67 protein-coding genes, 1 rRNA gene and 1 pseudogene are annotated in these 80,994 nt (G+C 28.3%); 57 read left to right on the forward strand and 12 right to left on the reverse strand.

The window, feature by feature from the left end; translation table 11 throughout:
• The 19 genes from KGF42_RS06140 to KGF42_RS06230 form a co-directional block, all read left to right on the forward strand.
• Nucleotides 1–1,278 (forward strand): DUF5009 domain-containing protein (locus KGF42_RS06140; protein WP_227825975.1); only part of this gene is annotated, 1,278 nt, incomplete at its 5' end.
• Between the two features lie 245 nt (nt 1,279–1,523).
• The gene (locus tag KGF42_RS06145; RefSeq protein ID WP_227825976.1) at nt 1,524–3,548 is read left to right on the forward strand and encodes an N-acetylmuramoyl-L-alanine amidase; all 2,025 of its coding nucleotides are present in this window, start codon (nt 1,524–1,526) and stop codon (nt 3,546–3,548) included.
• Nucleotides 3,549–3,766: 218 nt separating this feature from the next.
• Nucleotides 3,767–4,453 carry a sugar transferase gene (locus KGF42_RS06150; RefSeq protein ID WP_079740152.1) on the forward strand — a complete coding sequence of 229 codons (687 nt, stop codon included), beginning with the start codon at nt 3,767–3,769 and terminating at the stop codon, nt 4,451–4,453.
• Between the two features lie 95 nt (nt 4,454–4,548).
• A complete protein-coding gene (locus tag KGF42_RS06155; protein ID WP_227822336.1) occupies nt 4,549–5,604 on the forward strand; it encodes a cell wall-binding protein Cwp7 in 1,056 nt (351 codons plus the stop codon).
• A gap of 115 nt (nt 5,605–5,719) precedes the next feature.
• The gene (murJ, locus tag KGF42_RS06160) at nt 5,720–7,276 is read left to right on the forward strand and encodes a murein biosynthesis integral membrane protein MurJ (protein WP_227825977.1); all 1,557 of its coding nucleotides are present in this window, start codon (nt 5,720–5,722) and stop codon (nt 7,274–7,276) included.
• A gap of 45 nt (nt 7,277–7,321) precedes the next feature.
• Nucleotides 7,322–9,028 (forward strand): phospho-sugar mutase, encoded by a 1,707-nt coding sequence (locus KGF42_RS06165; protein WP_227825978.1) that lies wholly within the window; start codon nt 7,322–7,324, stop codon nt 9,026–9,028.
• 21 nt (nt 9,029–9,049) lie between these two features.
• A complete protein-coding gene (locus KGF42_RS06170) occupies nt 9,050–10,123 on the forward strand; it encodes a mannose-1-phosphate guanylyltransferase (protein ID WP_227825979.1) in 1,074 nt (357 codons plus the stop codon).
• 11 nt (nt 10,124–10,134) lie between these two features.
• The gene (locus KGF42_RS06175; RefSeq protein WP_227822339.1) at nt 10,135–10,857 is read left to right on the forward strand and encodes a glycosyltransferase; all 723 of its coding nucleotides are present in this window, start codon (nt 10,135–10,137) and stop codon (nt 10,855–10,857) included.
• Between the two features lie 15 nt (nt 10,858–10,872).
• On the forward strand, nt 10,873–12,030 hold the full coding sequence (locus tag KGF42_RS06180) for a polysaccharide polymerase (protein ID WP_107594763.1): 1,158 nt from the start codon (nt 10,873–10,875) through the stop codon (nt 12,028–12,030).
• Between the two features lie 2 nt (nt 12,031–12,032).
• A complete protein-coding gene (locus tag KGF42_RS06185; RefSeq protein WP_227825980.1) occupies nt 12,033–12,872 on the forward strand; it encodes a glycosyltransferase family 2 protein in 840 nt (279 codons plus the stop codon).
• 14 nt (nt 12,873–12,886) lie between these two features.
• Nucleotides 12,887–14,062 (forward strand): CDP-glycerol glycerophosphotransferase family protein, encoded by a 1,176-nt coding sequence (locus tag KGF42_RS06190; RefSeq protein WP_227822340.1) that lies wholly within the window; start codon nt 12,887–12,889, stop codon nt 14,060–14,062.
• Between the two features lie 28 nt (nt 14,063–14,090).
• Complete coding sequence (locus KGF42_RS06195; RefSeq protein ID WP_054274760.1) at nt 14,091–14,840, forward strand: glycosyltransferase family 2 protein; 750 nt, start codon at nt 14,091–14,093, stop codon at nt 14,838–14,840.
• Nucleotides 14,841–14,861: 21 nt separating this feature from the next.
• On the forward strand, nt 14,862–15,770 hold the full coding sequence (locus tag KGF42_RS06200) for a glycosyltransferase family 2 protein (protein ID WP_227822341.1): 909 nt from the start codon (nt 14,862–14,864) through the stop codon (nt 15,768–15,770).
• A gap of 47 nt (nt 15,771–15,817) precedes the next feature.
• Entirely contained in the window at nt 15,818–16,570 is a 753-nt protein-coding gene (locus KGF42_RS06205) for a glycosyltransferase family 2 protein (RefSeq protein WP_227822342.1), read from the forward strand.
• A gap of 26 nt (nt 16,571–16,596) precedes the next feature.
• Nucleotides 16,597–17,892, forward strand: a complete 1,296-nt coding sequence (locus KGF42_RS06210; protein ID WP_227822343.1) for a UDP-glucose dehydrogenase family protein — start codon at nt 16,597–16,599, stop codon at nt 17,890–17,892.
• A 5-nt stretch (nt 17,893–17,897) separates the two neighbouring features.
• On the forward strand, nt 17,898–18,989 hold the full coding sequence (locus tag KGF42_RS06215; protein WP_054274756.1) for a glycosyltransferase: 1,092 nt from the start codon (nt 17,898–17,900) through the stop codon (nt 18,987–18,989).
• 84 nt (nt 18,990–19,073) lie between these two features.
• Nucleotides 19,074–20,987, forward strand: a complete 1,914-nt coding sequence (locus KGF42_RS06220) for a nucleoside-diphosphate sugar epimerase/dehydratase (protein ID WP_227822344.1) — start codon at nt 19,074–19,076, stop codon at nt 20,985–20,987.
• Nucleotides 20,988–21,185: 198 nt separating this feature from the next.
• On the forward strand, nt 21,186–21,893 hold the full coding sequence (locus KGF42_RS06225; RefSeq protein WP_227822345.1) for an NlpC/P60 family protein: 708 nt from the start codon (nt 21,186–21,188) through the stop codon (nt 21,891–21,893).
• 304 nt (nt 21,894–22,197) lie between these two features.
• Nucleotides 22,198–24,309, forward strand: coding sequence for a cell wall-binding glycosyl-hydrolase Cwp19 (locus KGF42_RS06230; protein WP_227822346.1), 2,112 nt, complete (start codon nt 22,198–22,200; stop codon nt 24,307–24,309).
• Nucleotides 24,310–24,507: 198 nt separating this feature from the next.
• On the opposite strand, the gene KGF42_RS06235 is transcribed toward KGF42_RS06230, so the two are convergent.
• Together KGF42_RS06235 and KGF42_RS06240 are read right to left on the reverse strand one after the other, a co-directional pair.
• On the reverse strand, nt 24,508–25,473 hold the full coding sequence (locus KGF42_RS06235) for an LCP family protein (RefSeq protein ID WP_227825981.1): 966 nt from the start codon (nt 25,471–25,473) through the stop codon (nt 24,508–24,510).
• Nucleotides 25,474–25,759: 286 nt separating this feature from the next.
• A complete protein-coding gene (locus KGF42_RS06240) occupies nt 25,760–26,716 on the reverse strand; it encodes an LCP family protein (protein ID WP_227822348.1) in 957 nt (318 codons plus the stop codon).
• Nucleotides 26,717–27,084: 368 nt separating this feature from the next.
• Between KGF42_RS06240 and KGF42_RS06245 the strand changes: the two genes are divergently transcribed.
• Nucleotides 27,085–27,873 carry an HAD family hydrolase gene (locus KGF42_RS06245; RefSeq protein WP_227822349.1) on the forward strand — a complete coding sequence of 263 codons (789 nt, stop codon included), beginning with the start codon at nt 27,085–27,087 and terminating at the stop codon, nt 27,871–27,873.
• A gap of 121 nt (nt 27,874–27,994) precedes the next feature.
• Here the strand turns inward: KGF42_RS06245 and KGF42_RS06250 are convergent, their stop codons facing one another.
• Nucleotides 27,995–28,465, reverse strand: a complete 471-nt coding sequence (locus tag KGF42_RS06250) for a DUF4358 domain-containing protein (protein WP_227822350.1) — start codon at nt 28,463–28,465, stop codon at nt 27,995–27,997.
• 138 nt (nt 28,466–28,603) lie between these two features.
• Here KGF42_RS06250 and KGF42_RS06255 point away from each other — a divergent pair, with 138 nt between their 5' ends.
• From KGF42_RS06255 to ptsP, 8 genes are all read left to right on the forward strand, one after another.
• A complete protein-coding gene (locus KGF42_RS06255; RefSeq protein ID WP_054274748.1) occupies nt 28,604–29,248 on the forward strand; it encodes an undecaprenyl diphosphate synthase family protein in 645 nt (214 codons plus the stop codon).
• 118 nt (nt 29,249–29,366) lie between these two features.
• Entirely contained in the window at nt 29,367–30,191 is an 825-nt protein-coding gene (locus KGF42_RS06260; RefSeq protein WP_227822351.1) for an N-acetylmuramoyl-L-alanine amidase, read from the forward strand.
• Between the two features lie 260 nt (nt 30,192–30,451).
• Nucleotides 30,452–31,999: a GGDEF domain-containing phosphodiesterase gene (locus tag KGF42_RS06265; RefSeq protein WP_227822352.1), complete on the forward strand. Its 1,548-nt coding sequence runs from the start codon at nt 30,452–30,454 to the stop codon at nt 31,997–31,999.
• 2 nt (nt 32,000–32,001) lie between these two features.
• Complete coding sequence (locus KGF42_RS06270; RefSeq protein WP_227825982.1) at nt 32,002–32,400, forward strand: Rrf2 family transcriptional regulator; 399 nt, start codon at nt 32,002–32,004, stop codon at nt 32,398–32,400.
• A 39-nt stretch (nt 32,401–32,439) separates the two neighbouring features.
• The gene (locus tag KGF42_RS06275; RefSeq protein ID WP_227822354.1) at nt 32,440–34,173 is read left to right on the forward strand and encodes an Eco57I restriction-modification methylase domain-containing protein; all 1,734 of its coding nucleotides are present in this window, start codon (nt 32,440–32,442) and stop codon (nt 34,171–34,173) included.
• A gap of 231 nt (nt 34,174–34,404) precedes the next feature.
• On the forward strand, nt 34,405–35,616 hold the full coding sequence (locus KGF42_RS06280) for a patatin-like phospholipase family protein (RefSeq protein WP_227822355.1): 1,212 nt from the start codon (nt 34,405–34,407) through the stop codon (nt 35,614–35,616).
• A gap of 190 nt (nt 35,617–35,806) precedes the next feature.
• Nucleotides 35,807–36,067: an HPr family phosphocarrier protein gene (locus KGF42_RS06285; protein WP_054274743.1), complete on the forward strand. Its 261-nt coding sequence runs from the start codon at nt 35,807–35,809 to the stop codon at nt 36,065–36,067.
• Between the two features lie 258 nt (nt 36,068–36,325).
• A complete protein-coding gene (gene ptsP / locus KGF42_RS06290; RefSeq protein WP_227822356.1) occupies nt 36,326–38,038 on the forward strand; it encodes a phosphoenolpyruvate--protein phosphotransferase in 1,713 nt (570 codons plus the stop codon).
• 661 nt (nt 38,039–38,699) lie between these two features.
• Here the strand turns inward: ptsP and KGF42_RS06295 are convergent.
• Nucleotides 38,700–39,365, reverse strand: coding sequence for a hypothetical protein (locus tag KGF42_RS06295; protein WP_227822357.1), 666 nt, complete (start codon nt 39,363–39,365; stop codon nt 38,700–38,702).
• A 339-nt stretch (nt 39,366–39,704) separates the two neighbouring features.
• Here KGF42_RS06295 and KGF42_RS06300 point away from each other — a divergent pair, with 339 nt between their 5' ends.
• The 16 genes from KGF42_RS06300 to KGF42_RS06375 all read left to right on the forward strand — a co-directional run bounded on the left by KGF42_RS06300 (nt 39,705) and on the right by KGF42_RS06375 (nt 60,056).
• A complete protein-coding gene (locus tag KGF42_RS06300) occupies nt 39,705–41,135 on the forward strand; it encodes a DUF4116 domain-containing protein (RefSeq protein ID WP_227822358.1) in 1,431 nt (476 codons plus the stop codon).
• A 354-nt stretch (nt 41,136–41,489) separates the two neighbouring features.
• Entirely contained in the window at nt 41,490–42,095 is a 606-nt protein-coding gene (locus KGF42_RS06305; RefSeq protein ID WP_054274739.1) for an accessory gene regulator ArgB-like protein, read from the forward strand.
• Between the two features lie 3 nt (nt 42,096–42,098).
• The gene (locus KGF42_RS06310; RefSeq protein ID WP_227822442.1) at nt 42,099–42,245 is read left to right on the forward strand and encodes a cyclic lactone autoinducer peptide; all 147 of its coding nucleotides are present in this window, start codon (nt 42,099–42,101) and stop codon (nt 42,243–42,245) included.
• Between the two features lie 294 nt (nt 42,246–42,539).
• On the forward strand, nt 42,540–43,919 hold the full coding sequence (gene scfB, locus KGF42_RS06315) for a thioether cross-link-forming SCIFF peptide maturase (protein WP_227822441.1): 1,380 nt from the start codon (nt 42,540–42,542) through the stop codon (nt 43,917–43,919).
• Between the two features lie 28 nt (nt 43,920–43,947).
• A complete protein-coding gene (locus KGF42_RS06320) occupies nt 43,948–44,445 on the forward strand; it encodes a gamma carbonic anhydrase family protein (RefSeq protein ID WP_054274736.1) in 498 nt (165 codons plus the stop codon).
• A 297-nt stretch (nt 44,446–44,742) separates the two neighbouring features.
• Nucleotides 44,743–46,407, forward strand: a complete 1,665-nt coding sequence (locus KGF42_RS06325; RefSeq protein WP_227822440.1) for an ABC1 kinase family protein — start codon at nt 44,743–44,745, stop codon at nt 46,405–46,407.
• 12 nt (nt 46,408–46,419) lie between these two features.
• Nucleotides 46,420–48,870 (forward strand): single-stranded-DNA-specific exonuclease RecJ, encoded by a 2,451-nt coding sequence (recJ, locus tag KGF42_RS06330; RefSeq protein ID WP_227825983.1) that lies wholly within the window; start codon nt 46,420–46,422, stop codon nt 48,868–48,870.
• Between the two features lie 12 nt (nt 48,871–48,882).
• Nucleotides 48,883–49,395, forward strand: coding sequence for an adenine phosphoribosyltransferase (locus tag KGF42_RS06335; RefSeq protein WP_054274733.1), 513 nt, complete (start codon nt 48,883–48,885; stop codon nt 49,393–49,395).
• A 73-nt stretch (nt 49,396–49,468) separates the two neighbouring features.
• The gene (locus KGF42_RS06340; RefSeq protein ID WP_227822438.1) at nt 49,469–51,676 is read left to right on the forward strand and encodes a RelA/SpoT family protein; all 2,208 of its coding nucleotides are present in this window, start codon (nt 49,469–49,471) and stop codon (nt 51,674–51,676) included.
• A gap of 24 nt (nt 51,677–51,700) precedes the next feature.
• Nucleotides 51,701–52,150: a D-aminoacyl-tRNA deacylase gene (gene dtd, locus KGF42_RS06345; RefSeq protein ID WP_227825984.1), complete on the forward strand. Its 450-nt coding sequence runs from the start codon at nt 51,701–51,703 to the stop codon at nt 52,148–52,150.
• Between the two features lie 14 nt (nt 52,151–52,164).
• Nucleotides 52,165–52,779 carry an MBL fold metallo-hydrolase gene (locus KGF42_RS06350; RefSeq protein WP_054274730.1) on the forward strand — a complete coding sequence of 205 codons (615 nt, stop codon included), beginning with the start codon at nt 52,165–52,167 and terminating at the stop codon, nt 52,777–52,779.
• Nucleotides 52,780–52,868: 89 nt separating this feature from the next.
• Nucleotides 52,869–54,428: a coproporphyrinogen III oxidase gene (locus KGF42_RS06355; protein WP_227822436.1), complete on the forward strand. Its 1,560-nt coding sequence runs from the start codon at nt 52,869–52,871 to the stop codon at nt 54,426–54,428.
• A complete protein-coding gene (gene hisS / locus KGF42_RS06360) occupies nt 54,418–55,680 on the forward strand; it encodes a histidine--tRNA ligase (RefSeq protein WP_227822435.1) in 1,263 nt (420 codons plus the stop codon). The genes KGF42_RS06355 and hisS overlap by 11 nt, the downstream gene beginning before the upstream one ends.
• Nucleotides 55,681–55,753: 73 nt before the next feature.
• Nucleotides 55,754–57,541: an aspartate--tRNA ligase gene (gene aspS, locus KGF42_RS06365; protein ID WP_227822434.1), complete on the forward strand. Its 1,788-nt coding sequence runs from the start codon at nt 55,754–55,756 to the stop codon at nt 57,539–57,541.
• Between the two features lie 462 nt (nt 57,542–58,003).
• Nucleotides 58,004–59,236 (forward strand): cytosine permease, encoded by a 1,233-nt coding sequence (locus KGF42_RS06370; protein ID WP_227822433.1) that lies wholly within the window; start codon nt 58,004–58,006, stop codon nt 59,234–59,236.
• Nucleotides 59,237–59,249: 13 nt separating this feature from the next.
• Nucleotides 59,250–60,056, forward strand: a complete 807-nt coding sequence (locus KGF42_RS06375) for a nitrilase-related carbon-nitrogen hydrolase (RefSeq protein ID WP_227822432.1) — start codon at nt 59,250–59,252, stop codon at nt 60,054–60,056.
• 111 nt (nt 60,057–60,167) lie between these two features.
• Here the strand turns inward: KGF42_RS06375 and KGF42_RS06380 are convergent, their stop codons facing one another.
• The gene (locus tag KGF42_RS06380; RefSeq protein WP_227822431.1) at nt 60,168–61,037 is read right to left on the reverse strand and encodes a LysR family transcriptional regulator; all 870 of its coding nucleotides are present in this window, start codon (nt 61,035–61,037) and stop codon (nt 60,168–60,170) included.
• 173 nt (nt 61,038–61,210) lie between these two features.
• Between KGF42_RS06380 and KGF42_RS06385 the strand changes: the two genes are divergently transcribed.
• Together KGF42_RS06385 and KGF42_RS20435 are read left to right on the forward strand one after the other, a co-directional pair.
• Entirely contained in the window at nt 61,211–62,272 is a 1,062-nt protein-coding gene (locus KGF42_RS06385) for a DUF917 family protein (RefSeq protein ID WP_227825985.1), read from the forward strand.
• Nucleotides 62,273–62,536: 264 nt separating this feature from the next.
• A pseudogene (locus tag KGF42_RS20435) lies at nt 62,537–62,647 on the forward strand (DUF1177 family protein); the annotation flags it as partial.
• A 65-nt stretch (nt 62,648–62,712) separates the two neighbouring features.
• Here the strand turns inward: KGF42_RS20435 and KGF42_RS06395 are convergent.
• The 4 genes from KGF42_RS06395 to KGF42_RS06410 all read right to left on the reverse strand — a co-directional run bounded on the left by KGF42_RS06395 (nt 62,713) and on the right by KGF42_RS06410 (nt 67,964).
• The gene (locus KGF42_RS06395; protein WP_054274724.1) at nt 62,713–62,982 is read right to left on the reverse strand and encodes a hypothetical protein; all 270 of its coding nucleotides are present in this window, start codon (nt 62,980–62,982) and stop codon (nt 62,713–62,715) included.
• 2 nt (nt 62,983–62,984) lie between these two features.
• Nucleotides 62,985–64,427 carry a Na+/H+ antiporter NhaC gene (gene nhaC, locus KGF42_RS06400; protein ID WP_227825986.1) on the reverse strand — a complete coding sequence of 481 codons (1,443 nt, stop codon included), beginning with the start codon at nt 64,425–64,427 and terminating at the stop codon, nt 62,985–62,987.
• Between the two features lie 24 nt (nt 64,428–64,451).
• On the reverse strand, nt 64,452–65,618 hold the full coding sequence (locus KGF42_RS06405; protein WP_227825987.1) for a MalY/PatB family protein: 1,167 nt from the start codon (nt 65,616–65,618) through the stop codon (nt 64,452–64,454).
• A 225-nt stretch (nt 65,619–65,843) separates the two neighbouring features.
• Entirely contained in the window at nt 65,844–67,964 is a 2,121-nt protein-coding gene (locus KGF42_RS06410; RefSeq protein ID WP_227825988.1) for a sigma 54-interacting transcriptional regulator, read from the reverse strand.
• 234 nt (nt 67,965–68,198) lie between these two features.
• Between KGF42_RS06410 and KGF42_RS06415 the strand changes: the two genes are divergently transcribed.
• The 3 genes from KGF42_RS06415 to KGF42_RS06425 are packed head-to-tail and all read left to right on the forward strand — an operon-like array spanning nt 68,199 to nt 69,395.
• On the forward strand, nt 68,199–68,600 hold the full coding sequence (locus KGF42_RS06415) for a hypothetical protein (protein ID WP_227822426.1): 402 nt from the start codon (nt 68,199–68,201) through the stop codon (nt 68,598–68,600).
• A gap of 46 nt (nt 68,601–68,646) precedes the next feature.
• The gene (locus tag KGF42_RS06420; RefSeq protein WP_021385716.1) at nt 68,647–68,940 is read left to right on the forward strand and encodes a metal-sensitive transcriptional regulator; all 294 of its coding nucleotides are present in this window, start codon (nt 68,647–68,649) and stop codon (nt 68,938–68,940) included.
• A 14-nt stretch (nt 68,941–68,954) separates the two neighbouring features.
• On the forward strand, nt 68,955–69,395 hold the full coding sequence (locus tag KGF42_RS06425; protein ID WP_054274719.1) for a SoxR reducing system RseC family protein: 441 nt from the start codon (nt 68,955–68,957) through the stop codon (nt 69,393–69,395).
• Between the two features lie 91 nt (nt 69,396–69,486).
• On the opposite strand, the gene KGF42_RS06430 is transcribed toward KGF42_RS06425, so the two are convergent.
• Both KGF42_RS06430 and KGF42_RS06435 read right to left on the reverse strand, forming a co-directional pair.
• Nucleotides 69,487–69,960, reverse strand: coding sequence for a threonine/serine exporter family protein (locus KGF42_RS06430; RefSeq protein ID WP_054274718.1), 474 nt, complete (start codon nt 69,958–69,960; stop codon nt 69,487–69,489).
• Entirely contained in the window at nt 69,960–70,748 is a 789-nt protein-coding gene (locus KGF42_RS06435; protein ID WP_003422952.1) for a threonine/serine exporter family protein, read from the reverse strand. Before KGF42_RS06435 ends, KGF42_RS06430 begins: the two co-directional genes overlap by 1 nt.
• A gap of 327 nt (nt 70,749–71,075) precedes the next feature.
• Between KGF42_RS06435 and glyA the strand changes: the two genes are divergently transcribed.
• The 7 genes from glyA (at nt 71,076) to KGF42_RS06470 (ending at nt 79,098) form a co-directional block, all read left to right on the forward strand.
• Nucleotides 71,076–72,320: a serine hydroxymethyltransferase gene (gene glyA, locus KGF42_RS06440; protein ID WP_227822425.1), complete on the forward strand. Its 1,245-nt coding sequence runs from the start codon at nt 71,076–71,078 to the stop codon at nt 72,318–72,320.
• A gap of 240 nt (nt 72,321–72,560) precedes the next feature.
• A complete protein-coding gene (locus tag KGF42_RS06445; RefSeq protein WP_227822424.1) occupies nt 72,561–73,658 on the forward strand; it encodes an MGDG synthase family glycosyltransferase in 1,098 nt (365 codons plus the stop codon).
• The gene (locus tag KGF42_RS06450) at nt 73,649–74,347 is read left to right on the forward strand and encodes a polysaccharide deacetylase family protein (protein ID WP_227822423.1); all 699 of its coding nucleotides are present in this window, start codon (nt 73,649–73,651) and stop codon (nt 74,345–74,347) included. The genes KGF42_RS06445 and KGF42_RS06450 overlap by 10 nt, the downstream gene beginning before the upstream one ends.
• 2 nt (nt 74,348–74,349) lie before the next feature.
• A complete protein-coding gene (locus KGF42_RS06455) occupies nt 74,350–75,414 on the forward strand; it encodes a lysylphosphatidylglycerol synthase transmembrane domain-containing protein (RefSeq protein ID WP_227825989.1) in 1,065 nt (354 codons plus the stop codon).
• A 181-nt stretch (nt 75,415–75,595) separates the two neighbouring features.
• On the forward strand, nt 75,596–76,300 hold the full coding sequence (locus KGF42_RS06460; RefSeq protein ID WP_227822421.1) for a response regulator transcription factor: 705 nt from the start codon (nt 75,596–75,598) through the stop codon (nt 76,298–76,300).
• Entirely contained in the window at nt 76,293–77,615 is a 1,323-nt protein-coding gene (locus KGF42_RS06465) for a sensor histidine kinase (RefSeq protein WP_227822420.1), read from the forward strand. Before KGF42_RS06460 ends, KGF42_RS06465 begins: the two co-directional genes overlap by 8 nt.
• A 109-nt stretch (nt 77,616–77,724) precedes the next feature.
• A complete protein-coding gene (locus KGF42_RS06470; RefSeq protein WP_227825990.1) occupies nt 77,725–79,098 on the forward strand; it encodes a hypothetical protein in 1,374 nt (457 codons plus the stop codon).
• A 210-nt stretch (nt 79,099–79,308) separates the two neighbouring features.
• On the opposite strand, the gene pdaA is transcribed toward KGF42_RS06470, so the two are convergent.
• Nucleotides 79,309–80,247: a delta-lactam-biosynthetic de-N-acetylase gene (gene pdaA / locus KGF42_RS06475; protein WP_227822418.1), complete on the reverse strand. Its 939-nt coding sequence runs from the start codon at nt 80,245–80,247 to the stop codon at nt 79,309–79,311.
• A gap of 342 nt (nt 80,248–80,589) precedes the next feature.
• On the opposite strand from pdaA, the gene KGF42_RS06480 reads away from it, so the two are divergent.
• Nucleotides 80,590–80,994, forward strand: a 16S ribosomal RNA gene (locus KGF42_RS06480); the annotation flags it as partial.

Consider the following 80,994-nt stretch of genomic DNA (forward strand, 5'->3'; position numbering starts at 1 on the left):
AGCAATAGCAATAGCAATAGCAATAGCAATAGCAATAGCAATAGCAATAGCAATAGCAATAGCAATAGCAATAGCAATAGCAATAGCAATAGCAATAGCAATAGCAATAGCAATAGCAATAGCAATAGCAATAAAATTTCAAATAATAGTGTAGACTCTAAATTTGTGAATAGCAGAGTTAAATCAATAGATATAATAAGAGGGCTATCAATAGCCCTCATGATAGTTTGTAATAATCCTGGGACTTGGATGAGAATGTATCCTCAACTAAGACATGCTGTATGGCATGGTGTAACACTTGCAGATTTTGCATTTCCTTTTTTTGTTATATCCTTAGGTGTTACAATTCCAATATCAATAAATAGTAAACTAAAAAATAATAAATCTACATTAAGTATAATACTTAGTATATTCAAGAGAAGTATCTTATTGATATTATTTGGATTTTTCTTAAATTACCTAGGAAATCCTGATTTAAATACTGTAAGAATACTTGGAGTACTTCAACGTATGGGACTAGTCTATTTTGTGACTAGCTTAGTATACTTACTACTAAAAAAATTAAATGTTGGAAGTACTGTTACAATAATTACTTTCTTATGTATATCTGCATTTATAATAGTAGGATATTACATAGTAGCAAAACCTTATGGGTTTGAGTTAGAAGGTTCTCTTGCACAATTAGTGGATTTACATTTCTTTAAAGGTCATTTGTACAAGTCAGATTTTGAGCCAGATGGTTTTTTAACTAGTATAGTAGCAATTTCTTCAGGAATGTTGGGATGCACGATGGGATGTGTGCTTTTAAAAGAAAACATAGGAGAGTATAAAAAATTCTTTAAAATATTAGTTATGAGTATTATTTTACTAATAGGTGCTTTTATATTTAATCAGTATTTTCCATTTAATAAAAGATTATGGTCTAGCTCATTTGTACTTTTAATGGCTGGAAGTTATGGTATATTACTGTCAATATTTTATTTTATATGTGACATCAAAAATAAAAGTAAAATATTTACCCCAATAATAGCGCTTGGAAGTAGCCCTATTTTTACATATATGTGTCTCGAGATATTAAGCCATGTTTTTTGGAACCTTCCAAAACTTACAAATAAAGTCGATTATCCAACTACCTTGGTAGAGTGGACTACATATGAACTTATAACTCCTTGGGCAGGTACAACTTGGGATTCTCTTGTATTTTCTTTATTGTATGTCCTATTCTGGGTTATAGTAATGTCTATTATGTATAAGAAAAAAATATTTATCAAAATTTAGTGCAATATTTTTAGACGCTAAAGTCTTTGTTTTGTTCAAATACACGGAAACTATCAAATATAATCAAAATTTCCCCTCGATAAAATTTAAAAACCATGCCATAAAAGATTACAAAAAGATTACAATTTGTAATCTTTTGTGTTATAATGAAAAAAGATTTACATAATATTGAATTTATGTAATATAAAACAAGTTCAAGAAGAATTAAATAAGATTTAAAGATCTAAAAATCTAGGGGGGATACAATGAGAAAAAGAACAAAATTATTAGCAACAGGAATGTTGTCTATAGCAATGGTGGCACCAAACGTGGCTTTAGCAGCAGAAAATACTACTGCAAATACAGAATCTAACTCAGATATTAATATAAATTTACAAAGAAAAAGTGTAGTGTTAGGAAGTAAATCTAATGCAAGTGTAAAATTTAAAGAAAAATTAAATGCTGATTCAATAACATTAAATTTTATGTGTTATGATATGCCACTTGAAGCTACTTTAAATTACAATGAAAAGACAGATTCATATGAAGGTGTAATAAACTATAACAAAGACCCAGAATACTTAAATGTGTGGGAACTTCAAAGCATAAAAATAAATGGCAAAGATGAACAGAAAGTTTTAAACAAAGAAGACTTAGAGTCTATGGGATTAAATCTTAAGGATTATGATGTTACACAAGAGTTTATAATAAGTGATGCAAATTCAACAAAAGCAGTAAATGAATATATGAGAAAAACTTCTGCACCAGTAAAAAAACTTGCTGGCCCTACTAGATTTGAAACTGCTGTTGAGATAAGTAAACAAGGTTGGAAAGATGGGTCTAGTAAGGTTGTAATAGTTAATGGAGAATTAGCAGCAGATGGAATCACAGCTACTCCACTTGCATCTACATATGATGCACCAATATTACTTGCAAATAAAGATGATATACCAGAAAGTACAAAGGCAGAATTAAAACGTCTAAACCCAAGTGATGTAATAATCATAGGTGATGATGGTTCAGTTTCACAAAAGGCAGTATCTCAAATTAAATCTGCTGTAAATGTAAATATAACTCGTATTGGTGGGGTTGATAGACATGAAACATCTTTACTTATCGCAAAAGAAATAGATAAGTATCATGATGTTAATAAAATATACATAGCAAATGGATATGCTGGTGAATATGATGCTCTTAATATTTCACCAAAAGCTGGTGAAGACCAACAACCTATAATATTATCTAATAAAGATTCCGTACCACAAGGTACATATAATTGGTTATCTTCACAAGGTCTAGAAGAAGCTTATTATATAGGTGGTAGTCAAAGTTTATCATCAAAAATCATAGACCAAATATCTAAAATAGCAAAAAATGGGACTTCAAAAAATAGAATTTCTGGAGCAGATAGACATGAAACAAATGCAAATGTAATCAAGACTTTCTATCCAGATAAAGAATTGAGTGCAATGTTAGTTGCAAAATCTGACATAATAGTTGATTCAATAACAGCAGGACCTTTAGCAGCTAAATTAAAAGCTCCAATACTTATAACTCCAAAAACTTATGTTTCTGCATACCATAATACAAACTTATCAGAAAAAACAGCAGGAACAGTATATCAAATTGGTGATGGAATGAAAGATAGCGTTATAAGTTCTATAGCATCTAGTTTATCAAAACACAATGCACCAACAGATCCAGACAATTCAGGTTCAGCAACAGGAAAAACTGTAGTGATAGACCCAGGTCATGGGGGTTCTGATTCAGGGGCAACAAGTGGGCTAAATGGTGGAGCACAAGAAAAGAAATATACTCTTAATACGGCACTAGCAACTACTGAATATTTACGTTCAAAAGGTATAAATGTTGTTATGACTAGAGATACAGATAAGACAATGGCTTTAGGAGAAAGAACAACATTATCAAATACTATAAAGCCAGATTTATTTACAAGTATACATTACAATGCATCTAATGGAGCTGGTAATGGTGTGGAAATTTATTACAAAGTAAAAGATAAGAATGGTGGAACAACTAAGACTGCAGCATCAAATATCTTAAAAAGAATACTAGAAAAATTTAACATGAAAAATAGAGGAATCAAGACAAGAACACTTGCTAATGGAAATGATTACCTATATGTGTTAAGAAATAATAATTATCCAGCAATACTTGTTGAATGTGCATTTATTGACAATAAGAGCGATATGGATAAGTTAAATACTACAGAAAAAGTAAAAACAATGGGAACTCAAATTGGAATAGGAATAGAAGATACAGTAAAATAAAATAAAAAATATTAAAGCAAAACATATCATCTCCTGTTATAATGTAAAATATAACAAGAGATGATATATTTTTGTAAAGAATCAAATTGTTTACAATGATGTTTCTTGTATTGATAATCTGCTCATTATTGAGTATAATATAGGAATAAGTCAAAAATAAGATAGAAATAAGTTGAAATTAAGAATTAAAAAATTTTTATTCCAATATGGAGGTAACTATGTCTGGATATACTAATGATGAGTGTGAAATACCTAAAATTAAAAGCTATCCAGGGGCAGATAAAGAAATTGCAAGTGAGATTGACTATAGCATAGTAAAAGGAACAGTTCTATTTGACTTGTACCAAAGAATTATGGATTTAGTTTTAGCTATAATAGGACTTGTGATAGGTTTACCTTTAATAGCAATATTTGGAATTCTTATTAAAATAGAGGACAAAGGACCAATAACTTATAAGCAAGAAAGACTAGGAAAATGCGGGAGAAGATTCTATATATATAAATTAAGATCTATGAGAACAGACGCAGAAAAATTTGGCGCACAATGGGCTGAAAAAGATGATCCTAGAATAACTAAGGTTGGAAAGTTTATTAGGAAAACTAGAATTGATGAGATTCCACAGCTGTTTAATATATTAAAGGGGGACATGGGCTTAATAGGCCCTAGACCAGAGAGACCAAACTTTACTGTTCAATTCAATGAGGAAATACCTGGATTTATCAACAGGCTTGCTATAAAACCTGGACTTACAGGTTGGGCACAAGTAAATGGTGGATACGAAATCACTCCTGAAGAAAAACTTAAAGAAGATATTTACTATATAAAAAATAGGAGTATATTACTTGACTTTAAGATACTCTTTAAAACTGTTAAAGTAGTATTGACAGGAGACGGAGCTAGATAATTTTAAAATATTAGATTACTAATCAATGAAAAAGCTCTTTAAAAAAGAGCTTTTTTATTGTCAAAAAATACAAAAAAGAAAAGGAATGAGAACTTATGATTAAAAAAATTTCTACTATATTATCGTTAGTTTTGTTAATCTCTATTTCTAGTACGATAGGAGTATTTGCAGATGCAAATCCTAAAAAAGAGTTGATAGAAGGAAGTATACCAGAGATTTCTGCAGAGTTAAATAGAAGAGTATTTAAGGATTCTAAAGAAGTAATTCTTGTAAATGAAGATTCAATTGTAGATAGTATAAGTGCAACACCTTTAGCATATGCAAAAAATGCTCCAATAGTTGTAACTAAGAGTAAAAATCTTGGTAGAGTAACAAGAAATTATCTAAAAGAACTAGCTCCAGAGAAAGTTACGATAATAGGTGGTTTAAAGGCAGTATCTAAAGATGCTGAACGTAATATAGAAAGAATGGGAATGAAAGTAGAAAGAATAAGAGGAAAAGACAGATATGATACATCTTTAAAGATAGCTAGAGAAATGTACAGAACAGTAGGATTTGATAAAGCATTTTTACTTAGCTCAACTACAGGATTAGAGAATGCCATATCTGTATATTCTTATGCAGCTAAAAGTGGAATGCCAATAATATGGGCTAAAGATGAAGGTTTTGAAGAACAAATTGATTTCTTAAAAGGTAAAAATCTTGAAAAAATATATGCATTGGGGGATTCAAAAGAATTTATTGCAGAGGTTGATTCTAACTTAAAGAATATAGAAGGTATAAAGCAAATAAATAAATCAAGTACAAATGTAGATTTAATAAAGAAGTTTTATGATGAAAAAGATATAAAGAAAATCTATACTGCTAGATTAGACTTTGGTAGTAGATCTGATGTAAACGAATATATTTCTTTGGGAGTAGTATCAGCAAAAGAAAATATGCCAATACTGATTTGTAGTGATAATTTAAGTCGTGCACAAGATAAATTCTTGAAAAATAGCAATATAAATGATGTAGTTGAAGTTGGATACACAGTAGGTAATTATAGTTTACTTAAGAGTATATTTAATCTAACATTCTTATCTTCTATAATATTAATACTATTATTACTATTGATTACATTTAGGGCATTTAGATATGAGTCGAAATAGTTTTTGATTTATAAAGGAAGCTTTTCATAGGTTAAATTTACTTAGTCAGAAGAATGTTTATAAGCAGTTTTAAAAGTTCTACTTTTAGAGTTTAAATTAGATAAGGAGAAATAAAATGTCAAAAACAGCTAAAGCAGCATTGTGGATTATGGCAGCCACTATGTTTTCAAAAGTATTAGGTTTTCTTAGAGAACTTGTACTTGCAAATTTCTATGGGACAGGTATGTATGCAGACGTATTTGTATTAACATTAAATATACCTGGTTTAATCATAGCAGTCATAGGTTCTGCAATTGCTACAACTTATATACCTATGTACTTTGAGACAAAGAAAAGACTCGGAGATGAAGGTGCCTTAAAATTTACTAATAATGTTTTAAATATATGCTATATAATGGCTATAGTAATAGCTATTATTGGGCTTTTATTTACAGAGCAATTTGTTACAGTATTTGCAGCAGGATTTAGAAATGACCCTGCTAAATTTCAAGCAGCGATATTATTTACTAAAATAATGATTTCAGGAGTTTTGTTCCTGAGTGGAAGTAAAATATTTAGTTCATTTTTACAGGTGAATGACAGTTTTGTAATTCCTGGGCTTATAGGAATTCCATATAATATTATAATAATAGCAGCAATAGCACTAAGTGCAGGTAAAAACATATGGATACTGCCAGCAGGAGCATTACTTGCTATGGCGAGTCAACTATTATTTCAACTTCCATTTGCATTTAAGAAGTCCTACAAGTATAAGCCATATATAAATTTAAAGGATGAGTCTATAAAAGAATTAGTCAACTTAGTATTGCCTATGTTAATAGGAGTAGCTGTGGGACAGTTAAATATATTTGTTGACAGATTATTGGCAACTACTTTGGGAGATGGGAAGCTGTCTGCCCTTAACTATGCAAATAGATTAAATGAGTTTGTTATGGCGTTATTTGTTACGTCTATAATAACAGTTATATATCCTAAGCTAGCAAAAATGTCAGGTAAAGATAACAAAGAAGGATTTATAAGTACTATTGTAAAATCATCAAATTGCATTATATTGGTGGTGCTTCCTATATCTGTAGGAGCTATTATATTAGCAGAACCTCTTGTTAGGATATTATTCCAAAGGGGTAAATTTGATGCGTTATCAACAGACCTTACATCTATAGCACTTAGATTGTATTCACTAGGCTTATTGGCTTGTGGAGTAAGAGATGTTTTATATAGGGCATTTTACTCTCTTTCAGACACAAAGACACCAATGATAAATGGAAGTATAGCTTTAGTAATAAATATAGTTCTTAATTTAATATTAATAAGACCACTGGGTCATGCAGGTATTGCTATATCAACTAGTACATCTAACATAATTACAGTTATATTATTATTTATATCTCTTAAAAAGAAAAATGGATATTTTGGAGGAGATAAAATTATAAAGACTGGTTTAAAAAGTTTGGTAGCATCAGGCGTAATGGCAGTAGTCACTTTATTGATATATAGTAATCTATATGTACTTATAGGTTCAGGAACAATTAAAGAAATTGTAGCAGTTGGAGTTGGGGTATTAGGTGGAGCCTCTGTATATACGATATTGATAGTTTTATTTAAGGTAGAAGAGATGGATTTAGCTTTTGAATTTTTAAGAAAAGGAAAACAAAAACTACTTAAAAGATAGACATTTACATTAAAAAATTAAAATAGAGTTAGAAAGGATGAAAATATGGATTATAAGAATAATTATGAAATGTGGTTAAATTCTCCTTATTTTGATGAACAAACGAAAAATGAGTTGTTAGGAATAAAAGACGATGAAAAAGAAATACAAGATAGATTTTATAAGAATTTAGAGTTTGGAACAGGTGGATTAAGAGGTATAATAGGAGCGGGAACTAATAGAATCAATATTTATACTGTTAGACGTGCAACACTTGGAATTTCAAATTATATTATGAAGACTCAAGGTGAAGAAGGAAAGAAAAAGGGAATAGTTATAGCATATGATAGCAGATACATGTCGAGAGAATTTTGTATAGAAGTGGCAAAGACTTTAAGTGCTTATGGTGTAAAGGCTTATATTTTTAAAGAATTAAAGCCAACACCAGAACTTTCTTTTGCTGTAAGATATTTAAAATGTGCTATGGGAATAGTAATAACAGCAAGTCATAACCCTAAAGAGTACAATGGGTACAAGGTATATGACTCAGACGGTGGTCAAATCTGTATAGATATGGCAAATGATATAATAGCAGAAGTTAATAAGATTGATGACTACAGTATTATTAAAACTTTAGATTTTGAAGAAGCTTTATCTAAAAATTTAATAACTATATTAGATAATGAAGTAGAGGATGAGTTTATAAAGGCTGTTAAGAAGCAAGTTTTAAGACAGAATATAATAGATGAGTATGGAAAAAAATTAAAAATAATATATACACCTATTCACGGGACAGGAAATAAGCCAGTGAGAAGAGTCTTAAATGAATGTGGCTTTGAAAATGTAACAGTGGTTAAAGAGCAAGAATTGCCAGATTCTAATTTTTCAACAGTTAAGTATCCTAACCCAGAAGAAAAGTCAGTATTTAATATAGCTATTGAAATGGCAAAGAGTAATGGTGCTGATTTGATAATAGGAACAGACCCTGATTGTGACAGAGTAGGTGTTGTTGTAAAAGATTCTAGTGGTGAGTATGTAGTATTAAATGGAAACCAGGTTGGCTCACTTTTAGTTAGATATATAGTAGAAGGCTTAGTCAAAGAAAATAAACTACCTAAAAATAATCCTACAATAATAAAAACTATAGTTACATCAGAACTAGGTGCCAAAATAGCAAAGGCTTATAATGTAGATTGTTTAAATACTTTAACAGGATTTAAATTTATAGGAGAAAAAATAAATTCTTTTGAAGAAAGTAATGATAGAAGCTTTATAATGGGATATGAGGAAAGCTATGGTTACTTAATTGGAACTCATGCTAGAGATAAAGATGGTGTTGTATCTTCACTTATGATATGTGAAATGGCAGCATACTATTCTTCAAAAGGTATGAACTTGTATGAAGCTTTGATAGATACATATAATAAATTTGGATACTACAAAGAAGATTTAAAGTCAGTGACTTTAAAAGGCATAGATGGAATAAAAAAAATAAAAGAGATGATGCTTTACTTTAGAAGTGTTAAAATAGATAATGTGGCTGATGTAAAAGTAGATAAGATTTTAGATTATAAAAATGGAGTAGATGATTTACCAAAATCAGATGTACTTAAATTTTTACTTGAAGATGGTTCTTGGATAGCTATAAGACCTTCAGGTACAGAACCTAAAATTAAATTTTACTTTGGAGCAAATTCAGACAACCAAGAAGATGTAGAATTTAAATTGAAAAATTTAATATCTTATATATTAAATGTAGTAGATTCTATATAAAAAGCTAAGGGGAGATAAACAATGAAAGTATATAATGTCATAATGGCTGGAGGAGGCGGGACTCGTTTCTGGCCACTTAGTAGACAAGAAGTACCTAAACAGCTTATAAATTTAAGTGGAGAAGATGCTTTAATAAACGAAACTATAAACAGAATAGATTCTCTAGCAAAAAAAGACGATTTATTTATAGTAACTAATGAGAAGCAATTGGAAGCTTTAAAGGATATAGTAAAAGATAAATGTTTAGATAGTAATATTTTGCCAGAACCATGTGCCAGAAATACGGCAGCAGCTATAGGCTTTGCAGCCTTTAACATAATGAAAAAATATGGTGATGGTGTTATGTGTGTATATCCAGCTGACCATTATATAAAAGATGAAAAAGAATTTAAATCTATTTTAGAAAAAGCTATCTATATAGCAGAAAATAATGATAAACTAGTAACTATTGGGATAACTCCTACATTTCCATCAACAGGATATGGATACATAAATTTTAATAGAGAAAATACAATAGAAAATGTTGCATATGAGGTAGTGGAGTTTGTAGAAAAGCCAAACTATGAGATTGCTAAAGAATATGTAAACTCTAAGAAATATGTATGGAATAGCGGAATGTTCGTATGGAAGGTATCTAAAATATTAGAAGATTTTAAGAGATACTTACCAAAAGTATATGAAAAATTAGAAGAGATAAGCAAATACTTAGGAACAAAAGAAGAAATAGAAAAAATAAAAGAAATATATCCAACAATACAATCAATCTCTATAGATTATGGTATTATGGAAAGAAGTAATGATGTTATAGTAGTTCCTGGCGATTTTGGGTGGAATGACGTTGGTTCTTGGGACTCTCTAGGTGCAATATATCCAACTGATGATGAAGGTAATATCAAAAGAGGTGAAAATATTACTATAGATACCAAAAACTCAATTATATATTCAGATGACAAATTAATATCGACAATAGGTATTAGTGATTTGATAGTAGTGTCTACGAATGATGCAGTTATGGTTTGTAGAAAAGATAAAGCTCAAGATGTCAAAAAGATAGTAGAGCAATTAAAAGAAGAAGATAGACGAGAATATATGTAGGAGGTGTTCATTTGATTCCTAAAAAAATACATTATGTATGGTTTGGTGGTCCAAAAGGCAATATAGAAAATATATGTATAAATTCTTGGAAAGAAAAGCTTCCAGAATATGAGATAGTAGAGTGGAATGAAAAAAACTTTGATATAGAGAAAGAAATAAAGGGAAATAAGTTTTTAGAAGAATGTTATAAAAGAAAACTTTGGGCATTTATATCGGACTATACAAGAATAAGAGTACTTTATGAACAAGGTGGAGTTTACATGGATACAGATATGCAGATATTAAAAGATATAACTCCTCTTTTAGACAATAATAGGCTTATATGTGGTTATGAAGATGATGGAGAATATATGAATGCAGCTATAATAGGTGTAGAAAAAGGACATCCTTTCTTTAAAGACTTATTAAATTACTATGAAAAAGAGGTTCTGAGTTCTTCTTTATTTACAATACCAAAGATTATGACTCATCTTATGGAAAAGAATTATAAAAAGATTGATAAAAATAATTATGAAGAAGGAATACGTGTTTACGATAAAGAATATTTTTATCCTTTTGGATTTAAAGAAGACTTTACACCAGAGTGTATTACAGCAAACACTTATGGGATACATTGGTGGGGAAAAAGTTGGGCTAAAAAGAGAAATTATTTCTTAGAAAGCAAACACTTAACAGGTGTAAATAAGATATGGAAGTGTTGTAAAATATTTGCAAGTAATACTTTACGAAGCTAAAAGGGAGAAAGTAAAATGAAGACTTTAAACGATGATAGAAATATTATGATTAGAAAATATCTTTATATATTTGTTTTGTTTATCATATTACTTAGAAAGTATATGATATCATTTATTGACCCAGATATGAATATAGGGATGATTAAATCAGCGTTATTTTATTCTTCAATAGGAATACTAATGCTACTTTTTTTATTTGATAAGAGAAAAAGTATAACAGAAATGGTGCTAGTTGGAGTTTGTGTCTTACTTTATTTATTAAATAGGGAAGGAGCTATATTATTAATCGTTTTATTAGCTGTATCAGCTAAACAAATAGATGATAAATTTATAGTTAAAAATTATTTAATAATATCTGCATGTTTTTTAATGGTAGCTATATTATTATTTAATTTATTTCCTTCATTAATATTTAATCAGGAAGTTCACTATAGATATATAGAAAAGATAGATATGCTTGTTACAAGAATGGATTTTGGACTTGGTAATCCAAATAGCGTATTTTATCATATGGTTACTATATATGCAGCATATATATTCTTAAGATATAAAGACTATAATAAATGGGATAGAATAATTTTATTTGGATCTGCATTTTTTGTTTATCAAACTACATATAGTAGAACTGGTTTTTTTACTATATTAGCAGGGTTGATATTTGTAGAAATAATAAGATTTATAGATATAAAAAAAATAAAAGGACTACCAATGCTTATAAAGACATTACCGATAATACTTATTTTATCTAGTGTAATTATTGGTACAGTGTTTGATAAAAGTACTGTATTAAATAGATTATTAGCAAGTAGACCTAAGTTCTGGAATGTATACTTAGCTGAAAAGGGGAATTTTCTGAAACCTTTTGGGAATTCATATAGTGCGGCTATAAAAGCAACTAATCCATTAGATAGTTCTTATGTATATATAATTAGTGTACTAGGAGTAATTGCTTGTATATTATTTATGTATTTGATGTATAAAGGAATAGAAAGCTTTATAGAAAAAGATAAAAAAGCGTATTTAGTGGCTTTATTTATATTTTTACTATACTCTTTTGCAGAAAATTTATTATTAGAAGCTTCATTTAGTTTTGCAATAGTATTACTAATAAAAGAAGTGATATTAAATGATAAAAGAGAGGTAGATTTGTGGAAAATGAAAAGTAGGAGGTAGTAATGTTAATATCATTAATAATGCCGACATTAAATAGATATGATGATATATACTTGCTTATGGACAGCTTAAAAAATCAAACTTACAAAAACTTTGAACTTATAGTAGTAGATCAAAATGATAATAACAAAGTTAAGGAGATAGTTGATAAATACATTGATAAGCTAGATATAAAGTATATAAAAAGTGATAAGCTAGGATTAAGCTATAACAGAAATATAGGCATAGATAATGCTAAAGGACAAATTATAGGTTTCCCTGATGATGATTGTGTTTACGAAAATGATACATTAGAAAAAGTTATAAATTTCTTTAATAAAAATAAAGATTATAAAATATATAGTTGCAAAACTATGGATGCAAATAAAATTGATGCTTTTAAGAAGATGTATGATGGAACTTGTGATATCACAAGTTCCAACGTTTTAGATACTATAACATCCATAACTTTTTTTATTAATTTTGAAGAGAATGAATATACAAGATTTGATGAAAAATTAGGTGTTGGTGGAGAGTTTGGCTCTGGCGAAGAGATAGATTATGTTTTAAACTTATTGAGTTTAGGTTTTAAAGGAAAATATTTTGGAAATGATATAATTTACCATCCTGCAAAAAAACATTCTAAATCTAAAGAAAAGTATCAAAAAGATTATAACTATGGAAGAGGTTTTGGAGCGTTTTGCAAAAAGGAAATAGTCTATAGAAAAAATTATAAGTTTATAAAGGTTATGGCATCAAAACTTGTAAGAAATATAGGAGGTCTTATATTGAGTTCTAATAGAGATTATCATAGTGCCACTATAAAGGGAAGAATTAATGGATTTAGACAGTATAAGTTATAATGAGGATGGTGTTTATGGACAAGGTTAAATTTTTAATAAATATGCTTTTGGCTTTTTTTATATATCCATTTAGTAAGCATAAGTTTAATGGTAGAAATATCTGGCTTATAGGTGGACATTCAGGAGATATATACAATGATAATTCAAAGTTCTTTTATGAGTATATGTTGAAAGAACATAATGATGTAGAAACTTATTGGGTAGTAAATAAAGACAGTAAAGTATTCGATAAAATTCCAGGCAAAAAATTAATAAGAGGAAGTGTAGAAAACTATCTATATTATTACAATTCAAAAGCAATAATATTTTCACATGCGCCATCAGCAGATATAGCACCATATAATTTTGCTGTACCTGTTCTTAATTATTTCCATAAAAAGACGATAAAAGTGTTTTTAAATCATGGGACTATAAGTTTTAAAAAGAGAAAACCAATGAATAAAAAATTCAAAAATATTATAGATAACTTATATAAAAGCTATAATATGGTTACAGCAAGTTCTGAGTTTGAAAGAAATGTTATGGTAAATGATTGGGGAATGTTAGATGACTCAGTTTATATAATTGGAAATGCAAGATATGACAATTTACCAACAAATGAAGTTGCACAAACACGAGATATATTATATACTCCTACATGGAGAGATTGGATAAAATTTAGTTCAGGAAAATTTACAGATACAGATTATTTTAAAAATATAATGAATTTCTTGAATGATGATAAGTTAAATAAAATTCTAGATGAAAAAGATATAAATGTAAAAATCTATATGCATCATCTTATGCATGAGTTTATAGATGATATAAAAGAAAATATAACAGGAAAACGAATTGTATTTTTAGATAAAGGGGTAACTCTAGCAAATGAAATTAGAAAATCAGCTGCAAATATAACTGATTATTCAAGTGTAGCCATAGACTTTTTATATATGAACAGACCTATATTGTTTTACCAATTTGACTTGGATGAATATATGCAAAAAGTTGACTCATATATAGATTTAAAAAGTGAAATGTTTGGGTCTTTGGCTTATAATAATGATGAAGCTGTGAATAAACTTATTGATATTATTGAGAATAATTTTGAGGTTATGGATAACCAAAAAAATGAAAGAAATAAGTTTTTCAGATATAATGACAATAAGAACTGCAAGAGGATATATGATTGTGTATTAAGTAAAATTAAATAAATATTTTATAAATGATGAGGAAGGTAATATGAAGAAGAATTTAGTATCTATAATTACTCCCATGTATAATTCTGAAAAATTTATTGAAGCAACCATAAAATCAGTATTAAACCAAACTTATCAAGAGTGGGAAATGTTAATTATTGATGATTGCTCAACAGATAATAGTCCTAATATAGTCAAATCTTATATGCAACAAGATAGTAGAATAAAATGTATAAAGACTGAGACTAATAAGGGTGTCTCTAATGCTAGAAATTTAGCACTAAGTAAGGCAACAGGACAATTTATAGCTTTTTTAGATAGTGATGACCAATGGAATAGTAGTAAGCTAGAAAAACAAGTAAACTTTATGTTAGAAAATGACTATGTAATCTCATTTACTTCATATGAACTAATGGATGAAAATGATAAGAAGTTAAACAAAGTAATAAAAGTTCCACCTAATGTAGATTATAGAAGATTATTGAAGGGAAATATTTTGGGATGTCTTACTGTTGTTATTGATAAGTCTAAACTGGATTTTGAAATCAAAATGAGTGGTGTAAGACATGAAGATTATGTCTTGTGGCTATCTATATTAAAAAGAGGACATATCGCCCATGGAATAAATGAAGTTTTAGCATTATATAGAAAATCTAGTAACTCACTAAGTGGTAATAAAATAAAAGCTGCTATGTGGACTTGGAATATATATAGAAATATAGAAAAAATACCTCTATACAAAGCTATATACTACTTTATTAATTATGGAATAAATGGAATCAAAAAAAGTTAGATAGAGAGGAAGATTTAATTAATGTATAAATATAAATTTACTGTATTTACTCCAACATATAATAGAGCTCATTTGCTTGAAAACCTGTATAATGATTTAAAAGCTCAAACATATGATTTCAATGATTTTGAATGGTTAATTGTTGATGATGGAAGTAGCGACAGTACTAAAGAATTAGTTGAAAAATTTATATCAGAAAATAAATTAAATATAAGATATATATACAAAGAAAATGGAGGAAAACATACTGCAATAAATCTAGGTGTAAAAAGTGCAGATGGAGAGCTATTTTTTATTGTAGATAGTGATGATGGTTTAATTAAAGATTCTCTTGAAATTGCTGATAATGAGTGGAATTCTGTAGAGAATAAAGAAGGATTTAGTGGAGTTGTTGGACTTTGTGTATATCCAAGCGGAGATTTGATAGGGACAAAAATGCCTGAAGATAAGAAAATATGTCACTTTGCAGACCTATATTTTAAGTATGGTGTTAAGGGAGATAAAAGTATAGTATTTGTAACTGATGAGCTTATAAAATTTCCTTTTCCAGAAAGAAAAGAAGTGAGATTTTTACCAGAAAGTGTAGTATGGAATGAAATGTCTAAATACTATAAAGTTAAATGTGTAAACAAACCTATGATAATAAGAGATTATTTGGATGATGGTTTGACTAAAAATATTTTAAATAAAAATGCATTGAAAGGTAGAGCATTAGAATTTTTATATTTAATAAATCAAAGTACATATCCATTAGATAGATATCCATATATGTGGATAAAAAATTACATAAATTTAGCCAGATATTCATTATTGTCTGATAGTCATTATTTTGGCGAAATAAATAAGATATCTGATAAATTATTGTATTTAGTATTGTTTCCATTAGGATATTATAAATATATTGGACAAAGAAAATTAGTATCTAAGTAAACTTGTTGGTATAGTACTGCTAGTTGCTATATAAGGAGAGTAAAAATATGAATGAGCCTTTAGTATCGATAATTACTCCTGTATATAATTCAGAAGAGTTTTTATCAGAGACGATAAAGTCAATCCAAAATCAAACTTATAAAAATTGGCAGCTTTTATTAGTGGATGATTGTTCTAAGGACAATTCAAGTGAAATTATAAAAAGTTTTCAAAAAGAAGATGCTAGAATAAAATATATAAAACTTGAAAAAAATTCTGGAGCTGCAGTATCTAGAAATGTTGGTATTAAAAATGCGGAAGGTAGATTTATCGCATTTGTAGATAGTGATGATTTATGGGATAGTAAAAAGTTAGAGATTCAGATAGAATATATGTTAAAAGGAAATATCGGATTTTCTTTTACATCTTATAGATATATGAGACAAGATGGAACAAAAACAAATAAAGTTGCAAGAGCACCTAAAAAGATTGACTATGAGGGATTGCTTAGAAATACTATAATAGGGTGTTCTACTGTAGTCATTGATAAGAATATCGTAGGTGAATTTAGCATGCCTTTAGTGAGAAGAGGACAAGATACTGCAACCTGGTTACAGTTACTTAAAAAGGAAAAATATGCATATGGAATTCCAGTAGATTTAGTGAATTATAGGCTAGTTGGAAATTCTATATCGAGCAACAAGATAAAAGCATTAAAACGAACTTGGAATACTTATAGAAATGTTGAAAATTTAAGTTTACCAAAAACCCTATATGTATTTTGTTTCTATGTTTTTAATGCCATTAAAAAAAGAGTATAAGTTTTATATACTTGGAGGTAAAAATAATGAAGATAGCTATAGCTGGGACTGGATATGTAGGGTTGGTTACAGGTGTTTGTCTAGCAGAGGTAGGTAATGAAAATGTAGTCTGTGTTGATGTAGATGAACAAAAAGTTAAATCAATGAAGCTTGGAATAGCTCCTATATATGAAGAAGGCCTAGAAGAACTTATGGTTAAAAATTACAATAGAGGAAGAATAGATTACACTACTGATTATAAAAAAGCTTATGAAGATGCAGATGTAATATTAATAGCTGTAGGTACTCCAGAGAGAAGTGATGGTTCAGCTAATTTAGATTATATAAAGGCTGTTGCAAAGCAAATAGCTGAAACTATAACAAAAGATACTCTAGTTGTAATAAAATCTACAGTACCAATTGGTACAAATGAAGAAATAGAATGTTATATAAATAAGAATTTAAAAAATGAGGTAAAAGTAGAACTTGCATCTAATCCAGAGTTTTTGTCACAAGGAACAGCAGTAAAAGATACTTTACATGCTTCAAGAATCGTTATAGGTGTAGAAAGTGAATGGGCTAGAGATATATTACATCAAATTTATGAACATTTTAATCAACCTATAATAGTTACAAATAGAAATAGTGCTGAAATGATAAAATACGCATCAAATAACTTCTTGGCACTTAAAATATCTTTTATGAATGATATTGCAAATCTTTGTGAAATAGCTGGGGCTAATGTAGAAGATGTAGCTTTAGGAATGAGTTATGATGATAGAATAGGAAGTAAGTTTTTAAAGGCGGGAATAGGATATGGTGGTTCTTGTTTTCCAAAAGATACAAAAGCTCTTCACTGGCTATCTGAACATAATGGATATGAATTAAAAACAGTAAAAGCTGCAATAGAAGTTAATGAAAGCCAAAAACTTAAATTAGTTAGAAAGGCATCTAAACTAGTAGAGAGTTTTCAAGATATGAAGGTTGCTGTTTTAGGTTTGACTTTTAAACCAGACACTGATGATATAAGAGAAGCTCCATCTATACCAAATATAAAATATTTGCTTGAAAGAGGAGCAAGAGTGACAGTATACGACCCAATTGGTGTGAGTAATACTAAGAAAATATTTGGTGATTCTATACTCTATGCTGATTCTGTAGATGATGCTATAGAAGATGCAGAGATATGTTTTATAATGACTGAATGGAAAAATGTATTAAATTATGATATACATAAGTATAAGGAAAAGATGAAAAATCCTTTAGTTCTTGATGGAAGAAACTGCTATAAAATTAAAGATATGGAAGAACTAGGGATTGAGTATTATTCGATAGGAAGGTAAATATTATGAAGACTGTTTGTTATTTAGCTGATGGGTCAAATCCTCATACTTTAAAATGGTGTAGTTTTTTTAAAAATAAAGGATATGACATTCATGTAATCTCTTTAAATGGAGGTCATATGGAAGGAATTAAGATTTATGATTTTGGTTCTAATGTAGAAGAACTAAAAAATGAAAACATTTCTAAAAAAACAGGATACTTAGGTTCAATAAGACAAATAAAGAAACTAGTAAATGAAATAAAGCCAGATATATTGCATGCACAATATGCAAGTAGTTATGGATTTATAGGTAGTCTACTTGGGTATCATCCATATATTATTTCTGTCTGGGGTACTGATATTTATGATTTCCCTAATAATGGTTTTATACAAAAACAAATTATAAAACATAATTTTAGAAAAGCAGACTATATTTTTTCAAATAGTAGAGATATGGCTAAAGAGGCTAATAAATATACAGCTAAGCATGTAGATGTAACTTTTTTTGGAGTAGATATGGATAGGTTTAAGCCTATGGAAGTAGAAAAAGAAGATGCTTTTGTAATAGGAATTATAAAGAGTCTAGAAAAAAAATATGGAATTGAATATTTAATACAAGCATTTAAGATGCTGAAAGATGAATATAAAGATAAGAAAATAATTCTTAAAATAGGCGGTTCTGGAAGTCAGATGGACAACCTAATAAATTTAACTAAAGAATTAGGTATAGAAGATGATGTTCAGTTCTTAGGAAGAATATCTCCAGATGATGTCAGTAAGACGTTCAATTCTTTTGATGTAACAGTATTTCCTTCTTTGAGAGAGGGATTTGGGGTGGCAGCTATAGAATCAGAGGCGTGTGAAGTACCTGTTATAGTTACAAATGTAGGTGGACATCCAGAATCTGTATGGGAAAATGAAACTGGATTAATTGTAGAACCAAAACAAGCAGAAGAAATAAAAAATGCTATAATAAAACTAATGGAGAATGATGAACTTAGAGTTAGTATGGGTAAAAAAGGTCGTCAGTTTGTTAGAGAAAATTATGAAGTTAATTTAAACTTTAATGATATAGAGAAAATTTATGATTCTATATTGGATAAATATAAAAAATAAAATTAAAAAATACAGCAAAAGATAGATGTTGTTGGCTATGCTTAGGTGCGTAGCTTTTGCTGTTTATATGGAGGGCTTCTAGTTATGCGAGAAAGTATAGATTTAGAGAAAGAAAGCTTTTTTAATAAGCTTTTTAAAAAATATAAATTTAGACAATTAACATTATTAATTCTAGATATTTGTAGCGTGCTAGTAGCATTTCGAATGTCTTTGAGTTTGACAGGTAATTTAAATGTATTTACTATTAATGATATAATAATTTCAGCTTGTATATATATTGTACTTCATATAGTGTCATTTAGATTGTTTAAGTGCTACAACACATTATGGAGATATGCAGGAGAAGAAGAAATTATATCTATTTTTATAGCAACTTTAGCTTATTTAATTCCAGTTTATATAATAAATAAATTATTAGGGTTTGATTATCCTATAATGTTTTATGTACTAAATACAATATTTATTATAATGTTTACAAGTGGTGCAAGAGTAGCCTATAGAGCTATAAGAATAGTGATGAATAAGACATATTTTAGGGGCAAGGTTTCAAATATCCTTATAATTGGGGCAGGAGATGCTGGAGAAATGGTTATACAGGAATTAAAGAGAAATCCAGAACTTAAAAAAGTAGCAGTGGCTATAATTGATGATGATGAAAATAAAATTGGAAGAATAATTCATAATGTAAAAATTGTAGGGACAACCTCAAATATAAAAGATGTAGTTGAAAAATATAATATAGATGAAATAATCTTTTCAATAGCAAATATAGAAAAGCTTAGAAAAAAAGAAATTATTGATATGTGTAAAAATACTAACTGTAAAATAAAGACAATACCAGGAATTTACGAAATTATAGATGGAAAAGTTGATATAAAACAGATTAGAGAGGTAGAAATAGAAGACTTGTTGGGTAGAGAGACTATAAAAACAAATCTAAGAGAGATAAGTAATTATATTGAAGGAAAAGTAATTTTAGTAACTGGAGGAGGAGGCTCAATTGGCTCAGAGCTTTGTAGACAGATTGCAGGATTTAGTCCTAAAGAACTTATTATAGTTGATAATTATGAAAACAATGCTTATTCAATACAACAAGAATTGCTTAGGAAATATAGAAATAAATTAGATTTAAAGACAGTAATAGCATCAATAAGAGAAGAAAAAAGAATGGATGAAATTTTTAACAAATACAGACCAGAAGTAGTATTCCATGCGGCAGCTCATAAACATGTTCCTCTTATGGAGTCAAGCCCTGGTGAGGCTATAAAGAATAATGTATTTGGGACTTTAAATATAGCTGGACTGTCTTCAAAATATAGAGCTAAAAAATTTGTTCTTATATCTACAGATAAGGCTGTAAACCCTACTAATATAATGGGAGCTACTAAAAGGGCAGCCGAAATGATTATACAGACAATGAATGATGAGAGTCAGACTGAATTTGTTGCAGTTAGGTTTGGAAATGTACTTGGAAGTAATGGAAGTGTAATTCCACTTTTTAAGAAGCAAATTGAAGATGGTGGACCAGTGACAGTTACTCATCCAGATATCATTAGATATTTTATGACAATACCAGAGGCTGTAGGGCTTGTTATACAGGCTGGGGCTATGGCTAAAGGTGGAGAAATATTTGTGCTTGATATGGGAGAGCCTGTAAAAATATTAGATTTAGCAAAAAATTTAATAAAATTCAGTGGATTTGAACCAGATGTTGATATAAAAATTGAATTTTCTGGTCTTAGACCAGGTGAAAAATTGTATGAAGAACTTCTTATGTCAGAAGAAGGTTTGTTGGATACAGAGCATAAAAAGATTTTTATTGGTAGACCAATAGATGTTGATAGAGAAAAAATAACAAAATACTTAAAACTTTTAAAAGAAATTACTAACAATGAAGAAATTGAAAAAATAGATGATGTTATGAGAAAATTAGTACCAACTTACATTAAACCAGAAGATGCTAATATCAAGGAAATTGTAATAACTAAAGAAAAGTAGAATATATTTCTAAATTGTAACCAGGGGGAGCAAAAATAAACAATAAAATATGAAAAAGAAACAAAAGATTACAAAAAGATTACAAAAAGATTACAAAAAAGGTTGCAATTTATTTTGATGTAAGTTAGAATGTTAATTAGGAATTGGAAACAAAGGAACAAAATGTTAAATTTTCGAAAGGATTAGGTATTTGAGATTATGATGAATATAAAAAATAAAAAACATATATTGAAAAAATTTATAGCTATGGTGTTAATAGCAGGAGTTGTCACAGTAGAAGCAGGAGCAATAACAGCTAGTGCAGCAGAGCTAACTAATTCACCTATGAGTGCAACAGTAGACCAGTGTGATTTTTTAAATGTAAGAAGTGGAGCTAATGCAAATGATGCAGTAGTAGGAAAGATAAACACAGGAGACAAAGTTGAAGTTTTAGAATTACATTCAAATGGATGGATTAAAATAAAAACTGTTGACAATGTTACAGGATGGGTAAATGGAGACTATTTAACTATTCAAGGTGGAAATGTAGACGCAAAGGTACAAAAAGTTTTAAACTTAGCATTTAAGCAACAAGGTAAGCCATATAGATGGGGAGCAACTGGACCAAACTCTTTTGATTGTTCTGGATTCACTTCTTATGTTTATAAAAATGGAGCAGGAGTTAATTTACCAAGAGTATCAAGATCACAAGCAACAGTAGGAAAGAAAGTATCTAGAGCAGAATTAAAACCAGGAGATTTAGTTTTCTTTGGTTCAGGTGGTTCAATAAATCATGTTGGGTTGTATGTAGGGAATTCTAAATTCATACATTCACCACAAACAGGAGATGTAGTAAAAGTTACTAGCATGGCTCCAGGAACTAATTATGCAAGAAGACTTATAACTGCTACACGTGTTTTACAATAATAATAGATATTGATTTACATAGGATTGAATATTAACATTGAGTATGTATAATTACATTTAATGTTTTACATAGAGCTTTAAGAATTTAGTAATATTAAAATAATGATGAACGTTATAAAAACAGCAAAGAATATAAATTTCTTTGCTGTTTTTTTTATAATAAATTATTTCGTATTATAATCAAATATTAAATATAAATATTAAATAAATTATTCAATATTTGACAGATAATATGAATTTTAGATATACTTAGTAAGGAGTATATTGTAGAAAAAAATAAATTTTAGAAATTAAGGGGGATGAAATGAAAAAAATAAGTATATTAGTATTATCATTGATAATGACACTTACAATGTGTAGTGTTAGTTCATTTGCTGATTCATCAAATGATAAGGAAATGAGAGCTGCTTGGATATCTACAGTTTATAATATAGACTGGCCTAAGACTAAAAATAATGAAGCCAAGCAAAAAAAGGAATACACAGATTTATTGGACAAATTAAAAAGTGTAGGAATAAATACAGCAGTGGTTCAAGTAAGACCAAAATCAGATGCTTTATATAAATCAAATATAAACCCATGGTCTGAATATCTTACAGGTACACAAGGTAAGAACCCTGGATATGACCCATTACCATTTTTAATAGAAGAAGCACATAAAAGAGGAATGGAATTCCATGCATGGTTTAATCCATATAGAATAACTATGGCAGATGAGAGCATAGATAAATTGCCAGCAAACCATCCAGCAAAGAAAAATCCAAGTTGGGTAGTTAAACATGGAAATAAGTATTACTATGACCCAGGTTTACCAGAAGTTAGAAAGTACATAGTGGATAGTATAGCAGAGGTAGTTCAAAATTATGATATAGATGGAGTTCATTTTGATGATTATTTCTATCCAGGAGTAAGCTTCAACGATACTGCTACATATCAAAAATATGGAAATGGACAAAATAAAGACAATTGGAGAAGAGAAAATGTAAATACTTTACTTAGAGATGTAAAAGCGTCTATAAAGAGTATAAAGCCTAATGTTGTATTTGGTGTAAGCCCAGCAGGTATATGGAGAAATAAGAGTAGTGACCCAACAGGTTCAGACACATCAGGCAATGAAAGTTATGTAGGTACATATGCAGATACAAGAGCATGGATAAAACAAGGATTAGTTGATTATGTAGTTCCACAACTTTACTGGCCAATTGGTCTTAAAGCAGCAGATTATTCTAAGTTAGTGGCATGGTGGGCCAATGAAGTAAAAGGAACAAATGTAGACTTATACATAGGACAAGGTATATATAAGCAAGGCCAATCAAGTTATGGTGGACAAAATATAGCGAAAGAAATAGTAAAACAAGTAACATTAAATAGAAAGTATAGTGAAATAAAAGGTAGTATGTATTTCTCAGCTAAAGATATAGCAAATAGCACTTCTATACAAAATGATTTAAAGAGTTTATATTCTAGTAGTGAAGAACCAGTTACTCCACCATCTAATGTTAAAGTGGAGAAATTAAGAGGTGCTGAAAGATATGACACAGCAGTAGCAATAAGTAAAAAAGGTTGGGCTAAAAATTCAGATACAGTAGTACTAGTAAATGGATACTCTATAGTTGATGGTATAACATCAACACCACTTGCTACAGCAAATGATGCCCCTATACTATTAGTAAATAAAGATAATATACCAACATCTACTAAGAATGAGATAAAAAGACTTAATCCAAGTAAAGTTATTCTAATTGGAGGAAATAACTCTATTGGAGATAAAGTTGAAAGTGAGATAAAAGACACCCTATCAGATGTATTAATAAATAGAGTGGGTGGTTCAGATAGATATAGTACATCTCTAATGATAGCAAAAGAATTAACAAAAACTAATCCAGTAGAAAAACTATATATAACAAGTGGTACAGGTGAAGCGGATTCTCTTTCTATAGCTTCAAAAGCAGGAGAAGAAAAGCAACCAATCGTACTAGTATCAAAAGATAATGTAAGCGATGAAGTTTATAATTGGATATCAGACTTAAAAGTAAAAGATGCTTATTTTATAGGTGGTAACCTAAGTATATTTGATTCAGTAATAAATAAATTAGATAAGGTTATTACAAATGATGTATCTAAAAATAGAATAGCTGGAGAAAATAGGGAAGAAACAAATGGAAAGGTAATACAAAAATTCTATCCAAATGCTGAATATCCATCAATGTTTGTTAGTAAAAGTAACCAGTTAGTAGATGCATTAACATCAGGTCCTTTAGCAGCTAAATTAAAATCACCAGTAGTTATGCTTGGAAATAGTGTAACATCTGCTCAGAAAACTGCTTTAGAGCCTAAGAAAACGACTCTAGTATATGAAGCTGGAGATGGCATAAATCAAACTGCATTAAACATTTTCTTAAACTTAGTTAAGTAATAAAAAAAGTTAGTTTAAGATATAAAATATTTTATAAATGTAGAGTAAAATGAGAATTATCGAGATAAATTAGTAAATAAAAAAGAACTATATGCATTTTATAATCAAGTGTACATGATAGCTTGAAAATAATTATGCAATATAGTTCTTTTTTTAGTAATTAATCTTATACTTTACAACAAATCTTATGTTAAATTTTTATTGTTTAAATTCTATGTCATTAAATATAAAATCATGTAATATGTCTAAAGTTTCTGGGTCAAATCTAAGAACCCATCCAGCTTTTCCATATATACCACCTGTACTATGAATTTCATCATCAATAGGGAATTCAAATTGCTTAATATTTAAGTCACCCATTTTTAAAACTTGAGCTCCTAGAGAAAGTATTGCATTAGGTTTCATGTTAGTTTTAACATATGGAAGAACCGCATCTAATAAACCTGGATATTTAGTAACAGGTAAAGTTTCTGTTTTCTTGATTATAGCTTGTATAATCTGTCTCTGTCTGCCATCTCTAGCAAAGGCTGTATCGTTATGTCTAATACGTGCAAAAGATAGTGCTTGATATCCATTTAAAGTTTGCTTTCCAGATTTTCTAATGTATTGTATGCTACCTTTATCATTACTTTTATTCCAGCCATAAGTTTCAGGAATAAATTTATTTAATTCGCGTATTTCTCCTTTTTCAATGGTAACTTCAACACCACCAATAGCATCAATTATATACATAAATGATTCGAAATTAACACAAGCATAATTTTGAATATCAATATTAAAGTTCTCTTCAATTGTTTGTATTAATAAATCAGCTTGTCCATAAGCATAAGCATGAGTAAGTTTTTGTTTACCATGACCAGGGATGTCTACATAGCTATCACGAGCTAATGATGTAAGTTTGATATCATTGTGTTTGTTATCAATAGTAAGTATCATCATAGCATCTGACCTTGAAGAATCTTCATTTGGTCTAGCATCTGTTCCCATAAGTAATATGTTAATTATCCCATCTTCATTTTTATGGTCATTGTTATCTAATAAATCACTACTTATGCTAGAGTCATGAATAGCAGACAATTTATAATAAAAATATCCATATACGCTTATAGGGAATATTACTACCAAGAAAGCCATTAGTATAACAAATTTCTTTAATTTTGACAAAAGTACCCCTTCTTTCTTCTTTTTCCTGTATATTTTTTAATAGCATACACTTAATTATATTAAAGTATTGAGATATATTCAATACTTGTTTCAGTTACAAAAAAGACAATGATATAATTTATAAGAAAATTTATCAATTTATATATACAATTAAAAGTATATATAATATATTTTTTTAAAAATTTATATTTTAAAATAAAAACATACCCTATAACTGCAAAGTAATTTGCCTTTGATAAGGTATGTTTTTATTTTAAAATTGTTAGTTTATTTTGTTTTAGAACACTTAATCTTCAACTATAATATCTTTAAATATGAAATCATGCATTGCATCTAATTCATATTCACCAAAAGGAATTACATAGCCTGCATCACCTATTTTTCTACCATTTTCAGTAGAAAGAGGGAATTCCATGGATTTCAAATCTAAATTTCCTATGCTTACAAGCTCTTTTCCTAAAGCTATTATTTCATTAGGATTCATATTAGTTTTTACATATGGAAGTATTGTATTAACTAGATTAGGATATTTAGTAACTGGTAAATCTTTAACACCATTTATTAAACTTTGTATAACACTTCTTTGTCTTCTATCTCTTTCGTCTGTACTGTCGTTTTTTCTTATACGAGAAAAAGCAAGTGTTTGGTATCCATTTAATTTTTGTTCACCTGAATTTCTTATATATTTAAGAGAACCTTTATCAGTATTTTTATTCCATTTATAAGTTTCAGGTATAAATTTATTTAATTCTCTTATTTCACTCTTATTAACAGTAACAGTAACTCCACCTAGAGCATCAACTATATCCATAAAAGAGAAAAAGTCAACTACAGCGTAATTTTGTATATCAAGCTGGAAGTTTTCTTCTATAGTTTCTATTAATAAGTTAGCTTGTCCATATACATAAGCATGTGTTAATTTTTGTTCCCCATGTCCTGGTATATTAACATAAGTATCTCTATTTAATGAAGTTAATTTAAGACTTTTATTTTTATTATCAATAGTTAGTATCATCATGGCATCAGAACGAGAAACTTCTTCTCCTGGTCTTGCATCTGTACCTAACAATAATATATTTGTGATATTTTCTTCGTTTTTATAGTCATTACTACTAAGCGCCTCTGTATTTATACTATCATCTTGAATAGTTTTTAATTTAGTAAAAACATATCCATATATGCTAACAGGAAATGCTATAACTAAAAGGGCTAGAAATATAACGAACTTTTTGAGTCCTGACAATAATATCCCCTACTTTCTAAATTTTTTAATTACACATAGTTAATTATATTAAAAAATTGTTACATAAGCAATAAAAAACACAATAAATTAGCATAAGTTTGTCATAATATAATTATTTTTATAATATTTCATAGAAGAAAGTGTGTAGTTATTGTTAATTTTCTTGGAATATAATTATAGGAAAATTTAAATTTTTATAAATTGATGTATATATTGAAAAAAATATTTTCCTGAATGTAGTTATAGTATCTTATAAAAGGTGCAAATTGTAATTTAAAATTTTTAGTGTATAATAGGAATTGAAAATTTAAACTGATGAAAATTAATAAAAAATAATCATAAATTATATAATTTGGGGGAGGAAATATATGATAAAATTAATAGCAACAGACTTAGATGGAACTTTGTTAGATGAAAAGAGCGAAATAAATCCAGAGTTTTATAAAGTATTTAAAAAATTAAGAGAGAGAGGGATAATGTTTTCTGCCGCAAGTGGCAGGCAGTATCAAAATCTTATAAAAAAATTTGAAGACATAAAAGATGATATGATGTTTATATCAGAAAATGGAACACTAGTAGTATATAAAGGAAAAGAAATATTATCAAATCCTTTGGATAAAGAGTTAGTAAATGAAATTATAGAGACAACAAGAAGTATAAAAGGGAAAAAAATTGTAATGAGTGGTAAAAAATACGCTTATATAGAAAGTAAAGATGAAGCTTTTATAGAAGAGGTTAGTACTTACTATGCAAAGTTTAAAGTTGTAGAAGATTTGACAAAAGTAGAAGGTGATGTATTAAAGATAGCTGTATTTGACTTCAAAGGTGCAGAACATAACAATAGTATCTACTTTGAAAAATTTTCTGATAGAGCTCAAGTATGTATTTCTGGGGTAGAGTGGCTTGACCTAACTGCAAAAGGTGCGAATAAGGGTAGTGCCATAAAAGAAGTACAAAGAATGTTAGACATAAAATATGAAGAAACTATGGTATTTGGTGACCAATTGAATGATGTGGAAATGATGAAAAGTGCTTATCATAGTTATGCCATGGAAAATGCAAATGAGCATTTGAAACAGATTGCTAGATTCAGGGCGAAAAGAAATACTGAAAATGGTGTTGTAGATAAAATAAAAGAGGTAATAAAAATTGGATAGCTATCTGTTTAGATGAGAAAGATTTTATAGAACCTTCAAAAAAATATCAATGTAATTTTTGATAAATAAACTTATTTATATAAAAATTACATTGATATTTAACAAACATCAATAAAGATATTTATTTTTTTATGATACTCAATATTTTGTCTTCTATTTGAGATGCATTTTCAGTAGAAATTAAATAAACATACTTGCCTGCTTTCTCAACTATCGTATTATTTGCTATTTCAGAATTGCTTTTTTCTCCATGTCCTTCTCCAAAAGGTGCTTGTACCATGTCTTTTTTATAATTTTCTAGAGTTTTATAGATTTTATCTACATCGTTAGTTTTTATGACAATAATATCTTCTAGAGATAATTTATCAGAAGAATTAATTACAAAACCTTGAATTATGTCTTCTTCCACATCATTGAAATAGTTAAATTCCTTTGCATCAAAGTGTTTTGATTCTTTTATAAGCAAATCAGAGGATTTTAATGACTTTTCAATTCTCGATGTAGAAACATTTTTGTAATCACCACTTGAAGAACAACTAACCATTCCAAATGATAAGATTATCGAAAAAAACAATATTAAAATTTTTTTCATGATAAACCTCCAAGTTTTTTAAACTCCATTTTAAATTAGTTTACTACATAATTATATAAAAATAAATGTATATAATGTTACAGTTTTGATTAATAATGTAATATTTTGATAATAATACCTATTAAGAGGTGATTATAAATGAGAATACCAAAACATGTAGGAATTATCCCAGATGGAAACAGAAGATGGGCAAGTCAAAATGGAATGACAAAAGATAGAGGATATGAAAGTGGAATAAACCCTGGACTAGAGTCTTATAGATTATGTAGAGATTTAGGTTGTGAAGAAGTAACTTTTTATGGATTTACAACTGATAATACAAGACGTCCATCAGTGCAGACAAAAGCTTTTACAAAAGCATGTATTGATGCTGCAAATATATTAATAGATGAAGGTGCAGCTTTACTCGTTGTTGGAAATACAAAATCTCCAATGTTCCCTGAAGAATTATTACCATATACTAATAGAATTCAAGCTAAGGAAGGTCAAATAAAAGCAAATCTTCTGGTAAATTATGGATGGTATTGGGACTTAAATAATATATCAGGGGTAGAAAATGTAAATAAAAATAATATACAGGATTACATACAGTCATTTGATGTTTCTAGACTAGACTTGATAATCAGATGGGGTGGAAGAAGGAGACTAAGCGGTTTTCTTCCTGTACAATCAATTTATGCAGACTTTTATGTTATAGATAATTATTGGCCAGATTTTAAAAGTGATGATATAAGAGATGCATTTAGTTGGTATGATACACAAGATGTTACTTTAGGTGGATAAAATTTTCAGATTTAAAGTTGTAGAGTGTTTTAAATTATTGAAAAAAAAACTTCTTGATGGTAAAATAACACTAATAATATGAAAAAGTGTAAAAATTTATACCAAGAAGGGTGAAGAAATGTCAAAAGGCAAGAATAACAATAATTCGAGAAACAAATCTAAAAAGACCAGCCATCTGAATAGAAAAAAGCGAAAATTAAATAAGAAAAAGTTAACAATGTTGATTTGCTTTACAGTGTTATTTTTATTTATTGCATTTAAAGCTACTCAAGGTGTAGTAGCTTTAGTAAAAGGTATGGATAAAAGTAATAAAACTAGCCAACAACAAAATGTTGATTCAGAACAATTTGACCTTGGCAATGAAGAAGAAAATAAAAATAAAAAATATACTGTGTTTATAGACCCAGGTCATGGAGGCAATGATAAAGGGACTCAAAGCAAGACTAGTAATAGATATGAAAAAGACTTAAATTTACAGATTTCAAAAAAATTAGCAAATAAATTATCTAAACAAAAGGATATTCAAGTAGTAGTATCTAGAACTGATGACACATATGTATCATTGATGGATAGAGCTAATTTAGCAAATAATAGTTCTGCTGATGTACTTGTTTCCATTCATTTAAATGCAGAAAAAAATGGCAATACAGCAACAGGTATAGAAACTTGGTATAGGAATAAAGCTACAGATGGCTCAAAAGAACTTGCACAGATAGTACAAAGTACTATAGCATCCTATGTTAAAGTGAGGGATAGGGGTATAGTTGAAAATAACTTTGAAGTACTTAGAGAATCACGTATGCCTGCCATATTGGTAGAGTGTGGCTTTTTAACAACCCCTTCAGAGGAACGAAAAATAGTAAATGAAAAGTATCAAGAACAACTTACAGAAGGAATTGTTCAAGGTGTACTTTCATACTTAGATTCTAAAGGGAATAAGTAAGTTAACTTTATTCCATCATGTTGAAAAGATTATTTGAGTTTAGAAACTATGAAATTAGAAATTATTTTATCTATATCTAATTTCATAGTTTTTTTTGCAAAAAATCGATATTTGTGAAATTTAAGAAGATAAATTTAGTATAGTATAATGTAGTTATTTATATGTGATTTTAACTTACATTGATTTGCTATCGATTGTGCTTTATAATTAATATATAAAAACTTTAACTGTAAGATAATTTAAAAAATAGGGGAATTTATATGAATAAAAATAGTATGACAAAAATTTACAGTTTAAATAAAATAATTTTTATCATAATTGGAATTTTGGGAATCATTTTACTTACAAGACATATTGGAATAAATATTAAGGTTTTAATTTTAATGTTATTGACCTTATTTAGTATAAATGTATTTATTTCGCATCTTAAAATTAAGCTGTATGAGGATAAATTTAATTTAGAATTAATAAATAATCCAGATAAGCTTATAAATATTACTAAAGATGAAAATTTTCTAAAACATATTCAAAATTATATCATCAGCAATAAGGAAGAAAACTGTGTGATGGCTTGTTTTGATTTATGTAGACTCAAACTTATAAATGATATATATGGTTATGAGTTAGGGGATGAAGTATTAAATAATATCTCGAGTAACTTAAAAAATTATTTTGGAGAAGAAGCTATCTATGGAAAGTTAAAAAGTGATGTTTTTATATTAATAATAAAACTTGAAGATAGAGAACAGAAGATTCCTTACTTAGTGAATCTCATCAAGAATAAAATTGTGACATTAAGTCAGATTGACAGTTTTAAAATGGGCATAAATGTTGAGACATCTATTGGAATTTATAAATTTAATATTGATGAAATTGATATAAAAAAAGCTATGGATAATGCTGATATGGCAAGGATTAAATCAAAAGGACTAAAGCATATAGAATATGTAGAATTTGATACTGTCATGGAAGAGGAAGCACAATCACTTATGGAAATAGAGAGAGATTTATTCTTAGCTATTAAAAATAAAGAGTTTGTAATTCATTATCAACCAAAAGTTGATTCAAGTACAAATAAAATTATAGGCTCAGAGGCATTAATAAGATGGGTGCATCCATCTTTAGGTATGATTGGACCAAATAAATTTATACCTATAGCTGAAAGAAGTGGTCTGATAAACAATATTGGTAGATGGTTAATTCAAGAAGTTTTTGTTACTATCGATAAGTGGATTTCAGAAGGTATAAATGTACTACCAGTCTCAATAAATCTTTCTAGAGTAGAGCTATATAAAAACGATTTAGTAGATTTTTTTAAACTGATGTTTAATACATATAATGTTCCTAAAGAGCTTATAGAAGTAGAAATTACAGAGACAACGGCACTAAGAGATGTAGGATTTATAAGTGAAAGGCTTTATGAGATTAAATCTTTAGGTATAAATATATTATTAGATGATTTTGGTGTAGGTAACTCAAATTTTATTAATCTTAAGGGGATACCACTAGATGTTATAAAAATTGATAGGTCACTTATATTGGATATAGTTACAAATACAAAAACAAAGTTTATGGTAAAAGCGATTGTTAATCTTTCACATGACTTAAACTTAACTGTTATATGTGAGGGGGTAGAGGATATGAATCAGGTTAAAATTTTAAATGAAATGGGATGTAATTTCATACAAGGCTATGTATTTTTTAAACCTTTAGATGAGATTAGTTATAAAAGACTTCTTGCTGACAGAAGTCATATAAATCTGGACGATATTCTTTTAGATAAATTCATGGCAGTTGAGGAGGAATAAGAATGATTTCAGAAGATGTAGATTATTCAATAAGAATTATAAGAGCTATGTTTAATAATGGAGAAAATAATTCAATAGATGCTAAAACAATATCAAAAAGTGAAGATATACCAATACTAACACTATACAGACTGCTTAGAAAGCTTTGTGCAAATAATATTCTTACCTTTAATAAAGAAGATAACAAGAAATACATGTTAAATGTATCATTGGATACAATAAGTCTAAGAACTATTGTAGAAGCAATTGATGGGAAAATATATATAAATAAATGTACGAGATATGTATCTAATTGCAGTAATTGCTTAAAAGGTTGTAAAATAAATCATGAATTACTAGAAATAGAAAAAGAAATCTATAAACTTTTATCAAGAAAATCTATAAGACAAATACTAGAATAATAAATTTTCAGCTATGATAATAATTGGAGGTTTTCGACTATGGATGATATATCTCAAGATAATTTTCTACTATCTAAAGAGTATGAGAATAGTTTAGATGTAGACACTAAAAAAGCAAGTGGAATATATTATACTCCTAAAATCATTGTAGATTATATTGTAAAAAAGACTTTAAAAAATCATGATATAATTAAAAATCCATATCCACGAATACTCGATATTTCTTGTGGGTGTGGAAATTTTCTTTTAGAAGTATACGATATTTTATATGACTTATTTGAGGAAAATATATATGAATTAAAAAAGAAATATGATGAAAATTATTGGACTGTTGATAACATACACCGTCATATATTAAACTATTGTATATATGGTGCTGACATTGATGAAAAAGCTATAAAGATATTAAAAGATAGCTTAAGAAACAAAAAGGTAGTAAACGATTTGTATGAATCTGATATAAAGATTAATTTATTTTGTTGTGATAGCCTTAAAAAGAATTGGCGATATAAGTTTGATTACATAATTGGTAATCCACCATATATTGGTCATAAAAAACTAGAAAAGAAATATAAGAAGTTTCTTGTAGAAAAATACAGTGAAGTTTATAAAGATAAAGCTGATTTGTATTTTTGTTTTTATAAAAAGATTATAGATATCCTAAAAAAAGGAGGAACTGGTAGTGTTATAACTCCACGATATTTCTTAGAAAGTTTATCAGGCAAAGATTTAAGAGAATATATTAAATCGAATGTCAATGTTAAAGAAATAGTAGATTTTTTAGGTGCAAATATATTTAAAAATATAGGGGTATCTAGTTGCATACTTACTTTTGATAAGAAAAAATCAAAAGATACACCTATAGATGTATTTAAAATAAAAAATGAGGATATATGTATAAATAAATTTGAAACACTAGAAGAATTTCTAAATAGCAGTAAGTTCGAGCATTTTAATATAAATCAGAGTTTGCTATCTGATGAATGGATACTTGTAAATAAGGATGATGAAACTTTTTATAATAAGATACAAGAAAAATGTAAATATAGCTTGGAAGATATAGCAATAAGTTTTCAAGGAATAATCACAGGGTGTGACAAAGCATTTATCTTAAGTAAAGATGATGTAAAATTGAATCTTGTAGATGATAAATTTTTAAAGTGTTGGATAAAGAGTAAAAATATAAATAAGTATATAGTAGATAAAAGTGAATATAGGCTAATATACTCAAATGATATAGATAATGAGAATACAAATAAAAAGGTGCTAGATGAGATTATAGGGATATATAAAACAAAATTAGAAAACAGAAGAGAATGTAAAAGTGGAATAAGGAAATGGTATGAACTTCAATGGGGTAGAGAAAAGCTTTTCTTTGAAAGAAAAAAGATAATGTATCCTTATAAATCAAATGAAAATAGATTTGCTATAGATTATGACAACAATTTTTCAAGTGCAGATGTATATTCTTTTTTCATAAAAGAAGAGTATTTAGACAAATTTTCATATGAATACCTAGTTGGAATTTTAAATTCCAGAATTTATGATAAATACTTTAAAATAACTGCTAAAAAAATGAGTAAAAATATATACGATTACTATCCTAATAAGGTTATGAAGATAAGGATTTTTAGAGATAATAATTATGAAGAAATAGAGAATTTGTCAAAGCAAATAATATCAATTTTATTAGATAAGTCTATAGATAAAGAAAAAGTAGAAAGATTGCAGATAAAAATGGATAATTTAATAATGGATTCTTTAGGGATATAAGTAACTGTGAATACGAAAAAATTTACAAGATGTTAATTATTTATCTAAATTTAGAAAGAAAAAGTTAGCCATATAAAAAATATTAAAAATATATACTTTTCAATATTTTTTTGATAAAATAAAAATGAATTTGTGCAATTTTATTTTTCTCCAATAACTAAAAATAGTTTTTGAATTAATATTTGCTGAGGAATAAAAATCAGAAACGTTTTTGATATAGTAGGTGATAATATGAAAGGATTAGTTTTAGAAGGTGGAGGAACAAAAGGAGCCTACCAAATAGGAGCATATAAAGCTTTAAGAGAGCTTGGTATAGAGTTTCAAGGAGTAACTGGCACATCAATTGGTGCTTTAAATGGAGCATATATAATTCAAAATGATATCGAAGTAATGGAAGATATTTGGTTAAATTATGATTATACTCATTTTATGAACATTGATAAAGAAACTTATGAGAGATTTAAAAATGTAGATTTCACTACTAAAAATATCAATGCAGTGTTTGAACTTATAAATAAAGCTAGAAAAAATGAAGGTATAGATATAAGCCCATTAAGACAACTGATGGAAACTACATTAAATGAAGACATAATAAGAAAATCAAAAAAAGACTTTGGACTTGTTACGGTTTGGTGGGATAAAAAGATTAATCCATATCCATTGTATATTGAAGATATACCACAAGGAAGACTGATTGATTATTTAATCGCTAGTTCCAGTTTGCCTATTTTTCAAACGAATATGATGGACGATAAATTATATCTTGATGGAATGTTCTGTGATAACATGCCAATAGGACTTTTAGAAGACAAAGGTTATGAAGATGTTGTTGTAATTAGGCTGCTTGATGATTTTATTGGTAAAATGAATCTAAGTAGACACCAGAATATAAATGTAAAAACTATAATACCATCAGAGTATCTAGGAGGTTCTCTTAATAAAGATAGAGATAATGTAGAAAAAAATATTCGATTGGGTTACTTGGATACTATGAAAGCATATGAAAGATGCACTGGGATTAAGTATTATTTTGATGTAGAATATAAGTATAATGAAGAGTACTGTTTTGATAAATTTAGAAGTATGAGTAATGAAACAATACAATATATTTGCAATTTACTGAATATAAAGAGAGATGCTTCGCTTAGAACTGTTATGGAAAGTGTAATACCAAAGCTTGGTGAGGTACTTGGATTGCCAAAGAATTTTTCATATAAAGATTTATTTTACTGCATATATGAAAAAAAACTTGAAGAAAATAGTATAAACAGGATAAAATTATATGATTTTAATAAGGTTATAGATGTTGTAAATACAAATATTGATTCTAATAAAAATTTAGCTTCTAATTTTGAAATTAGACCTAAAATTAGTATTAAAAAGAACAAAAATACAAAATTATTGACAAATTGTATTATAAAAGACATAAAAAACCAAAATTAAATAAAAAACAAAAAAAATTTGTAATTATACTCGAAAAAAGTGTATATTAGTAGTATAATATTTTTGTAGCACTAGTGGGAACAAAAAATGACCATAGGACAAAAAAGTACCACTAAGTGCCATTAAAGTAAAAAATAGGAAAACAATTTTAAAAAATATAAAATGTAAAGTCTATAGGAGGATTTAAAAAATGGAAAAAATAGTTAGTATCAAAAATGCAAGTGGATTACATGCTAGACCAGCAGGAATGTTTGTTAAGAAGGCTGCTGAATTCAAATCAACAGTAGAGGTTGTAGCAAAAGACAAAACTGTAAATGCAAAATCAATAATGGGAATAATGAGTTTAGGTTTAGCTCAAGGAGAAGAATTAAAGTTAGTTGTAAATGGAGAAGATGAAGAAGTAGCTTTAGCTGCAATGGTTGAATTAGTTGAAAGTGGATTTGGAGAATAGATATAATAATTTTTTAAAATTTGATATTTATAATCTAATTATTACTTAAAGTAAAAGTAACAGAGAAGTATTAAACATATACAGACTAGCATTTGTAGATATTTAATTTCTTTGTTACTTTCATGTTTATTTAATCAGAAGATTAAGACTATTGTTAATTGGGTATGAAAATACAAGTATTTTAGAAGATGAAATAAGATATTTTTAATCATAAATTGAATGTTAAAATACAAAAGATATTTTTTAGGAGGTAGGGTTATGGCTTACAAAGGAATAGGAGCTTCTCCTGGTGTTGCTTTAGGGAAAGCGTTAGTAGTTGAGCATAGTGAATTAGTAATTGAAAAAAAATCTATAGATAATGTTGAAGCGGAAATTACTAAATTAGAAAATGCTGTTGCCGTTTCTAAAGAAGAATTAATAAAGGTTAAGGAAAAAGCGTCTGAAGAATTAGGAGCAGAAGAAGCTGAAATATTTGAAGCGCATTTATTAGTTTTAGAAGACCCAGAGTTAATTGGTTCTGCAATAGATAAAATCAAAACTGAAAGTGTAAATGCAGAATATGCTTTGAATGAAATAAAAGAGATGTTTGTTAGCATGTTTGAGTCTATGGACAATGAGTATATGAAAGAAAGAGCGGCAGATATAAAAGATGTTACAAATAGAATACTTAGACATATATTAGGAATTAAAGTTGTTGATTTATCTGCTTTAAGTGAAGAAGTTGTATTAATAGCACATGATTTAACTCCATCAGATACAGCAACTATGAATAAAAAAATGGTTTTAGGATTTTTAACTGATATAGGTGGAAGAACTTCTCATACAGCTATCATGTCTAGGACTTTAGAAATAGCTGCAATCGTTGGATTAAATGATATAACTTCAAAAGTTAAGGATGGAGATTTTGTAGTTTTCAATGGGGATACTGGTGAAGTAATCGTTAATCCAGATGAAGAGACTATAAATAAATATACTGAATTAAAAGCTAAGTATGAAGAAGAGAGAAAAGCATTACAGTTATTAAAAGGAAAACCATCTGTAACTTTAGATGGAAAGCATGTAGAATTAGCTGGTAATATAGGGACACCTAATGATATAGAAGGTCTAATAAAGAATGATGCTGAAGGTGTTGGTCTTTATAGAACAGAATTCTTATATATGGATAGAGATTCTTTCCCAACTGAAGAAATACAATATGAGGCTTACAAAGCTGTATTAGAGGGAATGGATGGAAAGCCTATAGTTATAAGAACATTGGATATAGGTGGAGATAAAGAATTAAGTTATTTAAGTATGGAACCTGAAATGAATCCATTCTTAGGTTATAGAGCAATAAGACTTTGCTTAGACAGAAAAGATATATTTAAGACTCAATTGAGAGCTTTATATAGAGCAAGTGTTCATGGAAGATTAAGAATCATGTTCCCAATGATTTCATCTTTAGAAGAATTATTACAAGCTAAAGAAGTTGTAAAAGAAGTTTTAGCAGAACTTGATTCTGAAGGTGTGACTTATGCTAAAGATGTAGAAATTGGTATGATGATAGAAGTTCCATCTGCTGCTGTAATATCTGATGTACTGGCTAAACATGTGGATTTCTTCTCTATAGGAACTAACGATTTAATTCAATATACTTGTGCAGTTGATAGAATGAATCAAAAGATAAGCTATCTTTATAATCAATTTAATCCAGCTGTTTTAAGACTTATAAAGACTGTTATAGACAATGCACATAAAGAAGGTAAATGGGCAGGTATGTGTGGAGAATCTGCTGGGGATCAAAAAATGATACCAATACTTTTAGGTATGGGATTAGACGAGTTCTCTATGTCTCCAATATCAATACTTCCTGCTAGAAAGTTAATAACTTCAGTTAAAGAATCAGATATGAAGAAATTAGCTGATGAGGTACTTAATATGGGTACTGCTGAAGAAATAAAGAAATATATTGAAACTAGTTTTAATATGTAATTATTAAATTATATCTATATAAATACTTGTTTAGGTAGATTATAAATAATAAAAATTATTTAACAAATAAGTAAAAGCCATAGTTTGTCATATATACTATGGCTTTTTTATTGTATAATTTAAGGTATTACAATATTTATGATTTGGCATTAAGAATATATTATATATCTTCCGATATCAATATTGATGTTGTGAATGAAAAAGGAGTGTAGAAAGTGTCTGGTTTTACAAAATAAATCTAGAATAAACACTGTTAAAAATTAGTATGGTATTGAAAAATAATTAAAAGTATTTAATAATAGAATTAGGGAAGAATAAGTTTATAAGTAAAAAATAAATTGATTAGTAGTTAATAAAATAAGTGTGATATCCAAATAAATCCTAAATCTGATTTGAGTTTTAATATAGATAGTCTAAAGTTTGATTATTAAAGATTTAATTGTAAGTTGTTACAGTTGATGATATTGATGTAGAGATTAAAGTTTAGAATAGAAAGTTACCTTAAATTTAAAAATGCAAGATAACCCAATCTAAAAATTATAATCACTCAATAGGTTTATGGATTTATTTGTTTATTATAAATAAGTGGGAGTAGATTTTTCTACTCCCACTTTGTATACTATTATTAATTTAATGAGTAATATGATTTAAAGTTATAATACTAGTTAAGATTTCTCGCCTTACTAGTAAATAATTCTTTAATAGCGTTGTTTCTAGAAGCTAAATCATTACTAGAATTATTTGTTTTTTTCATAATTACTGAATAACGTTTTTTATTTATGAAAAATATTAAAATCTTATCATCATCAAAATTGTATTCTTTATATCTATCAATAGACTCATAACCTAAATTTAGAATGTTTTTATCTTTTATACTATTTACATCTAAAATATATGATGGGTCAGCCTTTAGTAATATATTAATCAAACATTTTTCTTCACCAGCACAGAATAACTCCATCTTATTTGATATAGACTTAGATTGTTCTGAAGTTATTTTTGCAGGAATAAGATTGTTGTTATCATCTCTTAAAAGATAACCATGTGTGTCTTGTTGATATACTAAATTAACTTTCTTCTTAGGAACACTAACCATTTTATCTAAATGTACATAATGATGATTTTCAACAAAACCTTCGTTTAATATTTCAACAAAATTGTCAATTTTACCTAGGCAAAAAGATTCTATAGATTCTTTACAGAATTTATTTGTAAATGGTATTATGTTTACGTTTTCTCTATCTGTATTCCATGCTATAGCATAATCCAACGAATATACTTCTTCCTCTATATCTGCAAAATTATATTGTACTATCTTTCCTTTCAAAATTACTCGACCTCCATCTTATAATATATTTAATATACTTTATAAAACTTATATTATATTTAAATAATATCATAAATTAAATGAATATGATATAGTAAATAAGGTAAAATTTGAAAAAAATCACTATAAATGGGTAGTAAATATAAATAGTGTACACTAATGGGATGAAAAATGTCCACTATTAACTTTATTACCCCACATATGTAAGATGAAATTATTAATATAAAATATAATCTGTCAACAATGAATAGACTTTTAAAGAAACTTAATATAAAATTAAATAAATACTTAAAAATGATTTACTTTAATGGTAGAATCATACTAGAGGAGGTTAATTTTATGGATATAAAGAATAAAATTAAATCTATATTTTTACCAGAAAAAAATAACTATTTAAATGATGAAGAATTCGAATATGATATAGAAAATAATGAGGAGAATTCAAAGGAAGATAATAAAGTGCATTTAAATGACTTAAGCAGAGTAAAGTATGATTACAGAGAATTAAAAGACATAGAAAATCAAACAGAAGAAATGTGTCTACTAGCAGTAAAACAGGATGGTACTATAATTGAGTTTGTAAATGATAAGACTTATAGAGTGTGTATGGAAGCAGTTAAACAAACATATAAAGCTCTTAAGTATATAACAAATCAAGATGAGAATATTTGTATAGAAGCAGTCAAACAGAACTATAGAGCTTTGTATTACATACATGATAAGACAGAAAATGTATTAATTGAGGCTATAAAAAATGCATCAACTCACGATATCATGGAAGTTTTTAAATTTGTAGAAGGGCAGACAGAAGATGTATGTCTAGCAGTTATAGAAAGGGCATCCAAAAATGATGTTGCAGAGATACTGAAAGGAATAAAAGAACAAACTCCAGCTATATGTTTAGAAGCTGTAAAAAAAGACGGGAAGTCTTTAGCTTATGTCAAAGAACAAAGTAATAGTATATGTTTAGAGGCTGTAAAGGAAAACTATAGTGCACTACCTTGTGTAAAAGAACAGACAAAAGAAATATGTATAGAAGCAGTAAAACAGAATGACTTTGCATTGTATTATGTAAAAGAGCAGACAGAAAAAATTTGCATAGAAGCAGTAAGAAGAAGTTATATGGCTCTACAGTATGTAAATAATCAGACAGAAGAGGTTTGCTTGGAAGCAGTAAGAAATGATGGAAGAGCATTACAGTATGTAAAAGAGCAAACAGAAGAAATTTGTTTGGAGTCAGTTAGACAAAATGGAAAAGTATTGCAATATGTAAAAAAACAGACTGAAGATATGTGTATAGAGGCAGTAAAAGGTTCATTTGAGGAACTTGAAATAAAGGAAATCTTAAGCTATGTAAAGGTACCAACAGAAAGAATCTTTGTGGAAGCAGTAAAGCAAAATGGAAAAATTCTTAAATATATAGAAAATCAGACAGAATTAATATGTTTAGAGGCAGTAGGAGAAAATTATAATGCTTTACAATATGTAAAGGAACAAACAGAACAGGTTTGTCTAGAAGCAGTTAATCAAAGTTATGAAGCTCTTAAATATGTGAAAGAGCAAACAGAAGAAGTTTGTTTAAAATCAGTAAGACAAGATTATAGAATGTTGAAATATGTAAATAATCAAACAGAAAAAATATGTTTAGAAGCAGTAAAGCAAAATTATAGAGCTTTAGAATTTGTTGATAATCAAACGGAAAAAGTTTGCTTAGAAGCAGTAAAGCAAAATAGAAAAGCACTACAATATGTAAAACAAAAACAAAGTTAAAAAAGTTAAAATATATAGAACAATATATGAAAATTGATATTTTGTAATAAATGAGGTTGTCTCAAAATAGAGATATGCCTCTTTTTCATCTTTGAAATGATGAAAATATATTTGATTTCATACAAAACAGAGAGCATCATGAACCAAAAATTCCATTTTGAGACACCCTCATTCGTATAAAGCTTGGGAAAACTGCTTTATTATAATTTTTTTATTATATAAGTAATACTCAGAAATTTATATAGGTCTTTTTTTGACCAGTTTTACAATTTTAATAACTAGTTTTGTAAAATATATTGAATTTTCTCAAAAAAGAATGTATTCTATATACGTAAAATTTTTTTGGAGGTAAAAATGTTTAAGAGATATGCTGATAAAATGACATCTGTTCTAATTTGTAATAATGTGATAGATAATAATGAATCTAAAGTCTATTCTTATGGATTTGAAATATTAATAGCTTTTATAATTAATATAACCACCATGATGTTTATAGGTTTTTTATTTGGTAAATTTACATATATATTATTTTTTTTAATGTGTTACTGTCCAATAAGACAATTTTCAGGAGGGTATCATGCAGACAACTATTTTAGATGTCTATTAACCTTTGTTTTCATAATTTTATCTACAATATTAATTATAGAAAATCTAAATATAGACTTATTTAAAAATATCATTGCGATTATTGCTAGTATCAGTTGGGTTGGAATTTGTATTCTATGTCCAATAGAACATAGAAGTAATCCTATAAATGATAGAGAAAAATCAGTTTACAAAAAAATTGCTATGTTTATATCTACAGTAGTGTTATTAATGACAGTTTTAAGCTTTTCTTTGAATATCTTTGTAGATTATTTCACATATAGTGCATTTGCTATGTTTTGGATTTTTATAATGTTAGTATTAGGTAAATTAAAAGCTAAAAATATAAGTAAAATATGTATGAGGGAGAATTAAGTTATGAAGAAGTGTATTGTAAAATTTATGCAGTTTGCTAGTTCATTAGCACTTAGTACTGCTGTCTTGTCAGCTAATAGTACTTGTCCATGGATTATACATCAGCCTAAGGTACCTGAAGCAATTAGTAATTTAAAAAAGATAAATTAAATACAAGCAATTATTTATACAAAATTATTATAAAAAAGAAATTATTATATTTTAATAAAATAAAAATCATATAAAATCAGGTACAAAATTTATTTTATAGGAGCCTAATACTTATTTGATAATATATTAGTGCGCTAATTTAGGGGGATATAGTGTATTCAATGAAATGACTTACGAGCAGTAAGTCATTTTTGTATTGTATGTATTTTAGGTAAACTTATGATATAATGAAGGGTAAAGTTTAATTAAAATAATAAAAAACTTTAGTATAGATAGTAATTTAGGAGGTAGGTTATGAGTATGATACATAAATTTTCTATGAATGGATATAATATCGTTTTAGATGTGAATGGTGGAGCTGTTCATGTGCTAGATGATGTTGCATACGACTTATTAGATTTTTATAAAGAAAAAAGTAAAGAAGAAATATTAGAGGTATTAAAATCAAAATATCAAGAAGAACAAATAAATGAAGCATATAAAGAAATATCAAATTTAGAAAAAGAAGGTCTTTTATATACAGAAGATACATATCAATATCATCCAAGTTTTGTAAATAGAGAGCCTGTGGTAAAAGCTTTATGTTTAAATGTAGCCCATGATTGTAATTTAAAATGTAAGTATTGTTTTGCAGCTCAAGGTGATTTTGGAGGAGAAAAAGAACTTATGAGTTTTGAGGTAGGTAAGGCAGCAATTGACTATTTGATTGCTAATTCAGGCAGTAGAAAGAATTTAGAGATAGATTTCTTTGGTGGAGAGCCTTTGATGAATTTTGAAGTTGTAAAACAATTGGTTGATTATGGAAGAAGTATTGAAAAAGATTATAATAAAAATATAAGATTTACAATAACTACGAATGGTGTACTGTTAAATGATGAAATTATAGATTATATAAATGAAAATATGCATAATGTAGTTTTAAGTTTAGATGGAAGAAAAGAAATTAATGATAATATGAGACCAACTTTAAATGATAAAGGAAGTTATGATATTACATTACCACGATTTAAGAAACTTGTGGAAAAAAGAGCAAAAGATAAATATTACTATATAAGAGGAACTTTTACGAGAGATAATTTAGATTTTTCTAAAGATGTTATGCATTTTGCAGATTTAGGATTTAAATTAACATCTATAGAGCCAGTCGTTGGAGATGAGAGTAATCCATATGCACTTAGAGAAGAAGATTTACCTAAAATATTTGAAGAGTACGAAAGGTTTGCTGTAGAGTATGCAGATAGACAATTACAAGGAGATGGATTTAAATTTTTCCATTTTATGGTAGATTTAAATCAAGGACCATGTGTAATAAAGAGAATAATTGGATGTGGGGCTGGAAATGAGTATCTTTCTGTAACACCAAGTGGAGATATTTATCCATGCCATCAATTTGTTGGAAATGAAGAATTTAAAATGGCAAATATATTTGATGAAGAAATCGTACTTCCAGAAAACTTAAAAAATATGTTTAGAGAAGCTCATGTATACACTAAAGAAGAGTGTAAACAATGTTGGAATAAGTTTTACTGTTCAGGTGGATGTCATGCAAATGCGATAAACTTTAATAATGACATATCAAAACCATATGAATTAGGCTGTGAAATGCAAAGAAAACGTACAGAGTGTTCTATAATGATACAAGCTAAGTTGATGTTAGAAGGAGCAACTAACTAAATTTATACTTTAAAGGAGTTGTTTATATATGATTAGAGATTATTTAGAAGATAAGCCTTTAATTGATGAAAGTGTATTTGTGGCAAAGTCAGCAGATGTAATTGGAAATGTTAAAATAGGTAAAGATTCAAGTGTATGGTATAATGCAGTAGTTAGAGGAGATGAAGGACCAATAACTATTGGAGAAAATACTAATATACAAGATTGTTCTATAGTGCATGGAGATACGGAAACTATAATTGGTAACAATGTGACAGTTGGACATAGGTCAATAGTCCATGGTTGCAAAATTAGCGATAATGTGTTAATTGGCATGGGTTCAATAATATTGGATAATGCTGAAATAGGAGAATATACTTTGATAGGAGCAGGTACATTAATTACATCTAATAAGAAGTTTCCACCAGGTGTTTTAATAATGGGTTCTCCTGGAAAAGTTGTTAGAGAACTTACAGAAGAAGATAAAAGATATATTGATGAATCCTACAAATGGTATCTAGAAGCAGCACAAAATCAAAAATATTAAATTAGAGAGTGGTTGTTTCAAAACATATTTAAATCTGTTTTGAGGCAACCACTAATTTATTTTATTAAATTTGGTCGATATTTTAGTTTTCAAAAAGTGTCTGATTAAAATAAGTATAGAATGTCAAAAATAAAAATTAACTATGCTAAATAATTTTAATAAAATTGCTAGTATGTGTGATAAAATTAAATATTAAAGAGGATATAAGATATTAGAATATCAATTGGTAAAATAATGTCATATACGATAAATTAAGGTGTAAGTTTTTGAGTATACCTATTTTAGGAGTGAAAAAATTTGAGAATAAGTTATAGAAATTTAAAGCGATATAGAGAAATCGGATATGTTTTAATAAAGTATGGTTTTAGTTTTATTGTAGAAAGATTAAATATAGAAGGAATTGCCTATAAAATACCTCTGTTTGACCCACCAGAAGAAATAAAAAACATGACAACTGGTGAGAGAATAAAAAGAGTTTTAGAAGAATTAGGGCCTACATATATAAAAATAGGACAGATATTAAGTACAAGAAAAGACTTACTAGACCAAGATATAATTGATGAAATATCAAAACTTAGAGATGATGTAGAGAAATTTGACTCAAATATAGCTATTGAGATATTTAAAGAAGAAGTGGGGTTAAGTATAGAAGAAGTATTCTTAGAGTTTAAAGAAGAACCAATAGCAGCTGCTTCAATTGGTCAAGTTTATGAGGGTGTACTTAGAACTGGGGAAGAAGTAATTGTAAAAATTCAAAAGCCCAATATAGAGAAAATAATAAAATCTGATTTAGAGATTCTTAGAACGATTGCAAATACTTTAAAAGATTTAAAAAAAGACTTTAACTTAGATTTAGTACAAATGATTGAAGAGTTTCAAACTCAATTAATGAGGGAACTTGATTACACTTTTGAAGCCATAAATGCAACTAAATTCTCTAGGATATTTAAAAATAGTGATGAAGTATATATACCTAAAATATACCCAGAATATAATACTAAGAAAATTTTAGTAATGGAGAAAGTTAATGGCACAAAGTTAAGTGATGTAGAAAAAATAAAGAGGCTAGGTTATAATACAAAAACTATTGTTGAAATAGGAGTTAGGTCTTTTTTTACACAGGTATTATCTCATGGTTTTTTTCATGCAGACCCACATCCAGGTAATATATTCGTAGTTGCTAAAAACAAGATAGCATATATAGATTTCGGAATGATTGGAATTATTGATAATAAAACTTTAAACCAATTAAATGAGATTGCACTAGCAGGTGTAGAAAAGAATGTTGACAAGATAATATATTTATTGATAGAAATGGATGCATTAAATGGAGAGGCATATATTAAAGGGCTTCGACAAGATTTACTTTATCTAATACATTACTACTATGATATTTCTATAGAAAAAATAAATGTAACAGATATATTAAATGAACTATTTAGATTTTTTAGACAGTACAAAATAGTCATGCCTGCACAATTTGTAACTCTTGCCAAGACTGTCATAACATTAGAAGGAACAAGCAGAACTTTAAATACAGATTTTTCTTTTGGTTCTATGGGAAAAGAGTTTATGAAACATCATTATAAGAATAAGTTTAACCCTAAAAATGTTATTTTAAATTCAAGACAAAATGTAGAAGAAATATTACTAGATGTAAAAACTATTCCAAAGCAATTAAAAGCAATTTTAAAAAATATAGAAAGAAATAACATAAAAATGCAAATTGAAGATGTTAAAATGACAAGATTAGAAAATTGTATACTAGAGTTAACGTCTCAAATATCTCTGAGTTTGGTGTTGGCATCGATTATAGTAGGTTCTTCTCTTATAATTGCATCTCCAAATATAGAAAATAATATATGGATAAAGTTTACTGCAATAGCAGGTTTCTTTATCTCTTTTATAATAGGTCTTTGCTTAGTTATAAGAAGTATTAGGTCAAAATACAAAAAAGATTAGGGGGAATTAAATTTGAAAAAATGGATATTAAAATATAAAGGGAAGATAGAAGAAAGTGAATTTAGTAAAAAACTTAATATTTCCCCGGAAATCTGCCAAATTTTAAAAAATAGAGGGATATGTACTGAAAAAGATTCAGAAATATTTATGAATCCATCTTTAGATTACTTAAGAGACCCTTTCTTGATGAAAGATATGCAAAAAGCTGTTGATAGAATAAAGTCAGCTATTGAGAAGAACGAAAAAATTTGGATTTATGGAGATTATGATGTTGATGGTGTGTCATCTACTTCTATCTTATGTTTATATTTTAAGAGTATAGGTTATCATGTTGATTACTATATTCCTAATAGATTAGAAGAAGGGTATGGTATAAATGAAGATGCTATTAAGCTTATAAGCTCTAGGGGATGTGACTTGATTATAAGTGTTGACTGTGGAATTACTTCAGTATCTGAGGTCAATATAGCGAATGATTTGGGTATAGATATTATAATTACAGACCATCATGAATGTCAAAATGAAATTCCATCGGCTTTTGCAGTTATAAATCCAAAACAAGAAGATTGTAATTATCCATTTGATTCGTTATGTGGATGTGGTGTAGCATTTAAAATGATTCAAGCCTTGACTCCAAAAGAAGAATTTAAAACTAGCATGTATGATTATTTAGAAATAGTAACCTTGGCAACTATTTGTGATATTGTTCCACTTATAGATGAAAACAGAATAATTGTAAAAAATGGTTTAAAATCAATGAAAGAAGGCAAAAATATTGGATTAAGAGAACTTATAAAAGTTTGTGGTGTAGAAAGCGATAAAATAGGTTCTTCTCATATAGGTTTTGCAATAGGTCCTAGGATAAATGCTTCAGGCCGATTGGGATATTCTTACTTAGGAGTAGAACTGTTTACTACTCAATCGCAAGAAGAGGCTGTAGAAATAGCTAATATATTAGAAGAAAAAAATAATGAAAGACAGATGATAGAAGCTAAGATGTACCATGAAGCTGAGGAAATGTTAAAGTCTAATAGCAGATATAATGATGATAAAGTGTTGGTTTTAGCTAAAGAAGGTTGGCAACATGGAATAATTGGAATTGTAGCATCAAAGTTAACTGAAAAATACTACAAACCAACAATTCTTTTAGGTATAGAACATGGAGAAGCTACTGGTTCAGCAAGGTCGATAAAAGGATTTAATATATTTGAAGCTCTTGTAAAGTGTAAAGATTTAATGAACAAGTTTGGTGGTCATGAACAAGCTGCAGGATTATCCTTAAGTTCAGATAAGGTTGAAGTTTTAGCTGATGAAATAAATAAGTTTGCAGATTATAATTTAACTGAAGATGATATGATAGAAAATGTAAATGTTGAATTTGAATTACAAGAAAATGTAATAAATTTAAATCTTGTAGAAGAATTACATAAGTTAGAACCTTTTGGATTAAATAATCCAAATCCTAGGTTTATAGTTAGAAATTATACTTTAAAAGACTTAAAAGTTATAGGTAAAAATCAACAACATCTAAAATTAAGTATAGAAAAAGAAAAAAGCTATGAATGTATAGGATTTAATATGAGTCATTTAAAATCACTGTATAGAGTAGGAGATAAAGTAGATGTATTGTTCCAATTAGATGAAAATAACTATATGGGAAATAGGAAAGTACAATTCTTACTTAAAGATATCCGATTAGCTCGACCTAAAAATGCAAGTAATGACAAACTTTCATTGAAATTAATGTCAAAAATAATACCAAAAGATACACAAAGCTTGTATAATATATCTGTATCTGATTTTGAATTATTTGATGGAAATACAAATATAAATATATTTGATTATTTTGAAAGAGATACGTTGATAATATCTAATTCTATAAATGGATTTTATAGAGCAATATCAGATATATCACTTATAGATTTGGATTTTAACATAAATTACAATATTATTGAAGATGTTAGCAAAAATACTGATAAATTAGAGCTTATATTTTCTCCTAATATTGATAAAATAGATTTAAAAAGATATAATAATATTATTCTTTATGATTATTTATACAATAAAGGCGAATATTCGTATATATATGAGAATAAAAGAGAAGAAAGTGAAATTATAAAATATTATAATAAAACAGACCTATTATATTTAAAGAATGTAGTTAGTAATATAGTTCCATCAAGAGATGAATTTATAACAATTTATAAACAAGCACTCATAAAAAAAGAAATTGATTTGGATATGGTAAATATAAAGGGAACTTTTAATGTAATTCCATTAAAGTTTTTTACGATATTAAATGTGTTTAGAGAATTAAATTTACTTGACTTTAACTTAAATTATGAAAAAAATTCTGTACTCATAAGAATATTGCCAAAACCACAGAAAAAATTAGACTTAAATGAGAGTTTAATACTCAATAATCTAAAAAATTTAGAAAAACAATACAATAGCAGTTATTAGGAGGCGTTTCCCATGGATTTAAAAAACTTTATAAGGAACATTGATGATTTCCCAAAGCCAGGTATAGATTTTAAAGATGTTACAACTCTATTTAAAGATGGAGAGGCATTTAAATATGCAGTAGATTCTATAGTTGAAGAATTAAAAAATAAAGGTGTAGATTTAGTAATAGGGCCAGAAGCGAGAGGGTTTTTGATGGGTACACCTGTAGCATATGCTCTAGGAGTAGGATTCGTTCCAATTAGAAAACCTGGAAAATTACCAGGTGAAGTTGAGAGTTATGAGTATGGATTAGAGTATGGTACGGATACTTTAGAAATACATAAAGATGCAATTAAAAAAGGTCAAAAAGTGGCAATAGTAGACGATTTATTGGCTACTGGTGGAACTATGGAAGCTGCTGCTAAGCTTGTGGAAAAACTAGGTGGAGAAGTAGTTTCTATGCAATTTTTGATTGAACTAGAATTCTTAAATGGGAGAAAAAAGTTATCTAACTATGATGTTAATTCTCTTATAAAATACTAGTACTTTTACAATAGTTGGTATAGCACCAACTATTTTCATATATATTAAAATTTTATATAAAATAGGTGGTTATATGCATGATAAAGAATTACAAGAAATAATTGAAAAAATAAAAGTTTATGCACCTAATGCAAATTTTGAAATGGTTGAAAAAGCCTATAATCTTGCAAAAAAAGCGCATGAGGGACAATATAGAAAATCTGGGGAACCATACTTTATTCATCCATTAGCAGTTGCAAATATTTTAATAGAGATGGAATTAGATATTGAAACTATAACAGCAGGTTTATTACATGATGTTGTAGAAGATACGGAATATACCTATGAAGACATAAAAAAAGAATTTGGCAAAGAAGTAGCGGATTTAGTTGATGGAGTAACAAAGCTTGGTCAAATAAAATATCGTTCAAAAGAAGAAACTCAATCTGAAAACTTAAGAAAAATGTTTTTGGCAATGGCAAAAGATATAAGGGTTATACTTATAAAACTTGCTGATAGATTGCACAATATGAGAACATTAAAATACATGCCTCCAGAAAAAGCAAAATATAAAGCAAAAGAGACACTTGAAATTTATGGAGGTATAGCCCATAGATTAGGGATTTCTAAGATAAAGTGGGAATTAGAAGATAGAGCATTAAGGTTTATGGATCCAGAAGGGTATTATGATTTAGTTAATAAAGTTTCAATGAAGAGAAGTCAAAGAGAGGATTATATACAAGGCATTGTTGAACTTCTTAAAGATAAGTTTAAAGATTTAAGTATACCATGTGATGTATATGGTAGACCAAAGCATTTTTACAGCATTTATAGAAAGATGCAAAAAAAACACAAGACTTTTGAAGAGATTTTTGATTTAACAGCAGTAAGGATATTAGTAGATAATGTAAAGGATTGTTATGCAGTACTTGGTATAGTTCATACATTATGGAGGCCTATTCCAGGCAGATTTAAAGATTATATAGCAATGCCAAAACCAAATATGTACCAATCATTGCACACTACCGTTGTAGGGCCTGATGGAGAACCTTTAGAGATACAAATAAGGACTCATGAGATGCATAATATAGCTGAAAATGGTATCGCAGCCCATTGGAAATATAAAGAAGGTATCTCTAGTAAAGAATCAAAGGTTGAAGAAAAACTTCAGTGGTTGAGACAGATGATGGAGTGGGAAAAAGATTTAAAAGACCCACAAGAGTTTATGGATGCACTTAAAGAAGATGTATTTAATAGTCAGGTTTACGTATTTACTCCAAAAGGAGACGTAATTGAATTACCAGCAGAATCAACACCTATAGATTTTGCATATAGAGTTCATACAAATGTAGGGAATAAATGCGTAGGAGCTAAAATTGATGGAAGAATAGTTCCTATTGATTATAAGCTTCAAAATGGTAATATTGTTGAAGTGCTTACATCATCTAATTCTAATGGACCAAGTAGAGATTGGCTTAATATAGTGAAGACACCAAACGCAAAGAGTAGAATTAGACAATTTTTTAAAAAAGAAAGAAGAGAAGAAAATGTTGACCGTGGAAATACAATATTAGAAAGAGAATTTAAGAAGCATGATATACCACAAAAAGACCCTCTTATTGAAAAATATATGGCATTAGTTGCAAAGAAATTTAATCAGCCAAGTGTTGAGGATTTAGTTGCTACTGTAGGTTATGGTGGTATAATGTCATCTCAAGTTGTATCTAAAGTAAAAGACCTATACTTAAGAGAAGTTAAAAAAGCTAAAAAAGAACAGCAGATACAAGAAGAAGATTTGAATAAACACAATATAAGTGAAACAGAATACAGTAAAAAGAGAAAGAAAAATGCCTCACAAGGGATTATAGTAAAAGGACTTGACAATATTTTAGTAAGATTTGCTAAGTGTTGTAATCCTCTTCCAGGAGATGAAATTGTAGGATATATTACTAAGGGTAGGGGAGTAGCTATACACAGAGCGGATTGCCCAAATGCAAACAATAATGGAGATTTCTTTCAAAATAGATTGGTGGAAGTTTCATGGAGTTCAGCAGGAAAAGGTAAATTTGAAGCAGAGATTCAAATAAAAGCTGTTGATAGAAGAGGAATTGTTAATGAAATAACCCATATTGTTGCGATGGATAAACTTAGTTTAAATGGAATAAATGCAAGAAAAGGTAAGGATAGTATTGTAAGTATAAATTTACTTGTAGAAGTTAATGACACAGAGGAATTAAAAATTCTAATGAAAAAATTAAAAGCAATTCCTGGTGTAGAAAGTATTTATAGAATGACAAATTAGAGTTAAAATAATAGGGAGGAAGCTATGAGAGCAGTAGTACAGAGAGTATCTTCATCTAAGGTTACAGTAGATGAAAACACTATAGGTCAAATAAATAAGGGGTTACTAGTATTGTTAGGAGTGACTCATGATGATAAATCAAGTGATGTAGATTATATGATTGACAAAATATTGAATCTGAGAATTTTTGAAGATGAAAATGACAAGATGAATTTATCTCTAATGGATATAGGTGGAGAGCTTTTAGTAGTATCTCAATTTACTTTATATGGAGATTGTAGAAAAGGAAGAAGACCTGGATTTAGTAATGCAGCTAGACCAGAACTTGCAAATAATCTTTATGAAGAGTTTGTAAAAAAGGCAAAAGATAAAGGTATGACAGTTGGGACAGGTCAATTTGCAGCTCATATGATGGTAGAATTAACTAATGATGGTCCAGTAACAATACTATTAGACTCAAGTAAATCTTTTTAAGGGGGAAAACTTTAATGGTTATAAAAAAATTTGTAGATAGTTATTTTGGAGTAAATACTTATGTATTAGGTGATGAAAATACTAAAAAATGTGCAGTTATAGACCCAGGTGGAAGTTTAGTAGATACATTAAGTTTTGTAAAAGAAAATGAATTAAATATCGAATATATAATCCTTACTCATGGACATGGAGACCATATAGGATATGTTAAAGATATTAAAGAAAAAACTGGTGCTAAAGTAGTTGCACATATTGATGAAAAAGAATTATTAAATGACAAAAATAAAAATCTAAGCTATACAATGAGATGTGGAGCACAAGAGTTTGATGCAGATATCTATGTGAATGATAAAGACAAGCTTGAGATTGGTGAATTAAAACTGACTTTCTTGCATACTCCAGGACATACACAAGGATGTATGTGTATAAGAGTTGAAGATGAAATGTTCACAGGAGATACTTTGTTTGCTGGAAGTATTGGTAGAACTGATTTGTATAGTGGAGACTTTCATCAAATGGAAAAATCACTTAAGAAATTATGTAAATATGAAGATGCTGTTAGAGTATATCCTGGACATGGACCAACTAGTACTTTAGGAGTTGAAAAGAAGACAAATCCTTACATGTAATTTTATATTAGTATTAAAAAAATATAAGATATTTAATAACTACATTAGTAATGGAGTTCTTCTACTGTTAAATAGAAGGAGTTAAGTTGATGTTGTATGTTTTTTTAAAAGGACATGATTATAAGTATGAAGTAGCAGAGCTTATAAAATTGTTTACTAGTGAATTTAAGTTTAATGATTTTAATGATAGTAGTAATTATGTGGAGTCAAAGCATTTAATAAATAGATTGATTTATGATAATGAGATATTGTATTCAAGTACGGAGTATTATGAAAATGGAAACTTAAAGTATGAATCAATACAAAATATAGAAAATATGAACCTTGAATTTTTAGATGAATTTGATGATAGTAAAACTATTGAAGAATTTCTGAATAGGTTAGATAAAGAAAGTAAGAGAAATTTTAAAAAGCTGTGTAAAGAAAGTATCAAAAAAAGCATATTTATAGTGCTTAAACAAATATTTAATTCTTATGTACCATGGGGAATTTTGACTGGTATTAGACCAGTCAAAATTGTCCACAATCTAATGGATAAAAAGCTAGATGATAATAGTATAAGAGCCATTCTAAAAAATAATTATTTTATAATAGATGAGAAAATAGATTTAGCTCTTGAAATAGCTAAAAGAGAGCGAGTGTTTATGTATCCTATAGATAAAAATAAAATTTCTCTTTATGTAAGTATTCCATTTTGTCCAACTAGATGTGTATATTGTTCATTTCCTTCAAATTCCTTAAAGCAATTTGGGCATTTGAAAAGAGAGTATGTTTATAAATTGATTGAAGAAATTAAGGGGTTTGCCAAGATTATTAAGGAGACTAATAAAGAAATTGAAACTCTATATATCGGTGGAGGAACTCCTACTACACTTGATGAGGAAGAATTGGATTTACTTATAAATGCTCTATTTAGAGAATTGGATTTAAGCAAAATTAAAGAGTTTACAGTAGAAGCAGGTAGACCAGATACTATTACCAAAGAAAAATTAAGTGTATTAAAAAAACACAATGTAAGTAGAATTAGTATAAATCCTCAAACTATGAATGATGAGACTTTAGTTAAAATTGGAAGAGAACATAAAGTTTCTGATTTAGTAGATTGTTTTATTATGGCTCGAAATATGGGATTTGACAATATAAATATGGATATAATTTTAGGACTTATAGATGAAGACTTAGACATGGTAAGAAATACATTAGAGGAAATAAAAAAGCTTTCTCCTGAAAGTCTTACAGTTCATACATTAGCTATAAAAAGAGCTTCTAACCTAAATATAAATATGGATAAGTACAAAGAACATTTAACTCAGTATGAAGAAATGATAAAAATGATAGATTTATCAATGAAATATGCTAAGGATATGGGACTTAATCCATATTATATGTACAGACAAAAACATATGCTAGGTAACTTAGAAAATATAGGTTATGCTAAAGAAGGATATGAGTGTATTTACAATATACAAATTATGGAGGAAAAACAAAGTAACTATGCTTTGGGTGCAGGTGCTATATCAAAATTTGTTTATGTAGATGAAGATAGAATTGAAAGAGTAGAAAATGTAAAAAATGTTGAACAATACATTGAAAGAGTAGATGAAATGATAAAAAGGAAGAAAGAAGAGGTATATAAAAATGTTGACTAAAGCTCCTAGAGGAACTAAAGACATAACTCCAAAAGAGGCTTATAAATGGCGTTATGTAGAAAATAAATTTAGAGAAATATGTGCTTTATATGGATATGAAGAAATGGTAACACCTATATTTGAACATACTGAACTTTTTAAGAGAAGTGTTGGAGATACCACAGACATAGTTCAAAAAGAGATGTATTCTTTTAAAGATAAAGGTGATAGAGAAATTACTCTAAAGCCAGAAGGTACAGCTGGTGCAGTTAGAGCATTTATTGAGAATAAACTATACGCAGATACTCAACCAACTAAACTATTTTATGTTACACCTTGTTTTAGATATGAGAGACCACAAGCTGGTAGACAAAGACAATTTCATCAATTTGGTATAGAGTCACTTGGAAGTGATACGCCTTCAATGGATGCTGAAATAATTGCACTGGCTGTTCAATTTTTTAATGAAGTTGGATTAAATGATTTGGTAGTAAGTATAAATTCAGTTGGTTGTCCAGTTTGTAGAAAAGAGTACAATGCTTTATTAAAAGAATATCTTGACTCAAAAGCAGATATATTGTGTGAGACTTGTAATGAGAGAAGAGAAAAAAATCCAATGAGGGTTATAGACTGTAAAAACCCTACATGCAAAGAAAATATCAAAGATATACCATTTATTGCAGACCATTTGTGTGATGATTGTAAAGTTCACTTTGATAAACTTCAAGAATACTTAAAGGAAATGGATATAAATTTTGTAATTGATAAAACAATAGTTAGAGGTTTGGATTACTATAGAAAAACTGCTTTTGAAATTATATCTAATGATATAGGTGCACAAAGTACTGTATGTGGTGGTGGCAGATATGATGGTCTTGTTGAGCAACTAGGAGGTCCAAAAGGGATAAGCGGAATTGGATTTGCATTAGGTGTCGAAAGACTTTTACTTACGCTTGAAAGCAGTGGAATTGAAATAGAAAATCCACAGTCTACAGATATATTTATAGTAACAATAGGTGAAGAAGCAAATACAAAAAGCTTTAAACTATTAAAAGAACTGAGAAAAAATCATATAAGTGCAGATAAAGACCATATAGAGAGAAGTGTCAAAGCACAATTTAAATATTCAGATAAAATAAATTCAAAATTTACAATAGTAATTGGCGATGATGAACTTAAAAACGACACTGCAACATTAAAAAACATGAAAACATCAGAGCAAACTATTGTAAAATTAAGTACATTAGTTGAAGAATTAAAGCAAAAGCTGTAAAATAGGAAAGTATGATGTTTTGTGTATTAGATAAATATATAGCATTAAAATTAAATAAAATGGAGGTAGTATCTTGGAAACTTTAAATGGTTTAAAGAGAACTCACTACTGTGGAGAGTTGAGAGAAAAAAACATAAATGAAGAAGTTGTACTTATGGGATGGGTACAGAAAAAAAGAAATTTAGGTGGTCTTGTATTTGTTGACTTAAGAGATACAAGTGGATTATGTCAAATAGTTTTTGATACAGATGTAGATAAAGAAGCTTTTGAAAAAGCTGAAAAATTAGGGGCTGAATTTGTAATAGCTGTAAAAGGAAAAGTATGCGAAAGACAATCTAAAAACCCTAATATGCCAACTGGAGATATAGAAATATTTGCAACTGAACTTAGACTTTTAAACAAGTCAGAAACTCCACCTATTTATATAAAAGATGATGATGATGTTTCTGAAGCACTAAGATTAAAATATAGATACTTAGATTTAAGAAAACCATCTATGCAGAGAAATTTAAAATTAAGACATAAAGTAATGAATATTACAAGAAATTACTTATCAAATAATAGATTTTGCGAAATAGAAACGCCATTTTTAATAGCTCCAACACCAGAAGGAGCAAGAGATTATCTTGTACCAAGTAGAGTTAATCCAGGAAAATTTTATGCATTACCACAATCACCACAATTATATAAACAGTTGTTAATGGTGAGTGGTATGGATAGATATTTCCAAATAGTTAAATGTTTTAGAGATGAAGACTTAAGAGCAGATAGACAACCAGAGTTTACACAAATAGACTGTGAAATGTCTTTTGTTGAGCAAGAAGATGTTATGAGTATGATTGAAGGTTTGCTTGAAGTGATATTTAAAGAAGTTTTAGATGTAGAATTGACACTTCCACTTCCTAAGATGACTTATGCAGAAGCTATGGCTAGATATGGTTCAGATAAGCCAGATACTAGATTTGGATATGAATTAACAGACATATCTGATGTTGTTTGTAATTGTGGGTTTAAAGTGTTTGCTGATGCTACACAACCAGGAAAAAGTGTTAGAGGTATAAACGTAAAAGGCAAAGCTGACGACTTTACTAGAAAACAAATATCATCACTAGAAGAACATGCTAAGACATATAGAGCAAAAGGTCTTGCTTGGATGAAAGTAGGACAAGAAGGAGTAACTTCTCCAATAGCAAAATTCTTTAATGAAGAGGAAATGAATGCTATACTTACAAGAATGAATGCTGAAGTAGGTGATTTACTTTTATTTGTAGCTGATAAAAATTCAATAGTATTTGATGCTTTAGGACAAGTTAGACTTGAAGTGGCAAACAGACTTAATCTGTTAGATAAAAATGTCTATAATCTATTATGGGTAACTGAATTCCCAGTTTTTGAGAAAGATGAAGAAACAGGTAAGTTCTCAGCAATGCACCATCCATTTACATCACCTATGGATGAAGATTTGGATAAGTTAGAAGAAGGTGACAAGGCATCTTTAAGAGCTAAAGCTTATGATATTGTATTGAATGGTTATGAAATAGGAGGGGGAAGTGTTAGAATATCAAATTCTGATGTCCAGTCAAAGATGTTTAAAGCACTTGGTTTTACAGAGGAAAGAGCTAATGAAAAATTTGGTTACTTATTAGAGGCATTTAAATATGGGACTCCTCCTCATGCTGGTCTAGCTTTTGGACTTGATAGACTTGTTATGTTACTTGCAGGAGCTGATAATATAAGAGAAGTCATTGCATTCCCTAAAAATCAAAATGCTGTTTGTCCTATGACAAATGCTCCTACATTAGCAGAAGATGAGCAATTAGAAGAATTAAGTATAAAAGTTGATATAAAAGATAATGAATAATATGTAGTTGTAAGAAACTAAAATGTAAAAAGTCTGGATATAAAGTGTATTTATATTTAGACTTTTTTTCTATTAGAACTATTTTTATATTTTCACTCTATATATTTTCATAAATTATCCTTGTATTCTCATCCAATGTAATTAAAACACTATATTTAAAAATTTTATCATAAACTTAATTGTTTTAGAAAATACTTTTGTAATGAGTACACGACTTTAATTAAAAAATATATAACAAATTTGAAATAAATCTAATATATGTGTTAATAGATTAAATTAAAGTAACAATTTTAGAATATTTATCTATCTATAACTTAAATTATATTAAATTGATAACAAACTAGATATTATACTTTTTTGTAGAATAGAATTACAATTATATAAAGAAAAATTCTACTAATAGTGAAAAAAAAGTAGAAAAAAGTAGAAAATATTCTTTTATAAAGAAAGGGAGGGATAATATTGCAAGAGAGAGAAGAATTAGTTTTAAATCCAGTTCCAAAAGAGGAAAGAGTTGGATGGTTAGCTCCATTATTTAATATGCTTGGTTCTAACATAGCTATATCTGAACTAATGGTTGGGGGAACTTTAATTTTAGGAATGACTCTTTCTAATATGATTATTACATCAATTATAGGGAACTTAATATTAGTTGCAATTATTATGATACAAGGTTATATAGGTTACAAAGAGGGACTAAATACATATGTATTAGCTAAGGGGGCATTTGGAGAGATAGGAGGAAAGTATCTTATATCTCTATTACTTGGTATAACTAGTTTTGGATGGTTTGGTGTACAAGCAGGAGTTGCAGGATTGTCAGTACAAAAGATATTCCCAAGTGTAAATCTAACACTAGTTACGGTCATACTTGGATTATTAATGGTAGTTTTTGCTTTGTATGGCTTTAAAGCTATGGCTAAGTTTAATTACTTAGTTATACCACCACTTATAATATTAATGGTATGGGGGGTTTTTAAAGCTTTTTCTACTTATGGAGTCGAAGCTATTTACAACTATACTCCTCAAACAACAATGAGTATGGTTGAAGGTCTTAATATTGTAGTAGGTCTTATTATAGTTGGTGCAATTATATCACCTGACCAGTTAAGATACACTAGACGAGTAAAAGATATTTGGATTATTGGTTTTCTAGGTCTAGGTATTATTTCATTATTCCAGCAAGTTGCAGCTGGTGTAATGTCTATGGGAGCACCTACTTGGGATATAACAGAAGTATTGGCTAACTTAGGTTTTGGATGGGTAGCATTTGTTATTTTAATACTTGCATCTTGGTCAACCAACGTATCAAATGCTTATTCTGGTGGATTAGCATTAAAAACTATTTTTCCGAATGTAAAAAGAAATATTTTGACTTTAGCTGCAGGTCTAATAGGTACAATAATAGCAGCTACTGGTATAATATTTAAGTTTCAATCATTTTTATCTTTCTTGGGAATTGCAGTTCCAGCCATAGCAGGAATTATGTGGTGTGAGTATTATTTTATACAGGGAAGAACTTATAAGCATAGAGAAGGAATAAATTGGATTGCAGTAATAAGCTGGTTAATAGGTTTTGCAGCATCATATTATAGTTCAAAAATAAATTTCTTAATACCTCCAATAAATGGAATTGTAGTGAGTATGGTTATTTATTATATATTAATGAAATTTTTTAGAATCAAAGATAAATAAAGGGGGCAATTATATGGGTCGTAAGGTGAAAATAGGTATAATTCAACAACACAGTGTACTTGGAGAGGTTAAAAAAAATATAGAAAAAGCAGTAGAGATGATAGATGATTTAGGAAAACAAGGGGCAGATATAATTTGTTTACCAGAATTATTTGCTACAGGATATAATTTAGAGTCTTTAGGTGGAGTTAAAACATTAGAATTAATAAGAGAACATAATAAGTACATAGAAGAATCAATGTCAGAAGCTGCTAAAAGGAATAATGTATATCTTGTATCTCCATATGGAACTTTAGAAAAAGGGTCTACACATGTTTATAATTCAGCAGTTATATTTGATAGAAAAGGTAAGATTATGGGAGAATACTGTAAAAATCACCTATGGTCATTAGAAGCAGTATACTTTAAAGTAGGGGAAAAAGTAGAGGTATATGATGCTGATTTTGGTAGATTTGGTGTAATGATATGTTATGATGCAGGTTTTCCAGAAGTATCTAGAGAATTGACATTAAAAGGTTCTGAAATAATATTTATACCATCTGCATGGAGAATACAGGATGAAGATATGTGGGATTTAAATGTATCTCAAAGAGCTTTAGAGAATACTGTATATACAGTAGGTGTAAACTTAGTAAGTAATGATTCTAATTTAATACTGTTTGGGAAGAGTAAAATATGCAATCCTAGAGGAACTATAATAACTCAATTAGATACATATCGAGAAAAATATGTATTATCAGAGATTGATTTAGATGAAATAAAAAGGTATAGGGAAGATATTCCATATTTGAAAGATAGAAAAAGTAGCTATAACATATAATTCTATATTATAATACAAGTTCAATATAAAATAACAGAAAGAGGATGTATCAGTATTAAGGCTAAATTTATTATACTTTGATATATCCTCTTTAATACTATCAACTTCGATTTAAATATTTTTAAAATAGTTGATAAGAAAGTTTTTAAACAACATCACAGCTTTAGATTCATAGTTTTCACTAAACCATGAAAGATTTAAATATCTTTTAAATTCAATGTCTTTGATATGTAACAACTTAATCTCAGGGTCTTGAGATAATCCCCATGACTTTCCACATATAAATCCAACTCCTTGAAGTGATTTTATAAGAGCATAAATTGTATATGGTGAATCAGATTCAAACGCTATTTTGGGTTTGAAATTGGCCGATTCACATAGGATATCGATTACCTCTCTATAATTCTCACCCTTCGTTATAACTATAAAGTTTTCATCTGAAACTTCACTTAGATATACTTCATCCTTTAATGATAAAGGATGGTTTATTGAAACTCCTAATAATATTTCCTCACATGTTAAAGTTATACTATTTTCTGAATTTAGTTTTGTAAATGAAGATGATATGTACAAATCAAAATCACTTTTTTTATAAGATGACGGCAAAGTATGTGATACATTAAAAGTAATATTAGGATATAGTTTTCTGAAATTACTCAAAAGTGGTGGTAACACATTAGCCGCTGCAGGAGATAATATCTTTACTTCTCCTGTATTTTCTAAAGAAGTGTCTTGTAACTCCTTTTTTGAACTTTCTACTAAATCTAAAATGCTATCTACTCTTTTTAGAAACAATCTTCCATACTCATTTAAGACAATGTATCTTCCTTTTCTATCAAATAACTGAACTCCAAGTTCTTTTTCTAAGGAAGAGATAGTTTTGCTTAAAGCTGGTTGTGCTATATTTAATTTGTGTGATGCTTTTGTTATGTGCTCCATTCTAGCAACAGTTTGAAAATACTTAAGATGCAATAAATCCATAATATAAAATACACCTCTTTTAATATAACCTGAATTATATAGACTTAATAATTAATTATATATTATACATTATAATACAAAACTTGTATAATAAACTATAATATATCAAAAAGTTATTTAAATAGCTATTAATATACTTTGCATAATCTAACTAATATAAGGAGATTTTTAATATGAAGTTGACTAAAGAAATATTGGAGTATGCTCTAATAGGAGGTACCATTTTAGGTGGAGGAGGCGGAGGAGCAAAGGAAAGTGGAAGAGAGCTTGGAGAATATGCCTTAGAATATGGATTTCCAGAACTAATAGGTATAGATAAATTAGATGATGATGCAATTATTTTAAATGTATCAGCAGTAGGAGCTCCAGCTGCACCACTTAAGTACGCTGATAGCAATGATTATATAAATACAGTAAAAATTTTTATTGATAAATTAGGATTGAATGTACAAGGTATTATTACAAATGAAAATGGAGGATGTGCAACGATTAATGGATGGCTCCAATCTTCTGTACTCAAAATACCAATGATAGATGCTCCTTGTAATGGGAGAGCTCATCCAACAGGTCTTATGGGAAGTCTTGGATTACATAGAGATAAAACATATAAATCTTATCAAGCTGTGTCTGGAGGAAATCCAGAACTTGGCAATCATGTAGAGGGGTTTGTAGGGGGGGCTTTAAATAAGACTTCAGGAATTGTTAGACAATATGCTGTAGCTGCAGAAGGATTAGTGGCAGTGGCTAGAAATCCTGTAAAAGCTTCTATTGTAAAAGAAAATGCTGCGATAGGAGGCATAAGCCATGCAATAGATTTGGGAAAAGTATTTTATTTAGGTTTGGAAACATCAAATGATGAAGCAATAAATAAAGTTGTGGAGTTTTTGGATGGAGAGATAGTATCAGAAGGGATAATAGAAACTTTAGAGTTACAGACTACAGGTGGGTTTGATGTAGGTAAATTGACTGTAAATGGTTGTGAAGTCACTTTTTGGAATGAGTATATGACAGTAGAAAAAGATAATAACAGAATTGCAACATTTCCAGATTTAATTATGACTTTTGATAAAAATACGAGTATGCCTGTTACATCAGCAGAAATTAGAGAAGGGCAAGAGGTAATTTTAATAAAAACTTCCAAAGAGAATTTAAAACTTTCAACAACGATGCAACAAGAAGAACTGCTAAAAGATATAGAGGATATATTAAATAAAGAAATAATTGCATTTAATTAGGATATAGAGTAGTTTAATTGACTGAATAATTACAATTACTTAAATTTAAAAAGAAATAGGTAACTTATAAAATTTAGTAAAAAGTTTATAAAATATAAATAAAATGTTAGTGCCAATATAAATATTAAAGGAGAATTACAAACAAAAGAAACTAAAATTGGATGGTGAGCAAATATGATGTTAAAATAAATTTTAGACATTTATGATATTGTTACAATAACAGGTAAAAATGGAAAATCCTCAGGATGAAGAGCTAAGACACTAGGTGTATTAGGGAGATTAGGGGGAATTGGAGCTAGACCAGAAATGATAGGTATGGTTTCAGATACTGATGGTGCTTTAGTAGCAATATCAGTTGGAGCTATAGAACAATAAATAGAATTTTTAATATACAGATAAATCTCTTTATTGTTCTATAATATTATATTTAATAATTATTTCTATTTTGATACCTTAATTTTAGGGTTTATTATTATGGATATTAATATCATACAAAAACTCAAAATCCAGTGAGTAATTCCAAATTTAGATATTAACAAATTCAATCCTGCTATAGCAAATAAGCAATATTTAATTAGGATTAAAAGTGTATTTATAGAAATTCCTTTTATTGAAAGTATTCTAAATCCTAGGATGGACATTCTAAGTCCTACAAATGCCAATAATATACCTGTAATGTCCTGAATTAAGTAATAGTATTCAAATTTCATACTTAATCAACTCTTTTCTGAACAGTGTCAAATATCTCTGATTCTTCAATTTCATCATCCGTATATGTAAGCATAGTAAAACCAGTCACTCCATAAATAAATGAAATTATAGGAGTAATCCAACTTAAGAAACAATATGGTATAAATTCCAGTGGGCTTACCCCAAGAGTTTGAGCACAGAAAACAGCATTTGAATTCCATGGTATTAGTGGTCCACCAAGTGTAGCTGTATCTTCTATGATTCTAGATAGATTCTGTGGTTTTAATTTAAACTCTTTGTATATTGGAGACATTAAAGTTCCAACAAATACTGAAGTGAACATCATTGACGAACTAAATGCATTTGCAAAGTAACTTACTATAAAAGTAGACCCAACCAGTTTAGTTCTTGATTTTCCTATTTTAGTTATCAAAGGTTGAAGTAGTACTTCTAAGAAACCAGTTTTTTGGAGAATACCAGCAATAACGAAAACTACAAATACTAGTAAAACGGTTTCAGACATACTCATTATTCCACCACGATTTAATAGTTTGTCGGCATAAACAAATCCAGTATCTATAGTAAATCCTGATAGCATGTAATTTAAAACATCACCTATTTTTTCCCCCTCTTGAAATACGGCTATAATAAGTCCCATGATAGCTGAACTTAGTATAGATATAATAGGAGGTTTTTGTAACAATAAAAGTAATAACAAAAACATTATTGGAATCATTGCTACTAAGCCAATATGAAAGTTTGAATTTAATACATTTTTGATTTGATTTATTTGAATGTAGTCTATAGTATTATTTGAATATTTTAATCCAATCACTGTATAAAGAACTATACATATTACATATGCAGGGCCTGTTGTGTAAACCATGTGCTTCATATGTGTAATTACATCTGTCTTACAAACTGCTGCTGCTAAGTTTGTAGAATCTGATAGAGGAGACATTTTATCTCCAAAGAAAGCTCCAGAAATAACTGCACCAGCTGTTAGACCAAGAGGAATACCCATACTAGTACCAATACTCATCATTGCTATACCAGAAGTTCCAAGAGTCCCCCAAGATGTACCAGTAGCGACAGAAGTAAGTGAACAGACTATTAGTGTTGTAAGTAAAAAATATTTAGGTGTTATTATTGTTAGGCCACTATATACTACTGTTGGTATTGTACCAGCAGCTATCCAAGCTGCTATTAGTACACCAACAGAAAGTATTATTAAATTTGATTGAAAGGCATCCTTACCAACTTCAAATCCAAAAGCTTCTATTTCGTCATTAGTATAACCAAGCTTCATAGCTGCAGGAACTACTATAAGCCATGAAAGCAAAAACATTGTAGTTATAGAAGCATTAAATACAACTATGCCAACTGATGTTAGAGCTATTATTGCAAGCATTACTAACAAGGAATATCTAAATGAAGGTCTTTTTCTTTCTGTATCTATTTTCATAGTGCAAATTCTCCTTAAATATTTTTAGTTAATTGCATTTTTTATTCTTATAAGAGCTTCTTCAAGCATACTTCTTGGACAAGCTAAGTTTATTCTTTGATATCCACTTCCTCCAATACCAAAGCCATTTCCTTGATTTAAAGCAACTTTACCTTTCTTTACAAGTATACTTTCTAGTTCCTCATCACTTAATCCAAGTTCACTAAAGTCTACCCATAACAAATAAGTGCCTTCTGGTTTTCTAACTTTAAGTTTTGGCATGTTTTCATTTATATATTTTATAGCAAAGTCTATGTTAGATTCTAAATATTCCAAAAATGATTCTAGCCAAGGTTCGCCATTATTATATGAAGCTTCTGTTGCAACTAAGCTAAAGCAATTATTTCTCTTTATATCAATTCTAGTAAAGGCATCATCTAACAATTTATAATCTTTTTCATCAGGTAGTACTACATATGATGATTGAAGACCAGCTATGTTAAAAGTTTTAGTTGGAGCCATACAAGTAATCGTATTTTTTTCAAATTCTTTAGAAATAGATGCCATAGGAACATGCTTATGTTTTTTTAATATGATGTCACTGTGTATTTCATCAGATATGATTTTTACATTATGCTTAAGACAAATATCTCCTAGTTTTTTTAATTCATCTTTTGTCCATACTCTACCAACTGGATTATGAGGATTACAAAGTATGAATAATTTTACATCTTTAATCTTGTTTTCGATATCTTCATAGTTCATTATGTAGTTTCCATCTTCTAGTTTTTGTAATGGGCTTATAATTAGTTCTCTATTATTGTTTTTTACAACGCTATTAAAAGGGCTATAAACTGGTTCTTGTATCATTATTTTATCGTTTTCTTTTGTAAGTTCGTTTATTAAAAGGCTTATGGCTGGTATTACGCCTGGACTATAAATTAACCACTCACTTTTTATTTTCCAATTATGTCTTCTATCCAGCCAATTTACTATAGATTCATTGTAAGAATCTGGTCTTGTTGTATAGCCATAAATTTCTTGTTCCAGTCTATTTCTTAAGGCATCAATTATACAAGGTGCAGCTTTAAAATCCATGTCAGCTACCCACATAGGAAGTAAATCATTAGTTCCGTATTTTTTATCCATCTCTGACCATTTAGATGAAAAATTATTGCTTCTATTAACAATTTCATTAAAATTATAATTCATCGTAAAAACCTCCAGTAATTTTAAATTTTATGTTAATAATATTAAGCAAACAACATGCCAAGATTGATAATAAAAAATATTTATCCATGAGTTAATATGTAGTATTAAGTAATTTCAGAGTATAGAGAAGATAAAAATATTAATTATATTTAACACTTTGTGGAAAAGGTTATTTCTAATAAATTTTCAGATATATAAAAATATAATTAAATAGGTTTAAATGGTTCAACTGTTTAACTTATTAGACCTATTTATCTTTTTTAGAAATTCAACCCCCTTTGATGTTATAATTGAGCCACCACGACCAACAAGTATGTCTACAAGTCCAAAGTCTTGTAGTTCTAGAAGTATGCTTCTAATCTGTTGTTCTGTCAAAAACCTATTTTCACCTAAAGCTATTTTATATAGGCTTTTTCTACCAATTCTTTCTTTTAAATCATAAGCTTTTTTTAGATTATCCAGTATAAATATGTATTCATCTAGAGACCTTTTAAAGTTATAGTCGTGTTTTATAAAGTTTTTGTCTTTGTTAATGTTGAATTGATACTTTTCTATATTATCAGTTACTTTATTACAGATAGTCCTGCTATAATTTGAATCTATAGTATCTAATATATACTCAGGTAAATCACATATTTCTATAATATCTTTCCCTAGGTAGCAGAAATATTCTCCTAAGTTTCTTAATTCTCTTATATTTCCTTCCCATTTATACATTTTAAAGATTTCTTTTACTTCTTCACTTAGACTAAAATTACAGGGAATATCATATTTTAGTGAGTCAAAAATTTCAAATATGTCACCAGGTCTTTCTCTAAGAGGATGTATTTTAAGAGGAAGAACATTTAACCTAAAATATAAATCTCTTCTAAACATATTTTTAGATACGAGTTCTTTTAAATTTCTATTAGTAGCTGCAATTATTCTTACATCAATATCAATGACATTATTGGAACCAATACGTCTTACTTGTTTTTCTTGTATAACTCTCAGTAATTTGGATTGAGAAGTTAAATCCATTTCTCCAATTTCATCTAAAAATATAGTTCCATTGTTGGCTAATTCAAATAAACCAATTTTTCCGCCTTTTTTAGCCCCAGTAAAAGCACCTTCATCATAGCCAAATAATTCACTTTGCAGTAGATTTTCTTGAAAAGTACTACAATTTACTGCTACAAAAGGGCCATCTTTTCTTCTAGAAGCACTATGAATGGATTGAGCAAATAATTCTTTACCAGTACCACTTTCACCAATTATCAAAATAGATGAGTTTGATTGGGCCATTTTATTGGCAATTTTTTTTGTATTAATAGTTTGTATACTAGAACCCAATATGTCATCAAATGTATATTTACTAATATTACCAGAGTTAACTAACTGTGCTCTTAACTTAGCTTGCTTTTTTTCTAGTTGAGAGAACTTGGTCATTTTTAATATAAATCCATCAAATACATTTAATTGTATGTGCTTAATCTCTAGATTTATATCAATATGATTTATTTTAATTAATTTCTCAAAAAATGGAGTTTTATTGGTCAATATATTTTGGAAATTGATGTCCTTTATACAATCACCAATAAACGAATCAATCATTTCATTTGCATTTATAGATAAAATTTTTCTAGCCATATGATTATAGAATTGAATTATTCCATCATTATTTGTGCATATGACTCCATCATCAATTATAGATAATAACAAATCAAACTGTCTTTCAAATTTATTTGCATCTAATAATAATTCACCTGTACTATAACTTGTAGGAATTATTTTTTCTACATATTTTTTTATCAAGTCATCTTTTATTAGATGTTTTAGTTTAGTCTTTGTAGCAATTTCAACAATACAACTTAAATCTATTATTCTATACTTTAAGTCTATGACTTCACAATTTTTAAATTTAGGTAAGATTTTTTCGCCAGGAGTTAGTATTACAGCATCTGTGGGAGTAAATTCAATCTCTGGATAGCAAGGCAGGATATTGATATTGTCTATTCCTAGTCTATGTATTAAAGAAATTGTCTCTATTGCCATATCCTTACTTAAATTATATACATAAATAATTTTATCTTTTTCTAATTTAGATATCATATCAATACTGTTCTTTTCAAATGTCAACTTAGGAACAATAATTTGAGCATCATAGTGAGATAATTTTACGATTTCATCATACTTTAAATAAGCAGATAGAAGTATCAATTTTTCTTTAAAAAACCTTAAATTTCCCTCTTCAAAAGAGTATAAATTTATTTTTAGATTATTGCCTAAAAATTGTCTTATTTGGTTTTCGTAAATTTCTCCAGCATCTTTTTTTAAACTTACAATAGCTAATTCCATTTGTTTCATTTCAACCTCTCATACAAATTTGACTTATTTTAGATTATATAACAATAAAATTAGATATAAATAATTTTATTTAATTATTATTATAAATTTATTATAGATTACACATTGAAGTAAAAGAAATAGCTAAAATTATTCCTTTTATTTTTGTTTTTTGTATCTATTTGGTATAATAGTATTAGAGCATATAATAATTTAGGCAAAATTTCTTAAGGGAATACTAGAGGAGAATATAAAATGAAAAGATGTCTTTACTGTAATAGGGATATAAAGTCACCAAATAATAAATTGGCTATAAAATATGATGACAACACAAATATATATCCATGTCGTGCAGAATGTAAGGAAAAAATTGAAGAATATATAGCAAAAAAACCTACATATAAGTTTATAAATATATTAGAGGTTCTTTTAGGTGTGGGTGGAATATTCTGTTTTTTGAGCAAATGGACTATTTTAGCTCAAGTTGTGCTTGGAATTGATGCATTGGTTATATTTTTATTTCCATTGGCAGGATTTAAGATGAATGGAAAGTTAAGTATGGAACAAACTAAGAATCAAAGTAGGTCTATTGCAATATCAATTTTGGCATTTATAGTAGTAATAACTGTATTGTATTTTAAACAAGTCGGTAAGTAGAGTATAATTAATTGTATAAGACATCATTAGAGTATGAGGTGAATTTATGGAAGAGAGAAAATTAGCACCAAACAATGAGAGAGAAGCTCTTATAAAAAGATTAAAGAGAATAGAAGGTCAAGTTAAGGGTATACAAAAGATGGTAGAACAAGAACGTTACTGTGTTGATATATTGGTTCAAATATCTGCTATAAGGTCTGCTATAAACAGGGTAGGCACAATTATTTTGGAGAATCATATAAAAGGATGTGTAGCAGAAAGTATCAAGCATGATGATGGTGAGCAAACTGAAGAGATGATAAAAGAACTTATGGATACTATAAATAAATTTACAAAATAAGGAGGCGGTTAGTTATGAATCAACAAGGATTTATTATGGAAATTGTTGATGATAGAACTGCAAAGTTAAAAATGCAAAGACATTCAGCTTGTGCTGCTTGTGGAAAATGTGCTACTACAAATTCAGCAGAGTCAAAAGAAATATTAGTAGAAGTAGACAACACAATTGGTGCAAAAGTTGGTGACCATGTAGAGGTTAGTATGGATAATATGAATGTATTGAAAGCAGCTGTAATGGCTTATATAATACCCCTTATAGCACTTCTAGTTGGAACAATAGGGACTTATTATATATTGGGGGCAATTGGTATGACAACTGGAGTTGAAGCTATAAGTGGACTAGTTGGAATTTGTCTTACAGTAATTTGTTATTTATACTTAAAGAAGAATGATAAAAAATTCAGAGATAGTAGAGAGTTTATACCAGTAATAACAAGAATATTAATTGACCTTTAAAATAATTATAATTAAAAAATAGCAATGTACTTTTTAAATAAATACCCAATGTGTATTTGTAAAGTTTTAGTACATTGCTATTTTTATATTTTTATTTTGATTTTCTGTAAGGAATAAAGCTTTTTCTGATTTTCAAAAGATTCAATGTTCTTACAAAAGAAGTTACAACCAATACTCCAAGTGCTATTGCAGCACTTAGAAATAATGCATCTGTACCTTTTGACATAGCCAAAGAATAATTTTTCTGAATCAAAGATAACATTGTATTGTATAGTCCAATTCCTGGTATTAGAGGAAGAATACCTGGAATTACAAACACAATAGCTGGTTGCTTTAGTTTTCTAGCCAAAGTCTCACTACATGCAGAGACCAAAGCAGCAGCTATAAAACCTGCAAAAACTGCGTTTGTAGTAAAATTAAATAAATAAACATACACAATCCAACCGACTCCTCCAGTTATTCCAGCTGGAAGAAGTAGATAAAGTGGGGCATTAAAAAAAACAGCAAATCCAGCAGTTGCAACGCCTGAAAATAAAAAATGCAAAATCATTGACATATCAGTCATTAGAAAGGACCTCCAATTCTATACCATGTATCAAGAACAAAACCAACTCCAGAAGCAATCGCAATAATAATCATAGCAGCATCAAAAGCACGAGAAATTCCTGATATTAAATTACCTGATATTAAATCTCTAATAGCTTTTATAAAAGCAACTCCTGGGAGTAGTGGCATTATAGCGCCAACTATAAGCATTTTAGGGTCATCTAAAATGCCTATTTCAACTAATAGAACTCCTGAAAGTGCAATTAAAAAAGAAGATACTAAACAGGAAAACGCAGATATTGCACTTATCTTCATTGTTTTATCGTAAGTAATTGCAGCAAAGATTGCTATTATAAATGTAAGTATAAAATTTAATACATAATTCCCTCCAAGCAAACAAGCAAAACAAGCAGATGCAATTCCTGTACAAGAGTAAAATAACCATAAAGGATAAGGTTTTACATCTTGTATTTCATAAAGACGTGCAATAGCATTATCAATATCATATTCTTTGTCACTAACAAATTCTCGAGAAAAACTATTTAATAAAGAAATCTTATTTAAGTTTATACCTCTTGATTGAATCGTTTTCATAAACGAAAAGCCATCAAATTTCTCATCTGAAATAATTATTACTGTAGGAGTTGTAAAAATATTTACATGATAAAACCCTCTTGACCTGCATATTCTAAGGACACTGTCTTCAACCCTAGATGTTTCAGCTCCATTTTTTATCATAAGTTCCCCTACAAATAGAGCTAATTTTAGAATATTTTTCTTATATTCAAGTTCCTCATTTTGATTCATAAATACACCTCCAAATTAAAAAACGTAATATTGAAATTATATCAAATTTTTAAGTAATATTCCTTAATATATATATAAATATATTATCTTTTTTTTGTTTCAAAATGGTCACATTTAAATTATATCCAATTAAAAGAATTAGACAATATTATTTATTATATTTTAACTTAAAAATAAAGAAAGTAACTATCTTAAATATGGAAAAATGGCAAAACACTTGACTATTAATTAGTAAAGGACTATAATAATAAATTATCATATTGATAAAAACGAAAATTATGAAATGTCTGTAAAAATAAAATTTAAATAATAACTAGGAGGAATAATATGTTTGAGAACTTGAAAAAAGCGGACCCTGAGATTTATGAAAGTATGAAAAGAGAGTTAAAAAGACAACAAAGAAATATTGAATTAATAGCATCTGAAAACATAGTATCAGTTCCAGTAATGGAAACTATGGGAAGTCATCTTACAAATAAGTATGCAGAAGGTTACTCAGGAAAAAGATATTATGGTGGATGTGAGTACATAGATGAAGTTGAAACTCTTGCAATAGATAGAATCAAAAAGATATTTGGAGCAGAGCATGCTAATGTTCAACCTCACTCTGGAGCAAATGCAAATATTGGTGTATATTTTGCTATGCTAAAACCAGGTGATGTTGTTATGGGAATGAATTTATCTCAAGGGGGGCATTTAACTCATGGTGCTCCAGTTAATATTTCTGGTCAATATTATAAATTTTATGAATATGGTATAGACAAAGATAGCGGACTTATAGATTTTGATGAAGTTAGAAAAATAGCACATGAAGTAAAACCTAAAATGATAGTTGCAGGAGCAAGTGCGTATCCTAGAGAGATAGATTTTAAAAAATTTAGAGAGATAGCTGATGAGGTTGGAGCATTACTTATGGTAGATATGGCTCATATAGCAGGTCTTGTAGCTGCTGGTCTTCACCAAAATCCATGTGAAGTGGCTGATTTTGTTACAACAACAACTCATAAAACTTTAAGAGGACCTCGTGGAGGTATTATTCTTTGTAAAGAAAAATATGCTAAAGCTATAGATAAAGCAATATTCCCTGGAATTCAAGGTGGACCTCTTGAGCATATAATTGCATCTAAGGCAGTTTGTTTTAAAGAAGCTTTGAGTGATGAGTTTAAAGAGTATCAAATACAAGTTGCTAAAAATGCAAAAGCTTTAGCTGAAGAACTTATTAAGAGAGACTTTAAATTAATTTCTGGGGGTACAGATAATCATTTAATATTATTAGATTTAACTAATAAAAATATAACTGGTAAAGCTGCAGAAAAAAGATTAGATGATGCTTATATAACAGCTAATAAAAATACAATTCCATTTGACCCAAATGGTGCTCTTGTTACAAGTGGAATAAGACTTGGTACTCCAGCTGTAACTACTAGAGGTATGAAAGAAGAGGATATGGCAATAATTGCTGAGGCTATAGACCTATGTTTAACTTATGATGAAGAATCTAAGGCTAGAACATTGGTTGTTGGTTTAACTGAAAAATATCCTTTATATGAAGAATATAATATTATGGATTAATTATAAAGAATAATTAAATAGAATATATTTAAATAATTACAGTGATTGTGTATGTATTTGAATATATATAGATACAAAACCCGATTGATATAATCTCCTATATCAATTGGGTTTTGTATTTTTTAATTAAAACTTTAAGATTTCTTAAGAATTATACTAGGTTTTTCTAAAGATTTAAAGTCTATACTTATAAATATAGTCATTATAGGAAAAGAAAGACTTTAATGGGGAGGGAATCTTATGAAAGTATTAATTCTTACAGGAAAATTTGGTATGGGTCATTACTCAGCATCAAACTCTTTAAGTGAAGATATAAAAGCAAAATTTAACAATTCAGAAATAATAATTAAAGATATATTTGAATACATTATGCCTAACTATTCAGATAAAATGTACAAGACTTTTTCTATTCTTGTAAATCGGGGAAGTAGTCTTTATAATTTGTTTTATAAATGTACTGAAAATGGAAAGAAAGATATAAAATTTACTTTTTCAGATTATTTTTTAACTAAATTAGATAAGTTACTTAATGAAGTAGAACCAACAGTAGTTATTTCAACTTTTCCATTTTGTTCTCAACTAGTATCTAGATATAAGGAAAAGTATAATTCAAATCTTCCTTTGATAACATGTATAACAGATATAAGTAGTCATTCAGAATGGATTAGTAAAAATACAGACTGCTATTTAGTAGCTAGTAAATCTACTAAGGAAGAACTTATTTTTAAGGGAATAGATGAAGCTAAAGTTAAGGTTAATGGTATTCCAGTAAAAAAAGACTTTAAAAAACTAGAACATATAAATCATTCAAATAAAAAAAATATACTTATAATGGGTGGAGGATTAGGATTACTACCTAAATCAGAACAATTTTACAAAGAATTAAATACTTTAGAAGGAGCAAAAACTACTGTAATAACTGGTAATAATAAAAAAATGTATTATAAATTATATGGCAGATATGAAAATATAGAGGTAATGGGTTATACTGATGAAGTATATAAATATATGGAAAATGCTGATATTATTATTTCTAAACCAGGTGGAATAACATTATTTGAAACAATTTATTCAGAACTTCCAATATTAGCATTTAATCCATTTTTACAACAAGAAATAAATAATGCTGATTTTATATTAAATAATGGTATTGGAAGAATACTTGGTAAAAATAAAAAATACTATGTAGATGAGATAAAAGATTTAATTTATGATGATGCTACTCTTAAAGAAATGAGTAGAAATATGAAAGAATTAAAAAAGCAGTTTGATAACAATACATTAGAAAATATTTTATTTTCATTTGATGAACTAGGAGCGTGTAGAGAATGTATATAGTAGGTTTAATTATAGTTATTGCATTGATTTTTTTAGTCCATTCAATTATACCTACATATTATAACAAACTATTAAATAAAGATGTATTAAAAAACATGGCTGGAGAAAATGAAATTGCACTTACTTTTGATGATGGTCCAGACAAGAGATATACAGAAAAATTACTAGATGTATTAAAAGAAAATGATATACAAGCTATGTTTTTTGTAGTAGCAAAGAATGCTGAAAAAGAGCCTGAAATTATAAAAAGAATGTTAAGAGAAAATCACATAGTTGGCTTACATTCATTGGAACATAAAAATGCATGGCTTTACAGTTATAATTATGTTAAAAAAGATTTTATTGAAAGTACAAATATAATGAAAAATTTAGGTGTAGATATAAACTACTATCGTCCACCATGGGGTCATACTAATATATTTTCAAAGTTGTTTGTTGAAAAATATAATCTAAAAATGACTTTATGGGATGTAATGGCAGAAGATTGGAATAAAGATAGTACAGTAGAGATTATTATAAACAAGTTGATGAGTAGAACAAAAGAAAATTCTATAATTTGTTTACATGATGCAGGGGAGAATTCAGGTGGTGCAGTAGGTGCACCTGAGCGTACTATTGAAGCCTTAAAGGTAGCCATTCCAAAGCTTAAAGCTAGTGGTTTTAAATTTGTAACACCAGAAAGGATGTAGTTATGATAAGTAAAACTGAAAATAAAAATAAATGCCTAGGTAGTGTAGCTTTTTTAGTTTTACTAATGGGCATAACAGGATATTTTGTTTTTAGAGGGCAATCAATTGAATCATTAATAAAATCATTAAAAGGTGCAAGTCCTATGTTTATACTAATTGGATTTGCGATGATGATTATATATGTTGCTTGTGAAGGTGTAAATATATATCTAGGTATAAAAGCTTTAAACCAAAAAACAACTCTTTTAAAATGTATGGGATATGCTTTTATTGGATTTTATTTTAGTTCAATTACACCTTCAGCATCAGGGGGTCAACCAGCACAAGTTTATTATATGAAGAAAGATGATATAAATATCTCCTATTCTTCACTTATACTATTAGTTATTGTTGTCATTCATCAAGTAGTTATATTGGCATATAGTGGAACAATGTTCATTATGGAACGTGAATTTATATTAAACAATGTAAGTGGAATGAATATTTTACTAATATATGGTGTAATAACAAATGTTGTTCTTGTAGTTGGAGTAATTGCAATTATATTTTCAAAAAAATTGGTAAACAAATTTATAATATCAATAACAAACTTATTAGGTAAGCTAAGAATAATAAAAGATGTTGAAGGTTCAAGAAAAGTTATAACTTCTCAAATTGAAGAATATGTTAAAGGAGCTCAATATATAAAGCAAAATCCAAAACTTGTAATACAAATTTTAGGCATAACTATTATACAAATAACAGCTATGTTTTTAGTACCATTTTTTGTATACAAAGCTTTCCATCTATCAACATATACTGTATTTGAGATATTAGCAATACAATCTCTACTTAATATTGCTGTTTCATCATTACCATTACCAGGAGCTGTTGGAGCTTCTGAAAATAGTTTTATGACATTATTTAAGATATTTTTCCCAGGGCATTTATTAGTTCCAGCGATGTTACTTAGTAGGGGAATAAGTTTTTATGCATTTGTAGCTATAAGTGGATTGATATGTATTGTAGTACATGTAAAATCTTCTGAAAAAGTAAAATCAGTAAAAAAAGTTGTTTATGTAAGATAATCTTATATAAATTATTTTTATTAATATGTCAATCTGTGTACACATTTTAATTGGATTTTAAACATGTTTACAAGAGTAGAAAGTATTAAAACATGTGACATTGCTAAGCTTTTGTTAATAAAGTATAATATTTTATATAGTTTGAAATATTTAAGAAATATAGCAAAAAAGGAGTTTAAGGATGAATAAAGAGATTCCAAAAAAAATTTTAGTAGCTGATGATAATCCTGAGATTAGGGAAATTGTAGAAATTCTTTTAACTGGTGAAGGTTATGAAGTTGTTATGGCAACGAACGGAGAAGAAGCTGTAAACTTAGTAGATAATACGATTGATTTGATTATTTTGGATGTTGTCATGCCTGTTAAGACGGGATTTGTTGCATGTAATGAAATTAGAGAAAAAACAACAGCTCCAATATTATTTTTAACTGCTAAAACTCAAGATTCTGATAAAGTTATTGGATTTTCAGCAGGAGGAGATGACTATTTATCAAAGCCTTTTTCATACTCTGAATTAATTTCAAGAGTTAAGTCACTACTCAGACGTTATTATATATATCAGGGAAAGGAAAGGGAAAAAGAGCCAAATATATTAAAAACAAAAGAATTATGTGTAAATTTAGATACTCAAGATGTTACACTAAATGGAGAATCTGTGTTTTTGACAACTATAGAATATAGTATATTAGTTCTTATGTTGAAAAATAGAAAAAAAGTTTTTTCATCTGAAAATTTATATGAAACTATTTGGGATGAGCAGTATTTTTATACAGCGAATAATACCATAATGGTGCATATTAGAAATCTAAGAAAAAAATTAGAAAAAGACCAAAAAAATCCACAATATATAAAAACAGCATGGGGAAAGGGGTATTATATTGATTAGCAAAATTAAGCCATCAAAGTTGGGAGTTATACTATTGATATATGTACTAATCTCAGCTGCAATGGCTTTCATTTTAAATATACCATTTTACTCTGCTGTTGAATCTATAGTAAAGGATGTATCAGAAGGCAAAGTTTATTTTAAAAGAGAAGTAGACCAACTTATGGATAATTTTCAACTTTATGTTAATGAGAATGGAATAAGTTCAAATGATGGAGATAATATAGCAAAATGGAATAGTGATAATTGGTTTGTTTCTATGAAGATATACAAAGGAAATAAGGTTTTTTATGATACATTATACTATCCTAATGAAGTGCCTGATAAGAGTGAGGAAAATGAATTTTATAGTAGTTCTATGGCTAGACATTATGAAATACAATTTTCTAATGTTAAAGCTAATATAGTCGTAATAGCTTTATTTAGATTTAGATTTCAAAATTTTATAGAAGCAATTTCTATTACATTCATGGCACTTACGTTTATTATAACATTCTTACTGTTGTTGAGTAGAAAGATAAAATACCTAAGAAAAATAGAAATGGGTATAAAGATAGTAGAGAGCGGCAGTTTAAAGTATAGAATTCCAGTCAAAGGTAATGATGAATTATCATCACTTGCATCTAGTATTAATGAGATGAGCCATACATTAGAGAATCAACTTATAAAAGAAAGAGAAATGAAGAATAAAAATAAAGATATAGTAACTTCAATATCACATGATGTTAGAACTCCATTAACATCAGTAATTTGTTACTTGGATTTAATTAAAGACCATAAATATAATAGCCCTGAGCAATTGGAACAATACATAAAAAATGTAAGGTCTAAAGCATATCAAATAAAAGATTTAACGGATGACCTTTTTACACATTTTGTCAATTCTGGAGAGGAAGTTGCAAAAGAGTATGAAAAAATAAATGCTAATGAATTTATTTTTCAATTGCTTTTAGATAGTTCATATACATTGGAAGAGAAAGGATTTCATATAACAATAGAGAATGAACTTTATAACCAATATCATATTTATGTAGATGTTACACAATTTAGAAGAATATTTGATAATTTATGTTCTAATATAATAAAATATGCTAGAAGAGATAAACCTATAGTATTTTTAATTAAAGTGGAAGATTCTAAATTATTAATTATACAAAAAAATAGAGTGAACAATTTTTCTAATAATGTAGAAAGTTTTGGAATTGGTATAAAGAATTGTGAGAAAATAGTTGCATATCATAATGGAAGTATAAATGTAAATTCTGATGATAAAGAATTTTCTATTGAAATATCTATTCCAGTAAAAAAATCATAAAATCTTAAGTTGTATATTGTGCAATTTTATTGTACACCTGTAAGTAAGTAACAAGTTTACTTATAAGACCATATAATATTATTATCTTAGAAAAAGGGGACATAATAATATGGTTTTGACAGGAGCACATTATATTTACATTATATTTATGGTAATTATATTAATTACTATGATTATGAAAAAGGATACAATAGTACCATGTATATTAGGTGTTTTTTTCATGGGGCTGTTCTTTGAAAAAAATATTTTTGGTGCTATAACATCAATATTTAACTCTTTTATTATATCTTTAAATGAGTTGGGACCAATTATATTAATTATAGCTGTTATGGTTGCTTTATCTAAAGCTTTAGAAGCTAATAATGCTATACAGTATATGGTAAGACCATTTTCAAGAGTTATAAAAAATTCTAATACAGCATTTTTTGTAACTGGATTTGTTATGTTAGTTCTTTCTTGGTTTTTCTGGCCAACTCCAGCTGTTGCCTTAGTCGGAGCTGTATTTTTACCTGTTGCTATGAGAGCTGGATTACCAGCAATTGGTGTTGCAGTAGCATTAAATTTATTTGGTCATGGTCTTGCTTTGTCTACAGACTTTGTTATTCAAGGGGCTCCAAGTATAACAGCTGGTGCAGCAGGTGTTGCAGTATCATATGTTATAAATGATGGTATGATTTTGTTTTGGGTGATGGGAATAGTAACCATATCTATGGCATTTTATACATTGAAAAGAGATATTAACAAAGGTATGTTTAGAGAGGAATTAAAAGAGTTTGAAGATGAAGAAGTAGAAGAGTTTAATGGAAAATCTAAAATAGCAACTATTTTAGTAGCTTTAGGATTTCTTGCTGATATAATTGCCATGTATGTATTTGACCTAAAAGGAGGAGATGCATCAGCTCTTTTGGGTGGAACAGCAGTATTTTTAATAATCATTATAAATACTATAAATTTTGGCAAAGATAGTCTTGAAAATGTATGTGAGAATATAATTGATGGTTTTGTATTTGGTATAAAAATATTTGGGGCAATTATACCAATAGCAGCATTTTTCTATATGGGTGAAGTTGCACCTTTGACAGGTGTGTTTGGAAAGGTATTAACACCAGGCTCACAAGGCTTATTATCAGATATAGGTATAGCTCTTTCTCAAACAATACCACTTAATAAATTTGCTGTATCAGGTATAGAAACTGTAGTAGGAGCAATAACTGGGCTTGATGGTTCTGGATTTTCTGGAATTTCATTAGTAGGTTCACTTGCTTCTGTGTTTGGAACTGCTATCAATGCAAGTGTCGGTGCATTAGCTGCATTAGGACAAATCAGTGGTATCTGGGTAGGTGGAGGATGTCTAGTTCCTTGGGGACTTATTTCAGCAGCAGCAATTTGTGGAGTTAGCCCTATAGAATTGGCAAAACGAAATTTTGTACCAGTTATAACCGGACTGATTGTAACAACTATAGTAGCAATGTTTATTATCTAATCAACGTAAATACTAATTATACAGTTTAAAAATAGATGTATAGCTATAATTTATAATAATGATTTTATTAATGTTAAGCCATACATCTATTTTTTATTGATATTTTATTAATATTATTTATATAGAAGAATATTTTTTTATTATACTATACTAACTATGTTAATTATAATAACTATGTTAGCTTGTAGACTTTAGATGTAATTATAAATATCAATACTTTAATAGTTCAAATTCATATCCTAGCTTTCTTGCATCTGATATAAAATCATTTAAAATTTCTGTACTAGTTTTGGAAACTGCATGTAATAATAAAATCGAACCATCATGTAGATTATCCATTATTTTTTTTGTTGCTTCTTCATGTGATGGTTGTTTTTCAGTGTCCCAGTCCCTGTATGCAAAACTCCAGAATACAGTCTTGTATCCTAAATTTTTAGTCATTGCTAAGCTTTTCTCTGAGTATTTGCCCATAGGAGGTCTAAAAAATTTAACCATATCTTTTCCAGTTACATCCTTGTAGAATCTTTCAACATCATAGAATTCCTCATTAAAGTTTTTTAGATTACTTGTTTTTGTTGGCATGGATGGATGCGTTTTACTATGATTTCCAACTATATGCCCCTCAGAAACCATTCTTTTTACTAAATCTTTATTTTCTTTTATGTATGGAGATGTAACAAAAAAAACTGCTTTAACCTGATTTTGTTTTAAAATATCAAGTATCTTTGGAGTGTATCCATTTTCATAACCTTCATCAAATGTAAGATATATTGTTTTCTGACCATCTTTTGTAGGTCCATTGTATATAGCATCATAGTCAGAAAATTTAAAGCCAATGTCAGTATTTACTTCTGGGGTTTTATGTTTATTATTTGGTATATAAAACCAATCAAGAGCGGTGTTATCTAAAGAGGATACATCTAGTTTGTTATTAGCATTATTAGTAGTATCTTTTGATGGTTTATCTGTCCCGTCTGAAACAACTACATTGGAAGTGTCTTTACTGCTATCTATTTTTTCAGTATCTTCTTGTGATTGTGTTTCCTTATTTTGATTTGTGTTTTGTTTGTTTTGTGAATTTGAACATCCAACAATAAAAAAAATAGCTATAGAAAGTAGTGTTAAAGAATATAATACTTTTCTAAACATTTTGAAGCTCCTTTCTGAATTAATAACAATTACATATAGTATTATTATAATTGTAAACTGTTATTAATAATAGTTACATCTTTAAAAATAAAGTCACAATAGTATGACAAAGGGTGAATAATCAATAAATTTAAGAAAAAAATAATAAAAATAGTTGACCATCTTATGATAAGGTGTTATTATAGTAAATGTGCTCGATAAGAAGTAAAGAAATGATAAGCACAAAGAAGTTAGTTGAATGAAATGAACTTTGAAAATTAAACAGTAGGTTAATTTATAAACAAGAAACAAACCATAAAGCCAGATATTTTGATAACAATAGTATCTGAGCCTGATAAACTTTTATTTGAGAGTTTGATCCTGGCTCAGGATGAACGCTGGCGGCGTGCCTAACACATGCAAGTTGAGCGATTTACTTCGGTAAAGAGCGGCGGACGGGTGAGTAACGCGTGGGTAACCTACCCTGTACACACGGATAACATACCGAAAGGTATGCTAATACGGGATAACATATTTGAGAGGCATCTCTTGAATATCAAAGGTGAGCCAGTACAGGATGGACCCGCGTCTGATTAGCTAGTTGGTAAGGTAACGGCTTACCAAGGCGACGATCAGTAGCCGACCTGAGAGGGTGATCGGCCACATTGGAACTGAGACACGGTCCAAACTCCTACGGGAGGCAGCAGTGGGGAATATTGCACAATGGGCGAAAGCCTGATGCAGCAACGCCGCGTGAGTGATGAAGGC

Source organism: Clostridioides sp. ZZV15-6383, assembly GCF_020657735.1.
GTDB classification, from domain to species: domain Bacteria; phylum Bacillota; class Clostridia; order Peptostreptococcales; family Peptostreptococcaceae; genus Clostridioides; species Clostridioides difficile_D.

Bases quoted from the DNA above. Each gene is read 5' to 3' on its own strand.
- KGF42_RS06145 (WP_227825976.1), top strand. From the start codon at position 1,524: ATGAGAAAAAGAACAAAATTATTAGCAACAGGAATGTTGTCTATAGCA.
- KGF42_RS06150 (WP_079740152.1), top strand. From the start codon at position 3,767: ATGTCTGGATATACTAATGATGAGTGTGAAATACCTAAAATTAAAAGC.
- KGF42_RS06155 (WP_227822336.1), top strand. From the start codon at position 4,549: ATGATTAAAAAAATTTCTACTATATTATCGTTAGTTTTGTTAATCTCT.
- murJ (WP_227825977.1), top strand. From the start codon at position 5,720: ATGTCAAAAACAGCTAAAGCAGCATTGTGGATTATGGCAGCCACTATG.
- KGF42_RS06165 (WP_227825978.1), top strand. From the start codon at position 7,322: ATGGATTATAAGAATAATTATGAAATGTGGTTAAATTCTCCTTATTTT.
- KGF42_RS06170 (WP_227825979.1), top strand. From the start codon at position 9,050: ATGAAAGTATATAATGTCATAATGGCTGGAGGAGGCGGGACTCGTTTC.
- KGF42_RS06180 (WP_107594763.1), top strand. From the start codon at position 10,873: ATGAAGACTTTAAACGATGATAGAAATATTATGATTAGAAAATATCTT.
- KGF42_RS06185 (WP_227825980.1), top strand. From the start codon at position 12,033: ATGTTAATATCATTAATAATGCCGACATTAAATAGATATGATGATATA.
- KGF42_RS06190 (WP_227822340.1), top strand. From the start codon at position 12,887: ATGGACAAGGTTAAATTTTTAATAAATATGCTTTTGGCTTTTTTTATA.
- KGF42_RS06195 (WP_054274760.1), top strand. From the start codon at position 14,091: ATGAAGAAGAATTTAGTATCTATAATTACTCCCATGTATAATTCTGAA.
- KGF42_RS06200 (WP_227822341.1), top strand. From the start codon at position 14,862: ATGTATAAATATAAATTTACTGTATTTACTCCAACATATAATAGAGCT.
- KGF42_RS06205 (WP_227822342.1), top strand. From the start codon at position 15,818: ATGAATGAGCCTTTAGTATCGATAATTACTCCTGTATATAATTCAGAA.
- KGF42_RS06210 (WP_227822343.1), top strand. From the start codon at position 16,597: ATGAAGATAGCTATAGCTGGGACTGGATATGTAGGGTTGGTTACAGGT.
- KGF42_RS06215 (WP_054274756.1), top strand. From the start codon at position 17,898: ATGAAGACTGTTTGTTATTTAGCTGATGGGTCAAATCCTCATACTTTA.
- KGF42_RS06220 (WP_227822344.1), top strand. From the start codon at position 19,074: ATGCGAGAAAGTATAGATTTAGAGAAAGAAAGCTTTTTTAATAAGCTT.
- KGF42_RS06225 (WP_227822345.1), top strand. From the start codon at position 21,186: ATGATGAATATAAAAAATAAAAAACATATATTGAAAAAATTTATAGCT.
- KGF42_RS06230 (WP_227822346.1), top strand. From the start codon at position 22,198: ATGAAAAAAATAAGTATATTAGTATTATCATTGATAATGACACTTACA.
- KGF42_RS06245 (WP_227822349.1), top strand. From the start codon at position 27,085: ATGATAAAATTAATAGCAACAGACTTAGATGGAACTTTGTTAGATGAA.
- KGF42_RS06250 (WP_227822350.1), bottom strand. From the start codon at position 28,465: ATGAAAAAAATTTTAATATTGTTTTTTTCGATAATCTTATCATTTGGA.
- KGF42_RS06255 (WP_054274748.1), top strand. From the start codon at position 28,604: ATGAGAATACCAAAACATGTAGGAATTATCCCAGATGGAAACAGAAGA.
- KGF42_RS06260 (WP_227822351.1), top strand. From the start codon at position 29,367: ATGTCAAAAGGCAAGAATAACAATAATTCGAGAAACAAATCTAAAAAG.
- KGF42_RS06265 (WP_227822352.1), top strand. From the start codon at position 30,452: ATGAATAAAAATAGTATGACAAAAATTTACAGTTTAAATAAAATAATT.
- KGF42_RS06270 (WP_227825982.1), top strand. From the start codon at position 32,002: ATGATTTCAGAAGATGTAGATTATTCAATAAGAATTATAAGAGCTATG.
- KGF42_RS06275 (WP_227822354.1), top strand. From the start codon at position 32,440: ATGGATGATATATCTCAAGATAATTTTCTACTATCTAAAGAGTATGAG.
- KGF42_RS06280 (WP_227822355.1), top strand. From the start codon at position 34,405: ATGAAAGGATTAGTTTTAGAAGGTGGAGGAACAAAAGGAGCCTACCAA.
- KGF42_RS06285 (WP_054274743.1), top strand. From the start codon at position 35,807: ATGGAAAAAATAGTTAGTATCAAAAATGCAAGTGGATTACATGCTAGA.
- ptsP (WP_227822356.1), top strand. From the start codon at position 36,326: ATGGCTTACAAAGGAATAGGAGCTTCTCCTGGTGTTGCTTTAGGGAAA.
- KGF42_RS06300 (WP_227822358.1), top strand. From the start codon at position 39,705: ATGGATATAAAGAATAAAATTAAATCTATATTTTTACCAGAAAAAAAT.
- KGF42_RS06305 (WP_054274739.1), top strand. From the start codon at position 41,490: ATGTTTAAGAGATATGCTGATAAAATGACATCTGTTCTAATTTGTAAT.
- KGF42_RS06310 (WP_227822442.1), top strand. From the start codon at position 42,099: ATGAAGAAGTGTATTGTAAAATTTATGCAGTTTGCTAGTTCATTAGCA.
- scfB (WP_227822441.1), top strand. From the start codon at position 42,540: ATGAGTATGATACATAAATTTTCTATGAATGGATATAATATCGTTTTA.
- KGF42_RS06320 (WP_054274736.1), top strand. From the start codon at position 43,948: ATGATTAGAGATTATTTAGAAGATAAGCCTTTAATTGATGAAAGTGTA.
- KGF42_RS06335 (WP_054274733.1), top strand. From the start codon at position 48,883: ATGGATTTAAAAAACTTTATAAGGAACATTGATGATTTCCCAAAGCCA.
- KGF42_RS06340 (WP_227822438.1), top strand. From the start codon at position 49,469: ATGCATGATAAAGAATTACAAGAAATAATTGAAAAAATAAAAGTTTAT.
- dtd (WP_227825984.1), top strand. From the start codon at position 51,701: ATGAGAGCAGTAGTACAGAGAGTATCTTCATCTAAGGTTACAGTAGAT.
- KGF42_RS06350 (WP_054274730.1), top strand. From the start codon at position 52,165: ATGGTTATAAAAAAATTTGTAGATAGTTATTTTGGAGTAAATACTTAT.
- KGF42_RS06355 (WP_227822436.1), top strand. From the start codon at position 52,869: ATGTTGTATGTTTTTTTAAAAGGACATGATTATAAGTATGAAGTAGCA.
- hisS (WP_227822435.1), top strand. From the start codon at position 54,418: ATGTTGACTAAAGCTCCTAGAGGAACTAAAGACATAACTCCAAAAGAG.
- KGF42_RS06375 (WP_227822432.1), top strand. From the start codon at position 59,250: ATGGGTCGTAAGGTGAAAATAGGTATAATTCAACAACACAGTGTACTT.
- KGF42_RS06380 (WP_227822431.1), bottom strand. From the start codon at position 61,037: ATGGATTTATTGCATCTTAAGTATTTTCAAACTGTTGCTAGAATGGAG.
- KGF42_RS06385 (WP_227825985.1), top strand. From the start codon at position 61,211: ATGAAGTTGACTAAAGAAATATTGGAGTATGCTCTAATAGGAGGTACC.
- KGF42_RS06395 (WP_054274724.1), bottom strand. From the start codon at position 62,982: ATGAAATTTGAATACTATTACTTAATTCAGGACATTACAGGTATATTA.
- nhaC (WP_227825986.1), bottom strand. From the start codon at position 64,427: ATGAAAATAGATACAGAAAGAAAAAGACCTTCATTTAGATATTCCTTG.
- KGF42_RS06405 (WP_227825987.1), bottom strand. From the start codon at position 65,618: ATGAATTATAATTTTAATGAAATTGTTAATAGAAGCAATAATTTTTCA.
- KGF42_RS06410 (WP_227825988.1), bottom strand. From the start codon at position 67,964: ATGAAACAAATGGAATTAGCTATTGTAAGTTTAAAAAAAGATGCTGGA.
- KGF42_RS06415 (WP_227822426.1), top strand. From the start codon at position 68,199: ATGAAAAGATGTCTTTACTGTAATAGGGATATAAAGTCACCAAATAAT.
- KGF42_RS06420 (WP_021385716.1), top strand. From the start codon at position 68,647: ATGGAAGAGAGAAAATTAGCACCAAACAATGAGAGAGAAGCTCTTATA.
- KGF42_RS06425 (WP_054274719.1), top strand. From the start codon at position 68,955: ATGAATCAACAAGGATTTATTATGGAAATTGTTGATGATAGAACTGCA.
- KGF42_RS06430 (WP_054274718.1), bottom strand. From the start codon at position 69,960: ATGACTGATATGTCAATGATTTTGCATTTTTTATTTTCAGGCGTTGCA.
- KGF42_RS06435 (WP_003422952.1), bottom strand. From the start codon at position 70,748: ATGAATCAAAATGAGGAACTTGAATATAAGAAAAATATTCTAAAATTA.
- glyA (WP_227822425.1), top strand. From the start codon at position 71,076: ATGTTTGAGAACTTGAAAAAAGCGGACCCTGAGATTTATGAAAGTATG.
- KGF42_RS06445 (WP_227822424.1), top strand. From the start codon at position 72,561: ATGAAAGTATTAATTCTTACAGGAAAATTTGGTATGGGTCATTACTCA.
- KGF42_RS06450 (WP_227822423.1), top strand. From the start codon at position 73,649: ATGTATATAGTAGGTTTAATTATAGTTATTGCATTGATTTTTTTAGTC.
- KGF42_RS06455 (WP_227825989.1), top strand. From the start codon at position 74,350: ATGATAAGTAAAACTGAAAATAAAAATAAATGCCTAGGTAGTGTAGCT.
- KGF42_RS06460 (WP_227822421.1), top strand. From the start codon at position 75,596: ATGAATAAAGAGATTCCAAAAAAAATTTTAGTAGCTGATGATAATCCT.
- KGF42_RS06470 (WP_227825990.1), top strand. From the start codon at position 77,725: ATGGTTTTGACAGGAGCACATTATATTTACATTATATTTATGGTAATT.
- pdaA (WP_227822418.1), bottom strand. From the start codon at position 80,247: ATGTTTAGAAAAGTATTATATTCTTTAACACTACTTTCTATAGCTATT.